The following is a 115,343-nucleotide window of genomic DNA, read 5'->3' as shown; positions in this document are numbered from 1 at the left end:
TCCTCCTGTTGACGCTCGTATTGGGCCCAACCTCGTTTATTTTTGACGCCTTCACCAGCACGCTGGGCAGTTATTTGAACAATCTCATCTCAATGAGCTTGCGGCTAACCCCGTTTTCACAAGGGACATGGGTAGCCAACTGGACGCTGTTTTACTGGTCGTGGTGGATTGCCTGGGCGCCGTTCGTCGGCATGTTTATCGCACGAGTCTCCAAAGGTCGCACCATCAAGGAATTCGTCATTTGCGTGATGCTCGTCCCGAGTCTATTGAGCTTTATTTGGTTTTCGGTGTTTGGCGGGACTGCGCTTCACCTCGAAATTTTTGATCAAGCGCCTATTGGTGCCGCTGTGCAACAGGACATCTCGACTGCGTTATTCCTCGCACTGGAGCAGTTGCCCATGGGATACATTCTGGCTGTCGTTGCGGTTTTGTTGATTATCACGTTTTTTATCACGTCGGCGGATTCGGCTATTTTCGTGCTCGGCATGTTGTCTTCTAATGGCAACCTGGACCCTTCGAATCGGGTAAAAGTCACCTGGGGCGTCCTTCAATCCGCTATCGCAATCGTTCTATTGTTAAGTGGCGGCTTAGAAGGTCTGCAAACAGCCTCTATTGTGGCAGCACTGCCTTTTACCGTCATCATGGTTCTGATGTGCTTCTCCCTCGTCATGGCACTGCAGGAAGAAGACCGAATCGCGAAAAAGAAACGGAAGGATCAGCAGAAGAAGCTGGAGCGGTTGTTGAAGGAGTTGTGAAAAGTTGTTACGAAAAGAGGGACGTAAAAAGAGGGACGCTTCCATCGCGTCCCCCTTTGTTATTCATTGGATACCTTCGCCTCTGATGTTACCTCAATCCCATTTCTACGAAACAGCGCCGCCGTCAGCCCGACACCCGTCACTTTTTTCCCGGAAAAGCTGCCATCGTAAACGAAGGAGCTTCCACAGGACGGGCTGTTCTCTTTTAAGATGGCGGATGTGGCTCCAACCGTTTTCGCCAGCTTCAGCGCTTGGTTCGCCCCCATCAGAAATTCCTCGGTAACGTCTCGGCCAGTGTCGTCTATGATGCGTGCTTTGCCATCCAGAACATCTTCTCCCGTACCCCCGATGATTTCTGCTGGCGGTCGTGGTGTTGGCAAACCTCCCAGCTGTTCAGGACAGACAGGGATAGCCTTTCCTTCCCGTAGCAATTGCTCCAGTTCTTGGTCCAAGCATGACTTCTGATCGTAACGGCATTCACAGCCGATCAAACAGGCACTAATCACTTTCATGACAACCGTCTCCCACCTTTTTATCTATAGCTTGCGCAGCTTCACGCTTTGCACCCTATGATCCTGCCCCTTGTCCAAAATCAATTGAGCGCGAACACGCGTCGGCAAAATGTTTTGGCGCAGGTTGGCTCCGTTGATCTCCGTCCAGATGCCGGTGGCTACCTCAGTCGCCTCCTCGTCAGACAGACTCGCGTATCGCTTGAAATACGAGGATGGATCGGAGAACGCGGTCTGGCGCAGTAGCTTGAACCGCTCCACATACCATTGCAGGATGTGCTTCTCTTCCGCGTGCACATAGATCGTGAAGTCAAAGAAATCGGAAACAATGACCTCGGAGATGCGCGTATCGTTTTCGTCACCTTTAGGTGGTTGCAGCACATTCAAGCCTTCCACAATCAATATGTCAGGCTGTCTGACGGTCTGCCACTCATCTGGCACGATGTCATACACAAGGTGGGAATAAACTGGCGCTTTCACCTCAGGCAAACCTGATTTTACTTCGGATAAAAAATTAATAAAACGGCGCAAATCATAGCTCTCCGGGAATCCCTTGCGCTTCATGATTCCCCTGTCTTCTAAAACCTTATTCGGATACAGGAATCCATCTGTCGTAACCAAATCGACCTTCGGATGATTCGGCCAGCGGGACAACAGCGTCTGCAAAATGCGCGCCGTTGTGCTTTTACCTACAGCTACACTGCCTGCGATGCCGATAATGAATGGGACCTTGCCATCTTGGTTCCCTAAAAAAGTGTGAGTTGCCTGGTACAGCTCCTGCGTGCCCCCGACATACAAATTCAGCAGACGGGACAACGGCAGGTAAATATCGGCGACTTCTGTCATGGACATTTTTTCGTTCAAGCCCTGCAAAAGGGAAAGCTCGTTATCAGATATAGTCAGCGGCGTGGAAGCCCGCAGAGCACTCCACTGCTCGCGATTAAATGTAACATAGGGTGATGCCATGGGAATGTACATCCTTTCCATCATGAAAGTGCTTTCTTTATTTCATATAAGTAACCTTTATCGATGCCTGCTCACGGAGGAGCGACCGCGTTATATAGGAAAGTTACTATGCGTGCCGGAAACCTTTAAGGTTTCCTATACGTGCACAAAATTAGTTTACACCAGCATGTCTTTCTTGGGAACAAGGGTGTTGTCCCAAATCAGACCAGCCCTGCACTTTGCCTTCATGAACACATAAGAAAAAAGCCGATACCCCATGGCATCAGCTTTGCTTATAAAAGAATTTCTCGTTATTTTCCCAAGTGAGCTTGCAGCATCCACACATGCTTTTGCAAGCTATCCATGATCCCTAAGAACATGTCACCAGTCGCTTCATCGTCCCCAGCTTCCGCGGCTGTAATCCCCTCTTTCAGCTCCTTGATCAGGAGTGTAAAATCGCTCACGACTGCCTCTACCATTTGATCCGCAGACTCTCCACCTGTCGCTTCTTTAATGGAAGCCTGCTCCATACAGGCCTTCAACGTCGAAACAGGCTTACCCCCAACCGTTAATAGCCGCTCCGCGAGCTCGTCCACATTTTTGGCAGCTTCGTTATATAGCTCCTCAAATTTTTCATGCAAGGTAAAGAAGTTCGGGCCTTTGACAAACCAATGATAATGATGCAGCTTCATATACAGCACAGACCAGTTGGCAACCTGTTTATTAAGTACGTCGGTCACGGGCCGACTCATTGTCATACTCATCCGGACGCTCCACCTCTCATGGTATAGATATAGCGTTTGTAGTATGTGGGGAATCGGGCGTTCCTATTCTTTTCATGTCAGTTCATCTTTTCTACAGGCCGGACGAAACAGAGCGCATCAAATTTTTGATTACGTACTTATTCAACAAGCTCCGCGTATGAGGGATTGTTCATTAGTCATTTCTCCATCCTATTGCGATTTAGCAGCCCAATAAATGAAGCTAACTTAGCCATGTATTTTCACAAGAAAATCCTCTAATACTCCCCTAGTCGCAACGCCAGCTCTAGGAAGCAATTTATTTACGCGAACGAGCATGGCAGGATTGTCACGTATCATTTGTTTCCCTTCTAGAGTCGTATAGCTTCTCAACGTATCAACACAGATCACGAAAAGTTCCTCATCATCCGTATCCAGCAACGATAGTAGAATATTCAGTTCATACTCGTTACAAGAACTGTCCATACAGTACGCGAGTTTTCGCTGCCATTCTAACGGTTTCATCAGCACATGACTGGACAGGTCTTCCCAATCCTTTTTGCTGAACTTCGCTAGCATGTCAGACGCTATTATGCAGCCAACGTCATACCAATAATCAACAGTATCTTGGCAGCCTGTTATGAAAACATCTAATTCTTTGTACATGCTGGTCACCTCAATTCAATATTCAAGTTTTTTCTCATGTCTTCCAAATACACTTCTAGCTCTTTCCTGTCGTGCGGTCTTTTTTCCACATATCTCTTCGCTGCTATCCTGAAATAATCATAAAGAATTACGTAATCAACGATGATTGTCTCACTCCCAAATTCTACCTCAATACCGATGAATTCCTCTTCATAAAAAGACTGATCAAATCCATCTAGGTCACTCCAAAATGTAAAGCCTCCTATATCTGTGCCAAAGCCAATCCCTGTGCTTATATACTTCACTGTATCTTTAAAAGAGCCTATTAAATAACAAACGTTCACTAAATCCTGTACGGGTGCGTGTTCTGTTTGAAATAAGTCATCCGAATGTAATAACATTTCCATTTCACTCTCCAAGGCCATCTTGACCCTTCTCTCATTTTTTGTTTGCAAGCCCTTTCACATAGCTATGCGGCTTACAAATCTTCGAGAAACAATCTTGGGAAGACGAACGCTTTCCCCTTTAGTTCGAGCTCAAATGTTTTCGTTTGAATCCCTTGATAGGTCGGGTCGTGCCCTTTGTTTGGGCGAGACTGCCGTTCACCAAAATCAGGTGAACCGTTTGATGTCTAATCTCCGCAAACGTGGGATTAAAGTGACATCACTTCACAACCACTGGCTAAAAGAAAATCCGCGCTTAATGTATATGCATTGGGAAGCCATAGAGAATCCTATCGTATTTGCCAGGAAAACCAAAGAGTCCATCGCATTCTTAGGTTAACATGGTGGAGCCATGAAGTTTTATTTTCATCATAATCGAAAGGATGACGGATATGGGCAAAGTAAAGGCAAAAGCAAAAGCAAGTCCCCAGTTTAGAAGACTATGTAACCGATTTTCAGCCATTTCAGGTGGAACAGAGCATGAAATTACAAAAGGTCCAGTTTGTTTCGTCTCCAGAAATAGAATATTCAACGCTTCCATATTAGGCAGAAGAACCAAATCCCCATTGGTCCGTTATCAACTGTTCTCATTCGAATCCTTGAACAGTTCAGGACGTGCACTATGTTTAGGGGAAACAGCTCTCTTCCAAAACCAAGTAAATCGTTTGCTGTCAAACCTTCGCAAAAACGGGATAAAGGTAACAGCAGTCCATAATCACTGGCTCTTTGAAAACCCGCGTCTTATGTATATTCATTGGGAGTCGATTGATAATCCCATTGCATTCGCCAGGAAAGTGAAGCGTTCTATTCCTTTTTTGGGTTAATCATAGGTATTGAATAGTACGATGCCTTGGAAAATATGTTCTAGACTGAACCAATAACAGAAAACAGCGGCAGCTAAAGACGTGGTAGTAGTATGAGACTTTTTTCAGGTCTTAGGTAACCGCTGTTTCATTTATGAGTGGATACGGAACATGCCTACTTTACTTCCTATCCTGTTACAATTTTTTTGGTGTCGGGCTTGGTAAACTTTCAAACGCATACCCATTAATCCCGGCAAAATCCATCTTTTTACGCAACTCAGTGACAAACTGCGTAAAATAGAGCCCACGCTCCATGCTGCCAGCATATTTTCTCAAGTCGTAATCGTAGGATAATGAATCGTATATGTGATGTAAATCATCAACGATCACCTTTTTCATATCCGCTTTTTTAACAGATGGATCGATACTGCATTCGTTGACGAGGGCTTGTAATGTTTCCTGAAGGGCTTCATTGTCATAGGACGTGTGTGATAACAGAAACTTTAAATCATACAGATCTTTAAACCGCGGTCTCACAATGGTTTGATGAAGTTTCCAAGCAATCTGGATGGAAAGCGGTACGGTGTACGGAACCAGGAAGCTTTCTCCAAAGAATGGGCGATACTCTAGAGGAACCGGCTCTTTTTCCATTTCCAAGTTAAACGAAATATCCAGAGAAAGCTCGTTATACTGATCTGCGTCTCTTGTTTGACCTTGGAAATAATAGGCGATATCGGTATTTATCGTCGGAAAGTCATCCGCCATGGCATAGTCGATACATCGCCAAAATGCATTTTCCCGAAAACTTCTAAACACGATGCCGTCGTTCAAATCCAGTTCAGTCACCTGAATCATCCAATTGGTAAAGGTCTCGTGCGCATGTTCAACGTCTCTAATCTTCCCTACATACAACAGGTCGATATCATCCACGTCCCGAATCTCTCGGTTGTCCAAATATTGTCTGGTTAGAAGGCTGCCTTTTAATACAAAGGGCATATTCACTAGAGCAATTCTTCTCAACAGTGCTTCCAAAACAACGAGCTCTCTCGCCTCATATTCCAACTCTGCTACATCATCATACGTAATCATCATGATCCTCCATCTAACAATTAGGAAATCCAGCCGCTGTCCAGTTCTTCGCGGCTGTCATAAATGCATAGTTCATATTGTTCTTTGATTAGCCCGATCTGATTTGCTTGCAAAATGGTATGTATCGTTTCTACCCGATCGTAAAACTGTTTCGGGCTCTCATATTCTCGGACAGTGATAAATCTCACTTTTCCATTCACATTCAAAGAGTTTCTCGAAATATGTCCACCATGACTCTCACATAAATTTCGTAACGCGGCGACATCATCGACCTGTACTTTGCCATGCCATTCGAAGTAAGGCGTCGAGTTTTTTATGATGGGCTGGTGAAAATACGTTTCTTCCTTTGGAGAAATCTCTACTTTTTTTCGGACGATGGTAAATCCATTGTTTTGAAACGTAGCTGCAATCTTTTCCATCTCTTTATTAGCTTCATGAAAATCCACACGGTTGATTACACCTGTTATCATCGGTTGATTGATGTAATTTCCCTGATCCAAGACGATCATGACCGGTTTCACTTGTTCCGATTGGCAGAGATCGATAAAAGCTTCCTTTTCATCAAGTTGTAGATCGTTGAAGGTAACATGAAACTCAAATTCCATTGCTTCACTCCCTAACTTTCCTTGTATTGCACAATCAATTTATTTCCTTTTCTTCCTATTTGTATCGACATATCTTTTCTATCTCTTAACCGTTTCGTTTATAAATAAAAAAGTAGAGGTACGCTGAGAATCTTCTCTCAACATATCTCTACTTCGAATGAGTCCTAGTTGCTAACCATTTAGCTTGGTGGTTGCCGAAAAGTCCGGAGAGTGTACTTTTTTTGACCAATGCCCCAAGATTTCATCGAGTCTTAAAGCCTAAGTCCTAACCTTTGAGCCTAAAGAGCTTTGACACGTAAGATTTGAAAGCTGAGCTCTAATCTTTGAGCTTTCATCCTCAAGTGCTCCAAGTAATTTAGGATGGGCCTAGTTAACCCACTAGGCAAGGGACTCTCGTTTATCAGCTATTCAAATGACTAGCAAATCACACTGTTAATCCACAAGATGAATCTTTGTAATCGTATTGGATTCGCTTAAGATAAAATCGACTTCACACTCAAACTCATCGATTTCTTTACTAAGCGTATCCATTTTCTCTTTCAACTTCAATGGGTCTACGAGCTTCGCTTCATTTTGCTCTTTAAACGGTTTGGAGATCGCATCCATTTCGGTATCCTTCACCTTGGAGTCTTTTCCAAAGTTCGCTTCGAGCAACTTTTCCAATCGCAGCTGTACTTCTTCATTTTTCGCTTCAACCTGCGTGACAGCATGGTTGTAATCTCTTCTCATTTTCTCCAGCAGTAATTTCTCATATTGAATGGAGGTTTTTCGCTCGATTGCTTCGGCCACTGTCATTCTCTTGCCGCTAATCGTTACCATCGTCTTTGCGTTGGACTCGACGATCAGTGACTTAATTTTTTGTCTTCTTTTTATTAAATCAACAACGGATTGGTAGTTTCGCTCTGTCGTTTCCACATACAGTTCTGTTGACGTATAACCAGTTACTGGCTTAGGTCCAATTGCGGAAGACATAAAAGTCGTTTCATTGATTCCTTTTTGGATTCTTTTATCGAGTAGTTTTAATTCTGACAGACCTCTTGTGATAGACATTTCCATCGTGTCATACCTCCTCGTGGAGTTTTAGATAGAAGAGTTGCTTATGTATATAGGAGTTTACATTTGATAGTTCAATATACAACTTTTTGAAAATACCTGTCAAATTATTCGTCCTGTTTCATAACCCAGTTTCATAGTCTTCTACCAGATGTGACCAGTAACTTTCAACATCCTTCATTGGTGCAGGATCGATTTGTTCAAACAACCTACGCAGCTCACACGCGTATTTGTATGAATTATATTCACCTTGTTGTCTCATTTTCATTGCCACTTCATTTTTTATTAAATAGAACAAGAAAAATGTTCTCAAGTTTTTATTCAGCATATAAAGTTGAGGTTCATGAAGGGAGGAAGTAGTGAAAAGCCCATCGCTACCTTCGTTTAAGTACAGTCCATACGAATTACGCATACCGAAGCACGCATAATGACCGATAGTAATAAATGGTACGCCTTCAATCAACGTTTTTTGAAGAGTCTCCGTTCCATAGAATACAAAATCATTATATTCCTCTGGAACTCCAATACTAACCATAAAGTCAGCATTATCCTGGCTTATACCGAGGCTTATTAATTCATTGTAATCATAATCTTGCACTTCCGAGTCATAATAATCGCGGATCTCTCGAATATCAAAGTCCATGCTCTCACTTCTCCTGTCCTCAATTATTTTAAAAAGCTCATTCCTCCCTATAGTCAGGTTGGAATGAGCCTTTGAAAGTTGATCGCGTTATTAACAGTATCAAAGCTGCAAATATAATCGATACAGCATTCGGGCAGCTTCCCCGCGCGTGACAGCCTCGCCAGCTCTAATCTGTTTATTCGCAGGAACATCGATCAAGCGCTGCTTCACAGCTAAAGCCATCGTTGGTCTCGCCCAGTCGGAAATCGTGTGTTGGTCTGTAAATTGACTCAAGTAGTCCTCCGTATTCGAAGGGTAAAAATAATTTTTCTTTTCATGTAATGATCTTGCGCCGATCGCAGCCATTTCTTCCCGGGATATGGTATGATCCGGCCTAAACGTGCCATCCGGGTAACCTTTGACGATATCCTTTTTTTCGGATGAAGCGATAAATGGAACATGCCATTGTGGCGGATTCACGTCTGAAAAACTCTCCGTCGCCGTTTCGTCCAAAGCGTAAAAAGCTCTTACAAGCATCGCCGTGAACTCAGCACGGGTAAGCGGTGAATCAGGCTCAAAGTTGCCATCTTCTTTCCCGGTTACGATTCCTTTCGATCCCAGGAATTGTACGGCTTGCTGTAACTCAGGATCGCGATTGTCAACATCAGGAAACGTTTTTGCATTATCGTCCAAGAAATACGTTCCAGAACGGTTTATTTCGGCTTCCATGCCGTTATTGTACGGATTGAACTTGCCTCCGATAGGCTGCGTGATTTTCCCATTCGTATAGAAGACACTATTATGCGTCGCGTCCGCCTGATTGGCAGGAAGAATGATCCCTATGTTGCTTGGCACATTCGAAAGCTCCTGCCCTTGTTCATCTAAAAATTGTACGCGATATCGACCGTTATTGTCTTCGACCAGGAGAATAACAATAACCGAGTGCGACTGGAACAGGCGATTTACAGTCGCAAGATTAAACACCAGCTTTGCATCTCCCGCTTGAACGGTGAGATAGTCGATATCCTTACGATTGAGTAAGCTATCCTTATACAGTTTGACTGTAAAACCTTTTTGTTTAGGCAAAGACAAAATTTCACCATTCACGACTAACTCTCTAGCAAGAGCAATCTTGTTATCCGTTATTATCTGCTCTACCGCAGTCTTAGCCTTCCGCGTATTGTCGGCTACGCGGTCAATCAACTCGGGAGTGATGACGAGTTGGTCATTCACAAGCTCCGGCTTTTCGCTGCTTGCCGCTGTAATAACAAGCTCTCCTGCTTGTGTCAGTCCTTCCACTATAAACGGCCGCTGTCTATCAGCGACAGGTACCGATTGGACGGCCGAGTAATATGTCTCGGACAACGTATTGCTGTCGACGACGTACAACAAAAAGGAAGCAGTCACGTCAGGAAAACCAGCTCTGCTTGCAGTTGCCCGTACAATGGTCTGTCCAGGCTTGTTAGCCTTTATGACCTGTGTGCCCTTCACATTCGATAAGGTTCCAATACTCGGGTCGTCAATGGTGTAAGTCATTGTTGTCCCGGGAAGCAAATTATTTACCGCAATGGACTGTTTGGCGCCAGGTTGCAGCATCGTGATATATGGGTAAAGACTAATTTCTGGCGAAGTTCGTATCGCAGGCTGGGCTGTTGTCCGAGAACGATCGCCAGTCGGTTTGTCTGCTTTTACTGGACGATTACGAGCTACCGTTTCATCCGTGAAAACAACTAGCTTCGGCAAGGCAATCGAATCTGCCCAAGCCCACAAAGTCTGATCCTTTTTTAATACATAGTAATACCTTTTTTGTGAAGAAACGTCCTCATGGTGTATGGAAGCGATGTCCGTAAGCTCTGGGAAAACTTTATCGTTGTTGTCCACTGACCAAAGCTGATCGTCCTCTCGGAAGGCATAAGCTTCGTCGATATTCCGATCTTTCATGGAATCCAATTGGACCATCGTACGCGCGTCTTTTGCTGCATGCAAATACAAGGGATACTTTTTCGTGTCAGCAGTTGACCAAGACAAGACCGTGCCATCTTTCATATAGGCATAGCTGGTAGAAATGCCCGGCTCTATCTTGACGATATCAGCAAATCCGTTCATCTGCTCTGGACTATTGTTTTTCGAGCGATTATTCGGAAGGTACGAATTTGCCTTCCATCTCCAAACTGACCCGTCTGTTTTCACAGCGAATACGACGCCGTTAGCCATTTTTAAGGATACGACATCATCTAGCAGCTTTGTTCGGACTGGAATGGTTGAGCCACCCTTCGTGATGCCTATTCCACTTCCCAAACTCCATACAGAACCGTCTGATTTTAATACGAACAAGACCTTGTAGGCACCCTTATAATGGGCGACTAGTGAAGTTACATTTTTCAAGTCTTTGATCTGTCTCGGAGCACGAGTAGGACTAGTGTCAAGAACGGTGCCGGGGTCCGCGTCCCAATACCACACAGTTCCGTCTTTTTTTAGGGCAACGTAGTTAACAATATAGTTACCCCTCGCCGACTTCTTATTGACTGTCATCTCCTTCACATCCTGCAAGCCCGGAACTTGTACCATCTTGGCCTGATAGAATGGATCTGAAGAACTAAGAGGATGGCCATGGATATACCAAGTCCATACCGTTCCATCTTTTTTCGACAAAAGCACATTATCGTTAAGGATATGGTAATCCTCCCCGATACGTGTATATTGCTGTTCATAATCGACTCTTATGTCGTCCCCATTGGCTTGAACCGTATGAGATTGAGCCGTTAGGATTAACACCAGGCTTAACAATGCTGCCATCCATCGTTTCATTGTAGTCCTCCACCAATACTCTCCTTGCTCTGTCTCTCTGATTTCCATAATTTTCACCACGCTTTATATTAACAGAACAAGAAATATTTACAATGAACTAGCTATTTTTAGCAGAATGCATCCTCCACGTGAAAACGATAGGAAAAGCAAAAAGCCAGGGCCTACTCTCCCTGGCTATCCTACGTTACAGAAGTCCTTCCTCTTGCCCTTTTTGTACCGCCTCATCCCGATTCCGCACACCGAGCTTGTCATACAGAGCCGACGCATAGTTACGCACTGTCCCGTCTGACAAATACAGCTTGGAAGCGATCGTTTTATAGCGCATGCCTTGGGAAAGCATCTGCAAAATCTCCCGCTCCCGCTTCGTTAAACCATAAAAATTCTCGTCTTTTTCGCTTGCTTTCGGTCCAACGAGCAAATCTTCCTGTTCGTTTGCTGGCTGTGAATCCAGCATTTTATGAAGCAGGTCTTGTGCAATCATCGTACCACCGCGATGGACGAGGCGAATCGTTTCCGCAAGCTCGCGTGATTCAATCGATTTCAAGAGATAGCCGTCTGCACCACTGCGCATGATTTCCTTGGCTTTTTCAGTATCTTGAAACGTAGACAGGACAAGGACACGAATACCGGGCCATTTTTCCTTTATTCGTTTTGTCGCAGTGATCCCGTCCATATTCGGCATCTCCAAGTCCATCAGCACTAGGTCTGGTTCTAGCTCCTCACACAGCTCCACAGCCTGCGCCCCATCCTCGGCCATCCCGACTACCCGCAGGTCTCGCTGTCCCTCGAGTATGATGCGCAAGCTATCCCGAATAAACGAGTGATCGTCTACGATAAACAAACGAATGATTTCATCCGCGCTCTCTACCAGCCTCGGCACAAAACAGGTAACGATTGTTCCTTCTCCCCGCTCTGAGTATACGGATACTCTTCCCTGCAAATGAGCTGCCCTCTCTTTCATCGTCGTGATCCCGAAGCCATCCCTCCAATTTTCCACCCCGTGACCGTTATCCTGTACTTCCAGCCTCGTCTGTTGCGGCTCAAAATACAGAGAAACGACGATGTCCGTAGCATGCCCGTGGCGTACCGCATTGGTCAAAGATTCCTGCAAGCAGCGAAACAAGGTCATTTTCACCTGCTTACCAACAGGATACTCTTCTCCGATCGCACGAAACCGCACATTCACCTTTGCATGTGTCTGAAACTCCTCCGCAAGCTGCCTCAGCGAATGTACCAAGGGAAGCGTCTCTTGCGGTGACCCCATCTGATGCAAGTACCCTCTCACTTCCTTCATGCCATTTCGCGCAACCTGCAAGAGGGAGTCGAGCTTTTGCGTCCCTTCCTGCGACGCTACATCCGGACGCAAGGTTTCCAGCCCCATGATGATCGAGACATAGGAATGCCCCATCGTATCATGCAGGTCCTTGGAGAGTCGGTCCCGTTCCTCCAGCAGCGTCACTCTCTCGATTTGGGTGAGGTACTGCTCCAGCACACTGTTTTGCTTGCGAATAATTTCATTTTGCCGATGATTGACGATGAGCAAATGAAAGGCAAACCCGATCACATAAGCAAGCCCGACTTGCGGAAAAATCTCGAACACATCAATTCCCCGCGAAAAAAGCACAATCAGCAGTGGAAGGAAAACAATCGTAATGGGAGCCGACCAGCGATACGATTTCTCCGCACTATTGGCGGCAATCAAAAAAGCTGGCATCAATAAAGTAAGGTACGCCTCCGGAAACATAGACGTGAGATAAAGCGATAATCCGCCAAACAAGAGCATTTCTGCTATCAGATAGTAACGATAGCTCAGCATTAAACAAATCCACGGGACGGAAAAAACCATCATTTCCCAAATTATAACAATCCATAAGGGCAGAGTGAGATAATCTCCAAAATTTACAGTCGTAACGGTGAGTGAAAAGCAAACGATTAGACGTAAAAAAAACATCACCCAGTCATACCAGGCCCATTGTTTTACGATATCTAACAAACCATCATCTCCTAATTGCTTTGAACATCAAGCGGGTGTACCCACCAATTAATAGTACCAGGCCATTCCCGAGCTTGGAGCACCCGATCATGAGTATGAATCCTAGACTCATTATTTGCAATGCCTTCAGCTCTGAATCCACTACGCTCCCGAAAAAATGTATCTCCACGAAAGGATAGAGCAACGGTATGAACGCAAAACATACGGGTGCAATGTAGATGAGTACTCCGATCACTAGGCAAATACAGCCTAGGACAAATTTTTGCATCAGCCAATAAACAGATATCCAGTTTCTTATATTCATTAATTCCGCCTTTGCCTGCATCCATTGATTTCCCTTTGCTCTTTGTCTCATTGCCAACGGTTCTATGGAAATATCGGTATAAATCTTCGTCTGAATACGTTCATGCTGGACAAAGGTTTGGGTTGTACGCAACACATTGGTGAGCAATGGAATTCCCACTACGGTAAATGACAAGCCCAAGCCAAGCACGATACTGACCAAGTAAAAACATAAATAAAATACCCCCGAGACAAATGTAAACAGCAAAAAGATAACATTTTGAATGTTACGCACAATCGCTCTTTTCATCTAAGCTAACTCTCTCCCATCTCCATACCTTTTCCGACACACTGATGACGGTCTGCCCTTACCGTAATCCGCTGCGCGTCACATGAGCCAGTACCAAAATGTCATAAAACTGGCCAAGTCATGTCACTTCATCGAAAGACTGCAGCTATTTTGCAAATGGGAAAAGTGATGACAGAAAGTAACTACCGAGCATGACGCGAGCTTTGCCATACTGTGCTCAAACGCTCACTCTAGGAGTCGATGCGCCAAAACGTGTTACCAAAACAAAAGGAGAATCGCACATGAAAAAAGCTATTCAAAAAATGAGTCTCACTGTTTTTCTTCTCTCCACGACCTTGATCACCGCATGCACACAGCCGCTCGGTGCCATGGAATCAAATCAGACTGCTTCTGGCATAAAAGGACCGGTGGATGCCAAAGAAGTAGAAGCGTTTGCCGATCCATTGTTCGCAGATAAAATGAAACAATTTAATGTGAATGGTTCCAGCTTTGTTGTCGTCCGTGATGGCAAGGTCATCGTGAACAAAGGCTACGGCTTCGCTAACAAGGAAAAGAAAATTCCTGTTGATAAAGATACGGTGTTCCAAATTGCCTCTGTATCGAAAACCTTTACCGCCTTGGCTGCCATGCAGCAAGTCGATGCGGGTAAAATTGACCTGCATGGCAATGTAGAGGAATATCTCGGTGGGCTAAAAATTCCTAATAAGACAGGAAAACCGGTCACCATGTACGACTTGCTTACCTACACAAGTGGCATCGATTTGCCTGATGGCATTGCCATTACCGGTCCACAATACATTGATCAGGACATCTCGATGGATGAATACCTTCCAAAGCATATGCCGACCGTCATCCGACCACCAGGCGAGGCCTATACGTATGATAATTCTGGATTCTTACTTGCTGGTTACGCCGTGGAAAATGCAAGTGGAATCCCCTTTGCCGAGTATATGGATGAAAAAGTGTTCAAGCCTCTCGGAATGACCTCAAGCAGTGTACGCTTTAAGCCTGAGCTCATGAAGCGAATGGCTGCCAATTACGTCGGTCGTAAAGGAGAGCTTCGTCCTCCAGAAGGGCGCACTCCAACTGATGGTCCACAGGGAAGCATTCTATCAACAGGCGAAGACATGGCCAAGTATATGATCATGCAGCTGCAAAACGGAAAATTTGACGGCAAGGAAATCGTCAGCGAAAAAAGCATGGACTTGATGCATACGTACCAGATTTTCGCGGATAAGGAAATCCCGATCACAACCGTAGGCTTTGAAGGCTATTTTCCAGAGCTGGCAAATGGTCAACACGTTGTTTTGAAGGGTGGAAACATGCCTGGCCATTCTTCCCTGATGGTATTGATCCCGGAACAAAAAACCGGCTTTTTCATGTCCTACAACAATGATTCGTTAATAAGCTCCGAAATTTACAAAGAATTCATGGATCATTACTTCCCAGAGACAAAAGCAAAGGCAGAGGCAGAGCCTACTTACTTGCCCTTGAGTGAAAAGGATGCGCAAAAATATTTCGGGCTTTATCAAAATACGCGTGTCTATTTTGTCCGCACTTCTATTACCTACGAGAATGGCTCACTCGTGCTTGAGAATGAGATAACCGGAAAACAAAAGCTGCGAATGATTCATCCATTGCTGTTTGTAGATGAGGAAGGCAATAAAATCGCGTTCAAGGAAGACAAAAACGGTAACATCAAATACCTCTATTATGCAACGCCAAAAGGAGCTTTACTCGTTGCTGATTCACAAAAAATGGAAATGAAACAGACCTACTCAGACGTCTCTAACACTAGTAGCTATAAGACCTATATCAACAACCTCAGCGCTCTTTCCATTATGGGAGCAAAAACAGGAAATAAATTTGATCCTACAGGGACCATGACACAAGGCGAATTTACTGACGCCCTGATCAAAGCACAAGGCATGTACGTATTTGCCGGGAGTGAAGACGGGATTAGACAGCAATTGGCCGCGGGCATCCCTAATTTGAATCCATCTGCACCAATCACCAGACAAGTCGCTGCTGTCATGATCCAAAATTTGAAGCAGCTTGAACCTGTGGCAAACACCAAAACGAAGCTGCAAGATACCGCCGATGCATGGGCAAAAGATGCAATCACTGCACTTGTTTCACAAGGCATCGTCGATCCGGATACGAAGGTAAGCGCAGATGGCTCTTTCACATTCCGCTCAAAAGATTTACTGAAGCGTCAAGAAGCAAGTGCCTTGCTTGATTTAGCGTTTGGCTACTATTCGCTGCCGATTAAACGAAACTAACTCCTCTCCTATCTGAGCCATTGCCAAAATGTCATATGACAGGTCAAGTCATATCATTTCATCATAGAGACAGCAGCTATTTTGTATATCGGAAAAATGATGACAAGAAGTAACTACCGAGTATGACGCGAGCTTTGCCATACTGTGCTCAAGCGCTCATTCTCGGAGTCGGTACGTCAAAACGTGTTGCCAAAACAAAAAGGAGAATCGCATATGAAAAAAGTGATACAAAAAATGAGTCTCGTCGTTTTTCTTCTCTCCACGACCTTGATTTCCGCATGCACGCAGTCGCTCGGTGCTGTGGAATCCAATCAGACTGCTTCCATTGCTGCTAAAGGACCGCTGGATGCCAAAGAAATAGAAGCGTTTGCCGATCCATTGTTTGCAGATAAAATGAAAGAATTTAATGTGACTGGTTCCAGCTTTGTTGTTGTCCGTGATGGCAAGGTCATCGTGAACAAAGGCTACGGCTTTGCTGACAAGGAAAAGAAAACCCCTGTTGATAAAGACACGGTGTTTCAAATTGCCTCTGTATCGAAAACCTTTACCGCCTTGGCTGCCATGCAGCAAGTAGATGCGGGCAAAATTGACTTGCATGGAAATGTAGAGGAATATCTCGGTGGGCTAAAAATTCCTAATAAGACAGGAAAACCGGTCACCATGTACGACTTACTCACCTACTCAAGCGGCTTCGATTTGCCTGATAGCACTACCTTTACCGGTCCACAATACATCGAGCAGGACATCTCGATGGATGAATTCCTTCCAAAGTACATGCCGACCGTCATCAGACCACCTGGCGAGGCCTATACGTATGATAATACTGGATTCTTACTCGCTGGCTACGCCGTGGAAAAAGCAAGTGGAATCCCCTATGCCCAGTATATGGATGAAAAAGTGTTCAAGCCTCTCGGAATGACCTCGACCAGTGTACGCTTCAAGCCTGAGCTCATGAAGCGAATGGCTGCCCATTACGATCTTAATGGCGAGCCACGTCCGGCAGAAGGACACGCTCCAACTGATGGTCCGCAGGGAAGCATTCTATCAACAGCAGAAGACATGGCCAACTACATGATCATGCAGCTGCAAAACGGAAAATTTGACGGCAAAGAAATCGTCAGCGAGAAAAGCATGGACTTGATGCATTCTTTCCAGATTTTTGCAGAAAAGGACATCCCAATCACTACCGCAGGCTTTGAAAACTATTTTCCAGAGCTGGCAAATGGTCAGCACGTTGTTTTGAAGGGCGGAAACATGCCAGGCCATTCTTCCCTAATGGTATTGATCCCGGAACAAAAAACCGGCTTTTTCATGTCCTACAACAATGACACAATGTTTAGCGCTGATATTTACAAAGAATTCATGGATCATTATTTCCCCGAAAAAGTAAAAGCAAAAGCAGATTCAGAGTCTGATTACTTGCCCTTGAGTGAAGGGGATGCGCAAAAATATTTCGGGCTGTATCAAAATACGCGTTTCTATTGGACACGCACTTCTATTACCTATGAGAATGGATCACTCGTGCTTGAGGGTGAGGCAAACGGAAAACAAAAGCTGCGAATGATTCACCCATTGCTATTTGTAGATGAGGAAGGCGAAAAAATCGCGTTCAAGAAAGACCAAAACGGTAACATCAAATACTTCTATTATACAACGGCAAAAGGCGCTAGCCTTGCTGCCGATTCACAAAAAATGGAAATGAAAAACACCTACTCAGACGTCCCTAACACCAGCAGCTATAAGACCCATATCAACAACATTAGCGCCTTTTCCATTATGGGAGCGAAAACAGGAAGTAAATTTGATCCTACAGGGACCATGACACAAGGCGAATTTGCTGACGCCCTGATCAAAGCACAAGGCATGTACGTAATGGCCGGGAGTGAAGACGGGATTAGACAGCAAATGGTTGCTGGCATCCCTAATTTGAACCCATCGGCACCAATCACAAGACAAGTCGCTGCTGCCATGATCCAAAATTTGAAGCAGCTTGAACCAATGGCAAACACCAAAACGAAGCTGCAAGATACCGCTGATGCATGGGCAAAAGATGCGATCACTGCTCTTGTTTCACAAGGCGTCGTAGATCCTGATACGAAGGTAAACGCAGATGGCTCTTTCACATTCCGTGGAAAAGATTTACTGAAGCGTCAAGAAGCCAGTGCCTTGCTTGATTTAGCGTTTGGCTACTATTCATTGCCGATTAAACGTTAAACAGCCTTTTCCTCTTTTTGGGATAAAGTAGGGACTTGTTGTATACCCTACTCCTTTGAGGGAGGTGACTCGTCGTGGAAAATAGCGATAAACACAGGGGACAAGCTGAGCAAAGAGATTCAAGTGACTTGAATGAGAAGGAAATCGAGCTTCAGCATCAATATCAAATGTTCCCTACCCCGGATGAAAAACGCGCTTCAAAAGTGATTACCGAGTTGAAAGATTAATAACTACTCTCCCCCACTTTAAGGCTGTCGAGAAACTCGGCAGCCTTTTTCATTTGTTCCGTAATTCGCTGAGCGTGACATGAGCGAGTGCCAAAATGTCATATGACAGAAAGGGACTACCGAACATGACACGAACTTTGCCATACTGTGCTCAAGCGCTCACTCTCGGAGTCGGTGCCCCAAAACGTGTTAGCATAAAAGCATAAATCAAAAGGGGAATCTCGCATGAAAAAGGTTTTTCAAAAAATGAGTCTCACGGTTTTTCTTCTCTCCACGACATTGATTGCCGTATGTACGCAGCCGCTTGGTGCAATGGAAATAAATCAGACTGCTTCCATGGCTGCCACCAACATAAAAGGACCGCTGGATGCTAAAGAAGTAGAAGCGTTTGCCGATCCACTGTTTGCAGAGAAAATGAAAAAATTCAATGTGAATGGTTCCAACTTTGTTGTCGTCCACGATGGCAAGGTTATCGTGAACAAAGGATATGGCTTCGCTGACAAGGAAAAGAAAATCCCTGTTAATAAAGACACGGTGTTCCAAATTGGCTCTGTAACGAAAACCTTTACTGCCATGGCCGTCTTGCAGCAAGTCGATGAGGGCAAAATAGACCTGCATCATAATGTAGAGGAATATCTCGGTGGGCTAAAAATTCCTAATAAGACAGGAAAACCGCTCACCATGTACGACATGCTTACCTACTCAAGCGGCTTCGATATGCCTGACATCACTACCTTTCTCGGTCCACAATACACCGAGCAGAACATCTCGATGGATGAATTCCTTTCCAAGAATAATATGCCGACCGTCATCCGACCACCTGGCGATGTCTATTCGTATGATAATACTGGATTCTTACTCGCTGGCTACGCCGTGGAAAAAGCAAGTGGAGTCCCTTATAACGAGTATATGGATGAAAAAGTGTTCAAGCCTCTCGGAATGACCTCGAGTAGCGTTCGCTTCAAGCCTGAGCTCTTGAAGAGAATGGCTGCCCATTACGGTCCTACTGGCGAGCCACATCCGGCAGATGGATTCATTCCAACTGATGCTCCGCAGGGAAGCATTCTATCAACGGGAGAAGACATGGCCAAGTACTTGACCATGCATCTGCAAAACGGAAAATTTGACGGCAAAGAAATCGTCAGCCAGAAAAGCATAGACTTGATGCATTCTTACCAGATTTTCGCGGAAAAGGACATCCCGGTCACAACAGTAGGCTTTGAAAACCTTTATAGAGAGCTGACAAATGGTCAGCACGTTGTTTTCAAGGGTGGAAACATTCCTGGACATGCTTCCCTGATCGTATTGATCCCTGAACAAAAAACCGCCTTTTATATGTCCTACAACAATGATTCGGACATGAGAGCCGATATTTTCAAAGAGTTCATGGATCATTATTTCCCGGAAAAAGAAAAAGCAGAGCCTGTTTACTTGCCCTTGAGTGAAAAGGATGCGCAAAAATATATCGGGCTGTACCAAAATACGCGTGGCTTTTGGAACCGCACTTCTATTGCCTACGAGAATGGCTCACTTATGGTGGAAGATGCAACAATTGGAAAACAAAAGCTGCGCATGATTCATCCACTACTGTTTGTAGATGAGGAAGGCAGTAAAATCGCATTCAAGGAAGAGAAAAACGGTAACATTACATACTTCTATTATTCCACGCCAAAAAACGTCTCACTTGCCGTTGCCCATTCACAAAAAATGGGTAAGAAAGAGACATACTCAGATGTATCTAATAGCAGTAGCTATAAGACCTATATCAACAATCTCAGCGCGCTTTCTATTATGGGAGCAAAAACAGGAAGTCAATTTGATCCTACAGGGACCATGACACAAGGCGAATTTATTGACGCTCTGATCAAAGCATATGGCTGGTACGGATTTCCCGGGGATGAAGCCATCAATAGAAAACAATTGGCCGCGAGCATCCCTGATTTGAACCTTTCGGCACCTATCTCAAGACAAGACGCTGCTGTCATGATCCAAACTTTGAAGCAGCTTGAACCGGAGGCAAACACCAAAGTGAAGCTGCAAGACACAGCCGATGCATGGGCAACAGATGCGATCACTACTCTTGCTTCACAAGGCATCGTCGATCCGGATACGAAGATAAGCGCAGATGGCTCTTTCACATTCCGCGCAAAAGATTTGCTGAAGCGTCAAGAAGCAAGTGCCTTGATTGATTTAGCATTTGGTTACCATTCTTTGCCGATTAAGCGGTAAACAGCTGTTTCCTGATACGGTAGGTACTCTTCTCAATTGAGGGAGGTGACTGGTCGTGGAAAATAGAGATAAACACAAGGGACACGCTAAGCAAAAAGATTCAAGTGAATGGAAACGAGAAGGAAAAAACATGTTTCAAAAGTGATTGCCGAGCTGAAAAATTAATAACTGCGATTAAAAGAAGAATTAGGAAATTCCCTCCCCTATTTTAAGGCTGTCGAGAAACTCGGCAGCCTTTGTTCGTCCAGAAAAAAGAATCGGCTTATTGGAATTCTTACCAGTATCTTCATCTCTCCGTAACTCTCGTGGTTGCTGACAGTCTCCTCTCACTTCATCCATGATTGCCTCACACTCTCTTTGTGTCTGTGCAATTCATCCTACCTTTTCCTATACCTGCTCGCCATTTTTTTCCTCCATTAATTTTGGACATGCTTAAAAGGCTCACTCCTCCTCGTCGTTCGATTTGGAATAAGCCTTTGAAATTTTATCAAATGTTTTAGTGTTTAGTTTGTGAGTTGTATTGTACGATCTTGTTGTTGGGAAAGTAAATGGGTTTACATAAAATTTTTGCCAGTGTCCCAATTGCTATTCATCTTTGAAAATAGCTCCCATTTGTTCTAAACTTATATTTTCAGACCAAATAGTTTTATGATTGTAAAAAGCCCCATTAAAAATCACATTGTTTATCTCTACGTTTGATAGGTTTAGTTCAGATAAATCAGCACCAGTAAAGTTTACATCTTGAAGGATGGAATTCCTAAAAGATGCTCTCGATAAATCACAATTAATGAATTTTACATTTTTAAGGTTAGAATACATAAACCCTACTTTCATCATACTAGAATTGGAAAAATTTACTCCCTCTACTACTGATTCATAAAACGTAGCTTTTATAACCTTAGAGTTTGATGCATCACACTGCTTAAATATCGAGTAATCCAAATTCGACTTTGTCAAAATTACGCCATTCATACTGACCTCAAAAAGATTAATTGATGCCAGATTAGAATAATAAAAATCAGTATTAGTTAATAAACATTTCTGTAATGTTGAGCCTACCAGTACCACATCTATTAAGTTCCTACCAACTAAATCCAATTCAATTAAAGTAGCATCCTCTAAATGCAGTTGTGTGCCTCTAGATTTTGATTCAATGATCCATAATTGGTGATCATCAATCATTGTATTTAGTTCTTGTTGCGTTAACATCCACTATCCCCCCTCTTTCCATGTAATTGACAGACTCTGGGCCGACAGTCTACTATCCCTGAAAATGCCCAGTCATCCTATTTTCATCTTCTAAAACAAAAATCCTATAAGTTTTATCTTTGACGATTAGTTTATTACCAACAGTAATGTTAACATCATCAAACTTTGCCTCTATGTTGGTTTTCAATTCATTCAGATCTGGTATTTCGTTGACAAATAAATAAAGGTCATTGATTTTTAAACACTCAATGTCAATATCCATTTCTATTTTAGATATATCTTGATCTTTACGTTCAACGTTTTCGACTCTACAAACAATTTTGTCTCCATTATCCATACCTGCTTTACCTTTACCAAACCGTCTTTCAAACTCTTCTTTCTCTTTTCGAGCAGTTTCTAATCCAAAACGAGATATTAAAAGTCCTTGTACTATTTCATATTTCATACTAAAAAGTGAAGAAAGCTCGTAGTAGTTTGGCAGCCCCTCTTTGAAAATATGAACCAATTCACATATAAGGTCAGTAAAGTTACTCTCCTTTATTATTCTCCCTAATTGACCTCTCTCGTCGTTCTCAAACCAGTCAAATCCATTATCTGTGTCTACAATCACTCCAACAAAGTAGGGTTTAACATATAGGAACTTTCTATCCTCACTATTATTTGTATACATTAAAACTACCTCCCATCAATTCAGCAGATTCTTTCATCCATGCCATATTTAGCGCCGCTTGATCTCTTTGCCCTAATAATTCTGCGTACTCTGGTTTAATGAGTACATTTTGTTTTGCTTTATTCAGAATCATTTATGTATCCATAGTATCCCAATTCCATCCGTTTGGGCCCCGTTTTATACAAAGTGTTGGTCCATTCGGTAATGCAGCTCTTATTCCTGCCATATCAAAACCTCTTGCTGTCTCCAAATCCCCCCAACTAAATACACCATTATTAGGATGGTTATGTGTATATATTCCCTGAAGCTTTACCTTTGAGCCGAGTTCGGGCATAAGGTTCAAAATCATCTGCATATAAAAACAGATCAATCATGGTGGTATCTGACCATAATCGACCTGTTCAACATGACGCTATTAAATTAAGTAGAGTATAAAATTCAAGCTTCATGTGCGTACAACCAAATTGAAGAGACCTTTATACGGGTATTACATGGGTTAAGTATGCAATTGGTTGAATGATGGGTTCATTCGGCACTGGTAGCCAATCCACTTAACCATTTACTTCACATTTTTCTAACATCCATTCCCTTGCTTTTTCTGATTCCAACAATATTGGTTTCTCCGATGTACCAATATTTATACTCTCAAAAAAGGCTTCTTCTATACCTTTAATATTTTTTAATGTTACTCCGTTTAACAATGTTTCTTTAAATGTCGACACACTTATATCTACATTTTCTAGTCTTGCCCAACTAAAATCCGTTAAGTAGAACGATACATTAATCAAATTACAATCTACTAAATATGCATTTCTAAATATTGCTTCCCAACAATCACCTTTACTAAATCTACTGTTTTTAATGACGCAGTTGGAAAAATCTGTATATCTGAGATCTGATTTATAAAAATCGCATTTATCTAAATATGCATTTTTAAATGTTGACGAGGCTAATAATGATGTGTGAAAATCGATATTTTCCAGTTTGAGATCATCAAAAGTACACTCTATTAAATATGCTTGTTCAAGCAATATATCGGATAAATCAAAACTTCTTAAGTCCACTTCATCTAACTTTAACATCTCACCTTCTTTACCAATTGTCTCAACCCACTTTTTATGCAAATCAAACATACTAAGAATATTTCTTTCTTCCATTTTCTCACTCCTTAAGGGTACCACAATATTCTATCTGCTATTCCTGCTTCATCAATTGCTTTCATCAGTTGTTCAATATGCTCAGGCACCATTTTTTTGTATCAATAATTATGTTATTTCCTTTAGCAAATTCTTCGTGTATCTTTTGCATACCATTTTTAACAGAAAAAGCACCCTTTTTGGGACTTGTTATAGGTACTCCGTCCCTACCGCTTGGATATGATACAAAACTTTTCACGTCCCACTTTAAGCCTGTAGTGGTATCAATAAACTCCGCTCCATTTTCTGCTTGTTGATCACGTATTATTCTTCCTAAATCACCTCTTTCTTCTAATGCTAATCCAACATCTCTTTCATTTATATTTTTAGGTTCTATTTTCCCATTACTTGCAGGATCTCGGGCTAAACCATCCAACTCTTCTTGATTTCTTCCTCCAGTATATTTCCCATCTGCATCATATAAATGAGACTTTTCGCCCTTACTACCTTTACCCGTCCCCTCATTACCATTATCACTACGACGATGATTACCACCACCACCGCCATTACCACCAGACAAATCATCATGCCGAGCCCAATAAACCCTAGATTGACCCGTATGAGCGTCTCTGAGAACAACAACTTTCCCCATCTGCTTGAGAAGCTTTTCAACCTCTTCTTGTAATTCAGTAAACGATTCTGGAAAACTCTTAGCCTGCGTCTTTAGCTTCCCACCCTTTAGGGATGAGCTACTGTTCCGGTTGTTATCTGCGCCATCGAGAAGTAACCCCGTTCTATTTCCACCGTCTCGTTTTCCACGTTGGGAATCCCCATCTGGACCTAGGTCAATTGTCTGTTTAGCTGCCTGCTTATAGGCAGAAACAGCCCCACGGCTTACCACTAGCTCGGCGATAACCAAATCTTGCTTGCCTCTATTTCGGCCTTTTTCGTAGCTTTCTTCGATAGACCTGGTCCACCTGCCGCCTTGTGTGTCTTCCAACATGTATTGCCCATCTTTTACAAAAGGTTCTATGACATCGCTGTAGACTCCTTTTGCACCTGACCAAGCCGTTTCTAATACATCTGTTCCGATTTCTCTCGCCGATTTATTCCCCGTGAGTACATCTCCAGCGTAATTCAAGGGATTGTAGCTCGATCCGCGACTCCCTCTGTAAACAGAAAAAGGCTCATTCCTCCTCATCTTGCAAGTCAGAATAAGCCTTTGAAAGTTTATCAAGTGTTTGTGAGTTGTTTAGTGTTTGTTTGGTGGTATTATTAAAGATCTTGTTACTAATTTTAAGATCTTTTTACAGAAAAATCCTCATTTCCCTCTTCCACCTTAAACCTATAAGATAACCCATAATCTGGAAGATTCTATGTATCCTTTTTTTGCATTATAATTTCCTTTACAATTCTATTGTAATTTTCTAGCCCCTCATCCGTTATATCAATTGCCTCTTGCTTAGACATATAATCTGCGTTAGCTAATGGGAAAGCTTGTCCCCCTGCGAGTATTTCCCCGTGACGCCTATTCACCTTCCCTCCTTTTTCAAATAATTTTATGATTGGTTCGTATAAATCTGCAAATTGGCTAGCATGTGTTTCCTCTTTATCAGCCAAAATAGCCCACTCAAGATAAGAAACACACATTGCAGTTATCAGGGAATTATTTACTTTTGTTAAAGACGGACAAACTTTATCTAGATCTAGCTCCATATCAAAGCCAAGTGCATTAGCTGCGTTAAAAAAAGGATAAGGAGTTTTTAAAGAATATGTTTTTATTAGGACAGACGCTCTCCTTATATATTCTTTCACTAGTGCCATGTTCCAGGGCTCTTCTACGCTCCCCACTTTCTCCCAGTCTATTTGATTTAATCGTCTAAGCGCCTCGTCGTATTTGTTCATTTATTCATCCTCCATCTTTGATGTAAGAAATCTTAATAATATTTTGTTGGATCAAAGCCTAGAAAAGTTCCGTAATCGGGCTGAGGATCAGCTTTTTCGTGTGCACCTTTTGGATAACCGGTAAACTGTTGTAATTCTTCGCTCCAAGAATCTAATCTTCTATAAGGCAAAGGCTCCTTTTCTTCATACATCAGCTTTCTTTCCTGTAGTTGATGATCCACTAACTGCTTAAACCAAACCTTTTGTTCTTCTGTGAATTCTCTCTTTTGAGCCAACGACCAAACGTAGGCTATTTCATCATCTGGAGAGAAATGTTCTGTTTTTATTAAAATTCCTCCCGCTTGTCCATGCCCCCCTCCACTCATCTTTTGTATTGCTCCAGTTCTGGGATTCTTTGTATTAGGGTATTGAAGCTTTGATGTGCGTACAAACAAAATGACGAAATCTTTATACGAGTATTACATGGGTTATATGTGTTATTGGTTGAATGCTGGTTTCATTCGGCACTGGGTGGGTTATTTTTGAATAGCCGCCACTTGTATGATTATATTTTTTAGCATGTAGCGGCGGATAAAAATGAAACCACAACACGGTGGCTAACTCGCATTGTGGCATTTTATTCTAGATAGGATATACAGATACATTATTTAGAGCTACTTGTATAAAATAAAGAGCTCACATATTTAGAAACGTCCCCACGGCTTATAACCGCTACCCCCAATTAAATTTTCCCATGCTTCTTTTGCATTGTCACCTAATTTTCCCGTACTGCAGTACACTTTCCCACTTTCTGATACAAATAGTACAAGATTATCACTATCAATAAATCCCACTGGAACTAAATTTTCTTGAGCATACTTTTCCTCTGCTTTGAAAGCTCCAGAGCTTTTTATCTTCACGCCTGTTTTATGGGTCTCATCGTTTATAGTATCCTCTATCACAAGATCACCAAATTCTATTAAAAATTTTTTCACTTCTGGATAGATTATAAAACCTAGCTTTTCTAAATGTTCTTCAATTTCTTTAGTATCTATATTTCTTCCCTCATACCAACCAGCATTCCTTAAGATCATCATAGTTTCATTACTCATATTCAATGTCTTTTTCCTCCTAGTCTATGGATTGTATAAAATCCTCAAATGTTACCGAACAATTTTTGCAAAAGGGCTTAAATTCCCCAGTAAGTCCATTTGCAGATCTTATTGGAGCATTCAATGAGGTCTAACGATGCTCCTGCCGCCAAAGAGAGCAAGGCAAAGACTGGGGCGAAACAAGTATTTTAAAAATGTGAAATCATCTTCTCAATAAGGAGAGCCCTGCGAAGCCCCGACTCCCGTAGCAGTCGAATGTAGATAGATTCATATCTATAGCTTTACAGTATTTCTATACAAGTCTTTATAAGTATTAATTGTATATACAAACCAATTTTCTTGACCTCACCTTTACGTCAACCCCTTTTATTGGGGACAAGAATTTTCTCATCCCCAAATTGTTTACCCTTCTACCCAACTAATTGGGTTTAGACTTGGTATTATAGTAGGGAAGAATATCCCTCGTCATTAGCCGAAACTGATGCATAATACGTTCGAGTAGGTCTTGACGCAAATCATTCACAATAGAATGGTAATTCGGCAAGTAGAGAACGTTTGATGAGTCATCCCCATCGTTGTCTCGAATATCCCTCAACAAGCGATACATATACGGCACATAGAAATCATCATCCTTGACAATTGAGAGGATGACACTCGTAACAGCTTCTTGAAACCTGTCTATCTCGCTCATGAAATAGAGAGAAGGACTGGCAATTTCCATAACAGCTTCGTAGTTCTTTTTAGCGTAAAGATACTGCACATACTCATGGATTTCCTCCGACAAAACGATAAACGGATTCAACATTGTATTCAGTCGATAGTAATTTCTCCGCCCTCTCTTTTGCACATCTATAAACCATTTTCTTTCCAGCTCTTGTAACTTGGAGCTAATTGTATTCTCAGACAACCCAAGTTTTAACGCCATGACCTGCTGTTTGATGGTAAACCATTCTCCAATATCTCGCTTACGGTTGCCGTCTAACATTCCCCATGACAACAATTCGAGAAGAACGTTAACCGCATTCGCATCCAAGAAATAGCAACGCCTTACTTCCTGCGGCACTTTCAAGTAAAACGACACATTTCCTCCCGAACATACATTGCATAAACTCGTCTTTGATTCTCCATTGTCTACCTGTGCACGATAGTATTCACTATCATAAACGCCATACCAATCCACCATTTTTACAGTCATTTCGAAATCCCCTTTACAATTTTAAGATAGAAACGGAAGCTAGCCATTCCGCATCGTAAAGCAACTATATGTAAACTGGTCATCACCAGATTGTTGACCCTTGCACCATTAATAATCGAGACTTGATCCCATTTAGTTGCGGTTAATATTTCACTGACCGCCCCTTCACTATATCTATCGTTCTATGTATGTACATTGTTGCAATTCATTTTTGCAAAAACCGCAAGAAAGCGAAGATAACAAAAAACAGATCAATCATGGTGATATCTGACCATAATCGACCTGTTCAACGTAACGCTATTGCGTTGAATGGGGGATAAAATTCAAGCATTTTGTGCGTACAACCGTATTGACGAAATCTTTATACGGGTATTACATGGGTTAAGTATGTAATTGGTTGAATGATGGGTTCATTCGACACTGGGTGGGGTCTAGTACATCAGCCGCCGCTATCTATATCTAAAAAGAAAAAGACCACAACACGGGCGGTTAGCTCGTATTGTGGCGTTGTTTCTGTTGAAGTTATAATTGAGTTTACACAAATATTTTACAACCCATAAATTAAGCTAATATTACAACGAAGGGATGTCTAGCTGTCAAGAGCATTCAAACTTTTATTACTTATATCACTTACTGGTCTTGTCACGGCATATACATACCAGTCAGAAAGTGGAACGGTTGTTGATCCAACAACAATTTTGTTATCCACAATGTCAATTTTCCCACCTCTTTCAAACAATTTTATTACTGGCTCATATAAATTATAATATTTTCGAGCTCTTTGTACGTCCTGATCCACTAATGCTGATAACTCCAAGTATTGTATACAAATCGACTTGATTATTTCGTTTTGAATTGATGGAATCGTTGGACATATCTTTTCTATGCTTAAAGTAGGTGAATATCCCAAAGCTTCTGCAACATTAACAAACGGACTCTCGAGACTCAAATCCAAATATGAAAATCGTTCAAAATATGCTGCTCTTTTTAAAAATTCATTTGCTAGGATTAGATGGGACTTCCTTTCTGATTCTTCAAGCATGAAGTTAATGGAAGAAATTCTATTTTGGGCATGTTCCAAGTAGTTTTCAATAACAATATTATCCTCATTAACCCACACTATTTCCATGTCTTGTTCTAAATCCATCTGATCTAAATATTGATCACTTATATCAAGTGCTTCTCTTCTATTAGTTCGATCTGCAATCGTGAAGGATTCACCAGCGACATTCACAAATCCTCCCCTTTTATAGAATGAACCTCCTCTTTCATAAAGCTTAATTACTGGCTCAAACAAATCTTTATTTTCGATAGCTATTCGATTTCCTTCATCAATTAATGCATTTAGCTCTAAATAACTATTAACAATTTCTCTATGATAGCTGTTGTTGATTTTATCCAACACTTGTAATTCACCAATGTTCTCTGACGACGTAGTTATCGAATTTGATATCACAATGAATGGATATATACAAGAACCAGGAAAATCCTTAAGAAATATTGATGCTCTTCTTAAATATTCACTGCACAGATGAGCATGTGATCTACTTTCCCTTTTCCCAATACAATTCCAATCAATAGCAGAGATACGTTCAATTGCTTGATTTAATCTTTTCATTTACTTTGTCTCTCCATCTGCTCTAATTTTTTTTTGCTGTTTTTAATATAGTCGTATGAATCAGGGAGCTCAAATTTAGGTTGTGGAGAAGCTAAATCATGTGCACCTGGAGGTTTTGAGTCAAATCTTTCCATTTCAGGTGAATACGAATCGGGATCTTTATATGGATGTCCATGTTTCATTAGTTCACTTTCTGTCAATTCATGTTTAGCAATCTCTTGAAACCATTGTTTTTGTTTTGGATTCAGTTCACCTTCTTGTGCCACCTTCCATATAAAACCTATTTCGATATCTGGAGTAAAATTCCCTACTCTATAACTGTGATTATCTAAAGGAATATTATGTGTATCAAAAAACATGTGCTGTTTCATAGCCCTAATTTCATCTACAGACATGCCTGTATTTTTTGAAACCTGTTCAATATCAGTCATACCAGCACTTCTAATCTCATCATAGTCCCTTGATGCAACTTTATATTCAAGTTCTTCATCCTTATCCACAAACTTTGGCTTATAATCGTCTACACGATTGTATTTACTCCAATCAATATTAACTCTAGGTTTACCCGTCCCCTTAGCATTAGGACCAGCTCCACCTTTCGCCATTCCCTTTATCTTGCTAATCCCTTTCGATAGCCAGGACGCCCCAAGCGTGAAGCCGCCAACCAGCACAGCTCCAAACGCAAAAGATTCTAATGCCCTGCCCGCATCCGGAGTCCGCCCATCTACTTGATAGCTTCCATCTGCTTGATCCGCTCGATATCCATCGATGTAATCTTTCTCGCGTAGGCAAACTTTATCTTCTCAAGCTCCTCCATCCGCCAGAACAACGGGCAAAGATGAAGGCAGCGTCCCACAGCACGGAGCATTCCGTCCGATCCAAAAACCAGGTTTCATCATGCGCGTCTATGCGGTACGTGGCGCAGTTCTCCATGATGCTTGTCCGCAGATAGGAGAGGTAAAGGGTGTGGTCCTCCTTTGATTTTAAACATGCAAAAAAAGCTCATTCCTACTCATAGTTCAAGTTGGAAAGAGCTTTTGAAAGTTTATCAAGTGTTTGAGTTGTTTAGTGTTTGGTTTGTTGGTTGTATTGTACGATCTTGTTGCTGGGGTTGTAAAAAGATTACACTAGCTATTTTTATAGAATCGTTTTCCTAATATTATCTAAAACGTTCTCTCATTTTTTTAGTTTCTAAATCGGCTTGCCTTACTGGTATGGGCAATCTACTTTCATTATTGATTAACGCTAACGTAATATCTGTGACTGTATCTATATCTATCCAATTTCCACACGAGATAAAGATTGGCTTAACATCTTTATGCGTCCGTAGTGCGCGTCCATATATTGTGTTGTTTATCACAATATCAGTGAATGCCCCTTCTTCATTACATGGCATAACAAAATTAACCGACCCAATTTTCAAGTAGCTTTTTGCAATACCTATTGTTGGTTTATTTAAATAGAAAGAAGCGTGCGTTGCGATTCCCATATTTCTGGGATGCAAGTACCCATTCCCATCGAACATTATAATTTCCGGATCACTATTTAAAACTTTAAAGGTATCGAGAATTAATGGTAATTCCCTAAAAGATAAGTATCCCGGTATATACGGCACCTTAATTTCATCTTTCAAAACCTTTGTCTCAATTACATCTTTGTTCATAAGATCTACGACACATATACAACAAGCTGCAATTGTCTTTTCATTTTCCTCCCAGTATGCTAAATCAACCCCTGCAATTAGTCGTATATTCTCTTTACTAAAATTATTTTCTAATTTTATATTTTGAGATAAGTCATGTTGCATTTTCTCAAATATTTCTATTTGGTTATTTTCCATCTTGCTCAGCCCATTTATCATACTTATCTATCATTTCTTTTTCAAATTCACTTGGCTCTATTTTTTCTGTTATTAGTTCACCATCTATATTCCACTCTCTGTAAGTTATTCTAAAACCATATTTACATTCCGCAATTGATTTTACAACACCATTTTCATACCAAGAAGTAGACTTCCCAAGTATCACACCCTTATTCATTCGTTGGAAGCTTTCCACCTTACCATTCTCATAAAATTTAACATAATCACCCTCAGCCACACCATTTTTATAATAACTGTAATAGACTAAATTTCCGTTTTTATATCTTTCATATAAAAGACCTGATACTGGTTTACCTCCATCTTCTATAGGTTTATCAAAAACTTCTTGACCACTCTTTCCAGAAAAACAAACTTCGTCAGCAAATTCTATGCCTTCTAGCAACACTTTTTCTAAAGATAAAAGATTAAATTCCATCATTTTCAATTACCTCTTCTCTTATTAACTTGTTATGGTAAATCTGAGATAATGTTAAATCCTTTTAAAATATAATTGCAATGTGGACATGTTTTAAAAGGTATATCAATTACAGGTTTTGTTGCACCTCCGGGTTTTATAACATATATTATTAAATCATCAATGCTAGCATTTGGATTAGCTAATAAAGCCTTGTTAGCAGCGTATACTTCAGCATGTGATCCAGCGCCATGTGTAAACTGGCTATATGAATCATACACATCCTTTGGCATATTCTTAATTCTCGCTTCAATAATTGGATGTAACTCTTTTGGTATAAATCCATCAACGTCATTAATTGCTGTATAAAATTTGCCTGTAGTCTTATCGTATGAACCTGCAACGGCTGGACCTAATTGCTTATTAGTAAGTCCGCTGTCTTTTAGCATTTGAGCTTCATCTATAACATGTATTTTTAGATTCGAAATTTCTTCTGGTGTAAAATCCAATTTACCTGAAGCCTGAGTAGCTTGTCCCGTCCCCTCAGTATCCCTCTGCTCTTGTTCTCTTCGCTCTCTTTCTTCTCTTTCTCTTCTCTCTCTTTCTTCTCTCTCTCTTCTCTCTCTTTCTTCTCTTTCTCTTCTCTCTCTTTCTTCTCTTTCTCTTCTCTCTCTTTCTTCTCTCTCTCTTCTCTCTCTTCTCTCTCTTCTCTCTCTTTCTTCTCTTTCTCTTCTCTCTCTTTCTTCTCTTTCTCTTCTCTCTCTTTCTTCTCTCTCCCGGTCTTCCTTCCCATCCTTACGACGATGATTCCCTCCACGACCGCCTCCATTACCAGGCAAATCGTCATGCCTCATCCAATAAACCATAGGCTGACCTGTAAAAGCATCTCTGAGAACTACAATTCTTCCATTAAACACATTAGCCATCTGCTCGAGAAGCTTTTCAACCGCTTTTTGTAATTCACTCATCGACTCAGCAAAACTCTTAGCCGCCGTCTTTAGCTTTCCATCCTTAAGCATGACGTGCATTGCATCATCGATACTGGAATTAGGCAAAAGAACACCTTTCCCATTTCCCTCTTGGTCACCAGACTTTTTCTTGCCATTCGGCCCATCCAGCTTATCGGCCGTTTTCACTGTCCGCATAACGGTTGTACCTGTACCAGCACTAAGAACGGTTACCGCTACCTCAGCTACCACCATGTCTTTCTTGAACTCATTCTGGCCCTTCGCATAGCTCTCGTCTTCCGATCTGGTCCACAGACCGCCTTTAATCAAGTTATCTTGATCGTATTGGGCGTCCTTCGCGAATGGATCGAGATACTCGTCGTAAAGCCCTTCGCCCACCTTCCCCAAATCTGAAAGGATTTCTTCCGGGGCCTTCTTACCCGAAAACGTATCTCCCACATAATTCAGCGTATTGTTTACGCCTTTCTCGATGCCTTTCACGATGTTATTGCGTTCTCTCAGTGTGCCTACTTCTTCGCCGCTTACAAATTCATATATATCTTGCGTGTTCTCTTCTCCCGCAAGTCCTGTCAGCAGCATGTCTCCGGCATCTACTGCGGTATTCCACAACCCCGCCAAAGTATCTCCAAAGGCATCTAACTTCCCTTTCGCCTCAGCAATCTGGTTGTTGAAGGCTCTGCGGGCCATGACGGCAGGCAAACCGTTTTCCTTCACATCCTGTTCAAACGCACTTAAGATCGTCGGAAACGCCTGACGAACGGTCGCATCCAGCTTAATTTCCTCACTGCTGGATTTGTTTTCCTCCAATAGTTCTATCGTATCCGACGCCGTTTTTACGTTCAAGCTCTCAGTCCCGGACAAATATACAGCCGCCCCACTCAGACTCAGCGCACCACTCGCACTGATATTCACATTCGAGGTACTGTTCAGACTGACGCCTACGTCCTTGTTCATCGAGATGTAGAGCATCCCTTCCTGAGCAGTCATCGTCAGCTCTTTATCCCCGAGCGTAAACTCTTTCCCCTGCGGATTCCCAAACGTCTTCACACCGGGGTCCTGCATTTGCCGATCTTGCTTCTCGGCAGCCGATCCTTTGGGCGCATGGCGTACGGAGTTCATGACCATGCCGTCGTCTTCATCGGCGCTCGGGAAATACAGCTTTACTTTCGAACCGAGCTCTGGCATGAGGTACAAAATCTGGTTGCCTTCTGCTGCATATGGGAACCACTGGGCCTTATTTGGCTCTTGCTTTTTGTCCATGTTCAAGTGGAGCTTGACCTGGTTGCGACCAATTTGAATCACTTTTCCGTCGATCGCCGCACCGATGATGGCCTTGTTGTACAGCTTCGATTGCTTGACGGCTTCAGGCACGGCGCATACGTAGCTCCATCTCAGGAGTCCCTGCTCCAGCTTCCCAGTCACTTTCGTAATGACAAATGTTTGCCCTTCCCGCTGCACCTCATCCCCGATTTGCAGCAGGTCTTCGTAGTCGAAGGCGTATGTCGTGTACTGATACTCGCTGACGGACGATGAGCCGTTTGCGGCTTTTTTCATGTAAGGCGCGATGGCCCGGTTGACCTCGTATGGCGATTCTTCTTCCAGCTTGATTTTCTTGCGACCCTCGGGCATCCCGATCCACAAGCGTACCTTATGCGCACTCAAATCCGGTACGAGGACGGCTCCGACATGGGACGCGATTCGCTTTAAAAAGGTCCAGTCTGTCTCCTCGTACTGCATGATGTATTTGCCCTGCTTACGATCGTCGAAGGCTTGATCGATGACATCTCCACCGTGATAGACGGACATGATCTCGTCTATGACATCCCGGTACAACCGATTCACTTCTTGAAACGAACGTATTTTCACGCTCATGTCCAAAGCATATGTATGCGACACGGCTTGTATCGTGACGTAGTGAATGTCGCGTACGACCTTGATCTCCACATGATCCAGGCGCCCCATGAAAATCGGCTGCTTCTGCCCGCCTTCCACTTTGTACAGCTCAATGGGATCGTGGGTGCCGGCACGATTGATGATCTCGTCCTCTTTTTCTTCTGGGACAATTCCTGTGATTGTGAGCTTGGCATGCGTGCCTGTCTGATGGACGAACTCCAGCTGATCTAACCGGATCGGTCCATATGGCCAAACGAATTTTATATCCTGATAGGTCATGACGCCACTTGTACGTTGCATGTTCTCTCCCCTCCTTCTCTAGCAAGCAACGGGAAGCGTCAATCCTGACCGTCTGTTTCAATCGTGATGATGCCTGAAAGATTGCAGACTAGCTGCGACTTGCTCAGTAAGGCATGCTCGTTGTCGATGAGCACATCGTGTTTACCATCTGTCCATTTTGAGGTCGTCTGTGGTATACACTCCCCTCCTCCTGCCGCTTTGCAAAACCCAAAGCATCCGATATTTACGCCAGGGACGTGATCGGCGACATTCATGACAGGCTTGTCGAGGCTGTAAACGCCATGGCACAAGGGTAAGTTCAACACGCCGGGGTCGGTTCCCTGACTGCATTTGAGGGTCGCTCCCCGCACAACATATGAGTACTCGGGGCTGAACATCCCCATTGCAAGTGCTTGAAGTAACGCTAGCATCTTTAGACCTATCCCCCTTTCCAAAAAAATCCTCTGCAAGCAACTTCCATATTCCGTCTTATTTTTACATTCCATCTAATAATCGGGATAAAACGGAAAGTAATTTATGGGTCAAACGTCCCGTTTCCTTATTTTTCTAAATAACCCAAAAAGGCTCCCACCAACGCTACAAGGGTTGGGGAAGCCTTCTTGAAAGAAAAAGCATTCTCGTTATATGGTTACATTCTCTTCGATGACCAGTTCACCGTTTGTCGCATCGAGACTAGCCTCTACGCCCAGAGGGAGAGCGATGTTGCACGCGCCATGTCCAATCTGAATGTTCCAGATGGTCGGCTTTCCATACGGGACGACGATATTTTGAAACACATCCCAGACCGAGAAGCCCTCACGCTTTTTCGGCTCACAATCGGTCCATGTCCCGATGACGACGCCCGCACAATCATCAAACAAGCCACCCTGGGCTAGCTGTGTCAGCATACGGTCAATCCGGTACGGCTCTTCGTCGATATCCTCTAGGAACAACAGCTTGCCTCTCGTATCGAGCTGGTAAGGCGTCCCCATCAAGGCGGCGACAAGAGCGAGATTCCCGCCGACTACGGGTCCAGATGCCTGACCTTCGACGAGACAGACGATTTCTTCCCCAGGCGGATTAATGATCGCTCCCAATGGCTCGGGGCGAGTCATGGCGCGCAGCAAATATTGCTTGGACCAGTCATCCAGTCCATGTGCAATATCTGAGGTAGCCATCGGTCCGTGAAGGGTAGCCAGATTCGCACGCTGTCCGAAAACGGTATGTAGCGCCGTAATGTCGCTGTAGCCGATAAGCAGCTTCGGGTTTTGGGCGATAAGGTCATAATCGAGCAAGGACAGAATTTGCGGGGAACCGTAACCGCCGCGCATGCACATGATTCCGTCCACTTCCTCGTCGACGAACATAGCATTCAGCTCAGCCGCCCGTTGTTCAGGAGTTCCCGCCAAATACCCACCGTACGATTCTCGGCACGTATCCGATATTTTCACCTTGTATCCCAAACCTTGCAGCTCTGCCATTGCTTTGTTCAGCACTTCTTCTGTAGCAGGGCTAGAGGTTGCCACTACTCCGATTGTATCCCCCGCTCGCAATGCTTTCCCTTTATTCATCTGTCCAGTCTCCTCCTCCGGGTTCTCTCCCCATTATCGTACATCTGTGTCACATGGTGCATAACCATTTTCGCAGCTTGCGACTTGCAGAAGGCTGGCTGATTCCGAGCGCTTCCGCTACCTTTGTCGTCGTCTTATGCTGCTCATACGCCCGGTGCACGAGCTGGCGCTCCACCTCGTCCATGGCATCCTGCATCTGCATTACACGATCGACCTTGATTCCTTTGTTCACACTAGTCTCTTGGTTATGAATATAACGCGGAATTTGTGCGGGCGTAATGAGCACATCATGAGACGTGACGACGAGCCGTTCTACTACATTTTCTAGCTCCCGCACATTGCCAGGCCAATCGTATTCACTGAGGATGCGATAGCAGGTATCTGCGAGCTGTCTTTCCAAACAGTACTTTTGCGAAAAGACATTGAGAAAATAGTGGACGAGCACGGGTATCTCTTCCTGCCGTTCGCGCAGCGGCGGAATTTCCAACGGGACGACGTGAATGCGATAGTACAAATCCTCGCGAAACTTGCCGTCCTTGACCATTTGCCGCAGGTTTTTATTCGTGGCGGTGATCAGCTTTACATCTACTTTTCGCGAAACAGAGCTGCCTACGGGCGTAATCGTTTTTTCTTGCAACACATTCAACAGCTTCACTTGCAAGGAGAGTGACATCTCTCCGATCTCGTCCAAAAACAGCGTGCCCCCGTTTGCCTTCTCAATCAAACCTGCCTTACCATCTTTGAACGCTCCTGTAAAAGCACCCTTTTCATAACCAAACAGCTCTGACTCCAGCAATGTCTCAGGAATGGCTCCGCAGTTGATGTGCACGAATGGCTTGTCCACTCGCGGACTGCACTCGTGAATGTATTTTGCCAGCACGCCTTTTCCGACACCTGATTCTCCCAGAAGGATCATGGATGATTCTACCTGCGACAGTTTTTTGGCCATCATGGCGACCTGCTCCATGGACTGACTGCGGTAGATCAAGCTCGTCTCTCCTTTTTTTCTGTTGTTCTCCTTCGTCATTTCACTCTGCAAGACCGTCCCGACGTACTTGACTTCATGTAATTCCTGCTGGAGTTGCTCCTGGCTAGTGATATCAATGAACGTATGGATCACTCCGCTAAAATTCCCGTCCTGATCCCAAATCGGTGTGCCTTCCACAAAAAGCTTGCGATTTTTGCGGGTGGTTTGAATCGTGTGTACCTTTTTCTTGTCTCGAATAACCCGCATCGTGATCGTTGGAGCAAAATAGCCAAGGTGATGAAACTCCTCGATCGACTTGCCCATCATCTCCCTGGGATCGATTCCAAAAAATTCTTCATATCGTTCCGAGCCATACAAAGTCCTGCCTTCTGCGTCTGTTACGTGCACGATATCAAACAGCGAGCCTATCAGGGCTTCATAATCGATCATGGCGCTCTCTACCTCCCGTGCCCCCCGCATCTTGTGGAGTGACACGTACATAGCGATTAGTCGGTCTGCCTACCCCACCATAGATGACATCCATTCTGACACTCCCGCTCTTCTCCAGATAGTCCAAATACCGTCTGGCCGTCACTCTCGCGATCCCTACGCGTTCGGCCACGTCATCTGCTGAGAGTGGCTGACTCTCTTTCTCGATCTGACGCATGATTTGCTCCATGGTGACAGCGTGCAGTCCCTTCGGCAGCACTGCCCTGCCTGGATTGGCATCGGCTTGGTCTTTTTCTGGACTTTTGCGGAATAACAGCTGGTCGACCTCATCCTGAGATGCGGTTCCCTCCCAATCAATTCGTCGGCGAAACTCCCGATAGTTTTCCAACGACTGCTTGATCCGTTCAAACTGAAACGGCTTGATAATATAGTCCATTGCACCATTGCGCAGCATCGATTGGATCGTGGTCTTGTCCTTTGCAGCTGTCACGACGATGACGTCCACAGCATGTTTGGCGGCGCGCAACTCCATCATCGCTTTCACCCCGTCCTGGATCGGCATGAAAATATCAATGATCACCAAGTCAGGAGTGAGCTCATTCACTAGCTTGAGTCCATCTGCCCCGTTGGCTGCAATTCCGACCACGCCAAAGCCCGGAACGCGCTCTATGAACTGCTTGTTGATTTCCTGTACCATCGGATCGTCTTCCATAATCAGTACGCGAATGTTTTCGTTTTCGTTATCGTTATCCTTCTCCATGACTCTCCATCTCCCCCATCGGAAACGTAATGAGGAAGCTGGCACCTTCTCCGCGTTCCGAATGGCAAACCAGCTCGCCTCTCCCTTTATTGACTAACTGATGCACCAGATGCAGACCAAGTCCACGGTGCGCACGTTCTTTCGTAGAATAACCCCGTTCCAGCATGTGACGGCGCGTCTCTTCGTCCATGCCGATTCCATTGTCCTCCACCAAGATGGAGCAAATCTCTTCGTCTTGCTCGATACTGATCATGATCTCCTTATCCACGTGTTCGATTCGCTCCAGTGAATCAAAGGCATTCTCGATCAGATTCCCCAAAATGAGCACGAAATTATGATGATCCATGTAAGGCGGAAAGCGTTCTAGGTGACTCCTGCGATCAATGACTACGCGGATGCCCAGCTCTCTTCCTCGACTTACTTTGCCTATCAAGAGCCCCGATAAATTCTCATCCATGATCCGCGTCGTTAAAAAGGAGGTGAGCTCCTCCTGCTGCTCGTTGACCTCGAACAAATACGCGAGTGCCTTTTCATGCTGATGGAGCTGGAGCAAGCCCGCAATGGTATGCAAATGATTCATGTGCTCGTGATTTTGTACCCGTAGCGCACCGACGAATTCTTTTACGCCAGTCAGCTCCTCCGCCATTCTCGCTACTTCTGTCCTGTCTTGGAAAATCGCAATCGCGCCTACAATCTTTTCCTCGACCCTGATCAGAAAACGGTTGGACCAGAGCAGCGTATTGCCGACGTGAATTTCCGTGTTGGTAAAATTCTGGCGAAGCTCCAGCACTTCTGGTAATCTGGTGTCGTGCAGGACAGACCTTATGTGCTTGCCCAGCACTTCCCCTTCTATGCCAAAAATTCGCTTCGCCCTGTCGTTAAAGATCGTGATTCGCTCCCGATTGTCGATGGCGATGACTCCCTCATGCATGGCATGGAAGGTTGCGGTTCGCTCTACCAGGATTCGTGCGATTTCGTCCGGCTCCAGGTCGAGCATCTGCTTTTTCATATGACGGGCCAACTGATAAGAGCCCCACACCCCGAACAATAAGGAGAAGAAAAAGGTCAGCGCGATATTGTTTCGCTCACTGTACAAGATCCCCCAAACATCAGGCATCACACGTCCGACCAAGACAACACCCACCTGCTGATGCTGGTCATCCATGATCGGCACATAGGCCCGCAGAGCAGTCCCCATCTCTCCTTTGACTTTTTGAAAATAGGAGTGCTCGGCATAGGCCTCATCTACCGCAGGGTCCATAAACGCCGTACCAATCCGCTCATCTAGCGGGTCTGAGTATCGGACACGCTCCATATTCAACACGACGATATACGTCACATCATTGACGACGCGCAGGCTGTTTGCTGTCGGTTGGATGACCTTCCACCCGTCTGGTTCCTGAATGCTTTTTTGTACATTGGGAATCGTCGCAACCGTGCGCGCTGTGGTCATCAGCCGTTGTCCCAGTTGGGTTTCCGTAATCCGAATAATCCCTCCGGCCATGATCAAGTTTCCAATGATCAAGGAAAAAAGAACGATTCCGACGGAGAGTAGCATAATCTTCCATTTGATTGTTAATCGTTCAAACAGGTTCGTTCTTTCCTTTCCATTGGGTTTGTAACTCAAATTCATTTAACGTAAGCAGGTGTATGAAAATGAAATCGTTGGTAACCAGTACATTCATTGTCCTGCTCGGACTTGTGAGCGCTGTCATTATAGGCTTCAGATCAGATTTCCTGATGGAAAACAGAGGATACGACGAAGAACAGGTGGGGCTGTCCAATCAAATTATCATCAAGTTTAGCCACGTGATCGCGGAAAACACGCCAAAGGGTCTGACTATCGAACGCTTTTCCCAGCTAGTGAAGGAAAAGACAAACGGACGTGTTCAGGTACAGGTCTTTCCCAACAGTATCCTCCACACCGAGAAAACCGAGATGGCTGCCCTGCAAAACGGAGAAATCCAGATGATCGCCCCTGCATTCTCCTATCTGTCGAACACGATTCCCGAATGGGCTGTCCTTGATCTGCCTTATCTGTTTCGATCGCAAGAGGATGTCGAAACGGTATTCAATGGGGAAATCGGCCAAATACTATTCGACAAGCTTGAAGATTCCGACATGAAGGGGCTCGCCTTCTGGGGAAGCGGCTTTAAGCAAGTGACTGCCAATCGTCCGTTGGTCATGCCTTCCGATTTTGTCGGCCAACGTTTGCGCATCATTCCTGGCAACGTGATCGACGCTCAGTTTCGCACGCTCCAGGCAATCCCTGTAGGCTCTTCCTTCAATGAATTATACAGCATGCTGGCTGCCGGAAAAGTAGACGGCGAAGAAAATACGATCTCCAATGTGTACACCAAACGACTCTACCAAGTACAAAAGCATATGACGATCAGCAATCACAGCTATCTGGGCTATGCCGTCGTCATTAATAAAACGTTTTGGAACAACCTCCCCACCGATATTCAGCAGGCCATATCGGAAGCCATGCAGGAAGCGACAGCTTACAATAATCAATTGGCTGTTTCGATGAATGATAAACAGCTGCGCTTGCTACAAGAAAATGGGAGAATGCACATCCACATGCAAACACCAGAAGAACGTGCGGCCTGGATCGAAGCGTTGCAGCCAGTCTACGATCAATTCGCTCCGAGTATCGGTGAACCATTGATGGTAAAAATCAGAGAGCTCCACCAACGCCGGTGAAGCTCTCAAGCAATCCCCTCGCTCTGCTCCTCGCGCTTAGGCAAAATGAGCGTAAAAACAGATCCCTCTGACGTGCTTTTTGCGAGGATGAGATCTCCTCCGAGTGCCTTCGCCATCATGCGAGAATAGGACAGCCCCAAACCAAGTCCACGTACTTTGTCTTTTTTATTGCTTCCCCGAAAGAACCGCTCGAACACAAGATGCTGTTCCTTTGCGGGTATTCCTGGCCCATCGTCTTTGACGTCAATTCGTAAATCCGCGTCCGTTTCGTAGAGAGTGAGCTCTATGTTCCCTTTCTCACCGACAGCCTGTTTCGCGTTGTTCAAAAGATTAATCAAGATTTGCTGGACACGGCCCGGATCGACATAGATCATCGTCTGCTTTTCCAGAACCCCAACGGTAAACGTGTCGGGACTGAGGTCATAGACAATCCGCCATTGTGATGCGATCTCCCGGATCAGCTTGTTCACGTTTTGCTCTTCCTGACAAACGGTGATCGCTCCTACGGCAAATGAATTGAAGTCTAGCAAATCCTCTACCATTTTTTGCAGACGCTTTGTTTCTTTCAGGCAGATTTCCAAAAACTCCTTCTGCTCCTCACCGGAAACCACCTCGTCGTTAATCGCCTGGATTAATCCACTAATGGACGTAACGGGGGTTTTCAGCTCATGTGTCACTCCAGCCAAAAGCTCTGTGCGCATGCTCTCCAACTGCCGAAGACGGTCGGCCATTTCCGCAAACGTATGCACTAGCTCATGAATTTCCTTTTCCTTGATCGTTTTATTGATCAAGACATCGTAGTTGCCTTCTACGATCTGTCGTGCGGACATCACCACATTTTGAATCGGTTCTGACAGCTTCCGGGCATGAAAATAAATAACCGCCCAGCCAAGCACACCCAAACTGCCCAGCATGATCACCAAATATTGTATTTCTTCTTTCCCTACCTTGATATCCGTTTCTGGGAAAAGCAAGATCACCTTGCCAATGATCCGATCATTGTATTCCAAATTTTTCCTGATCACATACAGGGTCTCACCTGACGGATGCCTCACTTTATCCCGCGTATCCGCCTGCTCTAACAACCCAGGTGCTGCCTGCTGCAAGGAGGGCGGAAGCTTGGGTGGTCGACTGTAAACGACCTCTCCTTTTACATCTTCTATGAACAAAATCAGGTTGCGATCTACACCCATAAACTTGCGCCGATTATCCAATACTTGATGAAGTTTTTCCCCCACCAAAATATTTCCAACATCATCGACGACTCGATCAGCCACTTCCTCTGCAAACAGTCGCGTTACCTCGATCTGTTTTTCAATCGCTGCGTACTTAATCCAATAAGCAGAGACAGCCCCAATGATGAGCAACCCGATCACAAGGGTAAGCAGATAGCGCGTGGTCCAATAGCGCAGCAGCGATACGGGCTCATTGTTTTTTATAAACACAGAATTGATACCCAACCCCTCTTTGCGTCTTGATCTCGCCTTCCTGATCTGGCCAATTCTCCAGTGTCTTTCTGACCCGCTTGATCGCCAGGTCTACAGCACGGTCACTTCCTCCGTAGTCCATTCCCCATACTTGATCAATCAATTGCTCACGGGTAAAGGTCTGATTCGGATTTTGTGCCAGAAAGAGCAGCAAGGATAGATCGCGCGGGTGAAACGTCAGTTCGAGACCGTGCAGCGTCACGTGATGGGACTGAAAGTTTATTTTTAAGCTTCCAAATAGTCGGGTTTCCTGATCTTTCACCAAAATAACGGAGCGGCGCAGCACCGCATTGACTCGTGCAATTACTTCATCCGCGACAAAAGGCTTCGTTATGTAGTCATCTGCCCCTTGATTGAGCCCTTTGAGCTTTTGGTCTGTCTGACCGAGCGCTGTCATGATAATGACCGGACAGGAGCTCTTTTCGCGAATGTACTGGAGGATCTCCCAGCCGTTGCGTTCAGGGAGCATGACATCCAACAGAACAAGATCCGGCTTTTTCTCATCAAAAAGCTCCAGCGCCTCGATTCCGTCGTTCGCTTGCCAGACCTCATACCCTGCCTTTTGCAAGTAAGCCTTCAGCACGCGCGATATCACCAGTTCATCTTCTACCAACAAAATGCTTTTCATATCTTCCCTACCTGATTTACAGACATATGATCATTCCTATTCGAGAATTCTCGCATGGTCTCTCTAATAGTCTTCTACGTACTTCTATTCTATCAGTTTACAACCTCGTATTAAAATTTGGCTTTGATGTTTTTGGAAAATAGGAAAAAAGCCTTGCATCCTGTGAAAAGGAGCAAGGCTTTTTTTGTGAGAAATGTCCCCACTTTAGATCATTTTACACGTCAAAGTTGATGTCTTCGTCGCTAGCATCGCCTTCGAACTCATAAATCGTATCATCAGTGTCGCTGTCGATGATTTCGCCCGTAATATCGGCATCTTCGAAATCCTTATCCTTCCAGATATCTTTGATGATATCTTCAACGAGAGCCTCTACATCGCCATCGTCATCCAGATCTTCGAATTCATCTTGGTATTTATCCAGATTGATCTCGATTTCTACGTCGATATCATCCTCATCGCCCTTCAGGGAGATACTCCATTTGAGGTCTTTGTAGTCATCGTAATCAGAATTCAGATCATCTTCCAGATCGTCCAAGGCATCCTGAATATCATCATCGTCGCTGTTATTGTTTTTCTTCTTGTTGTTTTTCAAATCAGAGACCTCTTTGTTCAGGCTATCGATGGTATTTTGCAAGCTTCTGATTTGAGCATCACGTGCAGCCAACTCGTTTGCGTGTTGGGAGTTAGGCATGTCTTTTACCGTAACGGTATACTTCGCGGCATCCCATGCTACATCCTTGTTGAACACGCCTGCCATCATACGAAGTGGAATGTACGTTGTTCCGTTTACGATGAATGGTTCGATAGTAGTTGGAACAGAAGCACCGTTATAGATAACTTTAATGTTGTTGTACTTAGCTTGCAGATTCTTAGTTCCAGTCGCTGCTTGAGAGCTCGTCGGAATAAGCGTGGTAGTCAGAACCAACGCTGATGCAATCGCCAGATATTGCTTCTTGAACATAGAAAATCCTCCATTCTCCCGGTTGTCTATTTCTTACGTGTCACTATGTACATTTCCTACTTTACCTATTGTTCGTGTCGAGAGTATGTCAACAATTGATTTTTTCCTTTCCAATTTGAGGGGATCCCCGTGACCAAAAGGACCAAAACAACCAATATGACCGTATTATTTTCAATTTTTCAACCAATTTATACAATGCGAAAAAGAGGAATAAAGCGTTTTCAAAATCTGGAGGAGGAGCGAATTTCATGCGGATCAATTTTAAAAATCTGACCGTACAGGTCGTTATTGCCATCATTCTCGGTATCCTAGTTGGTCATTTTGCACCCAAATTTGGCGCAGAGCTGAAGGTGTTGGCCGATATTTTTGTCAAACTGATTAAAATGGTCATCCCACCGATTGTCTTCTTCACTGTCGTAAATGGAATTGCCAGTATGGGGGACATGAAAAAGGTCGGAAAGATCGGCGGCAAAGCGCTGCTCTATTTTGAAATCGTTACCACAATCGCATTGGCGATCGGACTGTTGGTTGTCAACCTGATCAAGCCTGGGACAGGCTTTGACAAAACAGGTCTGACCAGCGGAGACGTTTCCAAGTACACGGAGGCTGCCGCTTCGAGCAACAACGGTTTTATTGATTTTATTACGGGGATCATCCCGGAAAATGTCGTCGGGGCTATGGCAAATGGCGAGCTGTTGCCCATTCTGTTCTTCGCTGTCCTGTTTGGTCTCTCACTCGCTGCCATGGGGCAAGCGTCCCAGCCTGTCATCAAGCTGTTTGATAAGCTGGCACACGGATTTTTTGGTGTCGTCAACATGATCATGAAGGTTTCTCCAGTAGCTGCATTTGGCGCAATGGCGTACACGATTGGCAAATTCGGCATCGGTTCGCTGACCAGACTAGGCCTTTTGATGACGGCTGTCTACATCACGATGTTTTTGTTCATTATTCTCATACTGGGTGGAATCGCCCGCTACTACAATTTCAGCATCTTCTCCTTTATCAAATACATTCGGGAGGAAATCCTCCTCGTGCTCGGCACTTCCTCCTCCGAGTCTGCTCTTCCGAGAATGATGGATCGGCTGGAGAAGTACGGTTGCTCCAAATCCGTTGTCGGTCTGGTCGTACCAACAGGCTACTCGTTTAATCTGGATGGTACCTCGATCTATTTATCCATGGCCGCCATTTTTATCGCCCAAGCTTATGGCATCGAGCTCAGCTTCTGGGAACAAGTCACCCTTTTAGGAATCCTGATGATTACGTCAAAAGGGGCTGCCGGTGTCACAGGTTCCGGGTTCATTACGCTTGCCGCTACCTTGGCAGCTTTCCCCATCATACCTGTCGAAGGCATTGCACTGCTGCTCGGCGTTGATCGATTCATGTCCGAAGCTCGTGCCATCACGAATCTAATCGGAAATGGCGTCGCTACCGTCGTCATAGCCAAGCACGAAAACGAGTTCCATCCTGGACGCATCCAGCAAACAGATGAAACAGCCATCGAGCCGGACAACGATTTAGAAGCAAAACCGATCACGACCTAGTTTTTATAAAAAAGAGGTTCTCCTACTTCAGAGAGAACCTCTTTTTGCTTTAGTCATTTGGCCATGTCTTGCGAAGCTCAACCTCAAATTGGCGCAGGTGATTAATTCGCTTCTGTGCTGCCTGATACTCCTCCTGCCACCCCTCTTTCTCTCGTTCTTTGATCAGCTCCGCCTTTTTCTCCAGCTCCTTTACCTCATTGCGCAATGCAATCACGATATCCAATAGCTCATCCATATCCATGGACCGCATGTCTTGAATAAAGATCCATTCGGCTTCTGTTAATCGATACTGTTTGTTCGCCATGTTTCATCATCCTTAAAATAACCTCTAGCGAAGCCCACTCATGGAGGAGCGACCGCATTTTAGAGGAAAGTTAATATGCCTATCCGATTATAAGTGTGTCACTTTCTGATAAAATTGTTTCATTTTGAAGAAAAATGACGTCATTTCGTGTATAATAGTAGATGTAGGTATTATATGTCGACAATAATCCGCAAAATAGGGGGGATTATTACTAAAATATCACCGGATTGGATATAATTCCAAATAATTATTGACGACTCGCTGCTCATTACTGGGAATCAAGAGCAGCTATCAATGCCAATACAGTGTTTCTTCGCGAAGGAGGATCTTACATGTTCTCTATCAGAGAATCCGATTTACCAGGAATCGGCAGGAAGTACCAGGTCGAAACCAGGAGTGGTGACAAGCTGGTTATCGTCATTCACGATGACGGTCGCCGGGAAATGTATCACTTTGACCGTGATGATATGGACGAAACAATCTCCATGGTTACCCTTGACGATGATGAGGCGAGACAAATCGCTGCGATCGTAGGTGGCTTGACGTACAAACCATCTGCGCTGGAAACAGTCGAGGTTGAGTTAGACAAACTCATGATTGAGTGGTACAAAATTGAGCCCAACGCTCCTGCTATTGGCAAGACGATTGGGGAACTCAACATTCGTCAAGAAACAGGCGCTACCATCATCGCTGTGATCGAAAAAGACCATAAACAAACGATTAATCCCGGCCCCGAGTACGTCCTTTGTACAGGATCTACGTTGGTCGTTGCAGGTGAACGGAAGCAGGTGAAGGCTCTCAAGACTAATCTCAGCAACGGAGGTGAGTGATATTGGAGCACATCGTTTTTGAAGTCGGTCTTGCCCTCGCACTCATAGCAATCGCGGGGTTCCTCTCCATGAAGTTAAAATTCTCCATCGTACCCTTCTACATTCTCGTCGGGATGATCGTGGGTCCACACGCTCCCGACCTCGGATTGTTTGATCTCCGCTTTATTGAAAGCGCCCCGCTCATCGAATTTATGGGCAGACTCGGCGTACTCTTCCTGTTGTTTTACCTCGGACTGGAATTTTCGGTAGGCCGTCTGATCAAGGCTGGTCGATCCATTGCCGTAGGCGGTACCATCTACATCGTCATCAACTTTACCCTCGGCCTCGTTTTTGGTTGGGCTGCTGGCTTTCCACTCAAAGAAGTTTTGATTATCGCCGGTATTACCACTATTTCCTCCAGCGCCATCGTGGCAAAAGTACTGGTGGATCTCAAGCGTACTGCAAATCGCGAAACAGAGATGATCTTGGGGATCATCATGTTCGAAGACATATTCTTGGCCGTCTATATATCGATTGTGTCCGGATTGGTATTAAGCGGTGCAACCTCTCTTGCCGGCGTACTCTCATCCGCATTGATTGCACTCGGCTACATGCTCCTGCTCATTATCGTAGGACGCAAGCTTGTACCTTTCCTGAATCGAGCATTGAACATCAAATCAAACGAAGTGTTTATGATTACGGTGTTTGCCGCTCTGTTTCTGATTGCGGGTTTTTCCGAAACGATCCATGTTGCCGAAGCCATCGGAGCATTGCTCGTAGGTCTCGTTTTGGCAGAAACACAACACATGAAGCGCATCGAGCACCTCATCCTGCCGTTTCGTGACTTCTTCGGAGCCATGTTCTTCTTCAGCTTCGGTTTGACAATTGATCCATTGTCATTAGGTGGAGCCGTATGGTTGTCCATTGGTGCAGTCGCCATCACCCTTTTCGGAAACATCGTCGCCGGACTTTTGGCTGGGCGAAGTGCCGGATTGTCTCCCAAGGCTTCTACCAATATTGGATTGACCATCGTATCTCGCGGTGAGTTCTCCATCATCATGGCTAATCTCGGAAAAGCGGGCGCACTCATGGAAATTTTGCAGCCATTTGCGGCTCTTTACGTTTTGATTCTCGCCATTTTAGGTCCCTTGTTGACCAAGGAATCCAAGCATATTTACAAGCTGCTCAATGCTGTGTTTCGTCTGGATCGAAAGGCACCAATCAAAGAACCAGAAAACAAAACAGACGCTGGATAATTAAGCGGAAGATGACTACCGACAGCAGATATGCCTGCTGTCGGTTTTTCTATTTGATCGCAGACAACATGTTCTCCATGGTTTCTTCATTCATTGGGCCGATGTATTTATTCTGGACGACACCGTTCGAATCAATGATGTAGCTGGTCGGAATGGAAATTGCTTTGTACACATTCGCCACTTCTGTATCGGGATCGAGCAAGATCGGGAAGGTAATGCCATACAACTTTACAAAATCCGCCACCGCTTCTGGACTCGCTTCCGTATCGGTCAAATTGACCCCGAGAATAACTACGCCTTCTTCCTTGTTCTCTTCGTAGTAACGCTGCATGTCCGGCATTTCTGCACGACAAGGAGGACACCACGTCGCCCATAGATTCAGAATGACTTTTTTCCCCCGCAAATCAGACAGCTTGACCGTACCACCACCTATCTGCTGCAGTTCAAAATCCGGAGCGGTATTTCCTTTCTCAATTCCAATCTGGCCGTTTCCTGGCTCGCTAGATGAAGCGATTGGTTCCTGCCTGTTCAAGTATTCCGCATCAAAGATCCCCCATCCCAGCAGCCCCAAGAGTACAACGATCGCCCAACCATTATGACGTTTCTTCATCGGTCGTTCCCCCTATCGGCTTCACTCGTCTGGACAAAAAGAGCAGCAAAAGAGCGAATGCATAGTACATGAGCTGATCGCGGGAAAGCCCTGCAAACACAACCTCTCGATTCGTAACAAAAAAGTATACATAGACTTGGCTAATGGCAAACCACATCACGAGTGCAAGCCATGACGCCAGATGAATGAGTCCTTCCTTTTCCCGATGTAACCACCAAAGAAAAAAGGCACATATGGCGACCTCCTGTACGTGATACCACATGCTGTTCTGTTCTAAAATGACCGTGAGCAGATGGTAAACGCCCGTCGCAGCAAGAAAGCCTGTCGCCATTCCCAAGGCGACGAAATGAACAGGAATCGCTTTTTTGCGTACCGTCGTGGTGAGGTACACGACCACTGCCACGACTGCCAACATGGCTCCGTTTTCTCCCCCGGAAAAATAGAGAATGGATGAGGGATTTTCCACCACTTTCGGAAAATGAAACAGAACGTAGCTGAACTTCCAAACAAGAAATGCCAACACCAGTGCATTACTCAACAGCTCAATAACAGCTGATTTCATTTTTCGGTTATGTGTAAGCTGAGCGGAAATGGCCACAAAGCCGAGCGAAAGCGAAACAATGACCGCCAGCATGCTCATTTTCAACAAAAAGGGACCCATTTGAAAAGCATCGGACATTTTCGTTTCCTCCTTCAGGAAAATGTCTTACTCTAGAGAAGACAAGTATCCAAACAATTATCACCATATCAGGAAATGGGGAATAAAGGAATGCTCACGAATATTTTTACTTTGCAGGAGCGCTATGCCCTTGCTTTTTCTACACGAACGGAGCATCCACAAGTGCGCGTATACCGCGATGAATCGGTCCCGGACATGTATAGCCATAATTATACAGAAATTATATCGGTTCCCACGCAAGACTGGTTTCGAGCTTACATTGAGCAAGAGCTACGACATGCCAAAGAGCAGCAGCTCGGCCACTTGAAGCTGGAGCTACACCCGTCGCTTCCTTTTTCAGAAGAGTTCGTGTCTTTTGCCACCCAACTTGGGTTTGAAGTAAATACGATGCTATACATGCTTGCACCGCTGGATGTGGCCGATAAACTGGCACCGAATCCACAATGCTCCGTTTTACGAGGGGATTCAACTGACATCATGGAAGCAGGCATTCGCTGTCTTACCGCTAGTGATTCCGTCACGATCAATCCTGATTTTGCTGTCCGAAAAGCGAACCGGAAAAGAGAGATTTATGAAAGTGGCGAGATCATACCGTATGTATGCTTTGTCGATCAGGAGCCGGTCGGTGCATGTGAATGGCATCTTTACAAGGAGCTTGTTCGAATGGAGGAATTTTTTATACTGGATGACTGGCAGCGTAGAGGATTCGGCACGGAAATCATTCGGGTCATGATGCAGGACGCCAAAAAACTCGGCGCTACCCATATGTACGTAACGACCTATGCAGATGATACGCCGCAAGAAATGTACAGCAAGCTCGGCTTTCAAGAGGTCGTGAGGCATTTGGAAATGATCTGGCTAAAGAGCTAGAAAAAAGCTCCCACCAAGTAGCTTAGTGAGAGCCATCCAATTTTCAGCGTTGATCTAGTCTATTGTTAAGCAGCGCTTCTGCCTCCCGATTCCTTTGGTCGGTTTCGCCACTTTTGGTCCATTGTAAAAATCGGTCGTCCAAAAGCTCTGCCAAGATCGCCCGTTTTTCCGCTTCGCTCACCGCAAGCGCGAGTACTTGTCTTCTCATGCTGCCGAGAAAAAGCGTGTAGTCCTCATATTCCGGTCCCACCCACTCTTCCAGTTGGCGGCGCATTTTCTTCGCCAGACCCGGATTGTGCCCACCCGTAGAGATAGCAATCTGCAAGTCTCCGCGTGCAACGACGGATGGAACGGTAAAAGAACAGAGGTCTGGGCGATCGACGATATTGATCCACTGATGGGGAAGACACGCTTCGTATACAGCCAGATTGACGGCGGGATCACTTGTCGACGCGATGATGAGCACCGCCTCTTTTACGTCCTGTGGGGTAAAGAGGCGCAGTGCAACTGCAAGCTTCTTCGCGTGTGCCCATTCAAGGATGGTTGCCGTACAGGAGGGACTCACAACGCTGACATCCGCACCAGCAGCAAGCAGGCTTCCGATTTTCCGCTCGGCTACCTGCCCTCCACCGACCACCAAGCAACGCTTGTGTTGTAAATGAACCATCATGGCATAGTGCGTCACCAGCGCCCCCTCCTCGTCTTTTCATTGTTACGCTTGCTCCATTGCAAGCGTAGCTTCAAACCAGTTTATTTTCTCGCGCATCTTCACGACATCACCGACCAGAATGATAGCAGGATTTGTGATGTGACTGTTCTGCGCTAAACGTTCCTCAATATCAGCCAATGTCCCCGTTACCACCGCTTGCTGTGGGAGTGTTCCCCAAGAGATGACGGCTACTGGCGTATGCGGATTGCGTCCGTGCTTGATTAATTGGGTGCGGATCAACGGCAGATTGGCTACGCCCATGTAAAAGGCTACGGTGTCGATGCCATTCGCGAGAGCATGCCATTTTTCTACAGCCAGCTCCGGCTTGTCTTCGCGCAAATGTCCCGTCACGACAGCGAATGACGAGCCGTGATCGCGGTGTGTCACCGGAATACCCGCGTACGCCGAAGCTGCAATTCCTGCTGTTACTCCCGGCACGATTTCAAAGGCAATTCCTCGCTCAGCTAGATGCTGCGCTTCTTCTCCCGCACGTCCAAACACACAAGGATCGCCGCCTTTTAGTCGAACGACGACTTTTCCTTCCAATGCCTTTTCCGCTAACAGCTCGTTGATCGATTCCTGTCTCATTGTGTGATGATCCGGCAGCTTGCCGCAGTAGATGCGCTCTGCCGTCTGTGGCGCGTATTCCAGCAGGGCTGGATTTGCCAGCCGGTCATACACAACCACCTCTGCCTTTTGCAGGCATTCCATTCCTTTTACGGTAATCAGCTTTGGATCGCCAGGGCCAGCTCCTACGAGATAGACTTTGCCCGCGCTGCTCATCGGTCACTTACTCCTGCGGATGCAAATGTCGCCATCTCACGAACCATCCGTGTCGCTGCTTCCACGATTGGAAATGCCAGTGCTGCTCCGCTTCCTTCACCCAGTCGCAATTTCAGGCTGAGCAACGGCTCTTTGCCCAATGCTTGCAGGACAAACTCATGCCCCGGCTCCTCAGAACGGTGACCCGCGATCAAGTAATCAGCAACGAGTGGTTCTATTCTAACGGCAAGCAAAGCCGCTACCGTAGCGATAAAGCCGTCCAGGAGCACAGGGACCCGACGAGAGGCTGCTCCAATGATCGCTCCAGCCATTGCTCCGATTTCCAGTCCGCCGACTTTTGCCAAAACATCCAAAGGATTGGTTGCATCTGGACGATGCAGAGCAAGCACTTCACGAACAACTGCTTTTTTACGCTGCCAGCCCGCGTCATCCAGACCTGTTCCGCGTCCAACGATTTGCTCAGGATCAGCTCCGGTTAAGGCTGACAGGATCGCACTGCTGGCTGTCGTGTTGCCAATGCCCACTTCACCAACGATCAGGACTTTGGCCCCTTCCCCGATAATCGCTTCTGCCATTTCGAGGCCTACTGCGATGGAGCTCGTCGCTTCGTCTGCGGACATCGCTGCTTCTTTCAGCATATTGCCCGAGCCTGCTCTGATTCGCTTCTTGTACACACCTGGCGCGTCTACCTCTACCGCTACGCCGACATCTACGATTTTTTGGATGGCTCCGATTTGTCTGGCGAAGACGTTGATTCCCGCTCCACCGTGCGCTAGATTCAGCACCATTTGCGCTGTCACTTCCTGTGGATAGGCAGAGACACCTTCCCGCGCTACACCGTGATCGGCTGCAAAAACAAGCACGCCCGGCGGTGTCACCACAGGCATCGTCTCACCTGTCATCCCAGCCAGCTCTATAGCCAATTGCTCCAAGCGACCAAGGCTGCCAAGCGGCTTGGTCAACTGATCCACATGCTGTCTCGTTTGCTCACTTGCTTCCTGATTTCGTGGCTCAATCGCCGGATAAATGACTGACATTACACCTGCACCTCTTTTTCTTGAAAAGCCTTCATGTACTCTTCGATCGTATCCAACTTCACATGGCGACGAACGGTATCTGCCAACAAATCATACCCCTGCTCTCGTAGAGCGACAAAGGATGGGCGATCCATGATGGGCGGGAGACCTTTTTTCTCACGGATGGTATTCAGCAACAGGGTTCGGAAGTGGTCATTGTGGAACAGGCCATGAAAATACGTGCCGATCAACTGCTGTTCCTCCTGACAATATCCCTCCGTACGCTCCTCCATCTGGATAAACGGAAAATCATTGCTCGCATAAGCGGATTGCCCCATGTGAATCTCGTAGCCTTCCACTGTCAGCTTTTCTTTTGCGAAGACAGCTTCTCCACGAGACAATACGGTTGTTTTCTTTTGCTCCATCGTCGTGATCATCGGGATGAGCCCCAGTCCATCAAGCTCTTTCAACGGAGACTCGACCCCAGCAGGATCGTGAATAGATTCTCCCAGCATTTGATAGCCGCCGCACAAGCCGACGATATACGTCTTCCCTTTATGATGAAGCTCTTTGACCGCCGCGGCAAGACCTGTCTCTCGTAAGAACTGCAAATCTTCCAGCGTATTCTTACTGCCCGGCAAGATAATTAGGTCGGGTTCACCCAGCTCTTCCACTCGAGTCACAAAGCGCATCCGGCAGTCCGGCTCCACAAAAAACGGGTCCACGTCTGTAAAATTGGAAATTCGCGGATACCGCAAAACCGCAATGTCAATCTCCCGCGGCGTCTCTCGCTGCCCTTGGTAACGGTGCAAAATCAACGAATCCTCCGCGTCGATCCACAAGTCTGGGATAAATGGAACGACACCAAGAACAGGCTTGCCCGTATATTCTTCAAACCAGTCAAGTCCCGGCTGCAATAGCGTCAGGTCTCCGCGAAAACGGTTGATGATGACACCAATCACGCGGTCCCGGTCTTCGGGCTCGAGCAGTTGGAGGGTACCGACCAAGCTGGCAAACACACCCCCGCGCTCGATGTCTGCCACTAAAACGACGGGCGCATTCGTCAAACGAGCGACCCGCATATTGACGAGCTCGCGGTCATTCAGATTGACCTCTGCCGGACTGCCAGCCCCTTCGATGACAACCCGCTCATAGGTGCTGGCGAGTCGCTGATACGCTTCCTCAATGATCCGCAAGCCCTCGTGATAAAATTCCTTACGATAGGCAAAAGCTTTCATGTTGCCATATGGCTCGCCGTTGACGACAATTTGCGATTCGGAATCTCGTGTCGGTTTGATCAAAATGGGGTTCATGTCGGTCGTCGCCAGAATTCCTGCTGCTTCCGCCTGAACACCCTGTGCCCGGCCGATTTCTTTTCCATCCAGCGTCACGTAGGAATTCAACGCCATATTTTGCGATTTGAACGGGGCTGTCTTGTAACCATCCTGGGCAAAAATCCGGCACAGCGCTGTTGCAATCGCACTTTTTCCTGCATCTGAGCTGGTACCTTGCACCATCAACGGGAGGGTTTTAGGCACGAGCGGCCACCTCCGCGCAACGGTTCAGCCAACGCTCGACCAGGTCGGGATTGGAGCCGAAATGCAAGTGGGTATAGCCTGCGACCAGATTATCCTGGGCATAGCCCTCCGGTTTCGTTCCACGCAAGCCTTTTGTTTCGTATGCTGCTGGCAAGTCCTGATCCGAAGCATACGTAGAGTAGTGGAATTCATGCCCTTTTGCCTGTTCCTCGGTGCCGATCAAAAAATTGCCTTCCTTGCCGCGCACTTCACGATAGCCGAGCGCCGCGAGTTTTTTCTGCATGGTCACCTTGCCTGGGATGAGTCCCACCATCGGATAGCTGTCGCCATCGGTCGTCACGATTGCTTCCGTCAAAAACATGTAGCCACCACACTCAGCCAAGGTTGGCAGGCCTTTTGTGATCGCGGATCGGATCGATTGTTTCACCGCTTCATTTTGCGATAGCTCTGCCGCAAATTCCTCTGGGAAGCCTCCCCCGATGTACAAGCCATCTGCGTCCTCAGGCACTCCCTCTCCGGCCAACGGAGAAAAGAATGACAGCTTCGCGCCATATGCTTCGAGCAGCTCCAAATTTTCCGGATAGTAAAAATGAAAAGCAGGGTCCTTCGCTACAGCAATGGTGACATCGGCAGATGCATTTCGCGGAGCAAAAAGCTTCGGTTCTGCCTTGATCGGCTCTGCCTTTGCCAGCTCCCAAATTTGCTCCAAATCGACTGTCTCTGCGATCAAGTCAGCCAGCTTTTCAAACAAGGGGGTCAACTCACCACGCTCGACAGATGGTACCAATCCGAGATGACGCTCTGGTATTTCAAGCTCGTTCTCCCGTTTCAGGTAGCCGACGACCGGAATCCCGCACTCCTGCTCGATCGCAGCCTTCACGATTTTGTGATGGCCTTCACTGCCGACCTTGTTCGCGATGACACCGACGATTCTCGCCTGTGGATTGAGCAATTGAAAACCTTTGACAATCGCAGCCGCACTGCGCGCCATGCTCTGACAATTGACCACAAGCAGAACTGGAGAGCCAGTCAGGATGCTGATTTCAGCCGTGCTGCCTTTATCACTGGTCGCTTCCTTGCCATCGTACATGCCCATGACACCCTCGATAATCGAGATGTCTGCACCCTCGCTGCCGCGGACAAAAATCTCTTTCACGATCTCGTGCTCCAGCATAAAGCTGTCCAGATTGCGTGAGGCTCTCCCCGTAACAGCTGTATGATACGTAGGATCGATATAGTCAGGTCCGCACTTGAAGCCCTGTACGGTATGCCCTTTTCTTTTCAGAGCAGCCATCAATCCGATGGTAACGGTGGTCTTACCCGCTCCGCTGCCTGTTCCGGCAATCACAATACGGCGGCTGTCCGTCATGCGCGCTCCTCCTCGTGATAGGGCATCAATCCGACCGAAATGGTGGCATTGCCCGACTTCTTCTTGGTCAAAACGAGTTCGCCCACGCCAGCATACAGCTTCGCCGCAGGCTCGCTCACTCCGTAAGCTCCGGTGAACTTGAAGACGGTATCAGACGGATCGCTGATCTCTACCTGATTCAACTCTTCTGGCGAATACCAGACGAACGGCCAGCCGTATTTTTCGCAAACGGCGATCAGACCCGCTTCATCTTTTTTCAGCTCGATGGTTGCCAGTGCTTTTACACTCTTGATCGAGAATTGCAACTCATCCAGTGTTTCCTTGATGACGGCCTCGATTTCCTCTGCGGAGGTTCCCCTGTTGCAGCCCATGCCCAGTACGATGACCTTCGGACGATAAAGGACGCCGTTGTCCAAAATCGATTGTTCCTCTGGTGCGAGCAAGCGATGCGAGACAACCAGAGCAGCTTGCGGCTGATCAGCCCTAGCCTCAGCAATTGTCGCGTATTCCTTGATAGACGGCGGCATCGGCGTGTCGTGCATCCACCAGTCGCGTTCACCGGATTCGTTGATGACGGCTACTCGCTCCTCATTTACGACAGAAGCACTGACAGGAGTCAGCTTTTCAGCGGAATCCCACTCCCAGCCAAAACGTCTGCCGAATAGATCGACGGGAATCGTCTTTTGTACGTCAGATGCTGTAGTGATGATCGGTCGAGCATTCATGACTGCCGCGACCTCGCGAGCCAGCTCATTCGCTCCGCCCAAATGTCCAGACAGCACGCTAATAACATTCTCTCCACGGTCATCAACGACGACAACACCCGGGTCTTTCTTTTTATCTTCGAGCAAAGGTGCGATCATCCGAATAACCGCACCTAATGAAATAATGATGATTAAACCTTTATAAGCAGGCCAGAGAGCGGGAAACAGCATCCGTACGCTGTTTGAAAACAGCTGGATGCCACGCGCTTCCTCATCTCCGCGCTCGAACTTGCTCATGTAGTACAGGTCTGTTCCAGGAAATTTTTGCGCCAAATCACGCGCCATCTCTACCCCGTGCTTTGTGATCGCGACAATGGCATAGTCTCCGCGCTGCTCGATAGGAGGGATTTCTCCTTCAATCAGTTCGATGATCTTCATTATTCCTTCACACCTTTTCTGAACCCGTGTGTAAAGGTTTTATCGTACAACTTGGAACGGTATTGCTCGCTCTTGTCGTGGATGTTCGGGTCCAATGCCCAGCCAGCCAAAATCATCGCGTGCTTGCGAATGCCGTTTTTACCCATGTCTTCGTCCAAGTTTTTCAACGTCGTGCGAACGATCAATTGATCCGGCCAGCTCGCTCGTTGTACGACTGCTACTGGCGTATCCTCGCTCCAGCCAGCTTCGATCAGCTCGCGGACTACTTTTTTCGTCAAAGTTGCACTCAAATAAAGTGCCAACGTGCAATGATGCTCAGCAAGTGCACGCAGCTTTTCTCTTTCTGGAACTGGTGTGCGGCCTTCCGCACGAGTGAGGATAATCGTCTGTGTCAGATCAGGAATCGTCAGCTCGGCTCCTACTGCTGCCGCTGCCGCAAATACAGAGCTCACACCAGGAACGATTTCGACCTCAATGCCTTTTTCCTTTAACAGTGCGATCTGCTCCATAATCGCTCCATAAATCGATGGATCGCCCGTATGCAGGCGTACCACTGTTTTTCCACTGCTAATCCGTTCTACCAACTGCTCTACCATTTCTTCCAATGCCATACCCGAGCTTTGCAGTACTTCCGCATTCGGATTGCCGAGCGCAACCAACTCCTCGTTCACGAGAGAATCGGTATACATAATGACGTCTGCCTTTTGCAGCAGCTTCAAGCCTTTTACCGTAATCAAATCAGGGTCGCCGGGACCCGCTCCTACTATGTACAGTTTCATTACTTTTTCACCACCATCAGTGTAAGATAGCTAAGCTCTGCCCGCTCCAGTTCACGCATATCGGTCCAAACCATTTCCTCAGAGGAAGTGACCTTGGTCGCTACTGCTGCCTTTTCGGCAAGACCCATTTCTTTTAGCAAGCCAATGATCATTGGCAGTACTTTTGCTACCTTCAGGAACACGACTGTATCGTGGTTTTCAATAGCTTTTCGCATGGCTTCCTTGTCTTCTGTTGCAGGGATGATTCCGATCTGCTCGTCGCCATCCGCCAGCGGCAGATTGAACCTTGACGCTGCTCCCAGAAACGAAGAGACACCTGGTACGGTCACGATTGGCACTTCCGGGTGCTCCTCATGCATGACGCGCATCATGTGGATAAACGTGCTGTAAAACATCGGATCGCCTTCCGTTACAAAAGCGACGTCCTTGCCTTCTGACAGACGCTCCCAGACGATCTCCACCGTGTTGTTCCACTCGCGCTCCAAAATTTCTTTATCCCGCGTCATCGGAAATACGAGTCCGAGCATTTCCTTGTCTGGGGACTGCACATACAGCTCGGCGATTTGATGCGCGTAGCTTTTGCTGCCCATCCGTTTTTTCGGGTACGCAATCACTGGCGATTGCTGTAATAGGCGAAATGACTTCACCGTAATCAATTCAGGGTCGCCGGGACCTACTCCCAGTCCGTACAGGGTTCCGATCTTGGTCACTTGCTGTCTCCTCCTTGTTCTTCTGCCTGCTTCGCCCAGGCCGTAATGATGTAGATCGGATTCAATGCTTCAAAGCGCGTCAGGGACAATATCGGTTTGCTGCGCGATAGCTGCGCCAGTGTCACCGATGTCTCGAAACCTTCCTGCGCGAATGCTTGTGTCGCTTCGTACAATGTCTCAATCGTCGCTGCATTCACCACAATTCGGCCATTCGGGCGCAGTCGTGTGCAGCAGATGTTCAACAGCTCGCGCAATTCTCCGCCACTGCCGCCGATAAATACGGCATCCGGGTCCGGGAACTCATCCAAGCCATGTGGGGCACGCGCGTTAATCACTGTCAAATCCGTGCGAAACTTCGCCATGTTCTGGCGGCAGTTTTCCAAATCGTCCGCGTTCTTCTCAACACCGTACACTTCACCCTCACGTGCGATCCGTGCCGCTTCAATCGCAACAGAGCCTGTGCAGGTGCCGATGTCCCAGATGGTGCTTTTGGCATGCAATTGCAGTTGTGCAATGCTTAAAATGCGCACTTCTTTTTTCGTAATGAGTCCCTTGTCCGGCTTGCGCTGGGAGAACTCCTCGTCAGCGATTCCAAACGGCCATACCGGGCTTGGACGGCGTTTTTTCAAAATCACGACATTCAGATCAGAGAAGACACCATCTGCCATTTCCTCAAGGGAATACCAGCCTGTCCGCTCTTCGTCACTACCGAGATTCTCCGCCACGAACGCATCGTACTCGGCCATCTGGAACGAAAGGAGATAGCGGGCAATCGCTGCTGGCGAGTTTTCTCGATCCGTCAGCAGTGCGACCTTTTCCTTCCCGTCGATCCGCTGTGCCAGGCCTTTGATGCTGCGTCCGTGCACACTCGCAAGTGTCGCATCCTGCCATGCTTCTCCCATTTTGGCAAAAGCGAGCTGGATGGAGCTAAGGTGCGGGTAAATCTCTACGTTCAGCTTTTTGGAAAGCAAGCTGCCAATTCCGTAAAAGAGCGGGTCGCCTGACGCCAGAATGACAGTCTTACGCGTCTCCGTACGCAACTCCTCTACCATCGCGGTCAGTCCGCCTTTCAGCACACGCTTTTCCCCAGTATACTCCGGGAAAAAACTGAGATGCCGCTCCCCTCCAACCAAAAGTTCACTTTCTTCTATCCAAGTCCGGTACAACGGCAGCAGGCTCTGCTGTCCATCATCCCCGATTCCAATTACTTTCATCGCCTGTGTCATTGATCGTCACCCTTCCCAACAGGGACCCTTTCATTGTGATGATGATGGTTTCGACCTCGATGCCGCCGCTCACTTCCTTTAGAGCAGCGCGACAGCAGTTTTCGCACATGATCTCGAAAAAGGCTGGCATATCCACCATCATATCGCCTACCTGCGAAGCGGTGTTGGCTCCCAGTATTTCATCGATTCTTTCTTGGCTGGACCCCGCATCCGCTGCCATCTGTGCAAGGAATCCGAAGTCAACCGGGGCACTTTTGGAATGAACCATCATGACGCCCTGTGCTACCTTGGAAAACTTGCCCATCATTCCGACCAAGGTCACTTTGCGCATGCCCTTGTTCTTGCACTGCTTGAGGGAAAATCCGACGAAATCGCCCATTTCAACGAATGCTTCTTCCGATAGCTCCGGGTAAGTAGCGATTCCATAGGATTCACTCTTTCCACCCGTCGACAGCACAATATGATCGCAGCCGGCTTCCTTGGCGACGTTGACCGCTTGCGCCACGCTCGCTTTGTAGGCAGAAGTGGAAAACGGCACCACGATTCCGCGCGTCCCCAAAATGGAGATGCCGCCGAGTATGCCGAGTCGTCCATTCAATGTTTTTTTGGCGATTTCCTCGCCCGCAGGCACGGAGATGACGATTTTGATCCCGCGCTGGGTCCCGTACTCTTCCAGAACAGCCTGCGCGGTTTCCCTGATCATTTTGCGCGGGACGGGATTGATTGCTGCCTCGCCAATCGAAACGGGCAACCCTGGCTTGGTCACCCGTCCCACACCGAGTCCGCCATCCAAAATAATGCCGGGCTCATCCGACCATTCCACGGTAGAGAGGATAAGGGCACCGTGTGTCGCGTCCGGGTCGTCTCCCCCATCCTTGATCGTGCCTGCTATCGCCCTCTCCAATGAAAATTCACAGCTCTCCATCTGAAAGGTGACGTCCTCGCCGATTGGCAGGCGAATCGTCGCTTGGCTTTGGTCTTCCTGAGTAATCAGCGCGATCAAAGCAGCCTTGGTCGTCGCCGTTGCGCATGATCCAGTCGTATATCCGTGGCGGAGGGGTTTTGCCTCTTTTTCGTCCGTTGCTGCTTTGGCTGCCATCTGCTTAGCCCAACCGTTCCGCCATGATCGAAATGGCATTCAATGCTGCTACCGTTACTGGGCTTCCGCCTTTGCGTCCCATGTTCGTGATGAATGGGATATCGAGCTTCGCCAGCTCTTCCTTGGATTCTGCCGCAGATACGAAGCCAACTGGCATCCCGATCACGAGACCTGGCTTCGCTTCGCCTTCCTTTACCATACGGATCAGCTCCAGGAGTGCTGTCGGTGCGTTTCCGATGCAAAAGATACCGCCATCCGCTTCTTTGATCGCTTTGCGCATGGAAATAATTGCGCGGGTTGTATTCAGGCGCTTTGCCTCTTCCATGACATCGCGGTCAGAGATGTACACCTTTACTTCTCCGCCGAATTTTTCAATGCGGTTTTTGCTGATGCCGACTTGCACCATTTGTACGTCTGCTACGACGATTTTGCCACTGCGGATTGCCTCGATCCCCGATTTTACTGCGTCCGGGTGGAAAACAAGGCTACGTCCGAGGTCAAAGTCTGCGGATGCGTGGATGACACGTTGCACAACTGGGTACTGTTCTTCTGTAAAAGAATGCTCGCCCAGCTCATCTGTAATGATTTGAAAGCTCAATTCCTCAATCTCTTGCGGTTGTACGGTCATCGGTTTAAATTCCGTTTTGAAATCCATGGTTAGTTTCCTCCAGTCACTTGTTTGAGTTGGTCCAATACACTTGGGAAATCCGAAAACTTGGTTCCGTAATCGATCTTTGGACGACCGATAACGATTGTTTCGATGCCCATTTCCAGTGCCGCTTCCACCTTTTCGTCAAAAGCGCCTACCTTGCCGCTCTCTTTGGTGATCATCAGCGTGACACCATAATGATCGTAGAGCGCTTTGTTCAGCTCCTTGGAAAATGGACCTTGCATCGCGACGATGTTTTTTTGCTCAACGCCGAGCTCTTCGCATTTTTGCATATTGTCAAGGCGCGGCAACATCCGTGCTACCACCGTCGTATCCGGCAGGCCAAGCAGACGATCCGTGAACGTTTTCAGAGTCTTGCTGCCTGTCGTCAGCATGATGACGCCGCGCTTGTCTGCCGCCAGCTCAGCCGCTTGTACATAATCCTCCACTACAATCAGCTTCTCGCTGCCTGGTGAAGAGAGACTTTCCCGCTCGTAGCGAATGTATGGGACGTCAGCGCCTTGCGCTCCTGCCATGGCGTTTTTGGAGGCTTCCTCTGCGAAAGGATGACTCGCGTCGACCACACATTGCACGGCTCTCTCTAGGATCAGCTGCTGAATATCTTCGGCGGTCAGGCGTCCGACCTGAACGGGTACGCCCGCTTCTTCCATGCTTTTCGCTGCATTGTCAGTGACGACCGTCGTCAACAGCTCGTAGCCCTTGTCCTTGATTAGCAAAGCCAACTCGCGCGCGTCGCTCGTTCCAGCCAGTATCAGAATCATGCTGCGTCCCTCCTACTTGGTAGCGTGGTCGTGCTTGTGATCATGCTTGTGGTCATGATCGTGGTCGTGATCGTGATCGTGGTGATGATGGTGACCATGGTGGTGGTGATGTCCATGCTCATCATCGTGGTGGTGATGGTGATGATCGATGTGCTCCATCGCTGCCAGCCTGTACTGACAGGTATCACAGTTCAGCTTCACTTCACCGTGCAACGCTTCCACCACACGATCCTTGAGCACTTCTTTCAACAACGGATGGAAACCAAAATACTCGGCCATTTCGAACTGGGCTTCTGGATATTGCTCGCGGAACTTCTCGAGCTGGTCGCTCATCCGTTTGATCAACACACCCGTGAACAGGAAGTATGGCAAGAGAACGATGCGCTTCGCACCCAGCTTCAGGCAACGCTCAACGCCCTCGTCGTACAGTGGATACGTCACGCCCATGAAGGCAGTCTCTACCCACTTGGCTTTGTAGCGCTCCCAGAACAGTCGGGACATTTTGTAAATATCGCTATTGGCATCTGCATCGCTGCTGCCGCGTCCGATTACGAGTACAGCCAGGTCATCATGGTCTTCCCCGGAGGCAAAGCCTGCCTTTTCCATGCGAGCGGTCAAAATATTGATGACTTCGTCGTGAATGCCGATCGGGCGCCCGTAGATGAACTGAACGTGTGGGTGCAGCTCCTTCGCCTCGTCGATGGCAGCTGGAATATGAATTTTCGCATGACCGGCAGAGAACAGGATGATTGGAATGACTGCCACGCGGGTCGCCCCACGTGCTACACAAGTATTCAAGCCTTGCAGCATGTCAGGACGGGCAAACTCCAGAAAGCATGTCTCGATGATCGGTACATCCAAATCCGGTGTAAGTGTCGCTACAAACTGGCGAATCTCTTCATTGCCTTCCGGGTCCTTGCTTCCATGACCTACAAATAATACTGCGTCCATTTTATATCCCCCTCGTTTTTATTCGTTTACTCACGCACATTAATCGCCGCATGCAGCGTTCTCGATTTCAGCTTTTGCTGGCTCGTACCATGCGTAGCCTTCCAACTCACCCACACGTTGGAAAAACTTGTGGAAACGCTCGTTCGGAAATGCTTCTTTTTTGAATCGGTTCACGATTCGTTCCACTAGTGGAACAATCTCTTCTTTTTCGATACCTTCTGCTACCGGAATACCAGAATGTGCATTACGCCCCACCGTTTTTGCTCCTAAGAATAAATCGAACTTTCCTTTGCGGAATACGATCCCAATATCCTCTTGAACCGCGCCATAGCACGCCATTCCGCAGCCGTTGAAGCCGATCTTCAGTTCCTTCGGCATATCTTTTCCACCCAGCTTTTGGTGCAGCTCATCTGCATAAGGAATGCTGTCCTTTTTCTCGCCGTCGCAGAAATCACACGCTTTTACCTGCAAAACGTCTCCGATCGGGCTGAGAATTAATCCTAGCTCCCGCAAGCGGCTCGTGATGCTGTCAGGGTTGGCAGTCGGCACACGCAAAATCATTTGATGGTGGGGGGTGTATTCAATCTCGCCTTTTTCGCCAGCCACTTCGGCAATCGTCATCATTTGCTGCGGCGTGATTTTTTTGTTGGCAACACCCGGACTTACTGCGCATTCGAAAATCATCTCAGGCGTAAAGGAAGATACCGGACGATGGACCTGCCCTGTAACTGGCTTGGTCTCAATGCCTTTCGCCGCATTGATGGCATTCAAAGCATCCATCGCCCATGCGAAAGGAGCTTTTGGTGCCTCTGCTTCTATAACAGGCGGGGCCTCCAGTACAGCCGTGCTTGTCGCTGCGCTACCTACTGGTTCGGTAGCAGTCGCCCTATCCTCGGTCACTACGATAGGTCTTTCTGTTTTAGGCGTAGCTGGTGCTGCTGGTGCTGCCGGAGCCGACGACACGCTCTCCTCAGATGCTTCCAGCGACCAAGGCTCGTTTTCCACACGCAGACGCTGATGCGGCTTCAATGGCTGCTCATCAGCAGACAGCGTGTATTTGCGCTGGTAGCCGCGTGGCGTAATCATTTTGCCATCGTATACAAACGTCGATGTATTTCCGATAATCACGGTGGTCAACATGCCGATATCATGCTCCAGCATTTGCGCCAGGGTCGTCACGACAACCGTTTCGCGCTCGCGATAAGCACTTTTCACGATACCGACTGGCGTATCAGGTGAGCGGTACTGCAAAAGAATGCGTTGCGCTTCCACGATCTGACGTGTGCGTCGCCCGCTGCGCGGGTTGTACAACGCGATAACAAAGTCTGCCATCCCTGCTGCGTCAATCCGTTTGGCGATCAATTCCCACGGCGTCAAGTGGTCGCTCAAACTGATCGTACATGCATCGTGCATGATAGGAGCGCCGAGGATCGCCCCACAAGAATTGATCGCCGAGATGCCTGGTACGATTTCGATGGGTACGCCGGTTGCTTCTGTCCAGCCTTTTTCCACCAACACTTCGTATACGAGACCTGCCATCCCGTAAACACCTGAGTCTCCACTGGAAATGACCGCTACCTTTTTGCCTTCCTCTTCCGCCTGACGCACTGCTTCCCGTGCACGCGTCACTTCTTCCGTCATCCCTGTGCTGACGATTTCTTGATGCGTCAAAAGTCCGCGGATCAAATCTACGTAGGTGGAATAGCCGATAATGACATCCGACTCCTGCAAAGCTTCCCGCGCCCGCTTGGTGATATGCTCAAAACTTCCTGGACCAAACCCGATCACAAACAACTTGCCGCTCATAAGGCCCCTCCCCTTTTTGCTTACCTGTTTATAATAAAATCGATATCATCATGCTAACGAGCAGACATAAGAGCGAAACGAGATACATCAAACGAATCGTCGCGACAATATCTCTTGCCTGCAAGGGTCGCTTCGCATCTCCCATTTTTGCCCGATTCGATGCAACACCTTGGTAATAATTCAGTCCCCCGAGCTGCACACCTAATGCGCCAGCGACTCCCGCTTCCGGCAAACCGCTATTTGGACTCGGATGCAAGTGCGCATCTCTTCTGATCATTGCCCAGCACTGCTTCCAATCCAATCGCTGCAGCCAGCTCGCGGCAACGAGCAACAAAGCTGTCAGACGGGCGGGTATGTAGTTTAGTACATCGTCAAAGCGGGCGGATGCCCAGCCGAGATTCATATACTTCTCATTTTTATAGCCAACCATGGAGTCGAGGGTGTTTGCGGCACGATACGCCATTGCCAACGGTGCTCCCCCAATCGCTGCGTAAATCAGCGGAGAGACGATCGCATCGACGATGTTTTCCGCCACGGTTTCCACCGCTCCCCGACACACTTCCGGTTCATCTAGCCGCTCAGTATCGCGTCCGACTACCATGGACAAGGAGCGTCTCGCCGCCTCCATATCCCCAGCCACAAGATGACGGGCAATCTCCATCCCGGCATCCGCCAAGCCTTTTGTCGCGATCGTCGTGGAAATCAACCAGGCACCCAAGATCCAGCCAAGCAACGGATGGATGAACACGGCTCCCCACAGAAGCAGCCAAACAACAGCGTAGCTGCCACCAACGATCACGAGCGGGAACAGGATTCCTGCCAGCTTCAAATGCGACTCTTTTTTGACAACGGAACGAATGACCCGCTCCAATCGCGTAATCCACCAGCCCATGATGATCACTGGATGCGGCAAGCTCCGGGGGTCTCCCACCACTCGATCAATCAAGTAGGCTGCGCATAATATCCATACTTCTGTCATGTTGTCCCTCTCTTACTCTTCAGGGGTTGTCGCACCCAACTCCGCCCTTCCGCATCCAAGCATTCTGCCACCAGAACCTCCCCATGCGCTACGCCATCGACCTGCCAATATCGGTCAGGCTTGTTTTCGAGCCATGCGGCCAGGAACCAGCGGATCACGCCCCCATGTGTGACAATGACGACTGTATCGGATGCCTCTTCCTTGCTCGCTCTCTCCAACAAGGAATGAAGCCAACTATCCACACGCATCCCCAGCTCTTCCAGACTCTCCCCTTGTGGAGGTCGATTTCGGATGGGATCGTCGTACCACCTCGTGGCTCGAGCAGGGTCCGTCTGCATCAGCTCGTCGTAGGTCATCAGCTCCCACTCGCCAAAAGACAGCTCTCGCAACGCAGGGACCGGAATAACCGATAGCCCCCAAGTGGCTGCGAGCGGTTCGGCAGTCTGGATGCACCTGAGCAGGTCGCTTGCGTAGATCGCAGCAGGTCGCCCGATGAGCACAGGTAATTCCTTTGCCAACTCACTCGCTTGCAAATACCCTTGTTCATTCAAAGGAACGTCGCTATGCCCCAAATATCGATGCTCACGATTGCTGTCTGTCTCCCCGTGGCGTATCCAAACCAGTTTCATAACCACCAGCTCCCGACTAACACCAACAGAACGACCGCTTCACTGCTTTCGATAACAGCCCCGTAGCAGTCTCCATTTAAACCGCCCAGCTTTTTGGCAACCGAGCGTGAAAACAGTAGAGCGAACACCAGCGACAGGAAAATGGCTGTAATGACCTGCACTCCCCCAAGATACCAACCTGCGGCAAACAAGACGATGTAGCTCACGATGATAGAGGAAACGGAAAGCCCAGCACTGATGCCATTTCCGATCCCTTTGTCCGCCGAAAGATACGACCAGAGCTTGATCGACAAAAGCACATGTGTCCGCGCTGCTACTGGTGCTACGATCAAAAAGCTGCCCCATCCCGGATGCGCCAGCTCAGCGACTGCCCCCGCCTTGATTAGCAACAGCATAATCGCAGCAAGAACGCCCATCGCACCTACGCGACTATCCTTCATGATCTCGAGTATCCGCTCTCTTGGTCTGGCGCTGCCAAGTCCATCCGCTAGATCCATCCAACCATCCAGATGCAGACCACCTGTCACATAAACCCATGCGACCAACGTCAAAACAGCGGCGAGCCAAGGACTAAATAGCAACAATCCCGCCTGATAAACACCCCATAGCAATAAACCTATGACCAAGCCGACTGCGGGATACCAGTTGACGCTTTTTCTCCATGCTTCCTCTGAAGGACGCAGACACGGAACCGGAATACGGGTAAAAAACGAGATCGCGTGTAAAAATGCATTCATCCTTTGATCCTCCACGGTATCCCCGACAAAACTGCGTAGACGGCGTCCGCTTGTCGCGCACTTCTCTGATTGACATCGCCCAGCACATCCGCGAACCATCTGCCCAAACGACTCAAGGCTACACCGCCCAATCCGACCTCGCTAGTGACGGCAATTACTTTTTGCGGGGAATTCTGCACGAGGAACAGCCATGCCTCTGCTTCCTGCAACAGGGATTGCGTGTGTGATGCACTTCTCCATTCCGACTCATCCACGCTCATCAACCGATTACTCACCCAGGTGGACAGACAATCGATCAACACCACATCATATTGCTCACTGAATGCGTGGTAATCGGTCAATCGCTCTCCTACCTCCACACAGCCCCATTCCAGCGGACGACGTGCCTGATGCAGCTCAATTCTCTGCTTCATTTCATCATCCCAAGCCTGGCCTGTCGCCACGTACAGGACTCGACTGCCCAACGTCATCGCAAGCTCTTCCGCGTAGCGGCTTTTTCCTGAACGGACACCACCTGTTACCAGCACCAAGCTCATCGCTGTTCACTTCCTTCCGCATGGACCTCGCGGAGCGCTGCCAGAAGTCGTTCATTTTCCTCTCGTCCACGCACTGCAATTCTCACATCATGCGCCGTCAAACCTGGATACATCGCGCAATTGCGGATCAGAACGCCTTTATTGCCGAGCCGTGCCTGCAACTGTTCTGCTGGCAATCCTTCCGGCGAACGCAGCAACAAAAAGTTCGCCTCACCCGGCCATACCTGCCAGCCCAACTCACTGCGGATGCAATCGTTCAAATACGCACGTTCTGCTTTTATGAGCCTGCGCGTTTGTTCCTCGTATGCCCGCTCTTGCAAGCACAGTTCTCCAGCCAAAAGGGCCAGTGCATTCACGCTCCAGCTCACTTGCTTCTGGCGCATCTTCGCAATGACATCCGGATGCGCAATCGCATAGCCCAGGCGCAATCCCGGGATCGCGTACATTTTCGTCATCGAACGCATCAAAATCACCCGGGGAAAGCGCTCCAGCTGCATCATCAATGTATACTGACGCTCCTCTTCCACAAAATCGAGGAAAGCCTCATCCACGATGAGCCACGTATTGGTCTCTTTCGTCCATTCCGCCATTTGGTGTAGCTCATCCGGTTGATACAGGATTCCCGTCGGATTGTTTGGCGACCCGACAAATACGAGGTCAGATTGCGCAAAAAGAGTGTGCAGCTCTGTAGGATCGGGCTTGTACCCGTTCGCTTCCTTCCCGAAGCAGCCAATGACACGAGCACCATACTGCTCGGAAAGTTGCGCGTATTCCGAAAAGCATGGATAAACCACACCGACTGTTTTCGGCGAAAGACCGAGAATGGCCAGGGCCATGGCCTCCGCTGCACCATTGGCAGGCAACAACCATTCCTCCGACACTTGCAGCCGTTTCGCCAGCGCACGACGAAACACACGATGTCCAGGGTCTGGGTAATGCGCTACAGCAGCCAGCGAAGCCAGCAGCATCTCACGAACGTTTGCTGGCATCCCCAGCGGATTAATATTGGCACTGTAATCCAGAAACTGGCCAGGATCTCTCCCGAAGCGCTGCGCTGCTGTCCATACATCTCCGCCATGACCGTACGTTTCGATTACACCTGCGCTTGTCAAAACTCTACCCCCAGCACAGCCGGAATCCCTTCATCGTAGTAATGCTTGATTGGCTTCATTTCTGTCACCAGATCGGCTATGTCCAAAATCTCCTGCTTCGCGCTTCGCCCCGTAATGACGAGATGGATATGACTTGGCCTATTTTGAATCGCTTCCAATACATCGGACAACGGCAACACATCATCAATCGGGAAGCGGTCAATCGCCAATGCATTATTCAGCTCATCCAGAATGACGACGTCGTACTCTCCGGAAGCGAGCTTTTCGCTCGCAAACGCCCACGCTTCTTTCAGTGCCTGGCGATGCTCCTCCGGTGTCTTCGTCCAGGTGAAGCCGATGCCCTTTTGCACAATCTCGATGCCCAATTTATCAAAAATAATCTTTTCTCCGTACGTACGCTCCGGCGACTTGATGAATTGAACCATCAGCACCTTTTTCCCGCGCCCTGTCGCCCGCACAGCCAACCCGACTGCTGCCGTTGTTTTTCCTTTGCCGTCTCCTGTGTAAACAAGAAGTAAGCCCCGCTTCTTATCGTTTTTCTCCATCGTTACCACCTCAAAAAGTGACGTATTTTACTCCGCTGTTTGATCCATACTTTCCGAAGCCAACAAAAAAAGCGCTCTGTTTCCCCCAGTACGTAAGGAAAAACAAAGCGCGGATAGCCGAATGCAACAATCCTCACCTCTTCCTTTGACCCGAAGGAAATCAGTGTAAACATAAAACAGGCAGGTCTCCTGGCTTGAGGATCATCGCTCTTCTTCTCCTTCCCGCTCCCGGATGGGCAGTGGATGGCATGATGCCTTGAAGAACAGCTACTCTCTTACAGTGGCGGGACCGCGTTGGCTTTTCACCAAACTTCCCTTTTAACCTTGCTCCTGCGAATCGGTTTCGCAAAAACAAGGACCTGTTTCTCTTCCATATGTAAATGTCATTCGTTTCGTTGACAAGCACTTGCTTTAATAATAGCAAAAGCTACCGAGGATTCAAGCAAAAGCTGCCGAATCGTCGCAGGTCTCTATTTGCAGAAAATTTCATATCATCACCGTTTACTTACCTGACGATTTTCGTTACCCTATTGGCAAAACATTCGAAAGTGGTGAGCAGTCATGCTATTTCCTCCTATCCCCAAAATAACAGACATGGTCCTGCCAAGCCCACTGCCGATAAGAGAATGCGGCGAACCGATGATCCCACTCTCTTCCCTTTCTGCCCAAATCACGGTCTATCCAGCCTACTACCACGAGGGCTATGCCGGAACGCAGCCAGATGCTTTTTTGCGAGAAGGGGCAACACACAAGCTCGCCATGGCAGCCGCGCAACTGCCTGTTGGCTACAAGCTCGTCGTATTGGACGGCTGGCGCTCGTTCGAGGTACAAGCATCGTTGTATAATCGTTTCTGTGAAGCCTTACTTTTACAAGGCTGGCAAGAAGGTCCCGCCCTCACGGAAGAATCGAGCAAATTCGTCGCTTATCCAACAACAGACCTCTCCAAACCATCCCCTCACCTATCCGGTGGCGCAGTCGATCTGACTATCGCAGGACCTGATGGCTGGCTGGAGATGGGGACAGCCTTCGATGATTTCAGTGAAAGGGCTGCGACTCGCCATTATGAAGAACTCGTAGAACCCACACAAAAAGACATCGAGATTCGAGACAATCGCCGATTGCTCTATCATTTGATGACCGCTGCCGGATTCGTCAATTATCCGAAAGAATGGTGGCATTTCGAATACGGAACGCGCACCTGGGGTCAAAGAACGCAGCAGGAGCCTATTTATGGCGGAGTTTTGTCCATGTAACCACAAATACTCAGGCATTCAGCCGAAAAAGGCATGAGCCCGGTCGATACCGTACTCATGCCCAGATGGCCGCTCACTTTTCAAACCTGAACAAATTCCTATACCAATTAGGTCACTGGCACTTTCGCAGATGATGTTGAAGCCAATAGGCTCTTATTGTATTCAGGTAACAATACCATATTGGTATATGTACCGCGACCTGACACATAATGATAGGAATGTTCGACACCTGCCGGGATAAAAATAGCGGCTGGACTCTCAACAGTCTTCTCTTCTTCACCGAGTTGAACATGACACACCAGGCCAGTGCCATCAGGTGCGTCTCCCCAAAAGAGGAAGGCACTGTCACAATGATGCGCATGCCTGTCCACGTGTTTTTCAGGAGCACTGGACAAATCACATAATTCAAATATCCTTTGGATCACATAGAATGAGGCTCGCTCATCCACGCGCGAATCCATCATAACCCAGCGTATGCCTGGACCGTCACGGTGATACTGTAGTTCTGAAGCCCCTTTGGGAAACGGCTTTCCTACCTGTAGGGAAACAGGCAGCTTTGATCTTCCCAATGGAGGCCGCTTTTCTTCGAGTAGTCGTGTTCTTCCGATTGTTTCCGGTGGAAATGGCTCATACGATTCGGAATTTCTCTTTACTGCTTGGACATGGTAAGCCGATGTATGCGTAAATGCATTTTGCCCAACGATAGGACGCAGTTCATCCGGTCTATACCCTGTCGTCAGGCGTATCGCTTGCGCAAGCTCCGGAATTCTTTCCAAAGAATAACGATGATCATTTCGTAGCTTTTGCAACACAACAGTAAGCTGGATCAAGTCAGTAATGCCAGCTCTTTCACCGATTCCCAAAATTGTCGTATCGATGACAGAAGCTCCTGCATCAATAGCCGCCAGCGCATTCGCTTGAGCAAGACCGAAGTCATTATGCAGATGGACTTCAATTTCGCACCCAAATTCCTCTATGGCACGGGTTACCATATTTTTGCATACTTCAGGTTCCCATATCCCGACAGTATCTGCCAGACTAATCCGATCTGCGCCTGCCTGCAAAGCGATATGACCTAAGCTAGCAATCTTCTCCCACTCTGTCCGTGAAGCGTCTTCAATCGTGAATCTAACCTTTAAGTCAAGCTTTTTTGCTTCGATAACAGCTTGTCTGACTTTCTCTTGTATGTCACTTTCCTGGTGATGGCTGAATTTTGTTTGGATAGACACATCATTAATAGAAGCCCATATCCCCACCCAGTCGGCTTTGGCCCGCTTTGCTGCATGTACTTCTTCAACAGTAGCTCTCGCATGCATTAATATTTGCGCTCGTCTTGCTGATTGCGCCACTTTTAGGCAGATTTCTTCATCCAGGGCAGAAATTCCTGGATGGCCCACTTCTATGAGATTTATATGAAAACTTTCCAAAAGATGCAGTATTCGGATTTTGTCTTCACATGTGAAACGAACGCCTGCCTGCTGCTCTCCTTCTCGCAGCGTTGCATCCAAAATTTGAAACGGCTTCATATCCAGCACATCCTTACAGGTATACTTACTTTTTCAGGAATCGGTCTGTCTCACGCAAGAGTTGATCACGATTTTTTTCATACAACACCCAATGTGTTGCGTCTTTGATAACCACTTCTTCTTTTTCAGATGCATTGGTCAGCTTAGTGAAGAGGGACTTATCGGCAAAAAAGTCCAGATCTCCGCGAATGATCAACACCGGTGTCGTAATTTTAGCTGCATCAAAAATAGGTTTGTCCGTCCAGATGTAATACAGATCTACTAGCGGTCCCATTGGGCGACGGATGGATTGTTCGGGTTGCTTGCTGCTGTTAGGATCAGAGTTTACGAAGACCTTGGATACAGCCTTCATTGCCTCATCAGAAACCAGATCACGCTTATCTAGCATCATGTGCCAATGGTGCATGGCCTTGTCAAACTGGACAACCTGATACGCTGGTAATTGGGGATTGATTTCACCTGGCTTCCCCTTTGCTTCAAATGGAGTTGCCATCAAAGGCAAAGAAAAACCATGCATAACACCATAAAGCACGAGTTTTTCAATATCATCTGAATGTTCAGTCGCATACATCCCTGCAACAACTCCACCCCAAGACCATCCTACGATACTGATTTTATCCACTTGTCGGGTTTTCTTTATGTGCTGGACGACAGCCTCCAGATCTTTTACCGCCTCACTGGCACGAACGACAGGAGCATTCTCCACAGGTGGTTTATCCATTTCAACTGGTCGGGTAGAATGCCCAAACCCTCGGAAGTCCATCGCCCAAGTGTCGTAGCCTTGCTTTGCGTATTCCTCCATCCAGGAGAATCCCGGAACATCGAAAGCTTCGGCAGTAGGTACGCTAAACGGTTCAAGAAACAATACAACCTCTTTGCCGGTGAATTTGTCCTTATTTACGGCACTCGTATGTCGCACATAGAGCGAGACATTCTGATCGATGCTTGGCACTTTCAGCTCTTCCGTTGCTATCTCACTAGTTGATGCCACTACTGATTGAGCTTGTGTTGTGCTAATTTGATTGGAGGAATCAGGGGTTGAACAACCTTGCACAAGAAGTCCTAAAGATATGGTTAGCATAAAAATATGTTTTTTTATCTGAAAATTGAGATTCATACTTAGCACTTCTTTCAAATTTAGATTTAGAGGGTACTACAGATTAAATATTTTCGAAAGCAAAGCGATACATCCGGCTGCAATGATCAAACCAGCGGGCAGCCCATTTGTCAGTAACACTGCCAAAAGGGTTCCAATTGTTACGCCAATGAAAACGACCGGTTGAGCTGGCAAAATACTTAAGCCTTTTCCCCCAACATAAGAGATGATAAACCCTGCCAGAATAGCTAGAGTCGCTTTCCAACTTACCATTTCCTTGCCAAGGGCGATGAAATCATACTTTCCTTTGGCAAGCGGGATCAATAAGAATACCATCAGACAAAACAGACCGACATGGAAAATGGGTTTTTGGATTGCCTCCATGACAGGCACTGCTTTCAGCAGGGATAATCCCAACAGCAGGAGTGAAGCATAGGCAAGAGCCAGATCCTTTGCCACAAATGACAAGAAGGCGATTAGCAATAAGATAATGGTTGTATGTAGCATAGCAATCCCTATAGTAGCGTGTTATCCCAGCTACCCTCTGCCGGGGCTTCCACCTGTACCATTTGAACCGAAGCTAAATTGACTTTGACCAGATTGGGAGCAATGGTTGGCAATAGGCCTGGTCTCTGAATGATTAGTTTGAATGCCTCAAAGCTAGCCAATACGCCGACGATATTCGCTACCGGAGCAAGCACTGCCCACGGAGCCTCTCTTTTTACATAGGCATCTGCCCATTCAGGCAAAGCGCCTTGCGATACGGAATACTTTGCACGCTCGTCCTTGATCTGATTAATTGTTTCACGCATCTCTGGAGTGAGAGGCTGTTGATAGGAGGGGTGTCTCATTGCTACCTCGTAGGGCAAGGAGTCGGGTGTCATACACATGACTCCTCCACGGAAAGGTGGTGTTACCGCAATCCAGATGGAGGGAATACCCAGATCGGCTGCTGCTCTATGAATGATCACCCGTGCAACAAGATTATCAGTCGCATCTATAATCATATCCGTATCACCGAGCAGATCATGCGCATTTTCTTCGGTTACAAACTCCCTTGTTACCTTTACTTCCAGCTTTGGATTGATATCGTAGAGTATTTCCTTCGCTACTTCCGCCTTGGGAGAGTTGATTTTGCTGACAAAGCTGAGCATTTGGCGATTGAGATTGCTTTCCTCAAACGAGTCTTGATCGATGACATGAAGCTTCCCTACACCCATCCGGGCGAGCTGAATCAATGTGATTCCACCCACGCCACCTGCACCTACTACTGTTACTCTGGCATTTCGCAGCTTGGTTTGCTCCTCACTCGTAATGATTCCAAAATTGCGGGTAAAACTCATATCGTATAATTGGTTATTTTCCATCAATGACACACGATCCTCTCCTCTGTTCTTTCAAAATCGTTAGAGTGTTGCATAATCCCACGTTCCATCAGGGGGAGTTGTCACTTTTACCGGTGTGTCCGTATCTAGATTAATGAGAACTCCTTTGGGTGCGCGTGCCAACGGTTCTCTGCCTGTCAAGATTTGCACGGCTTCATGAAAGCTGAAAAGCGCTATGAGATGGGCACGAACTGGTGTAATAATCCAGCCAGCCTTTCCCGCACAAAAATCCTCTGCCCATTCCTTTGGAGCTCCTTCTTTGACAGAATGCCAGGCCCTGGCTTTTTTTATGTCGGCAATCTCTTGGCGTAATGCTTCATTGGTCAACTTTTCCCCTGCTCCTGGAATGTTCAATGCAGTTTCGTACGTGACGCCGTCTGGAAAAAAGGAAGAGACAAATCCGCGAGTTGGGGGACTTCCTGACATGCCCACACTTGGTATACCCAGCTCACGAGCAGTCCGGTGTATGATGACACGGGAGGGTACATCGTCCACTGCTTCAATCACCAGATCGTGCCCTTTCATCAGTTCAAGCACATTGTCTTCATCCACATTTGCCTGGACGCATCGAACAGATAGGTATGGGTTGATGAATTGAAGAACTTCTTCAGCCGTCGACGCTTTTGATTTACCCAATGAATGTACCGTAGCCAGCATCTGACGATTGATGTTAGAAACCTCGAATTCATCAGGATCTACTCCGGTGACATGCCCGATCCCCATGCGGGCGCAAAGAATCGCTTCCATTCCCCCGACCCCGCCGAGTCCAAATATGATGACCTTTCCTTCCTTTAAGCGGTTTTGTTCCTCAGTGGTATACACGCCAATATTTTTCTTAACCATTTCCCAATAAAACGAATCCACTTCCAATTCTTCTTCCTCCTCTTTCCAAATTGTCCATTTACATTTGACATTATAGAGTTCCAGTTACTAGCAAAAAAATAGCTCATTATGACTATTAACTGGTTTTTTTTTGAAATTTCCATGAACATTGGAGAAAAATTTTTAGCTAGAATAGACAAAATAAAAAGGCTTGAGTCCGGTACAATACCGAACCCAAGCCTTACACTCCCCTAACCTTACTGCATATAATCCGCCATAATGATCTCCGTATCAAACGGGGTAATTCCCTCTTCCAAGGAAAATACCGTATCTGCCTCTTCAGCTTGATCAGTCAGCGTCCCTCTCGCCTGTGCATGAAGCATGAACAACTCATGCAATGTAGGCTTCACCAACGAGGTGAGCGCTCTTCCCATCAGCTCCACCCCTCCGGCATTGGACTCCACATTGTTGGCAAACCTCGGATCAGAATTCAGGGCGATATCCGTCCAAATCACTTTTCTCTCCACGAGATCGAGAATGACTGGGATACAAATCCGCGTGTTTGCGGCGAGGTCAATCTTGTCTTGTACCGTCTGCGGCTCGAAAATCTCCCCAGTCTGCGGCGCCGAACGAATCATCCAGCCCGCGAAGCATTCAGGCAAATCGCAATACGGCTGACTCGTAAATGAATACAGGTTCATGACGACATATCGACCACCGTAACGGATGATAGAGTCGATATCGAGATCGATGAATTCGCACGCGCCTTTGGGAGCCTCAACAATATCCCCGCTATGACACGCTTGATACTTGTCAGAACGCAGATTGGTATAGGAAATATGCTCCATGTATTTCCAGTCCTCGTTATAGAGTACGGCGGACAAATCGATATCGACTCTGCCTGTAGGGACATCGTTGACGATCCCTTCCTTCCACCATAGAAAAAAGCGAATGGTCCCTCCATCCGGGATCGATAGCCGGGAGCCGCGTGCAATCGTGCGCAGTGCTTTGCTCGCGGATCGCATTGAAAACGGAACGAGGTGCTCGTGCAGCTGCGGATCAATATAGACCTTGCCAAGTGCCGGCAATTGGGCAAAACGGTTCAACAAGGAGGTCCGGCAAATATCCGCTGCCTTCTTTCTGATGTCCTCTGGAAGCCCTGGCACCCTGTTTTCGATTGTCTGTACTTTCGCCACTTGCCCTTTCGGAAAAAAGGTACGCCATTCCCCGTAGCTATCCCGTTTGTCGAAGTGCTTCATGACTTGCAAAAGAACAGGAGTCGATACACCGTGCGCAATTTTTTCGAAGGCAGAAAGGACTGGACTTCCCTGCTCTGTCAAACGCAACAAATGATCCAGACGACGGGCAAATTCCCCTGGCCGCTGTTCGAGCAGCTTGATCGCTGTATTCACATCCGCACTGACCAGAGCTCGCTCTACTTGGCTATTGAACGTCTCAACCTTATGATTGTTGCGCAAAATATCAAATGCTTCTACCGCTTTCGGATAGCGATCCTTATATTCAAACGGATGCAAGATTTCCCCGAGACGAATCCATCTGTTTTTGTAACGATTCATGTCTTCTACGATATTCGAGCTGGCTTCCAGCAGGCGGAGGAGCAGTCTTCTTTCCCCGCGTTTGAACTTGCGAAATTTTGCAGGCTCTGCCAAGCTCACATCCCCGTCAGACAGTGCCACTGCCAGACGCAAAACATCTGTTGCGGTCTTGCAATAGTGAGCAAAAAAAGTAGCAGGAAGCTTGTCATACTTGAGCAACAGGCATGCAGCGATCGCCACGTTTTCCTTTTGGGGAATCTCCGCTGGCAGAGCTTCTGCGATTCCTTCATAGGTCTGAATCAAGCCCTCCAAGTCTTCCCTGTCAGTAGCAGAGAGTGAGCTATTGGAGCGCAGCAAGTTCATGCCTATCTGTAGCAACTCTTCATCTGTGCCCAAATGAATCAACTTCAGGCGAGATTCTCTCAGCAAAGGCAACCGCTTTTTCACTTCGTGCACAGGAAGGTCCAACGTCAAATAATGAATGATCGCATTTACAAACAGCTCACCCTCGCTAGCCTCCATGACTTGCTTAGGAAAATTCGGATACATCGGCTTGTACTGTCGGGATGCCCCGACCTTTACTTTGAGCACAGCTACCACGTCCGAATAGAGCGCGAAAAACTCTCCCTCTGACAGCGTCCGGATTCTTTCCAGCAATTCCAGTGAAAATGTATAGCCCAAGCTCTCAATATTGCGCAAAGCCGCAGCTAAATAAGAGATAGGCAGTTCATGCTGCCCCTGATGTACGATCATTTTATTTTTCCGGCGAAGGTAGATTTGATTTTTCATCGGCATCACGAAAAAAATCAGGAAGGTGTACAATAGCCTGATTTTTTATTCCTTTTTGTAATTTTTAACCATCTTACTTCAACTTTTCCAGATGGTAAAGCTTTCCCGCAGGAACGAGACAGAAATCAGTCGCTGGACCTAATTCGATTTCATTCCGCTGCCCGTTGTTCCGTATTCTTCATCCCTGTAAAGTGAATAGCAGAGTACCAAAACTTTACAGGAGGGAGAACTCGATTCATGAATCAATCTGTTATGAAAAGTCATACAGCACCCCCTTTATTTCAAGGAGAGAAATGGTTAGTGTATACCGGCTTGCTCGGCTTCTTACTGGCTGCCATATGCGCAATCTGGGTCCTGCTATACGGAGGGCCCGTCGCTCCTAATGGCGATGTCTCGAAAGCATTTTCCTTTAATGCCGCACTTGGAATATTTTTATTGTCGACAGCCGCAATCATTCCGTTATCTGCCCTGGGCACGCGAAGTAGAGCTATCTTTCGCTGGTCTTATATCTTGCTTGCTTTCTATTCTTACGGGGCGGAAACCGTACAAAACTTCCGCGGCGTGGACCCGAGGTTCGTCAAAAATGGCACACCCTTTGACGCCGCAGTCGGTTCCATTTTTACTTTTGTGGCTCTTCTCTTGGTCCTCTTTTATGTATTCATTGCCATTCAGTTTTTCCGCAGAAAAGCTTATTCACTACGCCCAGGGCTGGCAGTTGGCATCCGCTATGCCATGATTGCGATTATTCTCTCGTTTGCGGCAGGCCTCTGGATTTCATTCAATGCTGGTCGAGTGGTCGGGCAACAAGGGAATATCATTTGGCTCCACGGTATTGGCTTTCATGCGCTGCAAGCAGTACCTTTTGTCGCTTGGTTAGCTGAACGTAAAAAGCATGTGTCCACTGCTCGTACTGGATTCATCCATCTCGCAGGTATCGCCTACTTGCTCGGTTTAGCTGCAATCGGCTTGCAAACCTATCTCGGTCGTGCTGTTTTAGAAATATCCGTATTTCCGATTCTCGCCGCCTGTTGTTTCTTGGTCGCCTTTCTTCCAATCGTTTTCTTCCTTCTACAAAAGAACGATACAAAAAAGCTCCACTATACTTCTGATATTCAGAACTAATTGATTGTCTTGATCTTTCGTGATACTTTGATACCAATACCAGACATACGGTATCAGAAACGAGGCGATCGATCTATGACAGCACGTATTGGACTTCCTGCACCTGATTTTACGATGGACACCGTAACGTTTGACAACGGATTTCCCCTGCCAAAGAGCTTGGTAGACTATCGTGGAAAATGGCTTCTTTTGTTCTTTTACCCATTTGACTTTTCGAAAGTATGCCCGACAGAAATCCTCAGCCTCAACCGCCGGATCAAGGAGTTCTCGGATCTAAATGTCGAGGTACTTGGCATTAGTGGCGACAGCATACATACACACAAAGCATGGATGAGATCGAGTGAAGGCATCGGTCCACTCTCGTTCCCCCTCGCTTCTGATTACAGCAAAGAAGCGACCATTGCATACGGCGTGCTAGACGAAGCAACAAAAGCTCCTCTGCGCGGCAGCTTCATCATTGATCCAGAAGGCATCCTGCAATATGCAGTCATCTCCAACTCCAAGGTTGGTAGAAGCGTAGATGAGACACTCCGTGTAATCGAAGCTCTGCAATCAGGAGGATTGTGCCCAATGGACTGGAAGCCTGGGCAAAACACGATATCCTAATCGATAGACATACACAAAGGCCGCATGATCGCTTTCACAGGATCATACGGCCTTTTTCATTTTGGAAATATAGGCATAAAAAAATCAGGAAAGCAGTACCCCTAATAGCTAGTTGGGTTAGAAGGAAGGTGTACTATAGCCTGATTTTTATATCATACCATTACTTCCATCATTTGCAAATGGTTATTGTTTATCTGGACACGACCGGGTACGGAAACAAGTCAACCACACGCATGGTCTCCCCGCTTTCATTTGTAAACACGACATGCTCTCTCCTAAGCTCAGTCGGACTCTCTAAACCGCACGCAGCAGCCAACGAGAACAACCCTTCTCTCAGCTGTAAAATATAGTTCATGACACGCCACTGCTTTTCTGCCGGAACCAACGCCTCCTGGTATTGGGAATCCGTCGTAGTAACCCCTGTCGGACATTTGCCTGTATGGCATTGCATCGCCATGATGCAGCCAGTGGCAATCATGAAGCCGCGCGCGGAGTTGACGCAATCCGCTCCCAAGGCCATGGCGATGGCTACTTTGTCGGGGGTAACGAGCTTACCGGAAGCAAAAATTTTGATGCGATCCCGTACACCGAATTTCCTCATCGTATCATCGAGAATGATGAGCGCGGCGAAGAGCGGCAAGCCCATGCCGTCTGCCATCGCCTTGAACATCGCACCCGACCCGCCCTCAGAGCCATCTACCGTAATGAAGTCCGGATAAATCGACAACTCCACCATCTTCTCAAAAAACGGCTCCAATCGCTTCGGATCGCCGACGACGATTTTCACACCGACTGGCTTGCCCCCTGCCTCCTGCAAACTGCCGATGAATCGCAAGGCTTCCTCCGGATTGGTGAGGAACTCGAAGCGGTTCGGTGAGTTGACCGTTTGTCCTACAGGTACGAGCCGTGCTGCCGCGACTTTTTCCGTGACCTTGGAGCCCTCGAGATGACCTCCGCGAATTTTGGCCCCTTGATGAAACTTCAGCTCGAACGCCTTGATATTAGAAATACTCGCCTTGTTCTTGAATTCTTCGATCGAAAACTTACCCTTGTCATCACGGAAGCCAAACATCCCTGGCCCGATTTGCGAAATGATATCCGAGCCTGTCGAGAGGTGAACTTCAGCAACGCCACCCTCTCCTGTATTGATCCAAGAGCCGCCAGCCATACGTGCCCCATAGCCTGTGGACATGATATAGTTCTCTCCCACTGCTCCAAAGGAGGTAGCCGAAGCACCAAACATCCCTTTCAACCGCCAAGGCTGCCTCCGATTTTCTCCCACGACGATAACATCCTCGTCATGCAGCAACCACGGCTTTACCTCTTGTTCCTCGATAAATTTTTCTCTTCTCGTGAACAGACCTTCATGGGTAATTTCGTATTTTCTGCCGGGGACGACTTTTTCGTTGTCTATCCGCAGCTCACTCGTCAGCTTTGGAAACATTGCATTGGACAAATAGAAGCCGGGCTTCTCATAATCACGTTTCCCTCCGAACGAAATCAGGTCCGTCCGGTATTTGGCCGCATACATGAGGCCCACGAAATCAGCTCTGGAGAACGGTCTACCGTCTGTATCATCGTCAAACCAATACTGACGAAGCTCAGGCCCGAGCTTTTCCAGCAAATAACGCATCCACCCCAAAAACGGATGGGAACGAATAATGGAGTGCTTCGGCTGTTTAGACAGGGCATACATGTAACCGAAAAATACAATGGGTGGTAAAAGAATGATGAAGATTATGACGCATAACAGAGTAGGTACCACTTGTGCTTACCCTCCCCAAACACAATATTCTAGTAAATCATGTCAAGGATAGGATGCAACAAGTTCTCTGTTTTTAATCGTATTTCTCATCATCCTCCCGTATTTGCCCATCTACGATCAATTCCAGCTCAGTTTCAAAGTTCAACATAATCTCTACAGGCAGCAGCTCTGCAATCTCTGCCACGTCAGGAAGAAGCAGTGCATCCTCTAGCGTATCCGGCTTCGTCTCCAGCTGACCATACCACTCGCGGATTTGCTCCATCATGCGGTAAAAGGAAGCCTCAAACTGATTCGCATCGTCCTCCGCGTCATCCTCGTGGCTCTTTTTCATCCGGTCCCAATATTCCAGCGTCGTGCGCAGTGCTTTCTCTATGTTTACATCCATGTATCGTCTCTCCTTTTCGCCTCTTCCTTCTCTCCCATTTAGTATGACCGCTTTGGTTGCACAATGCCACCTCAGACGTAAGGCCCTCGCACCGTTCCATTTTTTTATAATCGTTGCGTTTTTTGACACGTTTTATAGCCCGGTTGAGTCATACGAAAATGAAAAGAGACTGTTATCCTAAATGTAGCTAGCAGCCGAATACCCGGCAATAAATAAGAGAGCTCTCTAGTGGAATAGGGGAGGATGCACCCTGTCATTACGATGGAACAATCGAAAATTATCTCTCCCGCTACTTTTCGTCTCCGTCATTTGTATCGTTGCTCTACAGCTGCCGATCACAGCCAAGGCGACGCCTGCAGATTCTGACTCCTTGCAGGCGATGATTGATCAAGCACGCCCTAACGATACCGTTACCATCCCGTATGGTTTGTACAAAGGTCCTATCCGCATTACCAAGCCGATTCAATTGGTAGCTGATGATCCAGTGAAGATCATCAATCCGACCGAGGAGGAAGCAACGCTCACGATTGAAAGCGACAATGTGAGCGTGCAAGGAATCCATATCGTGGACAAACGAATCAACAGTGATGTTGCCGCGGTTGTCATCCGTGGCGATCAAAACTTCCTGGAGAATGTCATCGTTGAAACGAAAGGGATCGGTATTCAATTACGGCAAGCAGACTACAACACGCTGCACAACGTTCAGGTCATCGGAAAAATCAAAGGCGATGGCAGCCCAACGACCAGTACTGGACATAATCACGGGGCACAGCCTGAAGTAAAGCCAAAGCAAACGGAAAAAGCGAGAAGAGGGAACGGAATCGACCTGCGTGAATCGCATCATAACCGTTTCATCAAAAATCAGGTGACGAATGTCGAAGATGGCTTTTACGTCGAAAATAGCGATCGTAACCATCTGGAACAAAATCTGGTGACGAAATCGCGGTACGGCTATCACTTCATGGGCACCTCTGATACGACGGTCATCAACAACATTGGAATGGAAAATGTGACAGGCTCCCAACTTATGGAGTCGCGCAAATTGACGGTTACTGGGAATCAATTTTTGAAACAGCAAGAAAATCCTGGTTCGCAAGGAATTCTTCTCATTACCGTACAGGATACGCTGGTTGCAAACAACACGATTGAGGGGAACCGTGTTGGACTGTATTTAGAGCAATCATCCGGCATTACGGTCAAGAACAATTTACTCAGTCTCAACTTTATCGGCATGCAGTTTTTGGCCTCTTCTGACAACGTATTAACCGATAACCAATTTGTCTCCAACGTCATCCAAGCGCAAGCCCAGGATAGTCAGAACAATAACTTAAACAAAAACTACTGGGACAATCTGCAAGGACTCGATGTGAACGGGGATTCCCGCAGTGATTTGCCGTACGAAATGAATCCTTTTTACCTGGGTTTGACCGATGCGGTTCCTGCCTACCAGCTGTTTTTTCAAGCCCCGGGATTCGTGTTTCTGGAAGGCTTGTTTACGAGTGGGGCCGGCTCAGCAATCAAGGACGCATCTCCTTTAATGCAACCCTCGGACACCGTGCTAATTGAATCCGGGAAAACGAGCGGTTGGGGTGCAGGCATTCTTGGACTTATCTTGTTAATAGGAAGCTGTTCAATCATTTATATAGGAGTGAAAAAATCATGAACAAAATGAAAAAATGGTGCACAACAATCGGAGCAATTATCGGTATCAGTCTGCTTATGGTCGGCTGCGGAAACGAAGAGCCGAAACCTGTAGATATCGCGGAAGGCGTGGACAAATGCGACCTTTGCAAAATGCATGTCCCTAACGATCACAATGCTACGGAAATCGTCTTAAAAGATGGAAAAGCACTGAAGTTCGATGATCTTGGCTGCATGCACAACTGGACAAAAGAGAATGGAACCGATAACGTGGCTGTACAATTTGTCCGCGATTACTACACAGCAGAATGGACAAAAGCAGAGCAAGCTACTTACGCTTACGACAAAGACTTCAAAACTCCAATGACGTATGGCATCTATTCCTTCAATGAGAAATCTGGTGCAGACAAATTCGTTCAGGAACAAAATAAAGGCATTGTTATGAGCGCAGAAGAGTTGAAAAATCATAGCTGGGAAAACGGCATGAGCAAGCACATGAACAAAGATGGCCACTCTTCCGAAGGTCAACATAATGGCGGTCATGAAAGCAAGCCTGCCGATCACGGAAGCAGCAGTACTACCCCAACCACACACAACTAACAGAGGAAGTGGAGTCTTTGCACATCAACCTGATTGCCAAACGAGAAGTGAAGGTAGGCTTCCGCAATCCATGGTCCTACTCGTTTATGGCTCTGTTCTCCCTGTTTAGTTTGGGACTCTTGATCATCCAATCGCAGTCCTACATGAAGGGTTATACGTACACGACAGGTACCATGCTGAATCTGATTTTGTATTTGCTGCCTCTGATGACAATGCTTCTCTCCTCTTTTTCCTTGACGGCGGAAAAAGAAGAGGGAAGCTGGCAGCTCCTCTCTACCTACGCCATGACAACCTCCTCGTTCTTGTTGGGGAAATACTTGGGACAAGCACTCGTGTTAACTGCGATTGTCAGCTTCGGGTATGGGTTGTCTGGTGTGGCCGGCATGCTGTTAGGAAAAAGCTTTGCATTTTCTACTCTCTTGTTTTTGCTTGCCTTTTCCATCTGTCTCATTCTGTTATTTTTGGGCATTGCTATGCTGATTGGCGCCATCAGTAAAAATCGTTGGCAGGCTTTGACGATGGGTGTCAGCATCTGGTTCTTCTATATTCTGGCATGGCCTACTCTGCTGATCTCTGTGCTCAGCTTCGTCCCTTATACATGGATCAAGCCTCTGCTTCAGCTCGCAACGTTTCTCAATCCAGCGGAGTTCGTACGAATCTTTTCCGTTGCCAGATTAGGCGGAGGCTCGATCTTTGGACCTGAATACTACAAATGGGTGTACTGGGCCAACTCCCCGCTTGGTGATCTCATCTTCGTCGCACTCAGTCTGCTCTGGATCAGTGCGACCCTGTTCATAGCCATCCGGGTATGGGAAAGAAGGTAATGCGATGAATATGTTAGGACTCACCATCGATCAGGTCACCAAGGAAATCAATGGCAAAACAATCGTCCACCCATTCAGTATGGACATTGCACCCGGTCAGGTCGTCGCGTTATGCGGCGGTAACGGTGCAGGAAAAAGTACGATCCTGCGGATGCTGGTCGGTATTCTCCCGCCTTCTTCGGGAATCATTCAGCTAAACGGGTTAAACTGGAACGATAATCGTGTGGAGTATTTGCAAGAAATCGGTTATATGCCGGATCACTTTACTTTTTCTGCGGGACTTACTGCCAAAGAAACGCTCGAATTTTACGCTTCCCTGCGCAATCGCACCGCAGAAGAGGCGGATCGACTGCTAAAAACGGTTGGATTGCATGAAGTGAGAAACAAACGGGTGTCGCAGTTCTCCAAGGGCATGCAGCAGCGCCTCTTGTTTGCCCAAGCGATATTGGCAAAGCCTGCACTCGTCGTCCTCGATGAACCGACCAACGGACTCGATCCGTATTGGATGGATGCTTTCGTAGATCTCGTGCGCGAAGTAAAGCTCTCAGGGCAATCCGTCCTCTTTACGACGCATCAGCTGCAGGTAGCAGATGCTGTGGCGGATCGAGCGATTTTTCTGATGAACGGGAAAATCGTACGGGATGGATCGATACAAGAGTACCAGCAGCAATATGGAGCAATTGGTTTGTACGGGGCCTTCTCTGAGCTTGTTAATCAGGCAAAAGTATGAATAAGAAAAACGCGGGAGAATTGATCGTTGATCAGCTCCCGCGTTTTTGCTATTTATAGCGCTTTTGCTTCCATATAAAAGACAGATAAAAACTTTTTCACGCTAATCCGGCACTTCGTCGTTTTTTCTCCCGCCTCCAGCTCTTGCATCCGTTGGCGAATTTCTTGAAAGTCAAACAGTCGTGGTGCAAAATGTTCAAAGGTAGGGTTGGCATAGTCGGTCAACCCCAATGAGGAAAGATGCGTAAAGGCTTGTAGGACCATTCGGCGAATCCGTTGTTCCATGGCACGCACCTCTTTGGTAATCCCATGCTCATCCAGGTTGGCATGCACCTTTAGCAACATTTGTGTATACAGTTCCTTGAGCTGTAATTCGTGCAGCTTGTCTCCTTGTCGCTCATCCTGCACGAGCCATTCCATGATCAATAGCAGATCGGGAGCACCCGCTTCACTCGCGATCCCTAGCTGCAACAGCAATTTTCTCGCTTTTTGCGCCAGGTTGTCCTGATCGGACGACTGGCCTTTCAAGCCGCTGGTATGCGGTTCTTTTGCTTTGACATCCAAGATTTGCAGCGATTTGCGGATCGTTTGCAGAGACGCTTCCAGCGACAAGTAATCCGATACCCGCTTCAACACAGCCATGACTTCCAGGCGGTTGATCGGTTTTTGAATAAAGGTATCAATCCCCTGCAAGTAAGCCTCCCCGATCATTTCCTTGTTTTCCACCTGTGACACCATGATGAAGCGGCCTGCAAAACCGTCTGCCTGCAACTTTTTGATCGTTTGGATGCCATCGAGCCCCGGCATTAACAAGTCGATCAAAATGACATCGACCCCATACAGTTGATCAATCGATACGTGACTGCCGTCGCTGGCTTGCCCTACAATTTCGCCCAGCCCGCTGTCTTGAATAATCCGTTCGAGCATGCGGCGCACCACAGCATCGTCTTCAATTAAAAAGAAACGTATCATTGCTACACTCCCTCCTTTCAGAGCAATTGATCGGTCGGAATTTGTACTTCTAAGTGCGTCATTTCTTTCTGATCAGGTAAAATTCGCAAACTGCCTTGCAGGCTTTGGACAATCCCGCGAGCATGCGTCAGTCCAATTCCCGTAGATGAATTTCCCTGTTCATCGTATTTAGTCGTATATCCGGGCTGGAACACCCATTCCTGCTCTTCTAGCGGGATTCCCGGCCCACTGTCAAGTACGCTGAACACCAGATGACGATGAATCAGCTTCACATTCAGCTCAATCCGTCCCGAAGTCGGAATCGCCTCTACCGCATTGGCTACCAGGTTGTTTAGCACGGAGAGCAGCGCATAGATTTGGCTGGTTGACAGATTGATGTTACAGCTCCACCCGATTTGTATATCTTTTCCCAACATCTCCGCGTATTTCTGATTCGCACGAGCAACCAACTCACACAGCTCTCTGATTGGCAGCTGTGGTGCTAGCCCCTCCTGATTAATCAGCTTGGAAATGCCCGCCAGCATCCGTTGCGAATCTTTTTTTACCTCATGCACATTCTCAGCAATCGCCAAGGCCGTCGGGGATTCCTCATGATCCGAGGTGAGCAGACGCCTGTAGAGCTGGTAGCTCTCTCGTGTGATTTCCTCCAGATGCGTCATTGATTTGCGTAAGTAAAAGGCTTCTTCATACAGCTCCGTATTGATCATCCGCAGACGCTCCAGCTCTTGCTGCCGCACCTCTCCCACTGCCCGCAACTGCCTGATCGAAAAGCTGTTGTACAAACCGACAGCAAAAAAGCTACGCAGAACTCCAAAGAAGAGGAGCATTAAAAAGCTTTCCCAGGTGATCGGCGGAAAATCAGTGAAATACTGTCGTACTTGGATCTCTACCACATTGGAGACGAAATCAATGGATGCACCTATCAACCCTAGCCACAGTGGAAATTCTCGATAGCTACGCGCACGGAGCAAATAAAACAGGACGGTAAAGCTGAAATAGAAAAAGGCTGAGGGAAGATGCGCAGCCACACTCTCCATATAGGGCCGGTACGCAAAAAAGACATCCATTCCGACGCGAAATACGAAGATAAACGTCCCAGTAAAAAATCCCGTCAACAATACAGGTACGGACGAAAACCACAGCAACCCGAAAAAGAAAGCAGCGATGCCTAAGGAAAAACGAAAAGACCCTCCTACTGGGTTTACCTTCATCTCTCCAAAAAAAGCAGTTGCCAGCATAATAATAAACAGGATCAAAAGGCGTTCTCGCATAGCTGCTCCTTTCACACGGAAAAAGATCTCCTATTCTTATTTTACTAAGAATCGGAGATCTGCAAAGATAGAACGATTAAGCGTGCTTGTTTTCCAATCGCTTGGAGACGACTGACAACGCGTAGTTGACGACAAAGTACATCACTGCCACCATCAGGAAGGTCGGGATGACGTAGTTGACATTGCGTCCGTTGATGATTTGCGCATGGTTCATCAGCTCTGGCAAAGCGATGACGACAGCAAGCGACGTATCCTTCAAGAGCGAAATGAATTGGCTCACAATCGGCGGAACCATTCTTCTGAGAGCCTGTGGAAGGACAACATGCCACAGTGTCTGGACATAATTCAGACCAGAAGAACGTGCAGCTTCAATCTGCCCTTTTTCGACCGAAGTTAAACCGCTTCGCACGATTTCCGACAGCATTGCTGCTTCGAAAATAACCAACGCCAGAACAGCGGCCCAAAACTTGTCCAGCTTGATTCCCACTTCAGGGAGAGCAAAATACGTAAAGAAAATAATCAACAAGAGCGGCAAATTGCGAACCAGCTCTACGATTGTCCCGAGAACAAGTGAGACTCCGGGAATCTTTGCGTAACGCAAAACCCCCACGACAATCGCAATGGTAAAGCTGAGGACAATTGACAGGAAAGCGACCTGCAAGGTGACCCAAAAGCCTTCGAGCAGGAAGGTCAAATGACTGGGCGTATAGGCTCCGAAAAAGTCCATGATGTCCCCTCCTTCTTATCGGCTTCCAGCCAAGCGTCGCTCCAAATAACTGACGAACGCGCTCAACGGAAGGGTCAGAATCAGATAGAAAACAGCTACAAAAATGTACACATCAAAGGTAACAAACGTATCGGCGGAAATCAGGTCTCCGAAATACATCAGGTCAAGACCTGCAATCATACCTAATACCGAAGAGTTTTTTACGAGATTGATAAACTGGTTGCCCATCGGCGGGATCACGACCTTGATCGCTTGCGGCAAAATGATATAGCGCATCGTTTGTCCGTACGTCAATCCCGAGGAACGAGCGGCTTCTGTCTGTCCTTTTGGAACCGCCAGAATGCCTGCACGGATCGTCTCCGCGATAAACGCTGCCGTATACACTGTCAAGCCGAGCGTCCCTGCAAGGAAAGGCTTCAGCACGATACCAATTGCCGGCAGGCCCACAAAAAAGAGGAAGACGACGAGAATCAGTGGGATATTACGCACAAACTCGACGTAAGCCGTAGCGATCCACTTGAGTGGTCGAATCGGAGAAATCCGAAAGATCGCAAAGAGTGTCCCCAGTACAAAGCTCCCGACGAGAGCAAGTAGGCTCGCCTGCAAGGTGTTCCAAAAGCCTTCGAGATACATATCCATGTGATCAAATAAGATAGTAAAATCGATCATCTCTTCTGCGATCCCCCTTGTGTGTAGGAATATAAGGGAATGAGCGGCAGAGTAAACCGCTCATTCTTTATGGAGTCGAACCGCATTATTTAGTAGGTTTTGTTCCGATCCATTTTTCATAAATCTTGTCGTATTCGCCGTTTTCTTTCATTTCTTTCAGCAGATCGTTCACGGTTTTCACGAATTCAGCGTCACCCTTGCTGATTGCGATGCCGTATGGCTCTTCCGTGAAGGTCTCTTCTGTTACACGGTAGTTCGGATCTTGTTTCGCCATGCCGTACAGGAGAGCGTTATCAGTTGTCAGCGCGTCACCTTGACCAGCTTTGAGTGCTGTGAAGGCTTCCGCGTAGTTTTCGAATTCAAGTACTTCTAAATCAGGAGCGCTCGCTCTAATGTTTTTCGCAGAAGTAGAACCTTTCGCGGTCACGATTTTCATGCCTTTTTGCATATCTTTCAGACCGTTGATGGAGCTATCCTTTTTCACCAAGAAAGATTGACCTGCCAGGAAGTACACGTCAGAGAAGTCTACTTCTTTTTTGCGGTCTTCCGTAATAGTCATTGTTGCGATGATCGCGTCAATTTCTCCGTTTTTCAGCATCGGGATACGCGTTTTGGAGGTAACTTCCTTCAGTTCGATTTTGTTTTCGTCACCGAGTACTTTCTTCGCGATTGCTTTTGCAATATCGATATCGAAGCCTTCTACATTTCCGGTTGCCGGGTCTTTCAAACCGAACAGGTTCAGGTCGTACTTCACTCCGACTACGAATTTGTCTCTTTCTTTAATTTTTGCCAATGTTCCTGCGGCTGGTGTGCCTTGTGCGCCGCCTTCTGCTTTACTACCCCCACCACAGCCTGCCAATGCAGTTGCGCTCAGCATCAGTACGAGACCCATACCTGCTACTTTCTTCCAAAGCTTGTTTGCTTTCATCTGATTACCCCTTTTCTCTATTGTTTTTATTTTAATTAGTGATTCAAAATCCGACTCAAGAACAAACGCGCGCGCTCTTCACGCGGACTTGCGAAAAACTCCTCTGGCGTAGAATCTTCAAGAATCGTACCCTGGTCCATAAACACGATGCGATCTGCCACTTCGCGGGCAAAGCCCATTTCGTGCGTCACGACCACCATCGTCATGCCTTCCTTCGCCAGCTTCTTCATGACGTCGAGCACTTCACCGATCGTCTCGGGGTCAAGTGCAGAAGTCGGTTCGTCAAACAACATGATTTTTGGTCGCATGGCCAGCCCTCGTGCAATCGCTACGCGTTGCTGTTGACCGCCAGACAGTTGCGTTGGGAGCATTTCCGCCTTTTCCGGAATCCCTACCTTTTCCAAATAGTAGAGAGCCGTTTCTTCAGCTTCCTTCTGCGATACTCCCAGTACCTTGGTTGGTGCCAACGTAATGTTTTGCAATACGGTCTTGTGCGGGTATAGATTGAAGTGCTGGAACACCATGCCGATGTCCCGACGCAGCTTGTTGATATCGGTGTTTTTTTCGTTCACTTTTACCCCGTCTACCACCAGTTCTCCGCTTGTAACCGTTTCCAATCTATTGATGCAACGAACCATCGTGCTTTTACCCGATCCTGACGGGCCAACGACCACGACGACTTCCCCCTGGTTGATATGCAGGTTGATGTTCTTGAGGACATGAAAGCTTCCGTAATGTTTATTTACTTGATGAAAACTGATCAACCTTAAATCCCCCCTTGCTCGATGTCTTATTTTGTATACTAATGTCGAACTACTCAAAACTACTGAAAAAGACAAAGAAAAGTTTTTCTGTTTAAAATTTTCTAATAACGAGCAATAAAAAAACGAAGTGAACCTACCAAGCGAATGGGAGCCAATATATCATGTAAGACCTGAATGGAGGCCGGCCTATGAAAGAGGAAAACGTAAAACCTTGGCTCATCCGGATGCGCCGAGGAGAGGAAGAAGCTTTTCAAGAAGTCTATCGAGCAACTCGCACGTACGCCTACAACCTGATCTATTTTCTGGCGCCGCACAAACAGGATGTAGACGACATGATGAGTGAAGTGTACGTGGAGTTGATTCGAAGCATCGACAGGTACGATGTGGAGCAGCCCTTTATCCCATGGTTCAACGGATTGATTGTGCGGCAGGTTCGCAACTGGAATCGAAGCATTTGGCGAAGATTTCGCCTGCTGGAGCGGGTAAAGGAAAAAGGATACGAAGCACCTGTCGCAGGGATGGAGGATCAGTTAGGGGCGATCAGTGATGAACTCGAGGTCATTCCCGCCGTAGAGAAATTATCCTTCAAGCTCAAGGAAATCGTCGTACTGCGTTACTACCAAAATTGTTCCTTAGAGGAAATTGCCGCGATTCTCCAAATCCCGCTTGGAACGGTGAAATCGAGACATCACTTGGCGATGAAGAAGTTGAGAGAGCATTTTGAGCATCGAATCAATAATAAGGAGGCATCTTATCATGTTCATTGAAAAAAGGCTGAGAGATGAGTATGAATGGGCAGCAGGAAAGCTCCACATTGATCCTTCACTGAACAGCAAAATCGAGAGAGCAGCTAAAAAGGAGTGGGCTAGCAAGTGGGGTTTGCACCATGGGCTGCGCTTTCGTCCAAAGCTGGTACATGTTGCAGCAGCGTTCGCCCTGCTCACTGGTTTTGGTTATGCGACTCACAGTTTGTTGTACAAGGTGGATGAAGGCTCTGTCCGCATGGAGGTTCAAGCCCATAAGGATTTTACATTGACGCAAATCACTCCTAAAGAAATACGGCTGGAATTGGCAAACGTAGAGAAAAAGCTGGCAACAGGCGAGACCGCCCTCGTCTATTTCGCAGCGCTGGAAAAAGAGAAGCACCCTCTCTTTCAACAAAACCCCATGATCGGCATAGAAAAGCCAGATGTCGTGAAAGATTGGAAAGCATGGACTTCCATCCTCAGTGAAGAAGCTTCTCTCTCACAAGCCTTGCCACACCAGCTTCCTGACAGCTTTTCATTCCTTGAGGGCAAACAGGGTACCCCCTACGGTGTCATGCTGGGTCAAGAAGGACAGCAGTGGCTGCATGAGCTTCAGGAAGAAAGCAAAGAAACAGGAAATAATGTCGTCTGGAAAGTGGTTCCACAAACAACTTCCCCTATCGAAGCGTATACGAGCCTCTATGAGAATGAGCAAAAAGAACGCATCTTTGTCACGATAGAGAGATTCCCGAATGATCAGCTAGACGTACAATTGAGCACGCCAGAAACAACGAAATACGACGCAGTAACCATCCGTGGAAAAAAAGCGCATTACACGAAAAACGACCAGTTCTTGTTTAGCGAATCCGGTCAATACCAAGAGCTGTCTTGGGTGGATCATGATGGGGAGCAAACGATTATGTATCGTGTAGCTTCCGATTCACCAACGGTTTCTAAAGAAGTGCTGCTCCAGGCGGCAAAAGCAAGCCAGCAGTAACAATGCGAAAAGCCAGCCCTCTCTTGCTTTGTATCCGCAAAAGAGGACTGGCTGCTTTTTTGTTTATCGTCACAAGGGATTATCCCCGCAGGCGGTTCACCCAGAAGCCGCCCTTCAAATGTTTCGGCTCAAAGGAGATCACGAATGCTTTTGGTGCAATCACATGTATGAGCTTCCACAGTTTTTTCTCGTTACTGCGCTTCGTCAACACTTGCATCATGAGACGATGTCCGTCGCGTCCCTCTGCTACCCAAGAAGTAACTCCAAAGCCATGTTCACGTAGCTTCACAGGAACCTCCAAGTCGACGGAATCCACAACGACTTGCAGCGTGACATAGCCCAAGGCCAAATACTCCTCGATTTTGCTGCCGATGAATACACCCATTCCCCAACCGATACAGTAGGCTGTGAGATTGATCGGATTGTCCAGGTTGTCCAGAACAATCTCCAACCCTTTCAAATACACGAATACTTCCACCATCGCCACTACGGATGCCAACACCCGATAGCCCTTGATCACCATCAGTAGTCGCAGCGTAAAAAACGAAACGTACAAAATGTTGATCCCGATGATGATCAAAACAAACGCCAAGCCCATTGCTCTCCTACCCCCACCCAGACCGGGTAACATGATGATTTTCTAATCGTGATAATCATATAATTGAAGGTATTTTTATAACAGCGGTAAAGTTTGGTTGTTTTGCGTTGAACCCTAGCAAACTTCCAGCATAGCGGTCACGCAGTTCCACACCTATCCACACCTTTTTTCCGAATTATCTGTTCAAATCAAACAAAACATCTCGCAATAACATTTTGACCGACATATTGTTCGTTCAATTCATCCGTCGCTACCTTTTCTTCTGAGATTGCAAGCGTGATAATCTGCGGCAAAACCAGCTGGTAACGGTCCTCCATCACGGTTTCGAGAACATATTGCCCCTCTTCGTCCCACAAAAGAATTCCTGCTAAAATTCTGGTCTCCACACAGATCCCCTCCATTTTTTCTCTTTTGAATATGTACGAAAGACGGGTACAATGACCCGCCTTCTAGTGCTTACTAATGTGTAATGGATTCTTACTGCTCTTTTTTCAGGCGTGCATCCAGAACAAAGTTGCCGAATGGCAGTAATGAAGCGATAAATGCCCCAATCACTTTCATGAAGGACCACTTATTCGTCATTGTAACATGTGCCAATGCCAAAATATACAGGACAAAAAACAATCCATGAAGCGAGCCGGCAATTTTTACTGCGGCTGGATAATCCCAAAAATACTTGAGCGGCATAGCAATCCCGAGAAGTACCAAATACGAGATCCCTTCGATTAGGCCGATGAGACGGAAACGTCCGAGGGCAGAGTTCATCATGTGCGGGTACCATCCTTGCCTTTGAAATTACCACTATTATAAATGAAAAACTATCATAATGATGAAAATAGTCCAATGTTCATAATAAATTCAAAATCAACGGCCCCACGCCTCTTCTCGGATGCGTTCCATCCAGCGCATCTCTGCGTGCAAATGCTCAATGGCTCCGATCAGAATGGTTCGTGCCCCCCAGCTAAGCCTCTCTCTTTTCTGCTCCTGGATCGATTCCAATAATCCAGTTAACCGTCTTACCTCCTGGATGTTCACTTCCAAGGCCTCATCCATTTTCTGTGGATCACCGTACGAAGCAAAAGTAAGAGCCGCGTAGATCGGATTGGTCAGTTGCATCGGTTTTTGCAGTTCTTCCAAGAGAAGCTGTTGGAAATGCTCTTCGCCTTTTGGCGTGATCCCATACATCGTCTTATCTGGGCGGCTAGTCTCACGAATGACTTCTTTGACCTCAATCATCCCGCTCTTTTCTAGTTGGTCGAAGGCATAGTAGAGTGAGCCTTTGGCGTATTTCATGTAACAATCCATTCCCCTGGCCTTCACCTGCTGCTGAACCTCGTAGGGATGCTTCTCCCCTTCCATCAGCAATCCCAGAACAAGTAATTTTAGACTCATGACGATTCTCCTCTATCCGCGTTCCAGTTTCGGTTTTGGTGCGGAAGGCGATTTCGTTAGCGCCCGATCATTTCCCATCAGCAAAATGCACACGAGAGCAAGAACAGCAGGAATGAGCGCCCACATAAACGTATTCGCAATCGACGAAGCGAGAATATCGATCATTTGATCCAAAACAGGTGCCGGAATAGATTCGCGCGCTTCTGGTGTCAAAATCGCTCGCGGGTCCATAATGGCATTCGTCATCCCTTGCCCCCCGAAGGCAGAGAACATGCCGTTTTCAAAAGAGTTGCGCTGCAAGATCCCGAACACGGTGATTCCCAACGTCATCCCCAATGAACGAGAAAAGGAGTTCGTCGAGCTGGCCGAACCTCTTTGACGCATATCAAAGCCATGAATCGCTGAAATTCCCAAGGTGGAGAAAGAAAAGCCCACACCAAACCCTGCAATCACCATGTAAAGCGTAACGATCGAACGAGGAATATCAGGCGTCAACGTACTCAAAAGAAAAATACCAGGTATGAAAAAGACTGCGGACAAAAGCATAATATTGCGGAAGCTCGTCTTCGTCGTCAGAAAACCGCCCAGCTGGCTGCCAGCAACCGAACCGAGCATCATCGGTGTCAACAGTAATCCGGCATTCGTCGCTGATCCCCCATATACGCCTTGGATAAAAATCGGCAGGTACACCGTAGCGATAATGAAAGCAGCGCCATACAACAGCGCGATCGCATTTGTCGTGGCAAATAACCGCTTCTTGAACATGGAGAACGATATAATCGGATCAGATGCCCGCCTCTCGACAAATAGAAAAATCACAAACAACAAGAAAAAGGAAGAGAACAATCCAATAATCTGCATCGAATCCCACGCGTATTGATTACCGCCCAGCTCCAATGCAAACATTAGACTCACAACTGCACCAACAAGCGTAATCGCTCCCCACCAGTCAATGCTCTGCTTGCGGTATTCCAGCGACTCTTTGTAATACATCGAGATCAACCAGAGGGACACCGCGCCAATCGGTACATTGATGTAAAAGATCCAATGCCAACTGACATATTCCGTAATATACGCACCCAGCAATGGTCCAAATACGCTGGACGTACCAAATACAGCTCCGAAAAGTCCCGTCATCTTGCCGCGCTTCTCTGGCGGGAATACGTCAAAAATAATCGTGAAGGCAATCGGCATCAACGCTCCGCCGCCAATCCCTTGAATCGCGCGATAAATACTCAACTCGACAATGCTGTTTGCCGTCCCGCATAAAATGGAGCCTAACAAAAATACAATAAGACCAAATATGTAAAAACGTTTTCTCCCATACATATCGGAGAGTTTACCAAAGATCGGCATCCCCGCCATCGTAGCGACCATGTACGCTGATGTCACCCAAACAAACTTATCCATGCCGCCCATCTCACCGACAATCGTAGCCATCGCCGTCGCGACAATCGTATTGTCCATGGAAGCCATCAGGAGACCAAGCAGAAGCCCCGCCAACACCCTATTCACTTTACTTTCTCTTGCAATCATTGCTTCACCCTCCTGACTGGTCAAATCAAAGTACTATACATTATTATATTCAAATTTGACTACTTATCAAAAAAAAACACTCCTTTTCTTGGAGCATTTTTTCCTGATCGATTATCGTCCAAACGGTGACGGGCTGAATGGGGATGGCTGCTGGGCCTGATCTCCCTTCCACATTTTATACGCCGCTTCTGACATCGGCTCCACTGTCGGTTTAATCTCTCCGGTGAATGGATTCTTATCATAGGGCAGGTTAAAAGTCCGTGTCCCGTCGCTCTTACGCATCAAAGAACCGTCCGACAGCCTCACCCAATTGCTGCCTGGTCCCCCATCGTCTACGACATAGATGCCGTTATCATCCCAGGCCGGATACGTTGGCACGTTATTTACCGGAGGACGTGCAGTCTGTTTCTTGACTGGTTTTGTTGCGGTTTTCGTCTTTTGCGTGTTCTTCTTCGGTTTGCTTGATTTTGCAGCTGCTACCGATTTTGTTTTTGGCTTCCCATCATTCTGCTTTGGCGTTGACGCTGTCACTGTTGCCGGTGCTGACGTTGCTACTGGCTTTTCAACTGGATAGGCGGAAACGTTATCGGCGCGCGGACCTTGATTAGCCAAATCCATGGCGGGCAATGCAGTACCCGCTTTTTGCGAGACAGATGCTGTTTTTGCATCCGTTCGTCCATCTGTTTTTACCGCGTGAATCAATGTCGGCCACAAATAGGCGTTAAAGCCTAGTAAAGCGACCATCAAGGCAATACCTACTATTTTTTTCATAATAAGGACTCCTATGACTGATTGATTAAGAAATAGAGCAATGACTTCTGGCCTATATCAAAAGTTTAGTCGATTGGAAGAAAAAAGAAAACACCTTCTTTCCATAGCTATATCAGGCTCCTTACATAAACAAACTCCTTCTCATTTTTGTCTTGAGAAGGAGTTTGTTATAAAAGGTGATTCTCGTATGATTCATTTCAGAGCAGATTCTTGCTTCTTGGAATGTTGTTTGATTAGCTCAATGGTGTGATCAAGTAAGTTTTTACCTCCCGTGTTCCCATGTCCAGGTACAACGGTTTCGATATGTGGATATTTTTCGATTACCTTCTGAACGGAGTCATCCCATTGTTCTACATTGGCATCGGAAAGATTTCCGAGGTCCCTAGCATCTAATGATTTGACGAAGCATCCACCGAATAATAATTTGGAATGAGGAAGCCAAACGGTAATGTTATCTTTTGAATGCCCTTCCCCAGGATAAAAGACTTCTAATGTGGTGTCGCCTACCTTTATCACTGGCTTTTCATCGAGTGTCGGATTGGGCGAAGGATATCCATTTTCTTTCGCTAGTTTTGCCGTCAATAGTGTACTACGTACGTCTATTTTTTGATTGAGTAACGCCCGAATACCTGAAATGCTGTCATCATGTGCATGTGTAATTAGAGCCAGAACAACGTCTTTCTTCCAATATTTCTTAATCATCTGTAATAGCTCTTCCGTTTTTTGGTTGTCCCCCCATGCTGTATCAATCAGGACGACTCCTTTGGAAGTAGATACGATTAAGCCATTGTGGTCATAGGTTGTGCCATTCCATTCATGATAGGTTGTATGTAACCATACGTTGTCATTCCATTTAGTTAATACGATGCTCTTCTCTGGATTGGTAATCTGCGTGGGAGATGCTGTTGTTTCAAACATCCAAGCGATACCCGTAGCGCGGAATCGTTTTGATTTGCTGCCCGTAGCGCCGAAGCTTTTTCCTTAATCGATATACGAGCGCATTCACTTCCACCCGTCCGACATCTGGGACATTCCCCTCATGCAACATTCGCTCTGGCCAAACTGTCAGCATAATTTCTTCAAAACTAACAGCCTGGTTCGCTTTTTGGTATAGAAGCTTCAGCAAATCCATATCTTTTCCGGTCAAATGCAGTCTAGCCCCGTCGAAACGAACTTCTCTTCTCTCCAGATGAATTTCCAAACTCGGCAAAAGCGAAGCGCTCTTTGGCTGCGTGAAAGGGAGCTCCCCAGTATCCTCCAGTCTATTGACCTCCCGTAAAAAGACGAGCTCTGCTACCCCTTTTGACAAGCTGATTTGATCGCCGTGACGAAGAATGTGAGGGGAATGATAAATGGGCGTCCCGTTTACCTCTGTGCCATGTTTACTTTCCAGATCGATAATCTTGTAATCGTTGCCGATCTTTTGAAAAGCTGCATGCAATCTCGAAATGTACGGACTGGCAAATGTAATGTCCAGTTGAAAACTAGTCCCCCTCCGCCCGATTGTACAGCGATCTTTTGTGAGATATTTGCGCGAGGTAAATTGGTTGGGGTCCCCTTTTTTTACGAGTAAATACGCACCATTGTCTATCATCTAGTGATCACCTCACTTGTTGATCTATACCAGCTTGCCCGTAGGGAATAGCATTGGTAGAAGGTAGTAAGTTTCGTGCGTTTACTGATCTATCACGGTTTTACAGCCGTCAGTGCGTCAACAGCAACCTTGGTAGCTTCAGCAATGAGCGCATCATCATAAGTGGCGTCCTGTTTATCCCTGCTAGACAACACGGCAATGACAATGGGCTTTTTATTCGGTGGCCATATGATACCGATATCGTTTCGCGTTCCGTAGCTTGCCGCTCCCGTCTTATCTCCGACCTTCCAGTCTTTTGGGACGCCCGCACGAATCAGCTTGTCTCCCGTCGTGTTGCCTTGTAGCCACTCCGTAAGAATCGTCTGCTTGTCAGGCGACAGCACATCCCCTACCGTATAGGCTCTTAGGCTCGTTGCAAGTGCTTTAGGTGTGCTTGTATCACGAGTATCTTCCGGTGTAGCCTCATTCAATTCCGTCTCGTAGCGCTCAGATGTCGTCACACCATCACCAATCTGTCTCAGAGCTGATTCAAAGCCTTTAGGGCCGCCAAGTTCTTTGAACAACAGATTTCCCGCTGTGTTGTCGCTATAGCGAATCGCCGCGTCTGCAAGCTCTCGAAGAGTCATCCCGGTCGCTACGTGTTTTTCGGTGATGGGTGAATAAGTAACGAGATCGTCCTTGGTGTAGGAGATCACTTTGTCGAGCTCTTCCAACGATTTCTGATGCAAGACTGCACCTGCGGCTAAAGCCTTGTATGTAGAGGCAAAAGCGAACCGTTCATCATCGCGATAAGCAACTGCCAAATTTGTGTCGGTGTCGATCGCATAGACGCCTAGTCTCGCATTAAACTTGTTTTCCAGCGCAGCGAACTTTTGATCCATGGCAGACTCTGGCGTTTCCGTTTTTCCGACAGGCGCTTCTGCAGAAGAGCAACCGCCGAGCGTGAGAAGCGTGAGAAAAATTGTTTTCACCGTGAATCCGAACAGTCTAGATTGATGAACTTTCATGGATGACAAACCTCTTTCTAGGAAGATATAACTCGTGTATTACATGCGTAATATCGTACTACATTTGTAATCAACTAATTTCACGATAATATTACACGCGTAATCCACTAGTGTCAATCTCCTTTTTCCTGCATGGAAAAGAGCTACAGCCATCCTTACTTAAAATAAAAAAGACGCCCTTTCAAGAAAACTGGATAACCGTAAGTGGTTTTTTCCAACTTCGCTTGAAAGGGCGCGCTCTATTTTTTAGGATAATCAGTCGATGATTGTTTCGTATCCAATATGGAACGTAGCTCCTGAATCTCCTCGTCCGATAACGATTCCTTCTGGATGAACTGAACCAGCATCGATTTTAGAGCCCCGCTGTAAATCCGCTCCAGAAATGACTGTGCCTCGGCGTGCTGGCATTCATTTTGTGAGTACAACGGATAAAACGTATAGACTCTTTGGTTTTGATTGACGCCAACGGCATTTTTTTGAACCAAACGATTCAAAAGAGTACGCACTGTTTTTGGGTTCCAATCCGTTTCACCTTCCAAGGAGGAAATAATTTCGTTGGCCGCAAGCGGTGACCTTTCCCATAGCACATTCATCACTCGCCATTCCGCTTCTGAAATACTTGGCATGGATGTAGACATGAAGTCTCCCCCTTTCGATAATCATGACTGAAAGAACAAAGGCTAGTAAAGACCTTTCGCTTTCAAAATAGACAAGGTTATTTCTGCTGCTGCAGGTCCATTCGCGTAATCTTCGCTTTGTATATTTGTAGCAAAGAAGTAGGTGCCCTCCTCGTTCTCTACATATCCGACAAACCAACCGTTCACTTCTTTTTGATTGACGGCGCCCGTACCTGTTTTCCCGGAAAGAATCGAACCCGCCTTTTCCGATAAGCGGATGGAATCTTTCACCGTCTGGATATTGTTTTCTTGAAAACCAAACTGGTTCGTATAGAACGCTTTTAATAATTGTACCTGCTCCACCGGAGAAATCTTCAAGGAAGATTCTATCCAATATTCGCCGATTCCACCAGATGTATTGTAATTTCCGTAGTTCAATTGTTCCAGATATTCTTGAATCATATCCGGCGAGATGCTATTATCCAACTCTTTAAAGTACCAGTTCGTGGAGTATCGCATCGCGGTAAATAGATCTTGATCGTGGTTCCACTGCTCATACGGATAACGGATTCCATCCCATTTTAACAGGGAGCCTTCCCTCGAAATCACATCGGTCTCCAATCCAAACAAGGTGAGAAAAATCTTGTAGGTGGAGTTCGGTGAAATTCGTTGTGTACTTCCTGCCTTGTTGTAAATCCGATACTGGTCGGCTTTCCAATCATATAAAACAAAACTACCTTCATAACCACGGAAATAGTTGTCTAAATCCTCGTAAATCGTTCGATCATCTTGAAAATGATAGCGACTGCGATCGTCAGCTAAAGCGGAACCAACAAGAACCTGACTGGCAACCAAGACGCCCATCATGGAAAAAATGAACGTACTTTTCAACTGCAACAGCTTTGATTCGACCTTATGGGATGCGATTTTCTCGATTCGTTTTTTCACTGCCTTCTTGGAACCGTTTAACTGATTAGCCAAAACGACATTTCCGGCTCGACTTTCTTTATCCAAAAACTTAATGATGGTATGACCATATTCCACATATTTTCGCTTGTCTAAAAAGTTCAACACAGCTACATCACAAGCAATTTCACGGTCCACTCTCATTTCCCGAAAAGCCAGCCAAACTAATGGATGGAACCAATACAATAGCTGATACACAACGGTCACGTAGTTCATGACGATATCATTGTTTTTTTTGTGCATGAGCTCATGCAAAAAGATATACTTCATTTCATTGATCGACAGCCATTCATCAAAATGACTGGGAAGAACAACATACGTTGTAAAAACGCCAAACGTCATCGGAGACTTGACCTGCTTGGATTCTGCTAACACGATGTTCCGATTTATTTTTACATCCTTCTTGCATTGTTCAAACAAATCGATGATTTCTTGATTGGTGATCACAGAAGCTGTTCGCTTGATCTGCTGGATTTTTAACCAGGCTGATAACGTAATCAAAGCACAAACGATCATGCCGACTACCCATATGCTGACGAGAATCGTAGGAAAGGAGTCAGGTGTATGGCGATTTACCGACAACGTTAAATCCTGTACCCAATTCACATTTTCAAACACAGGAGCTTGTGCAGCGAGCGTCGAGCTACCGACTGCATTACGCTGATTCATGCCTGAGACAAATAGATTTCCAAAATCAAAAAAGTAATTTGGGATAAAAGCTGGCGTCAAAGCGACCAGCGAGAGAAACCACAAATTGTACTGCCATCTAGCCGACAGCTGGGAGCGAAATACTTTTCGAATCAAGAAAATTAGCGCGATCGTGCAAGAAGAAACGATCAAGCTAATCACCACATAATTGACGAACATGCTACCTGTCTCCCTCCCTTCTTACATAGGGCAATCTAGATAAAAACAGAATCCGTATCAATTCTCCAGAGCAACAGGAATGCTCTTCAACCTGACAGGATTCTTCGCTGAGCACAATTAGCTTCATTATGTCAAAAACGAGATCACGATACAAGCTATCGTCGATTGGAAGAAAAAAGAAAACACCTTCTTCAAAAATGGTAAGAAGGTGTTTCTAACCTGATTTAGTTTGTTTTCAAAACATCGTGATCAACGTAACGCTCGCCATTCAGTTCGCTGATGACATTGATTGCAACCTTGGCGCCATCACCAGATGTAATAATCGTATGTACGCTTACTCCCGCGCACGTACCTGCTGCCCAAATTCCTTCGATGTTCGTCTTCCCTTGTGCATCGACATCGACAACGGTTTTAATCCGTGGCTCTGTACCTTCTTTGGTTTTTACCCCAATCGCTTCTGCCAAAGTCACGAGCGCTCCCGTTGCAAGAATCACATGTTTAGCCTCGAAGCTGCCTTTTTCCGCTGTCTCTACGAGTAAGCCTTGCTCTGTTTTGGTAATGTTGCTTACTTGGTCGGCTACCAGCTCCGCACCGAATTTCGCTGCTTGCTTTTTACCGATCTCAATGAGATCTGGGCCTGAGATTTCCATGATGCCGTAGTGATTTTCCATCCACGCGCGCTTGGTCATGCTTTTGTCATTATCAATCAGCAACGTCTTCTTACCTGCTTTTGCAGCAAACAACGCTGCACTTCCGCCTGCCGGGCCTGCTCCAATAATTACGATATCAAACAAAGAAATCTCTCCCTTCCAAATTAACTTTCACAACATAATTATATACTAAGTATTATAAATTTGACAACAGCTTTCACAAGTTTGTGCTGGCAATAAGGAAAATATTTACTATCATTGGGTTCGATCTACTTTTACGAAGGTCGCGTAATCCAGAATCGACGAATGACCAATCCATCCTCGTCTGTACATTCCGACTCAAAGACGCCCCCGTTCTTCCGAATCGTTTTTTCCGATCCTACATTATCATAATCACAAATCACCAATACTTCGTTTATCCCCAGCTCGGTCGTGATGTTTAGAGCTTGTGCTAAAATTTCCGTCGCATATCCTTTGCGTCTCTCAGAAGGTCGGATACCATATCCGATGTGCCCGCTATATTTTCGTAAACGCTCATTGAGACGATGCCGAATATTCACCGCCCCCACTATGCGTTGCTCCTCATTTACGAGCCAATACGTCGAATGTGGAACATAGCCATCCGGAAGATTTTCCTCGCTGCACTCACCCTCCAGAAATTCCAAATACGCAGGAAAATCGTATGGCTCCCGATCCACCACCCACGGGACGATAGGCTCTCCGCTTTCTTTCCATTCCTCGTAAAAGGAAATATACTCTGCTTGAAGTTCTGCACAAGGCTTTATTAAATACAATTGCCCAGCCATCGACTGCACTCCCTTTGCCTATTTTTGCATAAAATTCTTTCTATTATAGCTGCAAGGAGAGAGAGTTACCAGCCAAATAATTTTTTACCTTCTTGAATCACTTCTATTAGTTGACGAAAAGCCGCGTAGGAAGAAGCGCAGACTGGAAATGCGCTTCTTCCCTCCACTACAGCTATAAATAAACATAAAAAACGTGGCACAAGCAACGAATCGCTTGTGCCACGCTCTTAACTGATTAATATTTGTTAAACAACATGATCCAGAGGGAACCTACAACGATTGTAAATACAATCACAAGTCCAAGAATCAATGTCTGTACGTTGTAGCGCGGTTTTTCTCCTTCGCGGATGTGCATGAAGAAGACCAACTGAACTACGAACTGCAATACCGCCATTACCAAGATCGCGATCATGGTCGCCGTTTTACTCAAAATCGAGTTCATGACCAGCACGAGTGGGATAATGGTGAGCACGATCGACAGAATAAAACCGATCACGTACTCTTTCATCGATCCGTGACTATGATGTCCGCCATGGTTTTGATGTTGTGCCACCTTACATCACCCCCATCAGGTAAACGACTGTGAAGAGGAAGATCCACACAACGTCAAGGAAGTGCCAGTACAAGCTCAGGTTGGTAATTTTGCGGCGAGTAACCGCGGTGATTCCACGACGCTTCAGCTGCATGATCAACGCAGTCATCCAGAACAGACCAAGCGTTACGTGCAATCCGTGCGTACCAACCAGTGTGTAGAAAGCGGACCAGTAGCCGCTAGTAGCCATGGTTGCGCCTTCGCTCATCAAGTGCATAAACTCAGTAACTTCCAACACTATGAACGACAGTCCCAAAAGACCAGTTACAGCCAGCCAAGCAATCAGCTGCTTCACATTGCCTTTGTTCATCGCCAGAACAGCGAGACCGCTGGTAAAGCTACTTGTCAGCAAGATAAAGGTTGAAGCAATAACACCTGGCAGCTGGAACAATTCCTGTCCAGTTGGTCCGCCAGCAAAGCTATTCATCATTACCGCATAGGTTGCAAACAATGTACCGAACAGCACGCAGTCTGTGACAACGAAAATCCAAAAACCAAGAACCTTTAATTGCTCATGCTCTTCATGATGGTCGTGGTCGTGGCCGTGACCATGGTCATGATTCGTAGCCATCGTTACACCACCCTCCCCAGTGAAGCCTCAGTGCGACGCACTTCCTCCACCGGTACGTAATAATCCGTGTCGTATTGGAAGGAGCGTGCCCACATGCATGCGAATACTCCGATGAATCCAATGACGGCCATCCAAACCCATCCAAATGTGAAACCAAAACCTACCAAGAACCAGAAGTTCGCCATGATAAACGGAATTCCAGAGTTCTTCGGCATATGAATCGGCTCCAGTTTCGCCGGTTGTTCTTTATAGGTGCCATTTGCTTTTGCTTCTTTTGTTGCCCACCAGTCATCCATTTCTTTCACTTGTGGTACAACAGCAAAGTTGTAGAACGGTGCAGGTGACGGAATCGACCACTCCAGCGTACGACCATTCCATGGATCGCCTGTCGTGTCGCGCTCACCATTCTTGATGCTGTAAGCGATTTGCCATACTTGGAAGATGAAACCGATACCCATCATGAATGCCCCAACAGTGGATACGAGGTTCATATCTGCCCAGCCGCGATCCCAACCGTACGTGTAGTAACGGCGAGTCATACCCATGAAACCGAGCGCGTATTGTGGCATAAAGCACACGTAGAAACCAATATTCCAGAACCAGAAGCCCCATTTGCCTAGCTTCTCGTCGAGCTTGAAGCCGAACAGTTTTGGCCACCAGTAGTAAATACCAGCCAAGTAACCGAATACTACCCCACCGATCAATACTTGGTGGAAGTGGGCAACCAAGAAGTAACTGTTGTGATACTGATAGTCTGCTGGAGCTACTGCCAGCATTACCCCAGTCGCTCCACCAATAACAAAGCAAGGGATAAAGGCAATCGTCCACAGCATTGGTTGTTTAAAGGATATCCGACCACGGTACATTGTAAACAGCCAGTTAAAGACCTTAACCCCAGTCGGGATACCAACAACCATCGTTGATATCGCAAAGAAGGCGATAACACTTGCGCTCGTACCCATCGTGAAGAAGTGGTGAGCCCATGTAAAGAACGATACAACGGCAATGATCATCATCGCCCAAACCATTGATTTGTAGCCGAAAATCTTTTTGCGTGAGAATGTAGCCACAATTTCAGAGAAGATACCGAAAGCTGGTACTACTACGATATATACCTCAGGGTGACCCCACATCCAGATGAGGTTGAGGTACATCATCGGATTACCGCCGCCGTCCATCGTGAAGAAGTGAGCACCTGCAAAACGGTCAAGGAACAACAGTGCAAGTGTTACAGTCAAGATTGGGAAAGCGAAGATAATCATAATGCAGCTGGACAATACGGACCAGCTAAACAATGGCATTTTGGAAAGCTTCATGCCAGGTGCACGCATTTTGAGAATCGTTACGATAAAGTTAATCCCTGTCGCCAAACTACCGATACCAGAGATCTGAATCCCCCATATATAGAAGTTCTGACCTGGTCCAGGGCTGAATTCATTTTGTGACAATGGCGGGTAAGACAACCAACCAGCGTCCGGGGAGCCCCCGATTACGAACGAAAGGTTGAATAGCATCGCACCGAGCATAAACAGCCAGAAGCTGAGTGCGTTCAAGAACGGATACGCTACATCTCGAGCACCGAGCTGAAGCGGTACTACCATGTTGAACAAGGCAAACATCATCGGCATCGCCATGAACAAAATCATGATCGTACCATGAGTCGTAAAGATGGCATTATAGTGATCCGAGTTCAGGAACTCTACGTTCGGGAATGCCAGTTGCAAACGCATCAGCAGGGCGTCAACCCCACCGCGGAACAGCATCAGAAGCGATGCGATCAAATACATAATACCAATACGCTTATGGTCAACTGTAGTCAACCATTCACGCCATAGCCAACCCCATTTTTTATACTTAGTCAGAACGAATACGATCGCAACCATGGATAGTACAATCGATACGTCCGCACCGTAAATCAGCGGGTCACCTGTTACAAAGAACGTGGATGCAAAATCCTTAATGTTCTCCCACACGTGGTATTCCTCCTCCCTCTCGCCTAGTGGTTCATACTGGAATGATTCATTCCAGGCATGTTGTGCGATTCAGTTTTTTGCTGCGTATTTTGCGAAGTCTCATTAGAAGACTTGTCACCTGCAGGCGCAGGAGGTTTCTCCATCACATAGTCCATATCGTGACCATGGCCATATTTGGCAACGATCTCTTCAAACATACCTTCTGGGAATGCAGAATACGTAAACTTATCTGTCACGCCAGGCTTGCGAAGTTCTTCATAATCTGCCTTCGTCATAGCTGGAGTCGTACTTTTTACTTCTTTGACCCAGTTATCGAACTCTTCTTTCGGTTTTGCCACTACATTAAACTGCATTTTGGCGAAGCCTTCACCAGAGAAATTGGAGCTAAATCCAGCGAATGTACCTGGTTCATCTGCTTGCAGATACAGCTCGGTAGCCATTCCCGCCATCGCATAAATCTGTCCACCCAATTCTGGAACCCAGAAAGAGTTCATCGGTGCATCAGCAGATACCTGGAAGCGAATCGGTACGCCTGCTGGAATCTCCAGATGGTTAACAGTTGCGATATTTTGTTCTGGATACGTAAACATCCATTTCCAGTCCAAAGCCGTAACCTGAATGGTCATAGGGGCAACTTCTTTATTCGGGTTCTCTTTTAACAAATAAATATCACGGACAGTAAAGTAACCCAGCAATGCAACGATAACGATAGGAATAATCCACCAAATTACCTCTAGGGTTGTACTGTGTGCCCACTCCGGCTTATAACTTGCTTTATTGCCCGGTGTATCCCGATAGCGGTATACAATGAAAGCGGTAAGCGCAATAACCGGAATGATAATGACAGCGACCAATATCGTGGAAATAACAATGAGATTGTACTGCGTTTCTGCTACAGGTCCTTTTGGATTCAAGACGAGGTATTCGCTACCACAGCCTGTAAGCAGAACGGTGCCCAACACTGCCAAGATCCAAAACTGGATATGTCTCAGCATTTTTCCTCCGCTCATTCTCCTAATCCCTCCTAGTCACAAACAACGAGCATGTAATACTTTGATAGCGCAGTTCTTTTTAGGTGAACTTCGCCTCACATATGTCGATAGTGCAGTCACTCTCTATGGAGAAGTCTCGAACGAGGTTTTGGAAAACCTTCTTTCTTTAATGTGCATTCACACTTTTCGAGAGTTCCTCACAATAGAGGTTTTTTAACACAAGTGAACTTCACTATTAACCGCATATACATACTATCAGAGTCAGCGAGCTTTTGTACTCGTTTTTAACGACGTTCAATATTTCGTAGCTTTTCTGTTACAAAGTGTTCACATAGCATTCACGAGTTGATCATATTCTTGTTAGGATTCTCCTCTTATGAATTCCACCACCCATTTTTGGTCATCTCGCCCAATCCTGAATGTCAAGTTCCTTTTCACTTTTAATAAAAAAACCAAAAAAACGCCAGCGCATTTGGCTGACGGAAAAATTCCGTATAAATAAAAAAACCTCTCATTATAATGAAGAAAATGAGAGGTTCTCTAAGGGATTGCTTTTATCTTGTTAGGCGTCATTTCTTTTTAGTGTCATCAAGCGAAACACCGTGCTCATAATGAAGATATTCATGCCAGCGATCAAAAATCCGATCGACACCATCAACGGCAAGTTCTGCGATCTGAAATCGCTTGCAGTGAATGCCATAATAACAGCACCTACAACTAATACTGTCCAAGCCATCCATCTTAATACATCTGCTGCTTTTCGATCGTTATTCATAACACAAAACCCCTATCGCTATAGATTTTTTGCGTGACCGTTTTTGTTTGATGCTCTTATTGTAACATATTATTCACTTGTTGTTCATAATTTGTTCAAATTTTTATAAAAAATTTGTCAAAACTTTTTTCATAAACCTATTGGCTATCGCATTGTTGCATTTTTACTTTGTGTCACAAATGTGAAAGCGTTATTGTTATAATGAATGAAGTAAACGGTTTCATACATTCATAACATCTTGATCTGTCATCGAAGGTGGTTTGCCCATGGTTCATACACCCAAAAAAGCCCGCATCAGCCTCTTGACCCAAATGGTTCTGCTCATTTCCATCGTTGTACTGATCAGTATGGGGATAGGAACTGCCTTATTTTCCTTCATATTAGATGACATTTTGGATCGTTATATTGGACAGCAAGCCATGACGGTCGCCAAGCTATCTGCCATGGACGAACGCATCATCGCAGCCTTCGAGACCGATACTCCTTCCAAGACGATTCAACCGATAGCCGAAACCATACGAATCGAAACGGGCGCCAGCTATGTCGTGATTGGAAACAAGGATGGAATTCGGTACTCTCACTACGACCCAAAGCAGATTGGACTACCGATGGGAACCAGCAATGACCCTGTCTTTTTAGAAAACCGCTCGGTCATTTATCGGGGGACAGGCATTTCAGGTCCAGCCATCAAAGCGAAAACACCGATCGTCAACAAGAACGGCGAAACAATCGGCGTCTCCTCTGTCGGCTATGTCATGAGTGATGTAGAGAAAAAGGTCGCGGAATACAAGGAAAGGGCCGTCGCCTTATCCTTGGTGCTGTTGGTTATCGGAATTATTGGCGCTATTATCATTGCCAGACGAGTCAAGCGATTGATCTTTGGTCTGGAGCCAGAAGAAATCTCATTTTTGTTTACGGAAAAAGCAGCTATTCTTGAATCGATCCGCGATGCTACGGTAGCAGTCGATATGCAAGGGCGTGTCGTCTCGATGAATAAACGTGCACGTGCCCTCCTCCAAGAGGATTTGACCATAGGAAAATCGATCGCTAGCCCGCAATTGCGCGACATCATTCATTCTGTCAATCGAAATACACAAGAAATGAACTACAAGATCTTGCTGGGGCACGAAATTTTTATAACCGACTACTCTCCTATTTTGAGTAATAACGAAATCAGAGGCGTGGTCTTCACATTTCGTCCAGAGTCTGAGATCGAGCAGCTCACTGAAGAAATTACGAAGATCAGTTCCTTTTCGGACAATATGCGGTCACAAAATCACGAATATTTAAATCGTTTGAACACCATCTATGGTCTACTCAAGCTAAAGGAGTACGACAAAGCAATCGAACTCATCACCGATGAAGTAAAGGAACGGCAGGATATTCTCGCCTTCATCATGAGCTCAGTAAAAGAGCCCTTCATCGCAGCTTGCCTGCTAGGGAAAATCAATCGCTCCAAAGAACTGAAGGTTTTGCTCGAAATTGATCAGGACAGCTATTTGGGTAATGTACCTGACAGCTTGGATACAAAGGTATTGGTCACGATTCTCGGCAATTTGATCGACAACGCGATGGAAGCTGCACTCGAATACAAAGGCTCTGACGCAATGGTTCACGTATCCTTTACTGATTTAGGTGGCGATATCATTTTTGACATCGAAGACAATGGGCACGGGGTATCAAAAGAATTGGAGCCTCACATCTTTGAAAGCGGTGTCACTACAAAAGCAGGTGAAAATCGCGGACTCGGTTTGGCCATTGTGAAAAACGCCATCGAGCTGTTAGAGGGGCAAATATCACTCGGGAGAAGTGACTTTGGTGGAGCGCGTTTCACCGTCGTTGTCCCCAAGAAATGGGACAAAGCAAGAACAGAGGAGGCAACCCACGATGTCTGAGAAACCCATTACCGTCATGATCGTGGAAGATGACGAAATTGCAGCTAGAATCTATGAACAATTCACAAGTAAACTGGAAGGATTCCAGATTATTGCCACGGCCACGACTGGAAAACAGGCATTGGAGATGCTTCACGTCGTTACGCCAGATGTGCTGCTTTTGGACATTTATTTGCCGGATATGAATGGGATTGACCTGTTGCGTGAAGTACGGAAGCATTTTCGCGGGATTGATGTCGTCATGATCACAGCTGCAAACGATGTGGAGACCGTCCGTGAAGCGATTCGTGGCGGGGCATACAGCTACATCATCAAACCGATTATGATCGATAAATTCATGTCTACCTTGGAGCAATATGCCAATACGAGACGCCAGTTGCAGCAGCATACAACCATTGATCAAACAGCAGTGGACAAGCTGTTTACGAAAGCCGCACACACTCCTGCTACCAAAACCGTAGAGACTGTCGCCACTCTCCCGAAAGGCATCGACAAGCTGACATTAAAGCTGATCCGGGACAAGATGAAGGAGACCACCCAAAGCATGAATGCCGATGATCTCGCTGCACTGGCTGGCATGAGCCATTCGACCGTGCGCAGATACCTCGAATTTCTCGTCTCTATTAATGAAGTGATGGTCGAGACGTTCTATGGAACCGTCGGACGTCCGGAAAGAAAATACCGCTGGGTGCCGCAAAAAACGGCCAAATAATGCCTGATGGCAAAAAGAAGGGAAGCTTCATTTATGAACCTGAAGCTTCCCTTTTTCTTTTGTGGCTACCGGTTGTGTCGTACCTGGACTCTTTCCCCGAAACACTGTGATGATAACAACAGCTGCGATGATCATGACAGCAGCAATCAAGGTTTGGCCCGTCAATTGTTCATCAGCGATCAGCCAGCCTAAAAATACCGCGACAATCGGGTTCACATAGGCGTACGTGGAAACCAGTGAAGGCTCTGCATTTTTCAAAAGCCAAATGTACGCCGTGTAGGCGACAATGGAACCGAATCCAACTAAATAGCCAAAGGCAACCCATGAACGTAAGGAAATCTCCGATACATGTAGCTTCGTCCAATCGTCGAGAAACAGCGACGCGATCCCCAGCAAAATTCCTCCGATGATCATTTGCAAGGCGGTCGCCATCACTGGTGATGCCGGGAGCTTCGCATTGCGCGAATACAACGATCCCACTGACCAGCAGATCGAGGCAAACAGGAGCGCCAGGATTCCGATGGTATCAATCCCTTGATTACCTGTGCCCTCGGGATGGACAACCAGCACAGCGATCCCTGCCAAACCAAAAAGAATTCCTCCCAGGACGCCAACCGTCGGCTTCTGCTTGCTGCCACCGATCCAGTTGAAGACGAGAATCCATAATGGAACTGTAGCGATTAACAAGGAAGCGATTGCTGACGGTACTTTAAGCTGTGCCCATGCGACAACCCCGTTGCCTCCCAGAAGCAATAACGCCCCAACAATTCCTGCCCCTCTCCATTCTACAGCACTGGGCAGCTCTGCTCCCTTCCAACGTCCGATCAGGAATAGGACCAATCCTGCCAGAAAAAATCGCGCCCCTGCCATAATAAAGGGAGGCATCGATTCTATGGCGATCTTCATTCCGAGATAAGTGCCTCCCCAAAACAGGTAGACCGCTAGCAACGCAATCGTAACGACAAATAATTTCGAGTCTTTTTTTCCTGTCATTGTGTTTCCACCTTGGTTTTCAAATTTCTTTCCATCCATCCTCGTAAATCGTCGACAAGACGAAGGTCGTAGAGGTTTCCAGTATTTCGTCAAACTGGACCATTTCATCGATCAAATTGGTGATATCTTCTGGTGCCGTCGCACGTACTTTTAGCATCATACACCACTCTCCCGCGAGCCGCTGGCATTCGATAATGGTCACGTTCGGTACCTGAACGTTCACAATCTTCGCTGTGATTTCCTTGAAGTTTTGACATCTTGCTTTGACAAAGATCAATACCTTCAGCTTTTGCTCTAATTTTCTCCAGTCAATGATGCCACGGTAACCCTTGATAACGCCATTCTTTTCGAGCTTGGCAACCCGTTGGTGGACAGCTGGTCGCGAGATGTGCAGCAGCTTGCTGATTTCCTCGTGAGATATCCTTCCGTTTTCCTCGAGCAATCGAACAATTCTCAGGTCAACCGCATCCATCACATACCTCCTGTTGTAATAGTAGCATATTCATCCTTCATATAGACCATTTGTACTCTATATTGACCGCATTCGAACGAAAAGTAAATAGAGAGCAACATATCACAAATATAATGCCAAAAACCGTCGTGAAAACTCCCTTATCATGACGAATCGTTACTTAGGTACCCATACAAAAAAGAACAAGCCCCCGCTTAATTGTAAGCGGGGACCAGCTTAGAAGCATCATCCTAATCATTCTAGCTTTTCAAACAAAGCCATCCATTCATCTACTTGGATGGAAACGACTTGCTCGCCCTCTTTTTCTACTGCAAAGTAGGCTTGGATTTCTTTATCAGCACTTGTAATATGCGCGGTAACTTGCTCAACCTGCTCCTCAGACTCTGTCGTACGTCTGACCCAAGTCGCATACGGGAACGTCTTTTTACGGATGCGCGAATGGCTCTCCACCAGCCCCTCTTGCTCCATCCATGTTAACCATTCGGAGCGTGAGTAGCTTCGTACATGACTGTGATCCCGAAGTTTTTCCAGCGTATTCACAAATCGATCGAGCTTTTCATCCTCTGCTGCGATATTGTCGATCAGCACGAATTTTCCACCTGGCTTCAGGACACGGGCCACTTCTTTTACAAACGCCTCTGGGTTGGGGAAGTGATGAGCCGCGATTCTGCACCCGACTGCATCAAAGGACTCGCTCAAAAACGGAAGTGCTTCCGCGTCCGCAACCACATAAAAGACATTGCTTGCGTGAGACTTCAGATGGTTTCGCGCCGCTGCAAGCATCGGCTGTGTCAAATCAGTCGCAAGGACTTGACCAACATGTGGAGCCATTGCCTTGGTAAGATGACCGCCACCCGTTGCTACATCGAGAAACACCCAATCAGGCGACGGACTCAGCCAAGGTGTCAAGAGAGCGAGATCCTCTCCCGTAGCGTGCGTCTGGCTATTCACATATTTTTCAGCATTCGCTCCGAACTGCTGTTTGACTTCTTCTTTGATTTTTTTGTCATCGCGCATGAGAATGGCCCTCCTCTATTCTTCGTTCACGATTACTTTTTTCCCTCTCATTTTCATGATCAAGGGAACGGTGATCCACAGAAACGCAATGATCAGAAACACCAGCGATACTGGCTTTTCAATAAAGATAGAGAAATCGCCATTGGACGTCGTCAAAGCACGTCTCAAGTTGTTTTCAATCATTGGGCCCAAAACCAATCCCAGAACGAGTGGAGCCATTGGGAAATCGTTTTTCGCCAAGAAGTAACCCACGAGTCCACAGAGGAGCAGCAAGACCAGATCAAATACCGAGACTCGTACTGCGTACACTCCGAACACGGAAATAGCAACGATCATCGGGATCAAATATTTAGGCGGTGTCTCAATTAGCTTCGCAAACACTTTTACGAGCGGCATGTTGAGGATCAAGAGCATGACGTTACCGATGAACATACTAGCGATCAAGCCCCAAGCGATATCCGGATGATCTTCAAACAAGAGTGGGCCTGGCTGCACGTTGTACATAATCAGTGCCCCCATCAATACCGCTGTCGTCCCTGTTCCCGGAATCCCCAAGGTCAGAAGCGGAATCATCGCCCCGCCAGATGCTGCGTTATTCGCCGACTCTGGAGCCGCTACCCCAGCGATTGCCCCTTTGCCGAATTTTTCAGGCGTTTTACTGATCTTCTTTTCCAATAAATAGGCGAGGAAGGATGCCAGTGTTGCACCAGAACCAGGAACGATTCCTTTAAAGAATCCAACCAGCGATCCGCGGAGAATCGGTCCAGCACTTTCCTTCAAGTCTTGCTTGGTCGGTAAAATTCGGGAGATTTTGGCGATCTCCCCCTCATTGATATCACGTTCGAGGATCGTCTTGAACACTTCCCCGAGTGCAAATACCCCTACGGCGATCGTTAAAAATTCCAAACCGGAATATAGCTCGGGCATTTCAAAGGTAAAACGCGCCACGCCGGATACATTGTCCAACCCGATCGTCGCGATCAATAAGCCAAAAACCGTCATCATCAATGCTTTGGTCACGGACTTGCCTGCCAGCCCGCTCAGTGCACACAACCCCAAGATCATCAGCGAAAACTCATCTGCCGGACTGAGCTTGAGTGCTACTTCAGAGAGTGGCTCTGCCAAAAATACCAGACCGATAAGCGAGACAAGCCCTGCAAAAAACGAACCAATTGCAGCGATGGAGAGAGCGACTCCCGCTCTTCCCTGCTTAGCCATTGGGTATCCGTCCAGTACGGTAACCACGGAAGATGACTCACCAGGTGTGTTTAACAAAATCGAAGTGGTAGAGCCGCCGTACATCGCTCCGTAGTAAACCCCTGCCAGCAAAATAATGGCACTGGTCGCCGCTGCTTCTGGCGGCAGTCCACTCGTCAACGACGCTGTCACCGGAATCAACAAGGCCACGCCACTGATTGGTCCAATCCCTGGCAATACCCCGACTACAGTCCCGATCAAGACGCCGACAAACGCAAAGATGATATTTTGCCATTGCAGGGCAGTGGCAAATCCGTTCAGCAAATAGTCAATCGCACCCATTTCATCCACCTCCTACAAGCCTAACCATGTTGGCAAACCGGGCAATGTGCCATCGAGAACTTCCACGTACAACAAGTAGACACCGAATGAAAACGCTCCGGAAATGAGCACGCTGTTGAGCCATTTCCCTTTCTGCATCGTCTGAAATCCAACTAAAAGGAAAAGGAAGGTGCTGATCACATAGCCGATTTCCTCCAAAAGCAATACGTAGAATAATGCCGCTACAAGAATGATGAGGAACCGTTTGTAATCGAGCTTTTGCCTCTCTTTTTCGCCCTCTTGCTTGTATTTGAACGTCTCATAAAATAATCGCAGGCTGAGCAGGACCAGAAGACTTCCGAGTC

118 protein-coding genes and 1 riboswitch (2 of these 119 running past the window's edge) are annotated in these 115,343 nt (G+C 46.7%); of the genes, 23 read left to right on the top strand and 95 right to left on the bottom strand.

The annotated features are described in order from the left end of the window. A protein-coding gene (locus ACFYU8_RS23870; RefSeq protein ID WP_390304468.1) for a glycine betaine uptake BCCT transporter crosses the window boundary here: on the top strand, window positions 1–755 show its end. It extends 769 nt beyond the left edge of the window; 755 of the gene's 1,524 nt are visible here — the last part of the coding sequence; its start codon lies off the left edge, out of view; its stop codon occupies window positions 753–755. A gap of 59 nt (window positions 756–814) precedes the next feature. Here ACFYU8_RS23870 and ACFYU8_RS23865 read toward each other — a convergent pair whose 3' ends face one another. From ACFYU8_RS23865 to cdiI, 5 genes are all read right to left on the bottom strand, one after another. Continuing rightward, window positions 815–1,267 carry a 2-thiouracil desulfurase family protein gene (locus ACFYU8_RS23865; RefSeq protein ID WP_390304466.1) on the bottom strand — a complete coding sequence of 151 codons (453 nt, stop codon included), beginning with the start codon at window positions 1,265–1,267 and terminating at the stop codon, window positions 815–817. A 24-nt stretch (window positions 1,268–1,291) separates the two neighbouring features. Then, window positions 1,292–2,230, bottom strand: coding sequence for a type I pantothenate kinase (gene coaA / locus ACFYU8_RS23860; RefSeq protein WP_390304464.1), 939 nt, complete (start codon window positions 2,228–2,230; stop codon window positions 1,292–1,294). 290 nt (window positions 2,231–2,520) lie between these two features. After that, window positions 2,521–2,973, bottom strand: a complete 453-nt coding sequence (locus tag ACFYU8_RS23855; RefSeq protein WP_007726053.1) for a Dps family protein — start codon at window positions 2,971–2,973, stop codon at window positions 2,521–2,523. A gap of 225 nt (window positions 2,974–3,198) precedes the next feature. Beyond that, a complete protein-coding gene (locus ACFYU8_RS23850) occupies window positions 3,199–3,615 on the bottom strand; it encodes a hypothetical protein (RefSeq protein ID WP_390304462.1) in 417 nt (138 codons plus the stop codon). 5 nt (window positions 3,616–3,620) lie between these two features. Next, window positions 3,621–4,019 (bottom strand): ribonuclease toxin immunity protein CdiI, encoded by a 399-nt coding sequence (gene cdiI / locus ACFYU8_RS23845; protein ID WP_390304460.1) that lies wholly within the window; start codon window positions 4,017–4,019, stop codon window positions 3,621–3,623. A gap of 1 nt (window position 4,020) precedes the next feature. Between cdiI and ACFYU8_RS23840 the strand changes: the two genes are divergently transcribed. Both ACFYU8_RS23840 and ACFYU8_RS23835 read left to right on the top strand, forming a co-directional pair. Further along, window positions 4,021–4,377, top strand: coding sequence for a DUF1259 domain-containing protein (locus ACFYU8_RS23840; protein ID WP_390304458.1), 357 nt, complete (start codon window positions 4,021–4,023; stop codon window positions 4,375–4,377). 52 nt (window positions 4,378–4,429) lie between these two features. After that, a complete protein-coding gene (locus tag ACFYU8_RS23835) occupies window positions 4,430–4,861 on the top strand; it encodes a DUF1259 domain-containing protein (RefSeq protein WP_390304456.1) in 432 nt (143 codons plus the stop codon). A 174-nt stretch (window positions 4,862–5,035) separates the two neighbouring features. On the opposite strand, the gene ACFYU8_RS23830 is transcribed toward ACFYU8_RS23835, so the two are convergent. The 7 genes from ACFYU8_RS23830 to ACFYU8_RS23800 all read right to left on the bottom strand — a co-directional run bounded on the left by ACFYU8_RS23830 (window position 5,036) and on the right by ACFYU8_RS23800 (window position 13,602). Then, on the bottom strand, window positions 5,036–5,932 hold the full coding sequence (locus tag ACFYU8_RS23830) for a nucleotidyl transferase AbiEii/AbiGii toxin family protein (RefSeq protein WP_390304454.1): 897 nt from the start codon (window positions 5,930–5,932) through the stop codon (window positions 5,036–5,038). A gap of 17 nt (window positions 5,933–5,949) precedes the next feature. Beyond that, complete coding sequence (locus ACFYU8_RS23825) at window positions 5,950–6,534, bottom strand: hypothetical protein (RefSeq protein ID WP_390304452.1); 585 nt, start codon at window positions 6,532–6,534, stop codon at window positions 5,950–5,952. Between the two features lie 432 nt (window positions 6,535–6,966). Next, a complete protein-coding gene (locus ACFYU8_RS23820) occupies window positions 6,967–7,590 on the bottom strand; it encodes a hypothetical protein (protein WP_390304450.1) in 624 nt (207 codons plus the stop codon). Window positions 7,591–7,708: 118 nt separating this feature from the next. Continuing rightward, window positions 7,709–8,230: an SUKH-4 family immunity protein gene (locus tag ACFYU8_RS23815; RefSeq protein WP_390304448.1), complete on the bottom strand. Its 522-nt coding sequence runs from the start codon at window positions 8,228–8,230 to the stop codon at window positions 7,709–7,711. A 99-nt stretch (window positions 8,231–8,329) separates the two neighbouring features. Next, window positions 8,330–11,017 carry an S-layer homology domain-containing protein gene (locus ACFYU8_RS23810; protein WP_390304446.1) on the bottom strand — a complete coding sequence of 896 codons (2,688 nt, stop codon included), beginning with the start codon at window positions 11,015–11,017 and terminating at the stop codon, window positions 8,330–8,332. 184 nt (window positions 11,018–11,201) lie between these two features. Continuing rightward, window positions 11,202–13,010 carry a response regulator gene (locus ACFYU8_RS23805; RefSeq protein ID WP_390304444.1) on the bottom strand — a complete coding sequence of 603 codons (1,809 nt, stop codon included), beginning with the start codon at window positions 13,008–13,010 and terminating at the stop codon, window positions 11,202–11,204. A gap of 4 nt (window positions 13,011–13,014) precedes the next feature. Continuing rightward, complete coding sequence (locus ACFYU8_RS23800; RefSeq protein WP_390304442.1) at window positions 13,015–13,602, bottom strand: sensor domain-containing protein; 588 nt, start codon at window positions 13,600–13,602, stop codon at window positions 13,015–13,017. A 281-nt stretch (window positions 13,603–13,883) separates the two neighbouring features. On the opposite strand from ACFYU8_RS23800, the gene ACFYU8_RS23795 reads away from it, so the two are divergent. From ACFYU8_RS23795 to ACFYU8_RS23780, 4 genes are all read left to right on the top strand, one after another. Next, window positions 13,884–15,884, top strand: a complete 2,001-nt coding sequence (locus ACFYU8_RS23795; RefSeq protein ID WP_390304440.1) for a serine hydrolase domain-containing protein — start codon at window positions 13,884–13,886, stop codon at window positions 15,882–15,884. Between the two features lie 213 nt (window positions 15,885–16,097). Beyond that, window positions 16,098–18,098 (top strand): serine hydrolase domain-containing protein, encoded by a 2,001-nt coding sequence (locus ACFYU8_RS23790; RefSeq protein ID WP_390304438.1) that lies wholly within the window; start codon window positions 16,098–16,100, stop codon window positions 18,096–18,098. Window positions 18,099–18,172: 74 nt separating this feature from the next. After that, window positions 18,173–18,325 carry a hypothetical protein gene (locus ACFYU8_RS23785; protein WP_167403238.1) on the top strand — a complete coding sequence of 51 codons (153 nt, stop codon included), beginning with the start codon at window positions 18,173–18,175 and terminating at the stop codon, window positions 18,323–18,325. A gap of 225 nt (window positions 18,326–18,550) precedes the next feature. Next, on the top strand, window positions 18,551–20,554 hold the full coding sequence (locus ACFYU8_RS23780) for a serine hydrolase domain-containing protein (protein WP_390304436.1): 2,004 nt from the start codon (window positions 18,551–18,553) through the stop codon (window positions 20,552–20,554). A gap of 585 nt (window positions 20,555–21,139) precedes the next feature. On the opposite strand, the gene ACFYU8_RS23775 is transcribed toward ACFYU8_RS23780, so the two are convergent. From ACFYU8_RS23775 to ACFYU8_RS23680, 20 genes are all read right to left on the bottom strand, one after another. Then, window positions 21,140–21,763 (bottom strand): pentapeptide repeat-containing protein, encoded by a 624-nt coding sequence (locus tag ACFYU8_RS23775; protein ID WP_390304434.1) that lies wholly within the window; start codon window positions 21,761–21,763, stop codon window positions 21,140–21,142. A gap of 52 nt (window positions 21,764–21,815) precedes the next feature. Next, complete coding sequence (locus ACFYU8_RS23770; RefSeq protein ID WP_390304432.1) at window positions 21,816–22,433, bottom strand: hypothetical protein; 618 nt, start codon at window positions 22,431–22,433, stop codon at window positions 21,816–21,818. Then, window positions 22,420–22,566: a hypothetical protein gene (locus ACFYU8_RS23765; RefSeq protein WP_390304430.1), complete on the bottom strand. Its 147-nt coding sequence runs from the start codon at window positions 22,564–22,566 to the stop codon at window positions 22,420–22,422. The genes ACFYU8_RS23770 and ACFYU8_RS23765 overlap by 14 nt, the downstream gene beginning before the upstream one ends. Window positions 22,567–22,984: 418 nt before the next feature. Beyond that, window positions 22,985–23,590, bottom strand: a complete 606-nt coding sequence (locus tag ACFYU8_RS23760) for a pentapeptide repeat-containing protein (RefSeq protein WP_390304428.1) — start codon at window positions 23,588–23,590, stop codon at window positions 22,985–22,987. 64 nt (window positions 23,591–23,654) lie between these two features. After that, window positions 23,655–24,710 carry a hypothetical protein gene (locus ACFYU8_RS23755; RefSeq protein ID WP_390304426.1) on the bottom strand — a complete coding sequence of 352 codons (1,056 nt, stop codon included), beginning with the start codon at window positions 24,708–24,710 and terminating at the stop codon, window positions 23,655–23,657. Between the two features lie 233 nt (window positions 24,711–24,943). Beyond that, a complete protein-coding gene (locus ACFYU8_RS23750) occupies window positions 24,944–25,474 on the bottom strand; it encodes a hypothetical protein (RefSeq protein ID WP_390304424.1) in 531 nt (176 codons plus the stop codon). Window positions 25,475–25,506: 32 nt separating this feature from the next. Then, a complete protein-coding gene (locus tag ACFYU8_RS23745) occupies window positions 25,507–25,839 on the bottom strand; it encodes a hypothetical protein (protein ID WP_390304422.1) in 333 nt (110 codons plus the stop codon). A 318-nt stretch (window positions 25,840–26,157) separates the two neighbouring features. Next, complete coding sequence (locus ACFYU8_RS23740; protein WP_390304496.1) at window positions 26,158–26,565, bottom strand: SUKH-3 domain-containing protein; 408 nt, start codon at window positions 26,563–26,565, stop codon at window positions 26,158–26,160. 418 nt (window positions 26,566–26,983) lie between these two features. Continuing rightward, the gene (locus ACFYU8_RS23735) at window positions 26,984–27,760 is read right to left on the bottom strand and encodes a helix-turn-helix transcriptional regulator (RefSeq protein ID WP_390304420.1); all 777 of its coding nucleotides are present in this window, start codon (window positions 27,758–27,760) and stop codon (window positions 26,984–26,986) included. Between the two features lie 589 nt (window positions 27,761–28,349). Next, window positions 28,350–29,378: a hypothetical protein gene (locus ACFYU8_RS23730; RefSeq protein ID WP_390304418.1), complete on the bottom strand. Its 1,029-nt coding sequence runs from the start codon at window positions 29,376–29,378 to the stop codon at window positions 28,350–28,352. Next, window positions 29,375–29,983, bottom strand: a complete 609-nt coding sequence (locus tag ACFYU8_RS23725) for a hypothetical protein (RefSeq protein WP_390304416.1) — start codon at window positions 29,981–29,983, stop codon at window positions 29,375–29,377. The genes ACFYU8_RS23730 and ACFYU8_RS23725 overlap by 4 nt, the downstream gene beginning before the upstream one ends. A gap of 119 nt (window positions 29,984–30,102) precedes the next feature. Beyond that, on the bottom strand, window positions 30,103–30,246 hold the full coding sequence (locus tag ACFYU8_RS23720) for a hypothetical protein (protein ID WP_390304414.1): 144 nt from the start codon (window positions 30,244–30,246) through the stop codon (window positions 30,103–30,105). A 291-nt stretch (window positions 30,247–30,537) separates the two neighbouring features. Further along, window positions 30,538–31,218, bottom strand: a complete 681-nt coding sequence (locus tag ACFYU8_RS23715; protein WP_390304413.1) for an endonuclease V — start codon at window positions 31,216–31,218, stop codon at window positions 30,538–30,540. Continuing rightward, window positions 31,208–31,678 carry a toxin-antitoxin system YwqK family antitoxin gene (locus ACFYU8_RS23710; RefSeq protein WP_390304411.1) on the bottom strand — a complete coding sequence of 157 codons (471 nt, stop codon included), beginning with the start codon at window positions 31,676–31,678 and terminating at the stop codon, window positions 31,208–31,210. Before ACFYU8_RS23710 ends, ACFYU8_RS23715 begins: the two co-directional genes overlap by 11 nt. A 29-nt stretch (window positions 31,679–31,707) precedes the next feature. Then, entirely contained in the window at window positions 31,708–34,815 is a 3,108-nt protein-coding gene (locus ACFYU8_RS23705; RefSeq protein WP_390304409.1) for a YwqJ-related putative deaminase, read from the bottom strand. A gap of 38 nt (window positions 34,816–34,853) precedes the next feature. Further along, window positions 34,854–35,225 (bottom strand): DUF4280 domain-containing protein, encoded by a 372-nt coding sequence (locus ACFYU8_RS23700; protein ID WP_390304407.1) that lies wholly within the window; start codon window positions 35,223–35,225, stop codon window positions 34,854–34,856. A 210-nt stretch (window positions 35,226–35,435) separates the two neighbouring features. After that, window positions 35,436–36,365, bottom strand: coding sequence for a S66 peptidase family protein (locus ACFYU8_RS23695; protein WP_390304405.1), 930 nt, complete (start codon window positions 36,363–36,365; stop codon window positions 35,436–35,438). Between the two features lie 49 nt (window positions 36,366–36,414). Next, window positions 36,415–37,782, bottom strand: a complete 1,368-nt coding sequence (locus ACFYU8_RS23690; protein ID WP_390304403.1) for a sigma-54 interaction domain-containing protein — start codon at window positions 37,780–37,782, stop codon at window positions 36,415–36,417. Beyond that, the gene (locus ACFYU8_RS23685) at window positions 37,769–38,542 is read right to left on the bottom strand and encodes a response regulator (RefSeq protein WP_390304401.1); all 774 of its coding nucleotides are present in this window, start codon (window positions 38,540–38,542) and stop codon (window positions 37,769–37,771) included. The genes ACFYU8_RS23690 and ACFYU8_RS23685 overlap by 14 nt, the downstream gene beginning before the upstream one ends. After that, window positions 38,529–40,100 (bottom strand): ATP-binding protein, encoded by a 1,572-nt coding sequence (locus ACFYU8_RS23680; protein WP_390304399.1) that lies wholly within the window; start codon window positions 40,098–40,100, stop codon window positions 38,529–38,531. Before ACFYU8_RS23680 ends, ACFYU8_RS23685 begins: the two co-directional genes overlap by 14 nt. 98 nt (window positions 40,101–40,198) lie before the next feature. Between ACFYU8_RS23680 and ACFYU8_RS23675 the strand changes: the two genes are divergently transcribed. Next, entirely contained in the window at window positions 40,199–41,248 is a 1,050-nt protein-coding gene (locus tag ACFYU8_RS23675) for a DctP family TRAP transporter solute-binding subunit (protein WP_390304397.1), read from the top strand. 5 nt (window positions 41,249–41,253) lie between these two features. Here ACFYU8_RS23675 and ACFYU8_RS23670 read toward each other — a convergent pair whose 3' ends face one another. From ACFYU8_RS23670 to ACFYU8_RS23660, 3 genes are all read right to left on the bottom strand, one after another. Further along, window positions 41,254–42,708, bottom strand: coding sequence for a HAMP domain-containing sensor histidine kinase (locus ACFYU8_RS23670; RefSeq protein WP_390304395.1), 1,455 nt, complete (start codon window positions 42,706–42,708; stop codon window positions 41,254–41,256). Further along, window positions 42,674–43,363, bottom strand: a complete 690-nt coding sequence (locus ACFYU8_RS23665; protein WP_390304393.1) for a response regulator transcription factor — start codon at window positions 43,361–43,363, stop codon at window positions 42,674–42,676. Before ACFYU8_RS23665 ends, ACFYU8_RS23670 begins: the two co-directional genes overlap by 35 nt. 214 nt (window positions 43,364–43,577) lie before the next feature. Beyond that, complete coding sequence (locus ACFYU8_RS23660) at window positions 43,578–44,324, bottom strand: stalk domain-containing protein (protein WP_390304391.1); 747 nt, start codon at window positions 44,322–44,324, stop codon at window positions 43,578–43,580. A gap of 248 nt (window positions 44,325–44,572) precedes the next feature. On the opposite strand from ACFYU8_RS23660, the gene ACFYU8_RS23655 reads away from it, so the two are divergent. Further along, on the top strand, window positions 44,573–45,865 hold the full coding sequence (locus ACFYU8_RS23655; protein WP_390304389.1) for a dicarboxylate/amino acid:cation symporter: 1,293 nt from the start codon (window positions 44,573–44,575) through the stop codon (window positions 45,863–45,865). Between the two features lie 49 nt (window positions 45,866–45,914). Here the strand turns inward: ACFYU8_RS23655 and ACFYU8_RS23650 are convergent, their stop codons facing one another. After that, the gene (locus tag ACFYU8_RS23650; protein ID WP_390304387.1) at window positions 45,915–46,169 is read right to left on the bottom strand and encodes a hypothetical protein; all 255 of its coding nucleotides are present in this window, start codon (window positions 46,167–46,169) and stop codon (window positions 45,915–45,917) included. A gap of 332 nt (window positions 46,170–46,501) precedes the next feature. On the opposite strand from ACFYU8_RS23650, the gene ACFYU8_RS23645 reads away from it, so the two are divergent. Continuing rightward, entirely contained in the window at window positions 46,502–46,999 is a 498-nt protein-coding gene (locus ACFYU8_RS23645) for a cation:proton antiporter regulatory subunit (RefSeq protein ID WP_390304386.1), read from the top strand. A gap of 2 nt (window positions 47,000–47,001) precedes the next feature. Continuing rightward, window positions 47,002–48,234: a cation:proton antiporter gene (locus tag ACFYU8_RS23640; RefSeq protein ID WP_390304384.1), complete on the top strand. Its 1,233-nt coding sequence runs from the start codon at window positions 47,002–47,004 to the stop codon at window positions 48,232–48,234. Between the two features lie 49 nt (window positions 48,235–48,283). On the opposite strand, the gene ACFYU8_RS23635 is transcribed toward ACFYU8_RS23640, so the two are convergent. Further along, window positions 48,284–48,844, bottom strand: coding sequence for a peroxiredoxin family protein (locus tag ACFYU8_RS23635; RefSeq protein WP_390304382.1), 561 nt, complete (start codon window positions 48,842–48,844; stop codon window positions 48,284–48,286). Further along, a complete protein-coding gene (locus ACFYU8_RS23630) occupies window positions 48,828–49,523 on the bottom strand; it encodes a hypothetical protein (protein ID WP_390304380.1) in 696 nt (231 codons plus the stop codon). The genes ACFYU8_RS23635 and ACFYU8_RS23630 overlap by 17 nt, the downstream gene beginning before the upstream one ends. 90 nt (window positions 49,524–49,613) lie before the next feature. Here ACFYU8_RS23630 and ACFYU8_RS23625 point away from each other — a divergent pair, with 90 nt between their 5' ends. Then, a complete protein-coding gene (locus ACFYU8_RS23625; protein ID WP_390304378.1) occupies window positions 49,614–50,393 on the top strand; it encodes a GNAT family N-acetyltransferase in 780 nt (259 codons plus the stop codon). A gap of 43 nt (window positions 50,394–50,436) precedes the next feature. On the opposite strand, the gene ACFYU8_RS23620 is transcribed toward ACFYU8_RS23625, so the two are convergent. From ACFYU8_RS23620 to cobO, 20 genes are read right to left on the bottom strand one after another with little or no spacing between them, the layout of a single operon-like run. Beyond that, window positions 50,437–51,078 carry a precorrin-2 dehydrogenase/sirohydrochlorin ferrochelatase family protein gene (locus ACFYU8_RS23620; RefSeq protein ID WP_390304376.1) on the bottom strand — a complete coding sequence of 214 codons (642 nt, stop codon included), beginning with the start codon at window positions 51,076–51,078 and terminating at the stop codon, window positions 50,437–50,439. Window positions 51,079–51,105: 27 nt separating this feature from the next. Then, window positions 51,106–51,885 (bottom strand): uroporphyrinogen-III C-methyltransferase, encoded by a 780-nt coding sequence (gene cobA, locus ACFYU8_RS23615; protein WP_390304374.1) that lies wholly within the window; start codon window positions 51,883–51,885, stop codon window positions 51,106–51,108. After that, complete coding sequence (gene cobT, locus ACFYU8_RS23610; RefSeq protein WP_390304372.1) at window positions 51,882–52,922, bottom strand: nicotinate-nucleotide--dimethylbenzimidazole phosphoribosyltransferase; 1,041 nt, start codon at window positions 52,920–52,922, stop codon at window positions 51,882–51,884. Before cobT ends, cobA begins: the two co-directional genes overlap by 4 nt. Further along, window positions 52,922–54,439: a cobyric acid synthase gene (locus tag ACFYU8_RS23605; RefSeq protein ID WP_390304370.1), complete on the bottom strand. Its 1,518-nt coding sequence runs from the start codon at window positions 54,437–54,439 to the stop codon at window positions 52,922–52,924. The genes cobT and ACFYU8_RS23605 overlap by 1 nt, the downstream gene beginning before the upstream one ends. After that, the gene (locus ACFYU8_RS23600; protein ID WP_390304368.1) at window positions 54,432–55,808 is read right to left on the bottom strand and encodes a cobyrinic acid a,c-diamide synthase CobB; all 1,377 of its coding nucleotides are present in this window, start codon (window positions 55,806–55,808) and stop codon (window positions 54,432–54,434) included. The genes ACFYU8_RS23605 and ACFYU8_RS23600 overlap by 8 nt, the downstream gene beginning before the upstream one ends. Then, on the bottom strand, window positions 55,805–56,950 hold the full coding sequence (locus tag ACFYU8_RS23595; RefSeq protein WP_390304366.1) for a cobalt-precorrin 5A hydrolase: 1,146 nt from the start codon (window positions 56,948–56,950) through the stop codon (window positions 55,805–55,807). Before ACFYU8_RS23595 ends, ACFYU8_RS23600 begins: the two co-directional genes overlap by 4 nt. Then, complete coding sequence (cobM, locus tag ACFYU8_RS23590; RefSeq protein ID WP_197241720.1) at window positions 56,950–57,729, bottom strand: precorrin-4 C(11)-methyltransferase; 780 nt, start codon at window positions 57,727–57,729, stop codon at window positions 56,950–56,952. The genes ACFYU8_RS23595 and cobM overlap by 1 nt, the downstream gene beginning before the upstream one ends. Then, window positions 57,729–58,439 carry a precorrin-2 C(20)-methyltransferase gene (gene cobI, locus ACFYU8_RS23585; protein ID WP_106842036.1) on the bottom strand — a complete coding sequence of 237 codons (711 nt, stop codon included), beginning with the start codon at window positions 58,437–58,439 and terminating at the stop codon, window positions 57,729–57,731. The genes cobM and cobI overlap by 1 nt, the downstream gene beginning before the upstream one ends. Beyond that, window positions 58,436–59,665, bottom strand: coding sequence for a precorrin-6y C5,15-methyltransferase (decarboxylating) subunit CbiE (gene cbiE, locus ACFYU8_RS23580; RefSeq protein WP_390304363.1), 1,230 nt, complete (start codon window positions 59,663–59,665; stop codon window positions 58,436–58,438). The genes cobI and cbiE overlap by 4 nt, the downstream gene beginning before the upstream one ends. Next, window positions 59,628–60,764, bottom strand: a complete 1,137-nt coding sequence (locus ACFYU8_RS23575; RefSeq protein ID WP_390304494.1) for a cobalt-precorrin-5B (C(1))-methyltransferase — start codon at window positions 60,762–60,764, stop codon at window positions 59,628–59,630. The genes cbiE and ACFYU8_RS23575 overlap by 38 nt, the downstream gene beginning before the upstream one ends. A 4-nt stretch (window positions 60,765–60,768) precedes the next feature. Next, entirely contained in the window at window positions 60,769–61,419 is a 651-nt protein-coding gene (locus ACFYU8_RS23570) for a precorrin-8X methylmutase (protein ID WP_007715906.1), read from the bottom strand. Between the two features lie 2 nt (window positions 61,420–61,421). Further along, complete coding sequence (gene cobK, locus ACFYU8_RS23565; RefSeq protein ID WP_390304359.1) at window positions 61,422–62,195, bottom strand: precorrin-6A reductase; 774 nt, start codon at window positions 62,193–62,195, stop codon at window positions 61,422–61,424. Window positions 62,196–62,207: 12 nt separating this feature from the next. Beyond that, window positions 62,208–63,146 carry a sirohydrochlorin chelatase gene (locus ACFYU8_RS23560; RefSeq protein WP_390304357.1) on the bottom strand — a complete coding sequence of 313 codons (939 nt, stop codon included), beginning with the start codon at window positions 63,144–63,146 and terminating at the stop codon, window positions 62,208–62,210. A 39-nt stretch (window positions 63,147–63,185) separates the two neighbouring features. Beyond that, on the bottom strand, window positions 63,186–64,952 hold the full coding sequence (gene cobJ / locus ACFYU8_RS23555) for a precorrin-3B C(17)-methyltransferase (protein WP_390304355.1): 1,767 nt from the start codon (window positions 64,950–64,952) through the stop codon (window positions 63,186–63,188). Window positions 64,953–64,980: 28 nt separating this feature from the next. Further along, a complete protein-coding gene (cbiB, locus tag ACFYU8_RS23550; RefSeq protein ID WP_390304353.1) occupies window positions 64,981–65,931 on the bottom strand; it encodes an adenosylcobinamide-phosphate synthase CbiB in 951 nt (316 codons plus the stop codon). Then, window positions 65,928–66,560 (bottom strand): histidine phosphatase family protein, encoded by a 633-nt coding sequence (locus ACFYU8_RS23545; RefSeq protein ID WP_390304351.1) that lies wholly within the window; start codon window positions 66,558–66,560, stop codon window positions 65,928–65,930. The genes cbiB and ACFYU8_RS23545 overlap by 4 nt, the downstream gene beginning before the upstream one ends. After that, window positions 66,557–67,297 (bottom strand): adenosylcobinamide-GDP ribazoletransferase, encoded by a 741-nt coding sequence (cobS, locus tag ACFYU8_RS23540; RefSeq protein ID WP_390304349.1) that lies wholly within the window; start codon window positions 67,295–67,297, stop codon window positions 66,557–66,559. Before cobS ends, ACFYU8_RS23545 begins: the two co-directional genes overlap by 4 nt. After that, window positions 67,294–67,833 (bottom strand): bifunctional adenosylcobinamide kinase/adenosylcobinamide-phosphate guanylyltransferase, encoded by a 540-nt coding sequence (cobU, locus tag ACFYU8_RS23535; protein ID WP_390304347.1) that lies wholly within the window; start codon window positions 67,831–67,833, stop codon window positions 67,294–67,296. The genes cobS and cobU overlap by 4 nt, the downstream gene beginning before the upstream one ends. Continuing rightward, window positions 67,830–68,945 (bottom strand): threonine-phosphate decarboxylase CobD, encoded by a 1,116-nt coding sequence (gene cobD, locus ACFYU8_RS23530; protein ID WP_390304345.1) that lies wholly within the window; start codon window positions 68,943–68,945, stop codon window positions 67,830–67,832. The genes cobU and cobD overlap by 4 nt, the downstream gene beginning before the upstream one ends. Beyond that, entirely contained in the window at window positions 68,942–69,490 is a 549-nt protein-coding gene (gene cobO, locus ACFYU8_RS23525; protein ID WP_390304343.1) for a cob(I)yrinic acid a,c-diamide adenosyltransferase, read from the bottom strand. The genes cobD and cobO overlap by 4 nt, the downstream gene beginning before the upstream one ends. 162 nt (window positions 69,491–69,652) lie before the next feature. Further along, window positions 69,653–69,868: riboswitch (cobalamin riboswitch) on the bottom strand. 183 nt (window positions 69,869–70,051) lie between these two features. Here cobO and ACFYU8_RS23520 point away from each other — a divergent pair. Continuing rightward, on the top strand, window positions 70,052–70,744 hold the full coding sequence (locus ACFYU8_RS23520) for a M15 family metallopeptidase (RefSeq protein ID WP_390304341.1): 693 nt from the start codon (window positions 70,052–70,054) through the stop codon (window positions 70,742–70,744). 107 nt (window positions 70,745–70,851) lie between these two features. Here ACFYU8_RS23520 and ACFYU8_RS23515 read toward each other — a convergent pair whose 3' ends face one another. From ACFYU8_RS23515 to ACFYU8_RS23490, 6 genes are all read right to left on the bottom strand, one after another. Continuing rightward, window positions 70,852–72,270, bottom strand: a complete 1,419-nt coding sequence (locus tag ACFYU8_RS23515) for a LeuA family protein (RefSeq protein WP_390304339.1) — start codon at window positions 72,268–72,270, stop codon at window positions 70,852–70,854. Window positions 72,271–72,295: 25 nt separating this feature from the next. Beyond that, window positions 72,296–73,387, bottom strand: a complete 1,092-nt coding sequence (locus ACFYU8_RS23510; RefSeq protein WP_390304337.1) for an alpha/beta hydrolase — start codon at window positions 73,385–73,387, stop codon at window positions 72,296–72,298. 36 nt (window positions 73,388–73,423) lie between these two features. Continuing rightward, the gene (locus ACFYU8_RS23505; protein ID WP_390304335.1) at window positions 73,424–73,873 is read right to left on the bottom strand and encodes a DUF441 family protein; all 450 of its coding nucleotides are present in this window, start codon (window positions 73,871–73,873) and stop codon (window positions 73,424–73,426) included. A gap of 8 nt (window positions 73,874–73,881) precedes the next feature. Continuing rightward, entirely contained in the window at window positions 73,882–74,733 is an 852-nt protein-coding gene (locus ACFYU8_RS23500; RefSeq protein ID WP_390304492.1) for a HesA/MoeB/ThiF family protein, read from the bottom strand. 39 nt (window positions 74,734–74,772) lie between these two features. Then, window positions 74,773–75,621, bottom strand: coding sequence for a HesA/MoeB/ThiF family protein (locus ACFYU8_RS23495; RefSeq protein ID WP_390304333.1), 849 nt, complete (start codon window positions 75,619–75,621; stop codon window positions 74,773–74,775). Window positions 75,622–75,830: 209 nt separating this feature from the next. Next, window positions 75,831–77,918 (bottom strand): hypothetical protein, encoded by a 2,088-nt coding sequence (locus tag ACFYU8_RS23490; protein ID WP_390304331.1) that lies wholly within the window; start codon window positions 77,916–77,918, stop codon window positions 75,831–75,833. A gap of 237 nt (window positions 77,919–78,155) precedes the next feature. Between ACFYU8_RS23490 and ACFYU8_RS23485 the strand changes: the two genes are divergently transcribed. Continuing rightward, the gene (locus ACFYU8_RS23485; protein ID WP_390304329.1) at window positions 78,156–79,040 is read left to right on the top strand and encodes a hypothetical protein; all 885 of its coding nucleotides are present in this window, start codon (window positions 78,156–78,158) and stop codon (window positions 79,038–79,040) included. Window positions 79,041–79,115: 75 nt separating this feature from the next. Further along, on the top strand, window positions 79,116–79,646 hold the full coding sequence (locus ACFYU8_RS23480; protein WP_390304327.1) for a peroxiredoxin: 531 nt from the start codon (window positions 79,116–79,118) through the stop codon (window positions 79,644–79,646). 190 nt (window positions 79,647–79,836) lie between these two features. Here ACFYU8_RS23480 and ACFYU8_RS23475 read toward each other — a convergent pair whose 3' ends face one another. Both ACFYU8_RS23475 and ACFYU8_RS23470 read right to left on the bottom strand, forming a co-directional pair. Further along, the gene (locus tag ACFYU8_RS23475) at window positions 79,837–81,411 is read right to left on the bottom strand and encodes a glutamate synthase-related protein (protein ID WP_390304325.1); all 1,575 of its coding nucleotides are present in this window, start codon (window positions 81,409–81,411) and stop codon (window positions 79,837–79,839) included. Window positions 81,412–81,484: 73 nt separating this feature from the next. Beyond that, the gene (locus ACFYU8_RS23470) at window positions 81,485–81,796 is read right to left on the bottom strand and encodes a hypothetical protein (RefSeq protein ID WP_390304323.1); all 312 of its coding nucleotides are present in this window, start codon (window positions 81,794–81,796) and stop codon (window positions 81,485–81,487) included. Between the two features lie 370 nt (window positions 81,797–82,166). Here ACFYU8_RS23470 and ACFYU8_RS23465 point away from each other — a divergent pair, with 370 nt between their 5' ends. Genes ACFYU8_RS23465 through ACFYU8_RS23450 form a run of 4 tightly spaced genes read left to right on the top strand, consistent with a single transcriptional unit; the run spans window position 82,167 to window position 85,591 of the window. Further along, window positions 82,167–83,459, top strand: a complete 1,293-nt coding sequence (locus ACFYU8_RS23465; RefSeq protein WP_390304321.1) for a right-handed parallel beta-helix repeat-containing protein — start codon at window positions 82,167–82,169, stop codon at window positions 83,457–83,459. After that, window positions 83,456–84,037 carry a nitrous oxide reductase accessory protein NosL gene (locus tag ACFYU8_RS23460; protein WP_390304319.1) on the top strand — a complete coding sequence of 194 codons (582 nt, stop codon included), beginning with the start codon at window positions 83,456–83,458 and terminating at the stop codon, window positions 84,035–84,037. Before ACFYU8_RS23465 ends, ACFYU8_RS23460 begins: the two co-directional genes overlap by 4 nt. Before the next feature lie 17 nt (window positions 84,038–84,054). Then, window positions 84,055–84,861, top strand: coding sequence for an ABC transporter permease (locus ACFYU8_RS23455; protein ID WP_390304317.1), 807 nt, complete (start codon window positions 84,055–84,057; stop codon window positions 84,859–84,861). Between the two features lie 4 nt (window positions 84,862–84,865). Beyond that, window positions 84,866–85,591, top strand: a complete 726-nt coding sequence (locus tag ACFYU8_RS23450; protein ID WP_390304315.1) for an ABC transporter ATP-binding protein — start codon at window positions 84,866–84,868, stop codon at window positions 85,589–85,591. Between the two features lie 53 nt (window positions 85,592–85,644). Here ACFYU8_RS23450 and ACFYU8_RS23445 read toward each other — a convergent pair whose 3' ends face one another. The 6 genes from ACFYU8_RS23445 to ACFYU8_RS23420 form a co-directional block, all read right to left on the bottom strand. Next, entirely contained in the window at window positions 85,645–86,562 is a 918-nt protein-coding gene (locus tag ACFYU8_RS23445; RefSeq protein ID WP_390304313.1) for a response regulator, read from the bottom strand. A 17-nt stretch (window positions 86,563–86,579) separates the two neighbouring features. Then, window positions 86,580–87,833 carry an ATP-binding protein gene (locus ACFYU8_RS23440; RefSeq protein ID WP_390304490.1) on the bottom strand — a complete coding sequence of 418 codons (1,254 nt, stop codon included), beginning with the start codon at window positions 87,831–87,833 and terminating at the stop codon, window positions 86,580–86,582. A gap of 76 nt (window positions 87,834–87,909) precedes the next feature. Next, window positions 87,910–88,560 (bottom strand): amino acid ABC transporter permease, encoded by a 651-nt coding sequence (locus tag ACFYU8_RS23435; protein WP_390304311.1) that lies wholly within the window; start codon window positions 88,558–88,560, stop codon window positions 87,910–87,912. A gap of 15 nt (window positions 88,561–88,575) precedes the next feature. After that, a complete protein-coding gene (locus ACFYU8_RS23430; protein WP_390304309.1) occupies window positions 88,576–89,229 on the bottom strand; it encodes an amino acid ABC transporter permease in 654 nt (217 codons plus the stop codon). Window positions 89,230–89,314: 85 nt separating this feature from the next. Beyond that, complete coding sequence (locus ACFYU8_RS23425) at window positions 89,315–90,157, bottom strand: transporter substrate-binding domain-containing protein (RefSeq protein WP_390304307.1); 843 nt, start codon at window positions 90,155–90,157, stop codon at window positions 89,315–89,317. A 35-nt stretch (window positions 90,158–90,192) separates the two neighbouring features. Beyond that, window positions 90,193–90,921 (bottom strand): amino acid ABC transporter ATP-binding protein, encoded by a 729-nt coding sequence (locus ACFYU8_RS23420; RefSeq protein WP_390304305.1) that lies wholly within the window; start codon window positions 90,919–90,921, stop codon window positions 90,193–90,195. A gap of 188 nt (window positions 90,922–91,109) precedes the next feature. Here ACFYU8_RS23420 and ACFYU8_RS23415 point away from each other — a divergent pair, with 188 nt between their 5' ends. Continuing rightward, a complete protein-coding gene (locus ACFYU8_RS23415; protein ID WP_390304303.1) occupies window positions 91,110–91,688 on the top strand; it encodes a sigma-70 family RNA polymerase sigma factor in 579 nt (192 codons plus the stop codon). Next, entirely contained in the window at window positions 91,678–92,664 is a 987-nt protein-coding gene (locus ACFYU8_RS23410) for a hypothetical protein (protein WP_390304302.1), read from the top strand. The genes ACFYU8_RS23415 and ACFYU8_RS23410 overlap by 11 nt, the downstream gene beginning before the upstream one ends. Window positions 92,665–92,743: 79 nt before the next feature. Here the strand turns inward: ACFYU8_RS23410 and ACFYU8_RS23405 are convergent, their stop codons facing one another. From ACFYU8_RS23405 to ACFYU8_RS23320, 18 genes are all read right to left on the bottom strand, one after another. Beyond that, a complete protein-coding gene (locus ACFYU8_RS23405; protein WP_390304300.1) occupies window positions 92,744–93,262 on the bottom strand; it encodes a DUF2179 domain-containing protein in 519 nt (172 codons plus the stop codon). A 188-nt stretch (window positions 93,263–93,450) separates the two neighbouring features. Further along, window positions 93,451–93,648, bottom strand: coding sequence for a hypothetical protein (locus tag ACFYU8_RS23400; RefSeq protein WP_390304298.1), 198 nt, complete (start codon window positions 93,646–93,648; stop codon window positions 93,451–93,453). A gap of 91 nt (window positions 93,649–93,739) precedes the next feature. Then, window positions 93,740–94,030, bottom strand: coding sequence for a DUF3817 domain-containing protein (locus tag ACFYU8_RS23395; protein ID WP_106841421.1), 291 nt, complete (start codon window positions 94,028–94,030; stop codon window positions 93,740–93,742). Between the two features lie 96 nt (window positions 94,031–94,126). Then, window positions 94,127–94,654, bottom strand: a complete 528-nt coding sequence (locus ACFYU8_RS23390; RefSeq protein ID WP_390304296.1) for a PadR family transcriptional regulator — start codon at window positions 94,652–94,654, stop codon at window positions 94,127–94,129. Between the two features lie 12 nt (window positions 94,655–94,666). Then, a complete protein-coding gene (locus ACFYU8_RS23385) occupies window positions 94,667–96,190 on the bottom strand; it encodes an MDR family MFS transporter (RefSeq protein WP_390304294.1) in 1,524 nt (507 codons plus the stop codon). A gap of 111 nt (window positions 96,191–96,301) precedes the next feature. Next, window positions 96,302–96,961: a hypothetical protein gene (locus ACFYU8_RS23380; RefSeq protein WP_390304292.1), complete on the bottom strand. Its 660-nt coding sequence runs from the start codon at window positions 96,959–96,961 to the stop codon at window positions 96,302–96,304. Between the two features lie 192 nt (window positions 96,962–97,153). Next, a complete protein-coding gene (gene bla / locus ACFYU8_RS23375; protein WP_390304290.1) occupies window positions 97,154–97,879 on the bottom strand; it encodes a subclass B1 metallo-beta-lactamase in 726 nt (241 codons plus the stop codon). Further along, window positions 97,872–98,555, bottom strand: coding sequence for an FHA domain-containing protein (locus ACFYU8_RS23370; protein WP_390304288.1), 684 nt, complete (start codon window positions 98,553–98,555; stop codon window positions 97,872–97,874). The genes bla and ACFYU8_RS23370 overlap by 8 nt, the downstream gene beginning before the upstream one ends. A 92-nt stretch (window positions 98,556–98,647) precedes the next feature. Further along, window positions 98,648–99,562 carry a BBI family class A beta-lactamase gene (gene blaBBI / locus ACFYU8_RS23365; RefSeq protein ID WP_390304286.1) on the bottom strand — a complete coding sequence of 305 codons (915 nt, stop codon included), beginning with the start codon at window positions 99,560–99,562 and terminating at the stop codon, window positions 98,648–98,650. Between the two features lie 239 nt (window positions 99,563–99,801). Further along, the gene (gene blaI / locus ACFYU8_RS23360; RefSeq protein ID WP_390304284.1) at window positions 99,802–100,200 is read right to left on the bottom strand and encodes a penicillinase repressor BlaI; all 399 of its coding nucleotides are present in this window, start codon (window positions 100,198–100,200) and stop codon (window positions 99,802–99,804) included. 42 nt (window positions 100,201–100,242) lie between these two features. Continuing rightward, entirely contained in the window at window positions 100,243–102,012 is a 1,770-nt protein-coding gene (locus tag ACFYU8_RS23355) for a BlaR1 family beta-lactam sensor/signal transducer (RefSeq protein ID WP_390304282.1), read from the bottom strand. Between the two features lie 224 nt (window positions 102,013–102,236). Then, on the bottom strand, window positions 102,237–102,806 hold the full coding sequence (locus tag ACFYU8_RS23350; RefSeq protein ID WP_007722324.1) for an FAD-dependent oxidoreductase: 570 nt from the start codon (window positions 102,804–102,806) through the stop codon (window positions 102,237–102,239). 131 nt (window positions 102,807–102,937) lie between these two features. Next, a complete protein-coding gene (locus ACFYU8_RS23345; RefSeq protein WP_390304280.1) occupies window positions 102,938–103,468 on the bottom strand; it encodes a GNAT family N-acetyltransferase in 531 nt (176 codons plus the stop codon). A 235-nt stretch (window positions 103,469–103,703) separates the two neighbouring features. Then, the gene (cyoD, locus tag ACFYU8_RS23340) at window positions 103,704–104,021 is read right to left on the bottom strand and encodes a cytochrome o ubiquinol oxidase subunit IV (RefSeq protein ID WP_106841411.1); all 318 of its coding nucleotides are present in this window, start codon (window positions 104,019–104,021) and stop codon (window positions 103,704–103,706) included. Window position 104,022: 1 nt separating this feature from the next. After that, window positions 104,023–104,631 (bottom strand): cytochrome o ubiquinol oxidase subunit III, encoded by a 609-nt coding sequence (gene cyoC / locus ACFYU8_RS23335; protein ID WP_390304278.1) that lies wholly within the window; start codon window positions 104,629–104,631, stop codon window positions 104,023–104,025. A gap of 2 nt (window positions 104,632–104,633) precedes the next feature. Continuing rightward, on the bottom strand, window positions 104,634–106,604 hold the full coding sequence (locus ACFYU8_RS23330; protein ID WP_144617333.1) for a cbb3-type cytochrome c oxidase subunit I: 1,971 nt from the start codon (window positions 106,602–106,604) through the stop codon (window positions 104,634–104,636). Window positions 106,605–106,627: 23 nt separating this feature from the next. Continuing rightward, the gene (gene qoxA, locus ACFYU8_RS23325) at window positions 106,628–107,614 is read right to left on the bottom strand and encodes a cytochrome aa3 quinol oxidase subunit II (protein WP_390304275.1); all 987 of its coding nucleotides are present in this window, start codon (window positions 107,612–107,614) and stop codon (window positions 106,628–106,630) included. A gap of 544 nt (window positions 107,615–108,158) precedes the next feature. After that, window positions 108,159–108,371 (bottom strand): hypothetical protein, encoded by a 213-nt coding sequence (locus tag ACFYU8_RS23320; protein ID WP_106841408.1) that lies wholly within the window; start codon window positions 108,369–108,371, stop codon window positions 108,159–108,161. Between the two features lie 266 nt (window positions 108,372–108,637). Between ACFYU8_RS23320 and ACFYU8_RS23315 the strand changes: the two genes are divergently transcribed. Further along, window positions 108,638–110,266, top strand: a complete 1,629-nt coding sequence (locus ACFYU8_RS23315; RefSeq protein WP_390304273.1) for an ATP-binding protein — start codon at window positions 108,638–108,640, stop codon at window positions 110,264–110,266. Beyond that, complete coding sequence (locus tag ACFYU8_RS23310) at window positions 110,259–110,978, top strand: response regulator (protein ID WP_390304271.1); 720 nt, start codon at window positions 110,259–110,261, stop codon at window positions 110,976–110,978. Before ACFYU8_RS23315 ends, ACFYU8_RS23310 begins: the two co-directional genes overlap by 8 nt. A gap of 27 nt (window positions 110,979–111,005) precedes the next feature. Here the strand turns inward: ACFYU8_RS23310 and ACFYU8_RS23305 are convergent, their stop codons facing one another. The 5 genes from ACFYU8_RS23305 to ACFYU8_RS23285 all read right to left on the bottom strand — a co-directional run. Next, window positions 111,006–111,971: an EamA family transporter gene (locus tag ACFYU8_RS23305; RefSeq protein WP_390304269.1), complete on the bottom strand. Its 966-nt coding sequence runs from the start codon at window positions 111,969–111,971 to the stop codon at window positions 111,006–111,008. A gap of 19 nt (window positions 111,972–111,990) precedes the next feature. Then, on the bottom strand, window positions 111,991–112,443 hold the full coding sequence (locus ACFYU8_RS23300; protein WP_390304267.1) for an Lrp/AsnC family transcriptional regulator: 453 nt from the start codon (window positions 112,441–112,443) through the stop codon (window positions 111,991–111,993). A 234-nt stretch (window positions 112,444–112,677) separates the two neighbouring features. After that, window positions 112,678–113,460 (bottom strand): class I SAM-dependent methyltransferase, encoded by a 783-nt coding sequence (locus tag ACFYU8_RS23295; protein ID WP_390304266.1) that lies wholly within the window; start codon window positions 113,458–113,460, stop codon window positions 112,678–112,680. A 15-nt stretch (window positions 113,461–113,475) separates the two neighbouring features. Further along, window positions 113,476–114,999 carry a tripartite tricarboxylate transporter permease gene (locus ACFYU8_RS23290; RefSeq protein ID WP_390304265.1) on the bottom strand — a complete coding sequence of 508 codons (1,524 nt, stop codon included), beginning with the start codon at window positions 114,997–114,999 and terminating at the stop codon, window positions 113,476–113,478. A gap of 12 nt (window positions 115,000–115,011) precedes the next feature. Then, window positions 115,012–115,343, bottom strand: partial view of a tripartite tricarboxylate transporter TctB family protein gene (locus ACFYU8_RS23285; protein ID WP_390304263.1) — the 3' portion only. It continues 130 nt past the right edge of the window; 332 of the gene's 462 nt are visible here — the last part of the coding sequence; its start codon lies beyond the right edge, outside the window; it ends in the stop codon at window positions 115,012–115,014.

This window comes from Brevibacillus sp. NPDC003359 (genome assembly GCF_042878995.1).
In the GTDB taxonomy this organism is placed as follows: Bacteria; Bacillota; Bacilli; order Brevibacillales; family Brevibacillaceae; genus Brevibacillus.
Note: the sequence above shows the minus strand (reverse complement) of the source record. Positions and strands in the feature narration are given on the sequence as shown.

What these genes read in the sequence shown, in the direction of transcription:
- ACFYU8_RS23385 (WP_390304294.1), bottom strand. Translation starts at nt 96,190, where the DNA reads ATGATTGCAAGAGAAAGTAAAGTGAATAGGGTGTTGGCGGGGCTTCTG.
- ACFYU8_RS23795 (WP_390304440.1), top strand. Translation starts at nt 13,884, where the DNA reads ATGAAAAAAGCTATTCAAAAAATGAGTCTCACTGTTTTTCTTCTCTCC.
- ACFYU8_RS23820 (WP_390304450.1), bottom strand. Translation starts at nt 7,590, where the DNA reads ATGGAAATGTCTATCACAAGAGGTCTGTCAGAATTAAAACTACTCGAT.
- ACFYU8_RS23750 (WP_390304424.1), bottom strand. Translation starts at nt 25,474, where the DNA reads ATGAACAAATACGACGAGGCGCTTAGACGATTAAATCAAATAGACTGG.
- ACFYU8_RS23345 (WP_390304280.1), bottom strand. Translation starts at nt 103,468, where the DNA reads ATGGCTGGGCAATTGTATTTAATAAAGCCTTGTGCAGAACTTCAAGCA.
- ACFYU8_RS23405 (WP_390304300.1), bottom strand. Translation starts at nt 93,262, where the DNA reads ATGGGCTTGGCGTTTGTTTTGATCATCATCGGGATCAACATTTTGTAC.
- ACFYU8_RS23825 (WP_390304452.1), bottom strand. Translation starts at nt 6,534, where the DNA reads ATGGAATTTGAGTTTCATGTTACCTTCAACGATCTACAACTTGATGAA.
- ACFYU8_RS23815 (WP_390304448.1), bottom strand. Translation starts at nt 8,230, where the DNA reads ATGGACTTTGATATTCGAGAGATCCGCGATTATTATGACTCGGAAGTG.
- ACFYU8_RS23425 (WP_390304307.1), bottom strand. Translation starts at nt 90,157, where the DNA reads ATGAAAGCAAACAAGCTTTGGAAGAAAGTAGCAGGTATGGGTCTCGTA.
- ACFYU8_RS23745 (WP_390304422.1), bottom strand. Translation starts at nt 25,839, where the DNA reads ATGAGTGGAGGGGGGCATGGACAAGCGGGAGGAATTTTAATAAAAACA.
- qoxA (WP_390304275.1), bottom strand. Translation starts at nt 107,614, where the DNA reads ATGAGCGGAGGAAAAATGCTGAGACATATCCAGTTTTGGATCTTGGCA.
- cobS (WP_390304349.1), bottom strand. Translation starts at nt 67,297, where the DNA reads ATGAATGCATTTTTACACGCGATCTCGTTTTTTACCCGTATTCCGGTT.
- ACFYU8_RS23470 (WP_390304323.1), bottom strand. Translation starts at nt 81,796, where the DNA reads ATGGATGTAAACATAGAGAAAGCACTGCGCACGACGCTGGAATATTGG.
- ACFYU8_RS23505 (WP_390304335.1), bottom strand. Translation starts at nt 73,873, where the DNA reads ATGCTACATACAACCATTATCTTATTGCTAATCGCCTTCTTGTCATTT.
- ACFYU8_RS23695 (WP_390304405.1), bottom strand. Translation starts at nt 36,365, where the DNA reads ATGAATAAAGGGAAAGCATTGCGAGCGGGGGATACAATCGGAGTAGTG.
- bla (WP_390304290.1), bottom strand. Translation starts at nt 97,879, where the DNA reads ATGTTTGAAACAACAGCATCTCCCACGCAGATTACCAATCCAGAGAAG.
- ACFYU8_RS23595 (WP_390304366.1), bottom strand. Translation starts at nt 56,950, where the DNA reads ATGAAGATCATCGAACTGATTGAAGGAGAAATCCCTCCTATCGAGCAG.
- ACFYU8_RS23485 (WP_390304329.1), top strand. Translation starts at nt 78,156, where the DNA reads ATGAATCAATCTGTTATGAAAAGTCATACAGCACCCCCTTTATTTCAA.
- ACFYU8_RS23830 (WP_390304454.1), bottom strand. Translation starts at nt 5,932, where the DNA reads ATGATGATTACGTATGATGATGTAGCAGAGTTGGAATATGAGGCGAGA.
- ACFYU8_RS23315 (WP_390304273.1), top strand. Translation starts at nt 108,638, where the DNA reads ATGGTTCATACACCCAAAAAAGCCCGCATCAGCCTCTTGACCCAAATG.
- ACFYU8_RS23560 (WP_390304357.1), bottom strand. Translation starts at nt 63,146, where the DNA reads ATGGACGCAGTATTATTTGTAGGTCATGGAAGCAAGGACCCGGAAGGC.
- ACFYU8_RS23740 (WP_390304496.1), bottom strand. Translation starts at nt 26,565, where the DNA reads ATGAGTAATGAAACTATGATGATCTTAAGGAATGCTGGTTGGTATGAG.
- ACFYU8_RS23380 (WP_390304292.1), bottom strand. Translation starts at nt 96,961, where the DNA reads ATGAAAAAAATAGTAGGTATTGCCTTGATGGTCGCTTTACTAGGCTTT.
- cbiE (WP_390304363.1), bottom strand. Translation starts at nt 59,665, where the DNA reads ATGACACAGGCGATGAAAGTAATTGGAATCGGGGATGATGGACAGCAG.
- cobM (WP_197241720.1), bottom strand. Translation starts at nt 57,729, where the DNA reads ATGAAACTGTACATAGTAGGAGCGGGTCCCGGCGACCCTGATTTGATT.
- ACFYU8_RS23520 (WP_390304341.1), top strand. Translation starts at nt 70,052, where the DNA reads ATGCTATTTCCTCCTATCCCCAAAATAACAGACATGGTCCTGCCAAGC.
- ACFYU8_RS23445 (WP_390304313.1), bottom strand. Translation starts at nt 86,562, where the DNA reads ATGATACGTTTCTTTTTAATTGAAGACGATGCTGTGGTGCGCCGCATG.
- ACFYU8_RS23780 (WP_390304436.1), top strand. Translation starts at nt 18,551, where the DNA reads ATGAAAAAGGTTTTTCAAAAAATGAGTCTCACGGTTTTTCTTCTCTCC.
- ACFYU8_RS23440 (WP_390304490.1), bottom strand. Translation starts at nt 87,833, where the DNA reads ATGCGAGAACGCCTTTTGATCCTGTTTATTATTATGCTGGCAACTGCT.
- ACFYU8_RS23395 (WP_106841421.1), bottom strand. Translation starts at nt 94,030, where the DNA reads ATGATGAACTCTGCCCTCGGACGTTTCCGTCTCATCGGCCTAATCGAA.
- cobO (WP_390304343.1), bottom strand. Translation starts at nt 69,490, where the DNA reads ATGGAGAAAAACGATAAGAAGCGGGGCTTACTTCTTGTTTACACAGGA.
- cobJ (WP_390304355.1), bottom strand. Translation starts at nt 64,952, where the DNA reads ATGAGCGGCAAGTTGTTTGTGATCGGGTTTGGTCCAGGAAGTTTTGAG.
- ACFYU8_RS23480 (WP_390304327.1), top strand. Translation starts at nt 79,116, where the DNA reads ATGACAGCACGTATTGGACTTCCTGCACCTGATTTTACGATGGACACC.
- ACFYU8_RS23545 (WP_390304351.1), bottom strand. Translation starts at nt 66,560, where the DNA reads ATGAAACTGGTTTGGATACGCCACGGGGAGACAGACAGCAATCGTGAG.
- ACFYU8_RS23450 (WP_390304315.1), top strand. Translation starts at nt 84,866, where the DNA reads ATGAATATGTTAGGACTCACCATCGATCAGGTCACCAAGGAAATCAAT.
- ACFYU8_RS23355 (WP_390304282.1), bottom strand. Translation starts at nt 102,012, where the DNA reads ATGTTCGTCAATTATGTGGTGATTAGCTTGATCGTTTCTTCTTGCACG.
- ACFYU8_RS23800 (WP_390304442.1), bottom strand. Translation starts at nt 13,602, where the DNA reads ATGAAAAGAGCGATTGTGCGTAACATTCAAAATGTTATCTTTTTGCTG.
- ACFYU8_RS23685 (WP_390304401.1), bottom strand. Translation starts at nt 38,542, where the DNA reads ATGGAGAAGGATAACGATAACGAAAACGAAAACATTCGCGTACTGATT.
- ACFYU8_RS23700 (WP_390304407.1), bottom strand. Translation starts at nt 35,225, where the DNA reads ATGCTAGCGTTACTTCAAGCACTTGCAATGGGGATGTTCAGCCCCGAG.
- ACFYU8_RS23710 (WP_390304411.1), bottom strand. Translation starts at nt 31,678, where the DNA reads ATGATGGAATTTAATCTTTTATCTTTAGAAAAAGTGTTGCTAGAAGGC.
- ACFYU8_RS23650 (WP_390304387.1), bottom strand. Translation starts at nt 46,169, where the DNA reads ATGGCGAACAAACAGTATCGATTAACAGAAGCCGAATGGATCTTTATT.
- cobT (WP_390304372.1), bottom strand. Translation starts at nt 52,922, where the DNA reads ATGTCAGTCATTTATCCGGCGATTGAGCCACGAAATCAGGAAGCAAGT.
- ACFYU8_RS23290 (WP_390304265.1), bottom strand. Translation starts at nt 114,999, where the DNA reads ATGGGTGCGATTGACTATTTGCTGAACGGATTTGCCACTGCCCTGCAA.
- cobU (WP_390304347.1), bottom strand. Translation starts at nt 67,833, where the DNA reads ATGAGCTTGGTGCTGGTAACAGGTGGTGTCCGTTCAGGAAAAAGCCGC.
- cdiI (WP_390304460.1), bottom strand. Translation starts at nt 4,019, where the DNA reads ATGGCCTTGGAGAGTGAAATGGAAATGTTATTACATTCGGATGACTTA.
- ACFYU8_RS23500 (WP_390304492.1), bottom strand. Translation starts at nt 74,733, where the DNA reads ATGGAAAATAACCAATTATACGATATGAGTTTTACCCGCAATTTTGGA.
- ACFYU8_RS23865 (WP_390304466.1), bottom strand. Translation starts at nt 1,267, where the DNA reads ATGAAAGTGATTAGTGCCTGTTTGATCGGCTGTGAATGCCGTTACGAT.
- ACFYU8_RS23515 (WP_390304339.1), bottom strand. Translation starts at nt 72,270, where the DNA reads ATGAAGCCGTTTCAAATTTTGGATGCAACGCTGCGAGAAGGAGAGCAG.
- ACFYU8_RS23635 (WP_390304382.1), bottom strand. Translation starts at nt 48,844, where the DNA reads ATGAAGAAACGTCATAATGGTTGGGCGATCGTTGTACTCTTGGGGCTG.
- ACFYU8_RS23775 (WP_390304434.1), bottom strand. Translation starts at nt 21,763, where the DNA reads ATGTTAACGCAACAAGAACTAAATACAATGATTGATGATCACCAATTA.
- ACFYU8_RS23850 (WP_390304462.1), bottom strand. Translation starts at nt 3,615, where the DNA reads ATGTACAAAGAATTAGATGTTTTCATAACAGGCTGCCAAGATACTGTT.
- ACFYU8_RS23320 (WP_106841408.1), bottom strand. Translation starts at nt 108,371, where the DNA reads ATGAATAACGATCGAAAAGCAGCAGATGTATTAAGATGGATGGCTTGG.
- ACFYU8_RS23410 (WP_390304302.1), top strand. Translation starts at nt 91,678, where the DNA reads ATGTTCATTGAAAAAAGGCTGAGAGATGAGTATGAATGGGCAGCAGGA.
- ACFYU8_RS23645 (WP_390304386.1), top strand. Translation starts at nt 46,502, where the DNA reads ATGTTCTCTATCAGAGAATCCGATTTACCAGGAATCGGCAGGAAGTAC.
- ACFYU8_RS23720 (WP_390304414.1), bottom strand. Translation starts at nt 30,246, where the DNA reads ATGCTCCGTGCTGTGGGACGCTGCCTTCATCTTTGCCCGTTGTTCTGG.
- ACFYU8_RS23575 (WP_390304494.1), bottom strand. Translation starts at nt 60,764, where the DNA reads ATGGCAGCCAAAGCAGCAACGGACGAAAAAGAGGCAAAACCCCTCCGC.
- ACFYU8_RS23690 (WP_390304403.1), bottom strand. Translation starts at nt 37,782, where the DNA reads ATGATCGATTATGAAGCCCTGATAGGCTCGCTGTTTGATATCGTGCAC.
- ACFYU8_RS23625 (WP_390304378.1), top strand. Translation starts at nt 49,614, where the DNA reads ATGCTCACGAATATTTTTACTTTGCAGGAGCGCTATGCCCTTGCTTTT.
- ACFYU8_RS23765 (WP_390304430.1), bottom strand. Translation starts at nt 22,566, where the DNA reads ATGATTCTGAATAAAGCAAAACAAAATGTACTCATTAAACCAGAGTAC.
- ACFYU8_RS23510 (WP_390304337.1), bottom strand. Translation starts at nt 73,387, where the DNA reads ATGAATCTCAATTTTCAGATAAAAAAACATATTTTTATGCTAACCATA.
- ACFYU8_RS23770 (WP_390304432.1), bottom strand. Translation starts at nt 22,433, where the DNA reads ATGTATACAAATAATAGTGAGGATAGAAAGTTCCTATATGTTAAACCC.
- ACFYU8_RS23310 (WP_390304271.1), top strand. Translation starts at nt 110,259, where the DNA reads ATGTCTGAGAAACCCATTACCGTCATGATCGTGGAAGATGACGAAATT.
- ACFYU8_RS23460 (WP_390304319.1), top strand. Translation starts at nt 83,456, where the DNA reads ATGAACAAAATGAAAAAATGGTGCACAACAATCGGAGCAATTATCGGT.
- ACFYU8_RS23810 (WP_390304446.1), bottom strand. Translation starts at nt 11,017, where the DNA reads ATGAAACGATGGATGGCAGCATTGTTAAGCCTGGTGTTAATCCTAACG.
- coaA (WP_390304464.1), bottom strand. Translation starts at nt 2,230, where the DNA reads ATGGCATCACCCTATGTTACATTTAATCGCGAGCAGTGGAGTGCTCTG.
- ACFYU8_RS23855 (WP_007726053.1), bottom strand. Translation starts at nt 2,973, where the DNA reads ATGAGTATGACAATGAGTCGGCCCGTGACCGACGTACTTAATAAACAG.
- cobA (WP_390304374.1), bottom strand. Translation starts at nt 51,885, where the DNA reads ATGAGCAGCGCGGGCAAAGTCTATCTCGTAGGAGCTGGCCCTGGCGAT.
- ACFYU8_RS23295 (WP_390304266.1), bottom strand. Translation starts at nt 113,460, where the DNA reads ATGCGCGATGACAAAAAAATCAAAGAAGAAGTCAAACAGCAGTTCGGA.
- ACFYU8_RS23300 (WP_390304267.1), bottom strand. Translation starts at nt 112,443, where the DNA reads ATGGATGCGGTTGACCTGAGAATTGTTCGATTGCTCGAGGAAAACGGA.
- ACFYU8_RS23705 (WP_390304409.1), bottom strand. Translation starts at nt 34,815, where the DNA reads ATGCAACGTACAAGTGGCGTCATGACCTATCAGGATATAAAATTCGTT.
- ACFYU8_RS23680 (WP_390304399.1), bottom strand. Translation starts at nt 40,100, where the DNA reads ATGCTACTCTCCGTCGGAATCGTTCTTTTTTCCTTGATCATTGGAAAC.
- cobK (WP_390304359.1), bottom strand. Translation starts at nt 62,195, where the DNA reads ATGATTCTGATACTGGCTGGAACGAGCGACGCGCGCGAGTTGGCTTTG.
- ACFYU8_RS23390 (WP_390304296.1), bottom strand. Translation starts at nt 94,654, where the DNA reads ATGAGTCTAAAATTACTTGTTCTGGGATTGCTGATGGAAGGGGAGAAG.
- ACFYU8_RS23435 (WP_390304311.1), bottom strand. Translation starts at nt 88,560, where the DNA reads ATGGACTTTTTCGGAGCCTATACGCCCAGTCATTTGACCTTCCTGCTC.
- blaI (WP_390304284.1), bottom strand. Translation starts at nt 100,200, where the DNA reads ATGTCTACATCCATGCCAAGTATTTCAGAAGCGGAATGGCGAGTGATG.
- ACFYU8_RS23570 (WP_007715906.1), bottom strand. Translation starts at nt 61,419, where the DNA reads ATGGATTTCAAAACGGAATTTAAACCGATGACCGTACAACCGCAAGAG.
- cyoC (WP_390304278.1), bottom strand. Translation starts at nt 104,631, where the DNA reads ATGGCTACGAATCATGACCATGGTCACGGCCACGACCACGACCATCAT.
- ACFYU8_RS23760 (WP_390304428.1), bottom strand. Translation starts at nt 23,590, where the DNA reads ATGGAAGAAAGAAATATTCTTAGTATGTTTGATTTGCATAAAAAGTGG.
- ACFYU8_RS23430 (WP_390304309.1), bottom strand. Translation starts at nt 89,229, where the DNA reads ATGATCGATTTTACTATCTTATTTGATCACATGGATATGTATCTCGAA.
- ACFYU8_RS23715 (WP_390304413.1), bottom strand. Translation starts at nt 31,218, where the DNA reads ATGGAAAATAACCAAATAGAAATATTTGAGAAAATGCAACATGACTTA.
- ACFYU8_RS23835 (WP_390304456.1), top strand. Translation starts at nt 4,430, where the DNA reads ATGGGCAAAGTAAAGGCAAAAGCAAAAGCAAGTCCCCAGTTTAGAAGA.
- ACFYU8_RS23490 (WP_390304331.1), bottom strand. Translation starts at nt 77,918, where the DNA reads ATGAAAAATCAAATCTACCTTCGCCGGAAAAATAAAATGATCGTACAT.
- ACFYU8_RS23725 (WP_390304416.1), bottom strand. Translation starts at nt 29,983, where the DNA reads ATGGCGAAAGGTGGAGCTGGTCCTAATGCTAAGGGGACGGGTAAACCT.
- blaBBI (WP_390304286.1), bottom strand. Translation starts at nt 99,562, where the DNA reads ATGAAAGTTCATCAATCTAGACTGTTCGGATTCACGGTGAAAACAATT.
- ACFYU8_RS23655 (WP_390304389.1), top strand. Translation starts at nt 44,573, where the DNA reads ATGCGGATCAATTTTAAAAATCTGACCGTACAGGTCGTTATTGCCATC.
- ACFYU8_RS23370 (WP_390304288.1), bottom strand. Translation starts at nt 98,555, where the DNA reads ATGATAGACAATGGTGCGTATTTACTCGTAAAAAAAGGGGACCCCAAC.
- ACFYU8_RS23790 (WP_390304438.1), top strand. Translation starts at nt 16,098, where the DNA reads ATGAAAAAAGTGATACAAAAAATGAGTCTCGTCGTTTTTCTTCTCTCC.
- ACFYU8_RS23665 (WP_390304393.1), bottom strand. Translation starts at nt 43,363, where the DNA reads ATGAAAAGCATTTTGTTGGTAGAAGATGAACTGGTGATATCGCGCGTG.
- ACFYU8_RS23735 (WP_390304420.1), bottom strand. Translation starts at nt 27,760, where the DNA reads ATGACTGTAAAAATGGTGGATTGGTATGGCGTTTATGATAGTGAATAC.
- ACFYU8_RS23730 (WP_390304418.1), bottom strand. Translation starts at nt 29,378, where the DNA reads ATGAAAAGATTAAATCAAGCAATTGAACGTATCTCTGCTATTGATTGG.
- ACFYU8_RS23305 (WP_390304269.1), bottom strand. Translation starts at nt 111,971, where the DNA reads ATGACAGGAAAAAAAGACTCGAAATTATTTGTCGTTACGATTGCGTTG.
- ACFYU8_RS23415 (WP_390304303.1), top strand. Translation starts at nt 91,110, where the DNA reads ATGAAAGAGGAAAACGTAAAACCTTGGCTCATCCGGATGCGCCGAGGA.
- cbiB (WP_390304353.1), bottom strand. Translation starts at nt 65,931, where the DNA reads ATGACAGAAGTATGGATATTATGCGCAGCCTACTTGATTGATCGAGTG.
- ACFYU8_RS23630 (WP_390304380.1), bottom strand. Translation starts at nt 49,523, where the DNA reads ATGTCCGATGCTTTTCAAATGGGTCCCTTTTTGTTGAAAATGAGCATG.
- ACFYU8_RS23600 (WP_390304368.1), bottom strand. Translation starts at nt 55,808, where the DNA reads ATGACGGACAGCCGCCGTATTGTGATTGCCGGAACAGGCAGCGGAGCG.
- ACFYU8_RS23660 (WP_390304391.1), bottom strand. Translation starts at nt 44,324, where the DNA reads ATGTTCAAGAAGCAATATCTGGCGATTGCATCAGCGTTGGTTCTGACT.
- ACFYU8_RS23675 (WP_390304397.1), top strand. Translation starts at nt 40,199, where the DNA reads ATGAAATCGTTGGTAACCAGTACATTCATTGTCCTGCTCGGACTTGTG.